The 115,343-nt window shown below is 54.9% G+C and carries 105 protein-coding genes and 1 riboswitch (2 of these 106 cut by a window edge); of the genes, 48 read left to right on the forward strand and 57 right to left on the reverse strand.

Going from position 1 to position 115,343, the window contains the following annotated elements; translation table 11 throughout:
- From ABIE11_RS08325 to nfsA, 10 genes are all read right to left on the reverse strand, one after another.
- Positions 1–437, reverse strand: partial view of a response regulator transcription factor gene (locus ABIE11_RS08325; protein WP_100777043.1) — the 5' portion only. 271 nt of this gene lie to the left of the window's left edge; the window shows 437 of its 708 coding nt (coding positions 1–437); the start codon lies at positions 435–437; its stop codon lies off the left edge, out of view.
- A 129-nt stretch (positions 438–566) separates the two neighbouring features.
- Positions 567–1,694 (reverse strand): 23S rRNA (uracil(747)-C(5))-methyltransferase RlmC, encoded by a 1,128-nt coding sequence (gene rlmC / locus ABIE11_RS08330; RefSeq protein ID WP_429184308.1) that lies wholly within the window; start codon positions 1,692–1,694, stop codon positions 567–569.
- A gap of 40 nt (positions 1,695–1,734) precedes the next feature.
- The gene (locus ABIE11_RS08335; protein ID WP_228483451.1) at positions 1,735–2,232 is read right to left on the reverse strand and encodes a YbjO family protein; all 498 of its coding nucleotides are present in this window, start codon (positions 2,230–2,232) and stop codon (positions 1,735–1,737) included.
- Between the two features lie 42 nt (positions 2,233–2,274).
- A complete protein-coding gene (gene potI / locus ABIE11_RS08340; protein ID WP_100777046.1) occupies positions 2,275–3,120 on the reverse strand; it encodes a putrescine ABC transporter permease PotI in 846 nt (281 codons plus the stop codon).
- Positions 3,117–4,070 (reverse strand): putrescine ABC transporter permease PotH, encoded by a 954-nt coding sequence (potH, locus tag ABIE11_RS08345; protein WP_194513546.1) that lies wholly within the window; start codon positions 4,068–4,070, stop codon positions 3,117–3,119. The genes potI and potH overlap by 4 nt, the downstream gene beginning before the upstream one ends.
- Before the next feature lie 9 nt (positions 4,071–4,079).
- Complete coding sequence (gene potG / locus ABIE11_RS08350) at positions 4,080–5,213, reverse strand: putrescine ABC transporter ATP-binding subunit PotG (protein ID WP_100777048.1); 1,134 nt, start codon at positions 5,211–5,213, stop codon at positions 4,080–4,082.
- A gap of 97 nt (positions 5,214–5,310) precedes the next feature.
- Positions 5,311–6,423 carry a spermidine/putrescine ABC transporter substrate-binding protein PotF gene (gene potF / locus ABIE11_RS08355; RefSeq protein ID WP_100777049.1) on the reverse strand — a complete coding sequence of 371 codons (1,113 nt, stop codon included), beginning with the start codon at positions 6,421–6,423 and terminating at the stop codon, positions 5,311–5,313.
- Positions 6,424–6,780: 357 nt separating this feature from the next.
- The gene (locus ABIE11_RS08360) at positions 6,781–7,257 is read right to left on the reverse strand and encodes a YbjN domain-containing protein (protein ID WP_100777050.1); all 477 of its coding nucleotides are present in this window, start codon (positions 7,255–7,257) and stop codon (positions 6,781–6,783) included.
- Between the two features lie 55 nt (positions 7,258–7,312).
- Positions 7,313–8,215 carry a 30S ribosomal protein S6--L-glutamate ligase gene (rimK, locus tag ABIE11_RS08365; RefSeq protein ID WP_100777051.1) on the reverse strand — a complete coding sequence of 301 codons (903 nt, stop codon included), beginning with the start codon at positions 8,213–8,215 and terminating at the stop codon, positions 7,313–7,315.
- A 70-nt stretch (positions 8,216–8,285) separates the two neighbouring features.
- Positions 8,286–9,008, reverse strand: coding sequence for a nitroreductase NfsA (gene nfsA / locus ABIE11_RS08370; RefSeq protein WP_429184309.1), 723 nt, complete (start codon positions 9,006–9,008; stop codon positions 8,286–8,288).
- 187 nt (positions 9,009–9,195) lie between these two features.
- Between nfsA and ABIE11_RS08375 the strand changes: the two genes are divergently transcribed.
- Positions 9,196–9,465, forward strand: coding sequence for a GrxA family glutaredoxin (locus ABIE11_RS08375; protein ID WP_095281388.1), 270 nt, complete (start codon positions 9,196–9,198; stop codon positions 9,463–9,465).
- A 29-nt stretch (positions 9,466–9,494) separates the two neighbouring features.
- Here ABIE11_RS08375 and ABIE11_RS08380 read toward each other — a convergent pair whose 3' ends face one another.
- The gene (locus tag ABIE11_RS08380) at positions 9,495–9,866 is read right to left on the reverse strand and encodes an inner membrane protein YbjM (RefSeq protein WP_107703957.1); all 372 of its coding nucleotides are present in this window, start codon (positions 9,864–9,866) and stop codon (positions 9,495–9,497) included.
- A gap of 277 nt (positions 9,867–10,143) precedes the next feature.
- Here ABIE11_RS08380 and ABIE11_RS08385 point away from each other — a divergent pair, with 277 nt between their 5' ends.
- On the forward strand, positions 10,144–11,829 hold the full coding sequence (locus tag ABIE11_RS08385; protein ID WP_100777054.1) for an aspartate:alanine antiporter: 1,686 nt from the start codon (positions 10,144–10,146) through the stop codon (positions 11,827–11,829).
- A 347-nt stretch (positions 11,830–12,176) separates the two neighbouring features.
- On the forward strand, positions 12,177–12,974 hold the full coding sequence (locus tag ABIE11_RS08390) for an SDR family NAD(P)-dependent oxidoreductase (RefSeq protein ID WP_429184310.1): 798 nt from the start codon (positions 12,177–12,179) through the stop codon (positions 12,972–12,974).
- A gap of 2 nt (positions 12,975–12,976) precedes the next feature.
- Here ABIE11_RS08390 and ABIE11_RS08395 read toward each other — a convergent pair whose 3' ends face one another.
- Positions 12,977–13,519: a TetR/AcrR family transcriptional regulator gene (locus ABIE11_RS08395; RefSeq protein ID WP_100777056.1), complete on the reverse strand. Its 543-nt coding sequence runs from the start codon at positions 13,517–13,519 to the stop codon at positions 12,977–12,979.
- An 80-nt stretch (positions 13,520–13,599) separates the two neighbouring features.
- Here ABIE11_RS08395 and ABIE11_RS08400 point away from each other — a divergent pair, with 80 nt between their 5' ends.
- Together ABIE11_RS08400 and ABIE11_RS08405 are read left to right on the forward strand one after the other, a co-directional pair.
- Entirely contained in the window at positions 13,600–14,814 is a 1,215-nt protein-coding gene (locus tag ABIE11_RS08400) for an MFS transporter (RefSeq protein WP_429184311.1), read from the forward strand.
- The gene (locus tag ABIE11_RS08405; protein ID WP_429184312.1) at positions 14,804–15,616 is read left to right on the forward strand and encodes a Cof-type HAD-IIB family hydrolase; all 813 of its coding nucleotides are present in this window, start codon (positions 14,804–14,806) and stop codon (positions 15,614–15,616) included. Before ABIE11_RS08400 ends, ABIE11_RS08405 begins: the two co-directional genes overlap by 11 nt.
- A 42-nt stretch (positions 15,617–15,658) precedes the next feature.
- Here ABIE11_RS08405 and ABIE11_RS08410 read toward each other — a convergent pair whose 3' ends face one another.
- Positions 15,659–16,888, reverse strand: a complete 1,230-nt coding sequence (locus ABIE11_RS08410) for an MFS transporter (protein ID WP_102105170.1) — start codon at positions 16,886–16,888, stop codon at positions 15,659–15,661.
- Positions 16,889–17,055: 167 nt separating this feature from the next.
- Here ABIE11_RS08410 and ABIE11_RS08415 point away from each other — a divergent pair, with 167 nt between their 5' ends.
- The 3 genes from ABIE11_RS08415 to deoR all read left to right on the forward strand — a co-directional run bounded on the left by ABIE11_RS08415 (position 17,056) and on the right by deoR (position 19,225).
- Positions 17,056–17,784 carry a phosphatase PAP2 family protein gene (locus ABIE11_RS08415; protein WP_429184313.1) on the forward strand — a complete coding sequence of 243 codons (729 nt, stop codon included), beginning with the start codon at positions 17,056–17,058 and terminating at the stop codon, positions 17,782–17,784.
- 6 nt (positions 17,785–17,790) lie between these two features.
- A complete protein-coding gene (gene ybjG / locus ABIE11_RS08420) occupies positions 17,791–18,399 on the forward strand; it encodes an undecaprenyl-diphosphate phosphatase (RefSeq protein WP_129034304.1) in 609 nt (202 codons plus the stop codon).
- 67 nt (positions 18,400–18,466) lie between these two features.
- Positions 18,467–19,225, forward strand: coding sequence for a DNA-binding transcriptional repressor DeoR (gene deoR / locus ABIE11_RS08425; protein ID WP_102105172.1), 759 nt, complete (start codon positions 18,467–18,469; stop codon positions 19,223–19,225).
- 117 nt (positions 19,226–19,342) lie between these two features.
- Here deoR and dacC read toward each other — a convergent pair whose 3' ends face one another.
- Positions 19,343–20,548, reverse strand: coding sequence for a serine-type D-Ala-D-Ala carboxypeptidase (gene dacC / locus ABIE11_RS08430; protein ID WP_100780743.1), 1,206 nt, complete (start codon positions 20,546–20,548; stop codon positions 19,343–19,345).
- A 258-nt stretch (positions 20,549–20,806) separates the two neighbouring features.
- On the opposite strand from dacC, the gene ABIE11_RS08435 reads away from it, so the two are divergent.
- Complete coding sequence (locus tag ABIE11_RS08435) at positions 20,807–21,433, forward strand: glutathione S-transferase family protein (protein ID WP_429184314.1); 627 nt, start codon at positions 20,807–20,809, stop codon at positions 21,431–21,433.
- Here the strand turns inward: ABIE11_RS08435 and ABIE11_RS08440 are convergent, their stop codons facing one another.
- The 7 genes from ABIE11_RS08440 to iaaA all read right to left on the reverse strand — a co-directional run bounded on the left by ABIE11_RS08440 (position 21,434) and on the right by iaaA (position 29,445).
- Positions 21,434–22,552: a PQQ-dependent sugar dehydrogenase gene (locus tag ABIE11_RS08440; RefSeq protein ID WP_429184315.1), complete on the reverse strand. Its 1,119-nt coding sequence runs from the start codon at positions 22,550–22,552 to the stop codon at positions 21,434–21,436. It lies immediately after the preceding gene.
- A gap of 108 nt (positions 22,553–22,660) precedes the next feature.
- Positions 22,661–23,044, reverse strand: coding sequence for a biofilm formation regulator BssR (gene bssR / locus ABIE11_RS08445; protein ID WP_100777065.1), 384 nt, complete (start codon positions 23,042–23,044; stop codon positions 22,661–22,663).
- A 131-nt stretch (positions 23,045–23,175) separates the two neighbouring features.
- On the reverse strand, positions 23,176–24,087 hold the full coding sequence (gsiD, locus tag ABIE11_RS08450; RefSeq protein ID WP_095281372.1) for a glutathione ABC transporter permease GsiD: 912 nt from the start codon (positions 24,085–24,087) through the stop codon (positions 23,176–23,178).
- Position 24,088: 1 nt separating this feature from the next.
- Positions 24,089–25,009 (reverse strand): glutathione ABC transporter permease GsiC, encoded by a 921-nt coding sequence (gene gsiC / locus ABIE11_RS08455; protein ID WP_100777066.1) that lies wholly within the window; start codon positions 25,007–25,009, stop codon positions 24,089–24,091.
- 48 nt (positions 25,010–25,057) lie between these two features.
- Positions 25,058–26,596 carry a glutathione ABC transporter substrate-binding protein GsiB gene (gene gsiB, locus ABIE11_RS08460; RefSeq protein WP_107703965.1) on the reverse strand — a complete coding sequence of 513 codons (1,539 nt, stop codon included), beginning with the start codon at positions 26,594–26,596 and terminating at the stop codon, positions 25,058–25,060.
- Between the two features lie 33 nt (positions 26,597–26,629).
- Positions 26,630–28,495: a glutathione ABC transporter ATP-binding protein GsiA gene (gene gsiA / locus ABIE11_RS08465; RefSeq protein ID WP_429184316.1), complete on the reverse strand. Its 1,866-nt coding sequence runs from the start codon at positions 28,493–28,495 to the stop codon at positions 26,630–26,632.
- An 11-nt stretch (positions 28,496–28,506) separates the two neighbouring features.
- Positions 28,507–29,445, reverse strand: a complete 939-nt coding sequence (gene iaaA, locus ABIE11_RS08470; protein WP_123429192.1) for a beta-aspartyl-peptidase — start codon at positions 29,443–29,445, stop codon at positions 28,507–28,509.
- A gap of 189 nt (positions 29,446–29,634) precedes the next feature.
- Between iaaA and moeA the strand changes: the two genes are divergently transcribed.
- Together moeA and moeB are read left to right on the forward strand one after the other, a co-directional pair.
- The gene (moeA, locus tag ABIE11_RS08475) at positions 29,635–30,867 is read left to right on the forward strand and encodes a molybdopterin molybdotransferase MoeA (protein WP_429184317.1); all 1,233 of its coding nucleotides are present in this window, start codon (positions 29,635–29,637) and stop codon (positions 30,865–30,867) included.
- A gap of 1 nt (position 30,868) precedes the next feature.
- Entirely contained in the window at positions 30,869–31,621 is a 753-nt protein-coding gene (moeB, locus tag ABIE11_RS08480; protein WP_194513470.1) for a molybdopterin-synthase adenylyltransferase MoeB, read from the forward strand.
- Positions 31,622–31,662: 41 nt separating this feature from the next.
- On the opposite strand, the gene fsa is transcribed toward moeB, so the two are convergent.
- Positions 31,663–32,325 (reverse strand): fructose-6-phosphate aldolase, encoded by a 663-nt coding sequence (fsa, locus tag ABIE11_RS08485; RefSeq protein WP_429184318.1) that lies wholly within the window; start codon positions 32,323–32,325, stop codon positions 31,663–31,665.
- Positions 32,326–32,451: 126 nt separating this feature from the next.
- Here fsa and ABIE11_RS08490 point away from each other — a divergent pair, with 126 nt between their 5' ends.
- The 4 genes from ABIE11_RS08490 to ABIE11_RS08505 all read left to right on the forward strand — a co-directional run bounded on the left by ABIE11_RS08490 (position 32,452) and on the right by ABIE11_RS08505 (position 38,177).
- Complete coding sequence (locus tag ABIE11_RS08490; protein ID WP_194513468.1) at positions 32,452–33,351, forward strand: glycyl-radical enzyme activating protein; 900 nt, start codon at positions 32,452–32,454, stop codon at positions 33,349–33,351.
- 4 nt (positions 33,352–33,355) lie between these two features.
- The gene (locus ABIE11_RS08495; protein WP_429184319.1) at positions 33,356–35,788 is read left to right on the forward strand and encodes a formate C-acetyltransferase/glycerol dehydratase family glycyl radical enzyme; all 2,433 of its coding nucleotides are present in this window, start codon (positions 33,356–33,358) and stop codon (positions 35,786–35,788) included.
- Between the two features lie 165 nt (positions 35,789–35,953).
- Positions 35,954–36,763, forward strand: coding sequence for a Cof-type HAD-IIB family hydrolase (locus ABIE11_RS08500; RefSeq protein WP_181827529.1), 810 nt, complete (start codon positions 35,954–35,956; stop codon positions 36,761–36,763).
- A 157-nt stretch (positions 36,764–36,920) separates the two neighbouring features.
- Positions 36,921–38,177, forward strand: coding sequence for a DUF1479 domain-containing protein (locus ABIE11_RS08505; RefSeq protein ID WP_429184320.1), 1,257 nt, complete (start codon positions 36,921–36,923; stop codon positions 38,175–38,177).
- Here ABIE11_RS08505 and ABIE11_RS08510 read toward each other — a convergent pair.
- Positions 38,174–39,247 (reverse strand): LacI family DNA-binding transcriptional regulator, encoded by a 1,074-nt coding sequence (locus ABIE11_RS08510; protein ID WP_314520468.1) that lies wholly within the window; start codon positions 39,245–39,247, stop codon positions 38,174–38,176. The genes ABIE11_RS08505 and ABIE11_RS08510 overlap by 4 nt on opposite strands.
- 288 nt (positions 39,248–39,535) lie before the next feature.
- Here ABIE11_RS08510 and ABIE11_RS08515 point away from each other — a divergent pair, with 288 nt between their 5' ends.
- Positions 39,536–40,837, forward strand: coding sequence for an MFS transporter (locus ABIE11_RS08515; RefSeq protein WP_100777076.1), 1,302 nt, complete (start codon positions 39,536–39,538; stop codon positions 40,835–40,837).
- Positions 40,838–40,854: 17 nt separating this feature from the next.
- Complete coding sequence (locus ABIE11_RS08520; protein ID WP_429184321.1) at positions 40,855–43,218, forward strand: TIM-barrel domain-containing protein; 2,364 nt, start codon at positions 40,855–40,857, stop codon at positions 43,216–43,218.
- 118 nt (positions 43,219–43,336) lie between these two features.
- Here ABIE11_RS08520 and ABIE11_RS08525 read toward each other — a convergent pair whose 3' ends face one another.
- Positions 43,337–44,932, reverse strand: coding sequence for an ABC-F family ATPase (locus ABIE11_RS08525; protein ID WP_429184322.1), 1,596 nt, complete (start codon positions 44,930–44,932; stop codon positions 43,337–43,339).
- Positions 44,933–45,155: 223 nt separating this feature from the next.
- Here ABIE11_RS08525 and ldtB point away from each other — a divergent pair, with 223 nt between their 5' ends.
- Complete coding sequence (gene ldtB / locus ABIE11_RS08530) at positions 45,156–46,076, forward strand: L,D-transpeptidase (RefSeq protein ID WP_100777079.1); 921 nt, start codon at positions 45,156–45,158, stop codon at positions 46,074–46,076.
- Between the two features lie 48 nt (positions 46,077–46,124).
- On the opposite strand, the gene ABIE11_RS08535 is transcribed toward ldtB, so the two are convergent.
- From ABIE11_RS08535 to ABIE11_RS08555, 5 genes are all read right to left on the reverse strand, one after another.
- The gene (locus ABIE11_RS08535) at positions 46,125–46,841 is read right to left on the reverse strand and encodes a GntR family transcriptional regulator (RefSeq protein WP_429184323.1); all 717 of its coding nucleotides are present in this window, start codon (positions 46,839–46,841) and stop codon (positions 46,125–46,127) included.
- 16 nt (positions 46,842–46,857) lie between these two features.
- Positions 46,858–48,180, reverse strand: coding sequence for a PTS sugar transporter subunit IIC (locus ABIE11_RS08540; RefSeq protein WP_100777081.1), 1,323 nt, complete (start codon positions 48,178–48,180; stop codon positions 46,858–46,860).
- Positions 48,181–48,231: 51 nt separating this feature from the next.
- On the reverse strand, positions 48,232–49,608 hold the full coding sequence (locus ABIE11_RS08545; protein WP_429184324.1) for a glycoside hydrolase family 1 protein: 1,377 nt from the start codon (positions 49,606–49,608) through the stop codon (positions 48,232–48,234).
- Positions 49,609–49,956: 348 nt separating this feature from the next.
- The gene (locus ABIE11_RS08550; RefSeq protein ID WP_129034290.1) at positions 49,957–50,742 is read right to left on the reverse strand and encodes a DeoR/GlpR family DNA-binding transcription regulator; all 786 of its coding nucleotides are present in this window, start codon (positions 50,740–50,742) and stop codon (positions 49,957–49,959) included.
- Between the two features lie 33 nt (positions 50,743–50,775).
- On the reverse strand, positions 50,776–51,672 hold the full coding sequence (locus ABIE11_RS08555; RefSeq protein ID WP_324119123.1) for a sugar kinase: 897 nt from the start codon (positions 51,670–51,672) through the stop codon (positions 50,776–50,778).
- A gap of 165 nt (positions 51,673–51,837) precedes the next feature.
- Between ABIE11_RS08555 and yihU the strand changes: the two genes are divergently transcribed.
- The 8 genes from yihU to ABIE11_RS08595 all read left to right on the forward strand — a co-directional run bounded on the left by yihU (position 51,838) and on the right by ABIE11_RS08595 (position 60,877).
- Entirely contained in the window at positions 51,838–52,731 is an 894-nt protein-coding gene (gene yihU / locus ABIE11_RS08560; protein ID WP_429184325.1) for a sulfolactaldehyde 3-reductase, read from the forward strand.
- 15 nt (positions 52,732–52,746) lie between these two features.
- Positions 52,747–53,622 (forward strand): sulfofructosephosphate aldolase, encoded by an 876-nt coding sequence (gene yihT, locus ABIE11_RS08565; RefSeq protein ID WP_429184326.1) that lies wholly within the window; start codon positions 52,747–52,749, stop codon positions 53,620–53,622.
- A 16-nt stretch (positions 53,623–53,638) separates the two neighbouring features.
- On the forward strand, positions 53,639–54,880 hold the full coding sequence (gene yihS / locus ABIE11_RS08570) for a sulfoquinovose isomerase (protein WP_429184327.1): 1,242 nt from the start codon (positions 53,639–53,641) through the stop codon (positions 54,878–54,880).
- A 31-nt stretch (positions 54,881–54,911) separates the two neighbouring features.
- Positions 54,912–55,802, forward strand: coding sequence for an aldose-1-epimerase (locus ABIE11_RS08575; RefSeq protein ID WP_409255574.1), 891 nt, complete (start codon positions 54,912–54,914; stop codon positions 55,800–55,802).
- Positions 55,803–55,835: 33 nt separating this feature from the next.
- Positions 55,836–57,878: an alpha-glucosidase gene (locus ABIE11_RS08580; protein ID WP_429184328.1), complete on the forward strand. Its 2,043-nt coding sequence runs from the start codon at positions 55,836–55,838 to the stop codon at positions 57,876–57,878.
- A gap of 17 nt (positions 57,879–57,895) precedes the next feature.
- Positions 57,896–58,807: a sulfite exporter TauE/SafE family protein gene (locus ABIE11_RS08585; protein WP_129034283.1), complete on the forward strand. Its 912-nt coding sequence runs from the start codon at positions 57,896–57,898 to the stop codon at positions 58,805–58,807.
- An 84-nt stretch (positions 58,808–58,891) separates the two neighbouring features.
- Complete coding sequence (locus ABIE11_RS08590; protein ID WP_324119132.1) at positions 58,892–60,286, forward strand: MFS transporter; 1,395 nt, start codon at positions 58,892–58,894, stop codon at positions 60,284–60,286.
- 309 nt (positions 60,287–60,595) lie between these two features.
- Positions 60,596–60,877, forward strand: a complete 282-nt coding sequence (locus ABIE11_RS08595) for a helix-turn-helix domain-containing protein (RefSeq protein WP_429184329.1) — start codon at positions 60,596–60,598, stop codon at positions 60,875–60,877.
- A gap of 410 nt (positions 60,878–61,287) precedes the next feature.
- Here the strand turns inward: ABIE11_RS08595 and ABIE11_RS08600 are convergent, their stop codons facing one another.
- The 5 genes from ABIE11_RS08600 to ABIE11_RS08620 all read right to left on the reverse strand — a co-directional run bounded on the left by ABIE11_RS08600 (position 61,288) and on the right by ABIE11_RS08620 (position 67,542).
- Positions 61,288–62,424 (reverse strand): fimbrial protein, encoded by a 1,137-nt coding sequence (locus ABIE11_RS08600; protein WP_429184330.1) that lies wholly within the window; start codon positions 62,422–62,424, stop codon positions 61,288–61,290.
- 12 nt (positions 62,425–62,436) lie between these two features.
- A complete protein-coding gene (locus ABIE11_RS08605; RefSeq protein ID WP_232730984.1) occupies positions 62,437–63,159 on the reverse strand; it encodes a fimbrial biogenesis chaperone in 723 nt (240 codons plus the stop codon).
- Between the two features lie 12 nt (positions 63,160–63,171).
- The gene (locus ABIE11_RS08610; RefSeq protein ID WP_429184331.1) at positions 63,172–65,658 is read right to left on the reverse strand and encodes a fimbria/pilus outer membrane usher protein; all 2,487 of its coding nucleotides are present in this window, start codon (positions 65,656–65,658) and stop codon (positions 63,172–63,174) included.
- 85 nt (positions 65,659–65,743) lie between these two features.
- Positions 65,744–66,289, reverse strand: a complete 546-nt coding sequence (locus ABIE11_RS08615; protein ID WP_319423795.1) for a fimbrial protein — start codon at positions 66,287–66,289, stop codon at positions 65,744–65,746.
- Positions 66,290–66,651: 362 nt separating this feature from the next.
- A complete protein-coding gene (locus ABIE11_RS08620; protein ID WP_429184332.1) occupies positions 66,652–67,542 on the reverse strand; it encodes a LysR family transcriptional regulator in 891 nt (296 codons plus the stop codon).
- 1,138 nt (positions 67,543–68,680) lie between these two features.
- Between ABIE11_RS08620 and ABIE11_RS08625 the strand changes: the two genes are divergently transcribed.
- Complete coding sequence (locus tag ABIE11_RS08625; RefSeq protein WP_194514146.1) at positions 68,681–69,610, forward strand: LysR family transcriptional regulator; 930 nt, start codon at positions 68,681–68,683, stop codon at positions 69,608–69,610.
- Positions 69,611–69,691: 81 nt separating this feature from the next.
- Here the strand turns inward: ABIE11_RS08625 and ABIE11_RS08630 are convergent, their stop codons facing one another.
- From ABIE11_RS08630 to mntR, 7 genes are all read right to left on the reverse strand, one after another.
- Positions 69,692–70,570 carry a LysR family transcriptional regulator gene (locus ABIE11_RS08630; protein ID WP_429184333.1) on the reverse strand — a complete coding sequence of 293 codons (879 nt, stop codon included), beginning with the start codon at positions 70,568–70,570 and terminating at the stop codon, positions 69,692–69,694.
- 1,042 nt (positions 70,571–71,612) lie between these two features.
- Complete coding sequence (locus ABIE11_RS08635; protein ID WP_429184334.1) at positions 71,613–72,650, reverse strand: aldo/keto reductase; 1,038 nt, start codon at positions 72,648–72,650, stop codon at positions 71,613–71,615.
- Between the two features lie 108 nt (positions 72,651–72,758).
- Positions 72,759–74,282 (reverse strand): efflux transporter outer membrane subunit, encoded by a 1,524-nt coding sequence (locus tag ABIE11_RS08640; RefSeq protein ID WP_429184335.1) that lies wholly within the window; start codon positions 74,280–74,282, stop codon positions 72,759–72,761.
- Positions 74,282–75,853, reverse strand: coding sequence for a DHA2 family efflux MFS transporter permease subunit (locus tag ABIE11_RS08645; protein ID WP_429184336.1), 1,572 nt, complete (start codon positions 75,851–75,853; stop codon positions 74,282–74,284). Before ABIE11_RS08645 ends, ABIE11_RS08640 begins: the two co-directional genes overlap by 1 nt.
- Entirely contained in the window at positions 75,850–76,953 is a 1,104-nt protein-coding gene (locus ABIE11_RS08650) for an HlyD family secretion protein (RefSeq protein WP_100777097.1), read from the reverse strand. Before ABIE11_RS08650 ends, ABIE11_RS08645 begins: the two co-directional genes overlap by 4 nt.
- Positions 76,954–77,055: 102 nt before the next feature.
- Positions 77,056–78,165 (reverse strand): anion transporter, encoded by a 1,110-nt coding sequence (locus ABIE11_RS08655; RefSeq protein ID WP_102105204.1) that lies wholly within the window; start codon positions 78,163–78,165, stop codon positions 77,056–77,058.
- Positions 78,162–78,635: a manganese-binding transcriptional regulator MntR gene (gene mntR / locus ABIE11_RS08660; protein WP_100777099.1), complete on the reverse strand. Its 474-nt coding sequence runs from the start codon at positions 78,633–78,635 to the stop codon at positions 78,162–78,164. Before mntR ends, ABIE11_RS08655 begins: the two co-directional genes overlap by 4 nt.
- Positions 78,636–78,817: 182 nt before the next feature.
- Between mntR and mntS the strand changes: the two genes are divergently transcribed.
- Together mntS and ABIE11_RS08670 are read left to right on the forward strand one after the other, a co-directional pair.
- The gene (mntS, locus tag ABIE11_RS08665; RefSeq protein WP_107703991.1) at positions 78,818–78,946 is read left to right on the forward strand and encodes a manganase accumulation protein MntS; all 129 of its coding nucleotides are present in this window, start codon (positions 78,818–78,820) and stop codon (positions 78,944–78,946) included.
- Positions 78,947–79,225: 279 nt separating this feature from the next.
- Positions 79,226–80,809 carry a phosphoethanolamine transferase gene (locus tag ABIE11_RS08670; RefSeq protein WP_100777101.1) on the forward strand — a complete coding sequence of 528 codons (1,584 nt, stop codon included), beginning with the start codon at positions 79,226–79,228 and terminating at the stop codon, positions 80,807–80,809.
- Between the two features lie 91 nt (positions 80,810–80,900).
- Here ABIE11_RS08670 and ompX read toward each other — a convergent pair whose 3' ends face one another.
- Complete coding sequence (ompX, locus tag ABIE11_RS08675; RefSeq protein WP_100777103.1) at positions 80,901–81,419, reverse strand: outer membrane protein OmpX; 519 nt, start codon at positions 81,417–81,419, stop codon at positions 80,901–80,903.
- A gap of 355 nt (positions 81,420–81,774) precedes the next feature.
- On the opposite strand from ompX, the gene rhtA reads away from it, so the two are divergent.
- From rhtA to ybiO, 6 genes are all read left to right on the forward strand, one after another.
- Positions 81,775–82,662: a threonine/homoserine exporter RhtA gene (gene rhtA / locus ABIE11_RS08680; protein WP_100777104.1), complete on the forward strand. Its 888-nt coding sequence runs from the start codon at positions 81,775–81,777 to the stop codon at positions 82,660–82,662.
- A gap of 303 nt (positions 82,663–82,965) precedes the next feature.
- A complete protein-coding gene (dps, locus tag ABIE11_RS08685; RefSeq protein ID WP_100777105.1) occupies positions 82,966–83,469 on the forward strand; it encodes a DNA starvation/stationary phase protection protein Dps in 504 nt (167 codons plus the stop codon).
- Between the two features lie 362 nt (positions 83,470–83,831).
- A complete protein-coding gene (gene glnH, locus ABIE11_RS08690) occupies positions 83,832–84,578 on the forward strand; it encodes a glutamine ABC transporter substrate-binding protein GlnH (RefSeq protein WP_100777106.1) in 747 nt (248 codons plus the stop codon).
- A gap of 78 nt (positions 84,579–84,656) precedes the next feature.
- Complete coding sequence (gene glnP / locus ABIE11_RS08695) at positions 84,657–85,316, forward strand: glutamine ABC transporter permease GlnP (protein ID WP_095281341.1); 660 nt, start codon at positions 84,657–84,659, stop codon at positions 85,314–85,316.
- Positions 85,313–86,035 (forward strand): glutamine ABC transporter ATP-binding protein GlnQ, encoded by a 723-nt coding sequence (gene glnQ / locus ABIE11_RS08700; protein WP_100777107.1) that lies wholly within the window; start codon positions 85,313–85,315, stop codon positions 86,033–86,035. The genes glnP and glnQ overlap by 4 nt, the downstream gene beginning before the upstream one ends.
- A gap of 138 nt (positions 86,036–86,173) precedes the next feature.
- Entirely contained in the window at positions 86,174–88,387 is a 2,214-nt protein-coding gene (gene ybiO / locus ABIE11_RS08705) for a mechanosensitive channel protein (RefSeq protein WP_429184337.1), read from the forward strand.
- A gap of 33 nt (positions 88,388–88,420) precedes the next feature.
- Here the strand turns inward: ybiO and rlmF are convergent, their stop codons facing one another.
- Positions 88,421–89,338, reverse strand: a complete 918-nt coding sequence (gene rlmF / locus ABIE11_RS08710; protein WP_194514151.1) for a 23S rRNA (adenine(1618)-N(6))-methyltransferase RlmF — start codon at positions 89,336–89,338, stop codon at positions 88,421–88,423.
- 247 nt (positions 89,339–89,585) lie between these two features.
- Between rlmF and mcbA the strand changes: the two genes are divergently transcribed.
- The 3 genes from mcbA (at position 89,586) to ybiJ (ending at position 90,787) form a co-directional block, all read left to right on the forward strand.
- The gene (gene mcbA / locus ABIE11_RS08715) at positions 89,586–89,852 is read left to right on the forward strand and encodes a DUF1471 family periplasmic protein McbA (protein WP_100777110.1); all 267 of its coding nucleotides are present in this window, start codon (positions 89,586–89,588) and stop codon (positions 89,850–89,852) included.
- Between the two features lie 122 nt (positions 89,853–89,974).
- Complete coding sequence (locus tag ABIE11_RS08720) at positions 89,975–90,241, forward strand: DksA/TraR family C4-type zinc finger protein (RefSeq protein WP_409255563.1); 267 nt, start codon at positions 89,975–89,977, stop codon at positions 90,239–90,241.
- Positions 90,242–90,526: 285 nt separating this feature from the next.
- Positions 90,527–90,787 carry a DUF1471 family protein YbiJ gene (ybiJ, locus tag ABIE11_RS08725; protein ID WP_100777112.1) on the forward strand — a complete coding sequence of 87 codons (261 nt, stop codon included), beginning with the start codon at positions 90,527–90,529 and terminating at the stop codon, positions 90,785–90,787.
- 116 nt (positions 90,788–90,903) lie between these two features.
- Here ybiJ and ybiB read toward each other — a convergent pair whose 3' ends face one another.
- From ybiB to rhlE, 3 genes are all read right to left on the reverse strand, one after another.
- Positions 90,904–91,869: a DNA-binding protein YbiB gene (ybiB, locus tag ABIE11_RS08730; protein WP_429184338.1), complete on the reverse strand. Its 966-nt coding sequence runs from the start codon at positions 91,867–91,869 to the stop codon at positions 90,904–90,906.
- A gap of 66 nt (positions 91,870–91,935) precedes the next feature.
- Positions 91,936–94,113: an ATP-dependent DNA helicase DinG gene (dinG, locus tag ABIE11_RS08735; RefSeq protein ID WP_429184339.1), complete on the reverse strand. Its 2,178-nt coding sequence runs from the start codon at positions 94,111–94,113 to the stop codon at positions 91,936–91,938.
- Positions 94,114–94,210: 97 nt separating this feature from the next.
- Positions 94,211–95,605, reverse strand: a complete 1,395-nt coding sequence (rhlE, locus tag ABIE11_RS08740; protein ID WP_100777115.1) for an ATP-dependent RNA helicase RhlE — start codon at positions 95,603–95,605, stop codon at positions 94,211–94,213.
- Positions 95,606–95,837: 232 nt separating this feature from the next.
- Between rhlE and cecR the strand changes: the two genes are divergently transcribed.
- The 5 genes from cecR to ABIE11_RS08765 all read left to right on the forward strand — a co-directional run bounded on the left by cecR (position 95,838) and on the right by ABIE11_RS08765 (position 101,565).
- On the forward strand, positions 95,838–96,515 hold the full coding sequence (gene cecR, locus ABIE11_RS08745; RefSeq protein WP_100777116.1) for a transcriptional regulator CecR: 678 nt from the start codon (positions 95,838–95,840) through the stop codon (positions 96,513–96,515).
- Entirely contained in the window at positions 96,512–97,507 is a 996-nt protein-coding gene (hlyD, locus tag ABIE11_RS08750) for a secretion protein HlyD (RefSeq protein ID WP_420171406.1), read from the forward strand. The genes cecR and hlyD overlap by 4 nt, the downstream gene beginning before the upstream one ends.
- Entirely contained in the window at positions 97,500–99,239 is a 1,740-nt protein-coding gene (locus tag ABIE11_RS08755; RefSeq protein ID WP_129035316.1) for an ATP-binding cassette domain-containing protein, read from the forward strand. Before hlyD ends, ABIE11_RS08755 begins: the two co-directional genes overlap by 8 nt.
- On the forward strand, positions 99,229–100,362 hold the full coding sequence (locus tag ABIE11_RS08760) for an ABC transporter permease (RefSeq protein ID WP_429184340.1): 1,134 nt from the start codon (positions 99,229–99,231) through the stop codon (positions 100,360–100,362). The genes ABIE11_RS08755 and ABIE11_RS08760 overlap by 11 nt, the downstream gene beginning before the upstream one ends.
- Before the next feature lie 96 nt (positions 100,363–100,458).
- Positions 100,459–101,565, forward strand: a complete 1,107-nt coding sequence (locus ABIE11_RS08765; RefSeq protein ID WP_107703996.1) for an ABC transporter permease — start codon at positions 100,459–100,461, stop codon at positions 101,563–101,565.
- On the opposite strand, the gene ABIE11_RS08770 is transcribed toward ABIE11_RS08765, so the two are convergent.
- Complete coding sequence (locus tag ABIE11_RS08770) at positions 101,527–101,937, reverse strand: YbhQ family protein (protein ID WP_429184341.1); 411 nt, start codon at positions 101,935–101,937, stop codon at positions 101,527–101,529. The genes ABIE11_RS08765 and ABIE11_RS08770 overlap by 39 nt on opposite strands.
- 133 nt (positions 101,938–102,070) lie before the next feature.
- Here ABIE11_RS08770 and ABIE11_RS08775 point away from each other — a divergent pair, with 133 nt between their 5' ends.
- From ABIE11_RS08775 to ABIE11_RS08785, 3 genes are read left to right on the forward strand one after another with little or no spacing between them, the layout of a single operon-like run.
- Positions 102,071–102,832: an endonuclease/exonuclease/phosphatase family protein gene (locus ABIE11_RS08775; protein ID WP_102105215.1), complete on the forward strand. Its 762-nt coding sequence runs from the start codon at positions 102,071–102,073 to the stop codon at positions 102,830–102,832.
- Positions 102,829–104,070, forward strand: coding sequence for a cardiolipin synthase ClsB (gene clsB / locus ABIE11_RS08780; RefSeq protein WP_100777123.1), 1,242 nt, complete (start codon positions 102,829–102,831; stop codon positions 104,068–104,070). The genes ABIE11_RS08775 and clsB overlap by 4 nt, the downstream gene beginning before the upstream one ends.
- Entirely contained in the window at positions 104,070–105,032 is a 963-nt protein-coding gene (locus ABIE11_RS08785) for a lysylphosphatidylglycerol synthase domain-containing protein (protein WP_102105216.1), read from the forward strand. Before clsB ends, ABIE11_RS08785 begins: the two co-directional genes overlap by 1 nt.
- Positions 105,033–105,109: 77 nt before the next feature.
- Here the strand turns inward: ABIE11_RS08785 and ABIE11_RS08790 are convergent, their stop codons facing one another.
- From ABIE11_RS08790 to moaA, 6 genes are all read right to left on the reverse strand, one after another.
- A complete protein-coding gene (locus tag ABIE11_RS08790; protein ID WP_100777125.1) occupies positions 105,110–105,817 on the reverse strand; it encodes a Bax inhibitor-1/YccA family protein in 708 nt (235 codons plus the stop codon).
- 57 nt (positions 105,818–105,874) lie between these two features.
- Positions 105,875–106,327 carry a molybdopterin synthase catalytic subunit MoaE gene (gene moaE / locus ABIE11_RS08795; RefSeq protein WP_409255559.1) on the reverse strand — a complete coding sequence of 151 codons (453 nt, stop codon included), beginning with the start codon at positions 106,325–106,327 and terminating at the stop codon, positions 105,875–105,877.
- A 2-nt stretch (positions 106,328–106,329) separates the two neighbouring features.
- On the reverse strand, positions 106,330–106,575 hold the full coding sequence (gene moaD, locus ABIE11_RS08800) for a molybdopterin synthase sulfur carrier subunit (RefSeq protein WP_181827514.1): 246 nt from the start codon (positions 106,573–106,575) through the stop codon (positions 106,330–106,332).
- A complete protein-coding gene (gene moaC, locus ABIE11_RS08805) occupies positions 106,568–107,053 on the reverse strand; it encodes a cyclic pyranopterin monophosphate synthase MoaC (protein ID WP_420171409.1) in 486 nt (161 codons plus the stop codon). Before moaC ends, moaD begins: the two co-directional genes overlap by 8 nt.
- Before the next feature lie 3 nt (positions 107,054–107,056).
- Positions 107,057–107,569 carry a molybdenum cofactor biosynthesis protein B gene (gene moaB / locus ABIE11_RS08810; protein WP_429184342.1) on the reverse strand — a complete coding sequence of 171 codons (513 nt, stop codon included), beginning with the start codon at positions 107,567–107,569 and terminating at the stop codon, positions 107,057–107,059.
- A 22-nt stretch (positions 107,570–107,591) separates the two neighbouring features.
- Positions 107,592–108,581 (reverse strand): GTP 3',8-cyclase MoaA, encoded by a 990-nt coding sequence (gene moaA, locus ABIE11_RS08815; protein WP_100777130.1) that lies wholly within the window; start codon positions 108,579–108,581, stop codon positions 107,592–107,594.
- Positions 108,569–108,702, reverse strand: a riboswitch (molybdenum cofactor riboswitch). It overlaps the preceding gene by 13 nt.
- Before the next feature lie 227 nt (positions 108,703–108,929).
- Between moaA and yvcK the strand changes: the two genes are divergently transcribed.
- Positions 108,930–109,838, forward strand: a complete 909-nt coding sequence (yvcK, locus tag ABIE11_RS08820; RefSeq protein ID WP_100777131.1) for a uridine diphosphate-N-acetylglucosamine-binding protein YvcK — start codon at positions 108,930–108,932, stop codon at positions 109,836–109,838.
- A 91-nt stretch (positions 109,839–109,929) separates the two neighbouring features.
- On the opposite strand, the gene uvrB is transcribed toward yvcK, so the two are convergent.
- Positions 109,930–111,945 (reverse strand): excinuclease ABC subunit UvrB, encoded by a 2,016-nt coding sequence (gene uvrB / locus ABIE11_RS08825; protein WP_102105221.1) that lies wholly within the window; start codon positions 111,943–111,945, stop codon positions 109,930–109,932.
- Positions 111,946–112,654: 709 nt separating this feature from the next.
- Here uvrB and ABIE11_RS08830 point away from each other — a divergent pair.
- Positions 112,655–113,377 carry an ABC transporter ATP-binding protein gene (locus ABIE11_RS08830; protein ID WP_181827512.1) on the forward strand — a complete coding sequence of 241 codons (723 nt, stop codon included), beginning with the start codon at positions 112,655–112,657 and terminating at the stop codon, positions 113,375–113,377.
- Here ABIE11_RS08830 and bioD read toward each other — a convergent pair.
- The 3 genes in view from bioD to bioF are tightly spaced (each overlapping or abutting the next) and all read right to left on the reverse strand, a layout consistent with a single transcriptional unit that may run on beyond the window.
- On the reverse strand, positions 113,340–114,041 hold the full coding sequence (gene bioD / locus ABIE11_RS08835) for a dethiobiotin synthase (protein ID WP_429184343.1): 702 nt from the start codon (positions 114,039–114,041) through the stop codon (positions 113,340–113,342). The two genes, ABIE11_RS08830 and bioD, sit on opposite strands and share 38 nt — an antisense overlap.
- A complete protein-coding gene (gene bioC / locus ABIE11_RS08840; protein ID WP_429184344.1) occupies positions 114,034–114,789 on the reverse strand; it encodes a malonyl-ACP O-methyltransferase BioC in 756 nt (251 codons plus the stop codon). Before bioC ends, bioD begins: the two co-directional genes overlap by 8 nt.
- On the reverse strand, positions 114,776–115,343 hold the final stretch of the coding sequence (bioF, locus tag ABIE11_RS08845) for an 8-amino-7-oxononanoate synthase (RefSeq protein WP_429184345.1). The gene runs 584 nt beyond the window's last position; 568 of the gene's 1,152 nt are visible here — the last part of the coding sequence; the start codon falls outside the window, past its right edge; the stop codon is at positions 114,776–114,778. The genes bioC and bioF overlap by 14 nt, the downstream gene beginning before the upstream one ends.

Genomic DNA, 115,343 nt, shown 5'->3' on the forward strand with positions numbered 1-115,343 from the left:
ACGCTGCGGGCGAGCGGATCAAGCGTCAGCCCGTGCGCGACAATTGTGCCACTGGTCTGCGCCTGCCCCATCGCCTGCTGACGGCGAAACAGGGCTTTGATACGGGCAATCAGCTCCTGGACGGAGAAGGGTTTGGCCAGGTAATCGTCGGCGCCGGTTTCAAGCCCGGTGATGCGGTCGGTTTCACTGCTGCGGGCGCTGATGATGATAATCGGCAGATAGCGGGTAAGCTGACGGATGCGGCGGCAGATCTCCAGGCCGTCCACGTTTGGGAGCATCAGATCGAGGATCACCGCGTCCCAGTGGGTGCGGTCGAGCAATTGCAATGCCCGCGCGCCGTCCGCTTCGTGCGTGATCGCATAGCCTTCGTCTTCGAGGTTTAATCGCAGCAGTGACGCAATATCGCTGTCGTCTTCCACCAGCAGGATGTGCTTCATCGGTAAGCCTTACTTCATCGTGAATAGTTCAAGCTTACCTGATTTTAGGGCATCGAAGAGTTCACATTTTGTTGAAGTTTGTGCGGGAGGGTGTGTCGGGCAGCGCTGTGCTGACCCGACTTATCTTTTTTATCTGCGAGTCAGCAGCGTCAACACTTCATAGTGCGCCGTATGCGGGAACATATCGAAAAGCTGTACCCGCTCGACGCGATAGCCCGACAGCATCGCGATATCTTTGGCCATGGTCTGCGCATTGCAGCTGGAGTAGATAAGGGTTTCTGGCGCCATCTGGCTCAGGTATTCGCAGAGAGCTTTACCGATACCGCGACGCGGAGGGTTCACCAGCACCAGGTCCGGGACGCTGCCCTGCCCCGTGGCGAACTGCGTGGAGTCCAGCGCCTGGAAATGGAGATCCGTTAAGCCCAGTTCGGCGGCAGACTGTTTCGCGCAGGCAATCGCCTCGACGGAGATCTCGATCCCGGTCAATTTCATGTTCGGCGTCGCGCAGTGCAGGCCAAACCCGCCGACCCCGCAGAAGAGATCCCACATATGATCGATGTTTAACGCCCGCACCCAGTCACGCGCCGTGGCGTAAAGTCGGCTGGCAACCACCGGGTTGGTCTGGAAGAAACTGTGCGGACGTATCCACAACGGCACGCCGTTGAAATTCTCGGCCAGCGCCTGCTGTTCAGTGAAGAAGATCTCTTTCTCCCCTTCCATGATCGCCATATGCACCGGCTGAATGTTCGCGGTAATCAGCTTCAGCTGCGGCAACTGCTGTTGCAGCCAGGGGAGCGCCGCGCGCAGTTGTTCAAGCTTGGTTTCAGAGCGCAGCACAAAGCGCAGCATCATCCCGCCGTCGAGCTGGCTTTCCGTCAGCAGGAGATATTTCAGCTCACCGCGCTGACGGGCAACGTTGTAAGGCGTCAGACCGGCGCGAGCGATAAAGGGTTTCAGCGCGGCAAACACCGGCTCAAAGGAGGCGGGATAGAGTGGACAATCCGTGAGATCTTCCGGCGTGCCGTCGCGATGCAGCATGCCGAGCAGCGGCCTTTCGACGCTACCACTGACCACCATTTTGGCTTTATTGCGAAAGCCCTGCTCCGGTCCACTAACGGGCGCGCACCACTCCGCGACCGGATGTTCAGCAAGCAGCTGCTGGAGATCGGCCATTTTGGCGGTAAGTTGCTGGGAAACCGGCTGTTCTATCCACTGACAGGAGCGGCAGCGACCGGCGTCATAAAGTGCGCACTGCATAGGAAAACCTCATTGTTCGCGAGGGCAGCGATTATACACATTATTGCAGGCGGAAGAACCGTCGGCTGGATGCCGGGACAAACAGCAGGAACAGTACCAACAGATCAGGCAATTTCTGCATCACCAATGAACGGAAAATTTCCCGCTTCGACTCCCCGGCAATACTGAACAGCTCAGGGTAGCCGTATCCAATCGAGGCGGCCCACAGATACCCCGTGGCGATCACCTGAGTCAGCAGGTAGACCCAGCGCGCCCAGTTACGCCCTTTCGCCAGGGAAAAGGCGCAGTAAATCTCGACGAACACCAGCACCAGGCTTGCGAAAAAGACCAGCGTCAGATTCCATGTCTGCACGCTGCGATGGATAAACTCGACCACGCCCCGCACGCCGAGCATGTTAAACACCATCAGCAAATCCAGGCAGCGAATCAGAATAATGGCGAGCGCAGCTACCTGCACCAGTGCAGGTACATTAAGGCGCGCATGCGAATGTCGTGATTTGGTAAACAGTCCCAATGTTTTTACTTCCCTGAAAAACAGTGCCGCGACAGGCGCGGCACTTCATTGAGAATTTTAAATGCTTCAGCCGCGTCTTGCACGCTGGATATCACGCACACGCTGTTTTTCCGCCCGCGCCATCAGATACCAGGCGATAAAACCGACAATACCCACCACACCGAGGATGATCGACGCCAGAGCGTTGATCTCCGGGTTAACGCCCATCCGCACGCTGGAGAAGACCAGCATCGGCAGCGTGGTCGCCCCAGGCCCGGAGACGAAGCTGGCGATCACCAGATCGTCCAGAGACAGAGTAAACGCCAGCAGCCAGCCGGAAATCACCGCAGGCATGATCATCGGAAGCGTAATGATGAAGAAGACCTTCAGCGGCGTTGCACCGAGATCCATCGCCGCCTCTTCGATGGAGTGATCCAGTTCGCGCAGGCGCGACGAAATCACCACAGCCACATAGGCGGTACAGAAAGTCACATGCGCCAGCCAGATCGTCAGCATGCCGCGATCTGCCGGCCAGCCGATGGCGTGCGCCAGCGCGACAAACAGCAGCAGCAGCGACAGACCGGTAATCACATCAGGCATGACCAGCGGCGCGGTGATCATAAAGGCAAAGCCGTTCGAGCCGCGGAAGCGACCAAAACGCACCATCACCATCGCTGCAATCGTGCCGAGAATCGACGCCATGGTCGCCGCACAGGCGGCGATAGTCAGACTCAGACCCACCGCGCTCATCATCGCGTCATCGCGGAACAGTTCGCCGTACCAGCGCGTCGACCAGCCCGCCCAGACCGTCACCAGTTTGGAGCTGTTAAATGAGTAGATGACCAGCATCAGCATCGGCGCATAGAGGAAGGTAAAGCCGAGCACCAGAATCACAATTCGCCACGGGGAGCGCACCACCGGTAAGTTGTTCATCCGTGATCTCCCATCTGTTTTTGCTGATGTTTGTGGAACCACATGATTGGCACGATCAGCAGAAGCAACATCACAATCGCCACCGCCGACGCCACCGGCCAGTCGCGGTTATTGAAGAACTCCTGCCACAGCACGCGGCCAATCATGATGCTGTCCGGGCCGCCGAGCAGTTCCGGGATCACGAACTCGCCCACCGCCGGAATAAAGACCAGCATAGACCCCGCAATAATCCCGCCTTTGGTCAGCGGCACAATCACCTGGAAGAAGGTTTTCAGCGGACGCGCGCCGAGATCCAGCGAAGCTTCCACCAGCGAGTAGTCAATCCGCGTCAGCGCCGTGTAAATCGGCAGCACCATAAACGGCAGATAGGCGTACACAATCCCGATATAGACCGCCAGATTGGTGTGCAAAATCGTCAGCGGCTGATCGATAACGCCGAGCCACATCAGGACATTATTCAGCACCCCGTTGTTTTTCAGAATGCCCATCCAGGCATACACGCGGATCAGGAACGATGTCCACGACGGCAAAATCACCAGCAGCAGCAGAATGTTCCGCGTCGAGGGTTTGCTGTGCGCCACCGCCCAGGCGAGCGGATAGCCCATCGCCAGACAGCATATTGTCGAGATCGCCGCCACCTGCAGCGACTGCAGATAAGCTTCAAAATAGAGCGGGTCGTCTGTGAGCTGGAGAAAGTTCCCGAGATTAAGGGTGATCGACAGCTGGCCGTCGGCCCACTCCATCAGATTGGTGTACGGCGGGATCGCGCGCGCCATCTCCGCGAGGCTGATTTTAAAGACGATCAAAAACGGCAGCAGGAACAGCAGAATCAGCCATACGTACGGCATGGCAATGACCAGCTTACGGCCATGCGCCATCTGCATGCGCGTCAGCCACTGCGCGAAACCGCCCGTTTTTTGCACGCGGGCCGGTGGTTCAAGTGTATTCATGGCCACTCCTTATACCGTCAGCACGACGCAGCTGTCCGCATCCCAGCACAGGCGCACTTCGTCGCCCCAGGTCGGCAGCCCCTTACGGTAGCGGTGTTCATTCTGCAACTGGGCGCTGATCATCTGCCCGCTTTTGAGGCGCACGTGATAGATCGAGAGATCGCCCAGATAGGCAATATGGACCACTTCGCCGACGGCAAAGTTATAGCCATCCGCAGGCGGCTCTTCACAGAGCATGATTTTTTCCGGGCGCAGGGCCACGTAGACCGGGACGTTGTCGACAATCGACGCGTCCGGATCGACTTTGAGCGGATGCACCAGCCCCGGCGAGTCAATCACCAGGCCGTCCTCCTGACGATCCTTCAGCAGCCCTTCGAAGACGTTGACCGAGCCAATAAACTCGGCGCTGTAGCGGGTGGTCGGATGCTCATAAATCTCTTCCGGCTCGCCGATTTGCACGAACTTGCCGCGATTCATGATCGCGATGCGTCCGGCCATGGTCATCGCCTCTTCCTGATCGTGGGTAACCATCACGCAGGTCGCGCCGACGCGCTCAAGGATATCCACCACTTCGAGCTGCATGCGGTCGCGCAGTTTTTTATCGAGCGCCCCCATCGGTTCGTCGAGGAGCAGCAGTTTCGGGCGTTTTGCCAGGCTTCTCGCCAGCGCCACGCGCTGACGCTGGCCGCCGGAAAGCTGATGCGGCTTACGTTTCGCAAACTCCTGCATGTGCACCAGGCTCAGCATTTCCGCCACGCGCGCGGCGATTTCCGCTTTCGGCAGCTTGTCCTGCTTGAGGCCAAAAGCAATGTTCTGCTCCACCGTCATGTGGGGAAACAGCGCGTAGGACTGGAACATCATATTGATCGGGCGTTCATAAGGTGGAACGCGGGAGAGATCGACACCATCCAGCATAATTTGTCCGGACGTCGGTTGTTCAAATCCGGCCAGCATGCGCAGCAGCGTGGATTTCCCGCAGCCTGATGCGCCAAGCAGCGCAAAAATTTCGCCTTTATAAATCGTCAGACTGACGTCGTCCACGGCGTGCTGGCCGTCGAACGATTTGGTCAGATTACGGACTTCGAGGAGCGGAGTCAGCGCTTTACGGGTTTTCGCCTGCGGGCGGGGGATGGTTTCATTCACGGGGTGCTCTCCGGCAGAAATCTAAAATAGTGCAAACGCACCCGAACGGTGCGTTTTGCCGGGCAGCGCAACGCGTGCCCGGCCTGCATAACCGCTGTTATTTACCGCTTTTCACCTTCGTCCACGCGCGGGTACGCACGCGGTCGATTTTCGGATCCTGCACTTTAAGAGTGAACATTTTGGCGCGCACGTCAGCCGGTGGGTAAATCCCCGGATTATCACGCACTTCCGCGCTCACCAGCGGTGTCGCTTCTTTGTTGGCGTTGGCGTAGAAGACGTGGTCAGAAATATGCGCAATCACGTCCGGACGCAGCAGATAGTTAAGGAACTGATAGGCTTCGTCTTTGTTTTTCGCATCCGCAGGCATCGCGAAGACGTCGAAGAAGGCCATCGCCCCCTCTTTTGGAATCGAATAGGAGATGTTCACGCCGTTTTTGGCTTCTTTCGCGCGATTCGCTGCCTGCCAGACATCACCCGCCCAGCCAATCGCCACGCAGATGTCACCGTTGGCGAGATCGTTAATGTACTGGGAGGAGTGGAAGTAACGAATGTTTGGACGCAGCTTCAGCAGCAGATCCGTCGCCGGACCGGTGTAGTCATCGGCTTTGGTGCTGTTCGGATCTTTGCCGAGGTAGTTCAGCACGGTGGCGAACACCTCTTCAGGCGCATCAAGGAAGGAGACGCCGCAGCTTTTCAGTTTTTCGAGGTTTTCTGGTTTCAGCACCAGATCCCAGCTGTTCACCGGCGCATCTGCACCCAGCGCTTTTTTCACTTTGTCGACGTTATAGCCAATGCCGGTGGTCGCCCACATGTACGGCATGGCGAATTTGTTTTCCGGGTCATGTTTGGCGATAAGCTTGAGCAGCTCAGGATCGAGGTTTTTCCAGTTTGGCAGTTTGCTTTTATCCAGCGGCTGGAACACGCCCGCGGTGAGCTGACGCTCAAGGAAGCTGGCTGACGGCACGACCAGGTCGAAACCGGTGCTGCCTGCCATCAGTTTGCCTTCCAGCACTTCGTTAGAGTCGAAGACGTCGTAAACCACTTTAATCCCGGTCTCTTTTTCGAAATTCGCAACCGTATCCGGCGCGATATAATCAGACCAGTTATAGACATGCAGCGTTTTTTGTTCCGCAGCGAGCGTGCCGGCAGAGACAGCCATCAGAGCACCCGCAACCAGACCCGATAACCATTTTTTATTCAAGGCGATCATATCGTTATTCCTTATGAAAGCTCGTTAACTGTTGTTAACAAACGAACTACAACCATGCAATTGGTGATATGCAAGAATCATGCATACTTTGTCGCTCTGCCTGACGCAAAAGAAAAAATCTTTTGGCAGTTTTTGCTCGCTTTTTTAAGCTCCGCAAGAATAACTGTAGCCCGTGCCCCAGGCTATAGCCCAGATTAAAAAACGCCTTTTATCAATTTTTTATGCAGGATCTGTCTATGTGATAAGCCGAAATGGCCTGCGATAAGGTGAATAATTCTTTAAAGAAAGGTTACAGCCAGAGGAAAATTTTGTGATGTGCAGCCGCCATGGCAGCGACTGCGTTCAGGTCAGAAAGGCTTAGTGCAGGAACGATTCGCGTGAATCGTTATTCTCCATTTCCTCTTCCGTGGTAAAGAGTAAATGGTGCGCGCTGGCTTCCAGCATGACCATGGAAATCTGCTCTTCGCTCTGGCGCATAAACCAGGCAAACTGCTTAAACGACACCCCTGCCCCGGCGAATAAAGACTGGCAAACCACCAGCTTTGGCAGATTATCATCCTGTATGTCGAGAAATGCTTTCACCGTCAAAGAACCGGCATTAATGGCCGACAAATCAGACGCCAACGCCAGTAATGCCGAGGGCTTGACCTCCGCCAGCGCCGAGAAAAGCACAACGTCGTTAATCAGATCGATTTTGGCATCAAACACGCCGTCGAAATTTTGCATATGTGGCAGGTGCAACGCCTGACAGGAATCACACTCAAAATAGGTGATGCCTGCATCGTCGAGCCATTGACGTAACGTATCCAGTGTTGGAACGACCTGTAAATCCATAGCAGTGCAGCCTCTTAGATAAAAACTTCGCTTAGATTACGCAAAAAATGCAGCCCTAACCACCCGTTTTCAGGCAAAAGCCCGGCGTGGCGTGGCGTTCGATCCAGGAGATCATTTTACCGGCGATATCTATTCCGGTGGTTTTTTCGATGCCTTCAAGGCCGGGTGACGCATTGACTTCCATCACCAGCGGCCCGCGATGGGCGCGCAGAATATCGACGCCTGCAATATCCAGCCCCAGGGTTTGCGCCGCTTTGATGGCAATCTCGCGTTCGCGATCGCTGATGTCAGCTATCCGCGCCACGCCGCCCCGGTGCAGATTCGAGCGAAAATCACCGTCTTTCGCCTGACGTTCAATGGCAGCCACCACTTCGTCGCCGACCACCAGGCAACGAATATCGCGCCCTTTCGCCTCTTCAATATATTCCTGCACCAGAATGTGAGCATTGAGACCACGAAAGGCGTCGATCACGCTCTCGGCAGCCTGGCGCGTTTCGGCCAGCACCACGCCGATACCCTGTGTGCCTTCCACCAGTTTCACCACCAGCGGCGCGCCGCCGACCATGTCGATCAGATCGCTGGTGTCGTCCGGCGAATGGGCAATACCGGTGACAGGCAGATCGATCCCCTGACGGGCGAGCAGTTGCAGGGAGCGGAGCTTGTCACGCGCACGGGTAATGGCGACGGATTCATTTAGCGGATAGCTGCCGAGCATTTCAAACTGGCGCAGCGCGGCGGTGCCGTAGAAGGTAATTTGCGAGCCGATGCGGGGGATCACCGCATCGAAGTGCGGCAGATGGCGGCCTTTGTAATGTATCGAGGACGCCGCCGGGCTGATGTTCATATAGCACGACAGCGGATCGAGGATCTCAACCAGATGGCCACGCTTATTAGCTGCCTCAAGCAGACGTTTACACGAATAGAGCGTTCCATCCCGGGACAAAATGGCAATTTTCACCCTGCACCTCTCTAAAGACTCGATAAAAGCCTGCGTATCATACACGCAGGCTGGCACAGGATGAATGGACTTAACGCACAGCCCAGCCCTGTTTATGCAAATAGTCGAGAATAAACGGACGGTTTTCTTTAATGATGGTGCGACGGATGTGATCGCTCCAGGTATCGCGGCGATTATTGCTTCCGCGCGACAGATAGTAGCTGGCGAGTTCTTCGTCATACTGGGCGAGAACCTGCGCATCCACCGGCTGGTAATGATTTTCATGCACAAGCATCGCCGCTGGCATACGCGGCTTGAGATCCGGGTTATCTGCCGGCCAGCCGAGGCACAGGCCAAACAGCGGTAAAACATGTTTTGGCAACGCCAGCAGTTCGGTCACGTCGTTGATATTGTTACGCAGGCCGCCAATGTACACGCCACCTAGTCCCAGGGATTCCGCCGCCGTCAGCGCATTTTGCGCCATCATCGCCGTGTCCACGACGCCAAGCAGCAGTTGTTCCGCCAGACCCAGTTGGGCATCCGGGCAGATTTGCAGATGGCGGTTGAAGTCGGCGCAAAACACCCAAAACTCCGCGGCCTGCGCCACGTGCGGTTGACCGCCGGTGAGTGTCACCAGCTTTTCACGCATTGCGGGGTCGGTGATACGAATAATCGATGTGCACTGCAAAAAACTGGAGCTGGAGGTTGCTCTCGCGCTGTCCACGATCGCCTCGCGCTCGGCGTCGCTGATTGACCGATCGGTAAAATGGCGGATGGAACGGTGGGCGCGAATGGTATCAATAGTCGGCGTCATTGGGTCTCTCTTTTGTCTGTCTGAACGCGGTTTGACAGCCAGTATAGGCAAAGAAAAGTGTGATGTAATTGGCAAAACATAGTCTGTAAGTATTAAAGCGACAGGTAAAACCTGCTTTCCATGAGCAAGGGTTATCGGGCACACTAAGCGCCATTCGCCGTCGGGCTTACGTTTTGAGGAGAGAGATATGTTTGCAGTGATTTTTGGACGTCCGGGATGCCCTTACTGCGTCCGCGCTAAAGAACTGGCAGAAAAACTGACCGCCGAGCGCGATGATTTTAACTTCCGCTACGTGGATATCCACGCGGAAGGCATCAGCAAAGCCGATCTGGAAAAAACCGTGGGTAAACCTGTTGAAACTGTTCCGCAGATTTTCCTCGATCAGACGCACATTGGCGGCTTCACCGATTTCGAAGCCTACGCGAAAGAAAATCTGGGACTGTTTGCAGCCCAGTAACGCGATAACGCCCTCTCAGGAGGGCGTTTTTATTTGTGTCGCCAGCGATGCACCAGGCTGCGTACAAACATAAAACAGAGCGCACCTAACGCACACCAGAAAATCCCGCTTAACAGCCACGCCAGCTCTTGCCATAACGAGCGCGGCGAAACAAAAACGAGACGCATCACCACCAGACATAACGGTGCCGCAAGCATCGCGCCAATCAGCGGTTTGACCACTTCTCCCCCGCGCGAGAGAAAACTCGCCACCACGCCTGGCAAAATGAAAAAGAGTAAACCCAGTTCAGGATGGCCTGATGCCCTGAATGCCCCCTTCACGTGGAAGGCTAAAGAAAGGCATACGGCGATAAACAGTAGAAAACAGCAGACGACACCTGTCCAGTTCCGCTTGATGTTCAAAAATCCTCCTGACTCCATCACTATCGAATACACATTCGTCCAGAGGACGCCCAGTCAGATAATGCAATGTGGCATTCCTTGCCAAAGCTCATAGATTGTTACGCGATCTTTTCTGGCCCTGGATATCTAATACGATTAGACTATCGGCCAGTTATTGTTCTGTGGGATATATTCTGTATGGGCGAAAGGGAGAATCCCTTCACTCACATGTGATAAAACAGTAGCCTAAATCCCCCATCCTTTCAACAGCTTAACGGTAAACAAGAAGTTAGCCTCCGTGAATATAAACGTCGCAGATTTGTTAAATGGGAATTACATCCTGTTATTATTTGTTGTACTGGCACTGGGATTGTGTCTGGGTAAATTACGCCTGGGTTCAGTTCAACTTGGTAATTCCATTGGCGTTTTAGTGGTCTCATTATTATTAGGCCAGCAGCATTTCAGCATTAACACGGATGCGCTTAATCTCGGTTTTATGCTGTTTATTTTTTGTGTTGGCGTGGAAGCAGGGCCGAACTTTTTTTCAATTTTTTTCCGCGACGGCAAAAATTATCTGATGCTGGCGCTGGTGATGGTCGGCAGCGCCCTGGTGATAGCGTTAGGGCTGGGTAAACTGTTTGGCTGGGATATCGGCTTAACCGCCGGGATGCTGGCCGGTTCGATGACTTCGACGCCGGTGCTGGTTGGTGCGGGTGATACGTTGCGCCACTCGGGTATGGAGAGCGGTCAGCTTTCGCTGGCGCTCGACCACCTGAGTCTCGGCTACGCCCTGACCTATCTGATTGGGCTGGTGAGCCTTATCGTCGCTGCGCGTTACCTGCCTAAACTCCAGCATCAGGATCTCCAGACCAGCGCCCAGCAGATTGCGCGCGAGCGCGGTCTGGACACCGACACCAAACGTAAAGTCTATCTGCCCGTCATTCGCGCCTATCGCGTCGGGCCGGAGCTGGTTGCCTGGGCCGACGGCAAAAACCTGCGCGAACTGGGTATCTACCGCCAGACGGGCTGCTATATCGAACGTATCCGCCGTAACGGTATTCTGGCTAACCCGGACGGTGATGCAGTGCTGCAGATGGGGGATGATATCGCCCTGGTCGGCTACCCGGACGCGCACGCGCGCCTTGACCCGAGTTTCCGTAACGGTAAAGAGGTGTTCGACCGCGACCTGCTCGACATGCGTATCGTCACGGAAGAGATTGTGGTGAAAAACCATAACGCCGTCGGGCGTCGTCTGGCACAGCTGAAGCTGACGGATCACGGCTGCTTCCTGAACCGGGTCATCCGCAGCCAGATTGAGATGCCCATTGACGATAACGTCGTGCTAAACAAAGGCGACGTTCTTCAGGTCAGTGGCGACGCGCGCCGCGTGAAAACCGTTGCCGACCGCATCGGCTTTATCTCCATTCACAGCCAGGTTACCGACCTGCTCGCCTTCTGCGCCTTCTTTATTGTCGGCCTGATGATTGGGATGATCACTTTCCAGTTCAGCAACTTTAGCTTCGGCGTGGGTAACGCTGCGGGTCTGTTGTTCGCCGGGATCATGCTCGGCTTCCTGCGAGCCAACCACCCGACCTTCGGCTATATCCCGCAGGGCGCGCTGAACATGGTGAAAGAGTTCGGCCTGATGGTCTTTATGGCGGGCGTGGGTTTGAGCGCAGGCAGCGGCATCGGACACAGTCTGGGTGCCGTCGGCTGGCAGATGCTGGTCGCCGGGTTGATCGTCAGCCTGCTGCCGGTGGTAATCTGCTTCCTGTTCGGCGCTTACGTGCTGCGCATGAACCGCGCAATGCTGTTTGGCGCCATGATGGGCGCGCGCACCTGTGCACCGGCGATGGAAATCATCAGCGACACCGCCCGCAGCAACATCCCGGCGCTGGGCTACGCAGGCACGTACGCCATCGCCAACGTCCTGCTGACGCTAGCCGGTACGCTGATCATCATTATCTGGCCCGCGCTCGGATAACTCTGAAGTTTGCGCATCACCGAATTATTTTCGCGATGCGCAGAACTTTTTGTATATGAGGCAGTCATAACTATTGCCACTGCTTTTCTTTGATGTCCCCCATTTTGTGGAGCCCATCAACCCCGCCATTTTGGTTCAAGGTTGATGGGTTTTTTGTTGCCTGAAATTCACAGCCATATCAAATCAGCTGCGTCCCCCTCCTTTCCTGCTCCATCAATATCACCGTCGCACTAGCACCATTACCCCATGATATAAGCTGTAACCAGGTGCCAGTTTCCTCCGCTTGCCCCTACCCCATTTGCACCCATACTTTGAACTATCCCTGCCTCTTTAATTGAAAAAAGGCCATGCTGATGAAAACCAAAACCGTTGTCATTTTCGGCGCAAGCGGCGCGATAGGTAGCGAAACCGCGCGAGTACTGGCGCGAGAGGGAGCGCATGTTTTCCTCGTCGCCCGAAATCGGGATAAGCTGGAGCGCGTGGCTAACGACATCCGTTCTGCCGGTGGAATCGCAGAATCACGTGTCATCGACGTCCTTGATGAACGTTCTGTTCTTGAGCAAACCGCGAAACTGGCTCAGCAGACTGGCGGCATTGATATGGTCGTTAACGCAACAGGATTTATGCACGAGCAAGGCAAACGCCTCGCAGAGTTATCCCTGGCAGAGTTCAGGCAGGGATTTGATCCTTTTCTCACCGCCCTTTTCACTCTCTCAAAGGCCGTCGTCCCCCATATGGGTGGCGATCGCGAGGGCGTGATAATCACCGTTGTCGCACCGGCAGGCCCGATGGCGATACCCGGTCATCTTGGGCATATCGTCGGCTGCGCGGGCATTGAGGCGTTCGTTAACGCGCTTGCCAGCGAACTGGGGCCTAAGAACATCCGCGTTACGGGCGTACGCTCTCATGCCATCAGCGGCGCGGTTCAGGCGGGTTCTTACACAGGAGAGTTATTTGCGATAAAAGCGCAGTCGATGGGAGTGACGATCGAGCAATTTATGGAAGGTGCCGCGCAAAGCACAATGCTCAAGCGGCTGCCAACCCTGCCGCAGGTGGCCGGTGTGATTGCATTTTTGGCCTCTGAACATGCCCGTGCGATGACCGCGACGATGGTCAACGTGACGGCGGGTGCGACCCTCGGCTAATGCTAAAATCCTGCGATGCGCCTCACCATCGCCCTGATCTCTTCGCGTGACAGCGGCTCCCGGTCCGTCACAAAATGCAGGGTCATGCCCTCGATAAACGCATCGAGCGCACGCGTCGTCACCGGGTCAAACCACTGCTCAAGCGTGCTCTGGCTGGTTTGCATCCAGTCCTGCATCACTTTTTTAAGCGCCGGTTTACGGCTCATCAGCGCATACAGCTGGTACATCAGCTCCATATTGTGCGGCGTGGTCACTTCTGAGCTGTGGATCAGGGTGGTGATCGCCTCACAGGCCATTTCAGGACCGGTAACACCGGCAAAAAATTCGCGGTATTGCAGCGACATTTGCTGGGTAAAACCGGTGAACGCCTCTTCGAGCAGCGAGTCTATCCCGTCGAAATAATAGGTCATCGACCCCAGCGGCACGCCCGCGCAGCTGGCGATTTTACGGTGCGTCACGGCATTTATGCCATGCTCTGCAATGGACTCCAGGGTGGCCTGAAGGATCCGCTCCCGACGCTGCGGATCGTTTGGTCGTCTGCTCATCTTTTCCCCTTTCGGTTTGTGTACAAATGTACACAAACTTGCTAGTGTTGTCGCTATTGTTGTACTTCTGGTGCTCCTCAATGACGTTGATCTCTCCCCGTAAAGCCCTGCAGCGCCGCCTGTGGGCACTGTTTATGTTCTTTTTCATCCCCGGATTGCTGATGGCGTCCTGGGCGACGCGCACCCCCGCGATCCGCGATATTCTGTCGGTCTCGACGGCAGAGATGGGCATCGTGCTGTTTGGTCTGTCGATCGGTTCGATGAGCGGTATTCTCTGCTCGGCATGGCTGGTGAAGCGCTTTGGTACGCGTAAAGTGATTCGTACCACCATGTGCAGCGCCGTGGTCGGCATGCTGATCCTCAGCGCCGCCCTGTGGTTTGCGTCGCCGGTAATGTTTGCCTTTGGTCTGATGGTCTTTGGTGGCAGCTTTGGCGCGGCGGAAGTGGCGATTAACGTCGAAGGCGCCGCCGTCGAGCGCGAGCTGAATAAAACCGTTCTGCCGATGATGCACGGCTTCTACAGCCTCGGCACGCTGGCCGGTGCCGGTGTGGGTATGGCGTTGACCGCCTTTGGGACCGCCGCGAGCCTGCACATTTTACTGGCGGCGCTGATCTGTATTTTGCCGATTTTGACGGGCATTACCTTCATTCCTGACGGCACGGGCAAAAACAGCGCGGAAGAGCAAAAGTCGACCCAGAAAGGGTTACCTTTTTATCGCGATATGCAGCTGATGTTGATTGGCGTAGTGGTGCTGGCGATGGCGTTTGCCGAAGGCTCCGCGAACGACTGGCTGCCGCTGCTGATGGTCGACGGCCACGGTTTTAGCCCTACCTCCGGTTCACTGATCTACGCCGGGTTTACCCTCGGGATGACCGTCGGGCGCTTTACGGGCGGCTGGTTTATCGATCGTTACAGCCGCGTGGCCGTGGTGCGTGCCAGCGCGATGATGGGCGCGCTCGGTATCGCGCTGATTATTTTTGTCGACGTGGACTGGATCGCCGGTGTTTCGGTCATTCTGTGGGGCGCCGGTGCGTCACTCGGGTTCCCGCTCACCATTTCGGCAGCCAGCGATACCGGCCCGGACGCCCCGACGCGCGTCAGCGTGGTTGCCACCACCGGCTATCTCGCCTTCCTGGTCGGCCCGCCGCTGCTCGGGTTCCTCGGCGAACATTACGGGTTACGCAGCGCCATGCTGGTGGTATTAGCCCTGGTCATTGTCGCTGCGCTGGTCGCAAAAGCCGTGGCAAAACCTACAACACAAGATTCAGCAATGGAGAAGGGATATGAGCGTTAAGTTAATCGCCGTCGACATGGATGGAACCTTCCTGAGCGACGCCAAAACCTATAACCGCGAACGCTTTCTGGCGCAATATGCGCGCATGAAGGCGCAAGATATTCGCTTTGTGGTTGCCAGCGGGAATCAGTATTACCAGCTTATCTCCTTTTTCCCGGAGATTGCCGATGAGATCGCTTTTGTCGCCGAAAACGGCGGCTGGGTGGTGAACGCTCGCGAAGATGTGTTTAACGGTGAACTGACCAAAAACCAGTTCGACACGGTGGCGCGTTTCCTCTGCTCTCTGCCGGAAGTGGAAGTGATCGCCTGCGGGAAGAGCAGCGCCTATACCCTGAAATCTTACGATGACAATCTCAAAGAGATGGCGGCGAAGTATTACCATCGTCTGGAAATGGTTGATAACTTTGACCATCTTGATGATATCTTCTTTAAGTTTGGATTGAATCTGCCGGACAGCGAAATCCCGCGCGTGCAGGCGATGATCCATCAGGAACTGAGCGACATTATGGTTCCGGTGACCACCGGCCATGGCAATATCGATCTGATAATTCCAGGCGTGCACAAGGCGAACGGGCTGCGTATTTTGCAGCGGCACTGGGGTATCGACGATAGCGAAGTGGTGGTGTTTGGCGACAGTGGGAATGACGTTGAGATGCTGCGGCAGGCGGGCTTTAGCTTTGCGATGGCAAACGCCAAACCGAATATCAAGGCCGAGGCGCGTTTCGAGGCGCCGCACAATAACGACGAAGGCGTGCTGGATGTGATCGAAAAAGCGTTGAACGGGGAAGCGCCGTTTAACTAGCGCGCGAATTGCCCGGTAAGCGTAACGCCACCGGGCAACAACTTACTGTAACGCGCTGCCGACGCGTTTATCTTTCAGGAACATCACCATCAGCCCCAGCCACAGCACGCCATTGGCGAGGTTAAACAGGCTGAACAGCCCGTTACCGCCAAAGCTGTAGGCGTGTTTACTGACTTCAATGCCCACGGTAAAGATCAGCATCTGCAGCATCCCCATCGCGGCGGATACGGTGCCTTTACTCATCTCGCTGGCAAACAGCGTCAGGCGCACCAGCCCGGCATTCGCCAGGCCAATCCCAAAGGCATAAATACTCAGCCCGGCTGTCATCCACAGATAAGCGTGTGAAGAGGCGACGGTCGCCACCGCTGCAACCACCAGCCCGGCCACAATCGGCCAGCCGCCCATAATGATCAGCGAGCGAACGCTACGACGGGATGTGAGGCGTGCCAGCACCAGGTTACCGATAATCAGCGCGCCAAAAACAGGCACCTGCAGTAGACCGTATTCGTAGCTACTGAGCTTCTCGCCGCTAATAATAATGACCGGTGACTGGGCAATCCACGCCAGTAGCGGCAGGCTGACAAACCCGGTCGCCAGCGCGCCCGCCACAAAGCGGCCATTCCTGAGCACCTCTTTATAGTCGCGCCCCAGCTCTTTAAGGGACAGTTTTTCGCCCAGGCGGGTGGCGGTCTCTGGCATTGCGCGGTGCAAACCGAAGAACGAAATCGCCGCCAGCGCCGCGAACAGCACAAACATCCCTTCCCACGGCGCAACGTGCACCCACGCCGCGCCCACCAGCGGGCCGAGCAGCGGCGCAATCAGCGCCACGTTCGCCATCAGGGCGGTGATTTTGATACACACCGCCTCCTCGAAAGACTCCTGAATAGCGGCATACCCCACGGCGCCGATAAAGCACAGGCTCACCCCCTGCAAGAATCGCAGCAGCGTGAATTGTTCAATCGTTTGCGCCAGCAGAATGGCGAGGCAGGTGACGATAAACCACACCACGCCGGTCAGCATCACTGGGCGACGGCCAATGCGATCCGACAGCGGCCCCAGCAGCCACTGCAAAAACATGCCGCCAGCCAGATAGGCAGTCATGGATGTCGGTACCCACTCGATCCCGGCGTTGTACTGCTCCACCACGGCCAGCATACCCGGCTGGATCATATCGTTGCCGATATAGGTGGAGAATTCGTAAAGCACCAGACACAGAGGGAAAAGTAACGCCTGACGACCCAGACGATTACCGGAAGAAGAACGGTTTAACATGCAGTCTCTTTTTGATGAAAAAATCGCGATGAGTTTAATGAAATGCCCGGTCGCGAGATAGTGAATTATCGAAGATAAACAGAAATAAAGCACATATCGTCGTCGTTTAAGGTTTCCTTAAGTTGACACCTTTATGATGGGCCTATTTCCCGTCAACGAACGTCATTATGGCTCAACATACTGCCCCTTCGGATTTATCTAAGTCACCGACAACTAAGATAAAACCCCTTTACCGTTTACCGGTGCGCTTTTATGGTTATCAGCTTTTCGCGCTACTGCTGATGGCGGTGCTGTTTACCTGGCTTTCGCGCGATGAGACGCTCGACCGCTGGATCACGGGTTTCTGGTATGACGCCGCCAGCCACCATTTCCCGCTGCAGCAAAACGCGCTGCTGGATCTGCTAAACCATCGACTGGCGAAGTACGTTGCGATTGCGACGGCGGCCGTGGCGCTGATTTACGGCGCCTTTCGTCGCAACATGCCGCTGGTCACCGGAGCGCTGCTGATGGGACTTGGCACCCTAGTGGTCGGTGTGCTGAAAAGTACCAGCCATCACAGCTGTCCGTGGGATCTGCTGGAGTACGGCGGCAAAGCGGTTTCGTATCCGCTGTTTAGCAGTACGCCTGAAGGCAGCGGCCCCGGTCGTTGCTTCCCTGGCGGGCACGCATCGAGCGGCTTTATGGTGATGGGGCTGTTTTTCGCCTTCTGGCGCGAGCGCCCTCGTCTGGCGTGGTGTTTCGTGGCGCTGGGTGCGGTGGCGGGCCTGACGATGGGCTTCGGCCAGGTCATGCGCGGCGCCCATTTCTTCTCTCACAACCTGTGGGCAGGTTGGTGGGTTTGGTTTTCTCAGGTCGTGGCTTACGGCCTTGTTTCTGCCTGGTTTGCAAAAGAGTGAGTTGGAATGCTAGAGAATCTCAATTACGGACTGTTTTATCTGATTAATGCCACCCCGGCGTCACCGGAGTGGATGATTATGTTTGCCAAATTTGTGGCGAAGGATCTGATTAACATCGTGCCCTTGCTGATCGCGATACTCTGGCTGTGGGGGCCGCGCAAGCAGGTCAGCGCGCAGCGTCAGCTGGTGATAAAGGTGGCGATGGCGCTGGCGGTTAGCATGACCGCCTCCTGGACGCTGGGGCATCTGTTCCCGCACGACCGTCCATTTGTCGATCATATCGGTTCAAACTTCCTGCACCATGCGGCTGACGACTCCTTCCCGAGCGATCACGGCACCGTGATTTTCACCTTCGCACTGGCCTTTTTGTTCTGGCACCGCGTCTGGTCGGGCGTGGTTCTGATGGCGATCGCACTCGGCATTGCCTGGTCGCGGGTCTATCTCGGCGTCCACTGGCCGCTGGATATGCTGGGCGGACTGCTGGTCGGAATGATGGGCTGCCTGAGCGCGCAAATCCTGTGGAATATCATGGGGCAGCAGATTTATCGCGGGCTGCAGCGCGTCTACCGTATCTGCTTTGCTCTCCCGATCCGCAAAGGCTGGATACGTGACTAATCCCGGTCCGACAGGTTACACTTGAACCCCCACATTGTGGGGGTTCACCTTTTCGCCCCGAGGATCTATGGAAACACGACGCGACGACCGCATCTCCCAGCTGCTGCAAGCCCTGAAGCGCAGCGATAAGCTGCATCTCAAAGAAGCTGCCACTCTGCTCGGCGTTTCCGAGATGACCATCCGTCGCGACCTGAACAGCGAGAGTGCTCCCGTGGTGCTGCTCGGCGGCTATATCGTGCTGGAGCCACGCAGCGGCAGCCACTATCTGCTGAGCGATCAGAAAACCCGCCTGGTTGAGGAAAAACGCAAAGCCGCACGGCTGGCCGCCTCCCTCGTGCAACCGCATCAGACGCTGTTTTTCGACTGCGGCACCACCACGCCATGGATTATCGAAGCCATTGATAACGCGCTGCCGTTCACGGCGGTGTGCTACTCCCTGAATACCTTTCTGGCCCTCCAGGAGAAACCTGAGTGTCGGGTGATCCTCTGCGGCGGTGAGTTTCACGCCAGCAATGCCATTTTCAAGCCGTTGAATCTTCAGGACACCCTGAGCAATCTCTGTCCGGATATCGCCTTTTACTCAGCGGCAGGCGTGAGCGTGCGCCAGGGCGCAACCTGTTTTAACCTCGAAGAGTTAACGGTGAAGCATTGGGCAATGAATGCCGCGCAGTATCATGTGCTGGTGGTGGATCACAGCAAATTTGGCAAAGTGCGTTCAGCAAGAATGGGCGATCTGGCACGCTTTGATGCGATTGTCAGCGACTGCCGCCCGGATGACGAGCTGGTCGCACACGCCAAAGCGCAGCAGATTAAATTGATGTACTGACTGGGGGTTTTGCCGGGCTTAGCCGCCAGCGCGGTCTGATGCTCTCACCTTATCCCTCCCCCGTCGGGGGAGGAGGCAAACACTCAAAACGATAACCTTGCGGTTATCGTTTTGCTTTTATGAGAACCAGCTACCAAACCACGAGTGGAATTTCATCATCACGAAGTCCCACATCCGGCTGAAGAATCCACCCTCTTCCACCGCTTCCATCACGATCAGCGGACGCTGCTCAATGGATTTGCCGTTAAGCTGGAAATCGATCGTGCCGACCACCTGGCCCTTTTTCAGCGGCGCGGTCAGCTGTGGATCGGTCAGAGTGTAGCTCGCTTTCAGATTCTTAAGCTGACCACGCGGGATCGTCACAGAACCCGCTTCACCCGCGCCCAGATTCACTTCACTCTTATCTCCGAACCAGACGCGCTGGCTGATAAAGGTCGCGTCAGGTTTAATTGGCGTCACCGTTTCGAAGAAGCGGAAGCCCCAGGTCAGCAGTTTTTCGGATTCATTAAAGCGGATGCGGTCGGTTTTGGTGCCAAGCACCACGGAGATCAAACGCATATCGCCCTGGGTCGCAGACGCCACCAGGTTATAGCCTGCGCCTGCGGTGGTGCCGGTTTTCATGCCGTCCACATTCACATTGCTGCTCCACAGCAGACGGTTGCGGTTCGGCTGGCGGATCTTGTTGAACGTAAACTCTTTCTCTTTATGGATGGCGTACTCATCCGGCACGTCGTGGATCAGCGCTTTGCCCAGCAGCGCCATATCGCGGGCGGTACTGAACTGCCCCGGCGCGTCCAGGCCGTGGACCGTTTTGAAGGTGGTTTTGGTCAGGCCGAGCTTTTGCGCGTAACCATTCATCAGGCCGATAAAGGAGTCCTGGCTGCCCGCGACGTAATCCGCCAGCGCGATACAGGCGTCGTTCCCCGACTGAATAATCACCCCTTTATTCAGATCCGACACGGAAACCTGGTCACCCGGTTTCAGGAACATCACGGACGAGCCGCGCAGGGCCGGGTTGCCGGTGGCCCAGGCGTCTTTGCCAATGGTCACCATGTCGTCGAGCTTAATTTTGTTTGCTTTGAGCGCCTGCCCGACCACGTAGCTGGTCATGATTTTGGTTAGACTCGCGGGATCGAGCTGTTCGTCCGCGTTGCCTTCCGCCAGAACTTTGCCGCTGGCGTAGTCCATCAGGATCCACGCGCGCGCGTCGACCGGAGGCGCTTCTGGTGCTGCCGTTTCAGCCGCAAAAAGTGTGGGGGAAAACAGGAAAAGCAGTGCGGAGCCTGCCGCCAGGCTGCGCAGAGAAGAAGTTGTATGCGTCATAAATGCCACCCGAGTGTCCTTTCTAAAAAATCACGTCACATCACCGTGTCGCAAGAAGCGATGAGTAATAACGTACTAATGAGTCTAAAGAAACCTAAACCAGGTAAAGTTTTTAAAGTTTACGCAATAACGGGCCGGGGTGCTGTCCCGGATGCGATTTTTTTGTCTTCTGTTGCGTAAATGTTAGGTTTATCTCACCATGTGCAATCGTAGGCTTTGATTCACCACTCAGGTTATTTCACTCATTCAGGAGTCAATATGATTACGCTGTGGGGCAGGAACAATTCAACCAACGTCAAGAAAGTGCTCTGGACGCTGGAAGAGCTGGATTTACCGTTTAACCAGATCATGGCCGGTTTGCAGTTTGGCGTGAATAACGATGCCGAGTATCTGGCGATGAACCCTAATGGACTGGTGCCGCTGCTGCGCGACGATGAAACCGACTTAATCCTGTGGGAATCGAACGCCATTGTGCGCTATCTGGCAGCACAGTACGGGCAAAACCGCCTGTGGGTGGACAATCCTGCCCGCCGTGCCGAGGGTGAAAAATGGATGGATTGGGCAAACCAGACGCTCTCCCCCGCGCACCGCCCGATCCTGATGGGCCTGGTCAGAACCCCGGAAGCCGAGCGTGATTATGCGGCGATCGACGCTGGAAAAGCGGCGTGCGAAAAACTGTTTGCCCTGCTGGATGACGCACTCGCGAACCAGCCGTGGCTCTCAGGCTCCGCGTTTGGCGTGGGCGATATCGCGGTCGCGCCGTTTATCTGGAACCTGACCAACATCGGTCTGGAGTGGGGATCGTATCCAAACCTGGAGCGCTGGTTCGCACAGCTCAAAGCGCGCCCGGCCTTCCAAAAAGCGATCATGATCCCCGTGAGCTAATCACGCCCCGGACGGGCTGACTTTCAACAGTTGCCCGTCTGATTCATCCGTTAATACATACAGATAGCCATCCGGCCCCACCCGCACATCGCGGATGCGGTTGCCTTTATCCCCCAGAATCCGCCCGTCTTCCGTCACCTTATTGCCGTCCACGCTCAGGACAATCACGTCTTTCTCTTTCAGCGCGCCCACGAACAGTTTGTTTTTCCACTGCGGGAAGACGTCGCTGTTGTAGAACGCCATGCCGCTCACCGCAGGCGATACTTTCCAGACAAACAGCGGCGGCTCCGTGCCTTCGACATGCTCGCCTTTGGCTTCCGGAATTTTCAGGCCGCTGTAGTTAATCCCGTGCGTTGCCAGCGGCCAGCCGTAGTTTTTGCCTTTTTCAGGGATGTTAATCTCATCGCCGCCACGCGGGCCGTGCTCATTCAGCCACAGCGCGTCGGTCCAGGGGTTCATCGCCATTCCCTGCGGATTACGGATGCCGTAGGACCAGATTTCCGGGCGTGCGCCTGCTTTATCGACGAACGGATTATCCGCGGGCACTTTGCCCTGATCCGTCAGGCGTACCACTTTCCCTTGCAGCTTATCCAGATCCTGCGCCGTCGGACGCTGATTGTTTTCACCCAGGCCGATAAACAGATAGCCTTTTCCGTCGAACACCAGTCGCCCGCCGAAGTGATTTCCCGTCGACAGTTTTGGCATCTGGCGGAACACCACCTGGAAAGCCTCGACGCGCGAGAGATCCTCGCTCAGGCGACCATATCCTACTGCCGTGCCCGCTTTACCGTCGTTACCGACTTCGGCGTAGCTGAGCCAGATACGGCGCGACTGTTCAAAATCCGGAGCCAGCACCACGTCCAACAGACCGCCCTGCCCGCTATCCCACACTTTGGGTATCCCGACGATCGGATCTGACAGCCCTTTTCCCGCCTGCCAGTGCTTGAGCTGCCCGCCCCTGAGGGTGATCAGCATGCCCTGATTATCCGGCAAAAAGGCCAGCGACCACGGGTGATCGAGTTTAGTTTGCAGCACATCGACGTTGACTGCGCCGGGTGCCGCCATTACGTAAGCGGAGAGAAAGAAGAGAGACAGAGGAATCAGCGAAGATCGGCGCATTACGCACTCCTTTTTTCGACGTTTGGCATAAAGAGTAGCCAGGCCGACCGGGCGCGTGAGCACTTTTACAAAAGCTTAATCAGAAGGGGGAGTCGCCTCCCCCGGAGTTTAGTGCTGATGGAGCGCGGCGTGCTCTTTCAGGCACATAATGCAGAGAGTCAGTGTCGTCAGGGAGTGCTCCAGTTTCTCCGCGCTGACGGCGACAAACGTTGGACAATCATGGTGTCCGGTCATCAGGCATACGGCAGCTTTTGACAACGCGTCAGCCGCGCGTTGCAGGACAAGCTGTTCATCAGCGTCGTAATAATCCCGCAGGATCGGCGCTTTTTCACGCATGTAGTCACACAGTTCAAAACAATTATCGCGCAGATGGTCGCTTTCGCTGACTGACATATACCCTTTTGCCATCCTTAACTGCAGGTATGCCGCAAGGTCAATCCGGGCATTGATCAGCTTGTTCAGTAGATCGCGTTTCAGTCTGTCAACGGACATGCTATTTCCTCCCTTGTCAGCCATTGTGCACGATCAGAATAAGCTCATTTTTTGACCAGATTAATGCGTCAGGTCAATAAATCGTAACTGATTAACATTCTTTACAATGTTACAACCTCCGGCCCTCAGCCCTACCCTTTAATCTTCGGGTCCAGCGCGTCGCGCAGGCCGTCACCCAGCAGGTTAAAGGCCAGCACGGTAAAGAAGATCGCGAGGCTTGGGAAGATCGCCACGTGAGGCGCAATCACCATGTCAGCCCGCGCTTCATTGAGCATTGCGCCCCACTCCGGCGTCGGCGGCTGTGCGCCTAATCCCAGGAATGAGAGGCTCGCCGCTGAGATGATCGACACGCCGATACGCATGGTGAAATAGACCACAATGGATGAGACCGTACCGGGCAGGATGTGGTTAAACAAGATGGTCGCATCGCTGGCACCAATACTGCGCGCCGACTCGATAAACGTCTGTTGCTTCAGCACCAGCGTATTTCCGCGCACCAGACGGGCAAACGCAGGAATGGAAAAGACCGCCACGGCGATGATCACATTAGCCATCCCGCTGCCCATTATTGCGACGACGGCGATCGCCAGCAAAATACCGGGGAAGGCAAACAGCACGTCGCAGATACGCATGATGATGCGGTCCCACCAGCCTTCGTAGAACCCCGCCAGCAGCCCCAGCACCGTACCGATGGCAGCGCCAATCAGCACCGCGAAAACCCCCGCCGCCAGCGAAATTTGTGCGCCGACCAGCACGCGGCTAAAGATATCGCGCCCGAGAGAGTCCACGCCAAACCAGTGCATCATTGACGGGCCATCGTTCAGTCGATCGTAATCGAAGTAGTTTTCCGCATCGAACGGCGTGATCCAGGGTGCCAGAATCGCCACTACGATCAGCAGCAGCACAAACAGTCCGGCGGTCATTGCCACCGGCTGACGACGAAATCGCCGCCAGAACTCCAGCCACGGCGTGCGGATATGGTCCGGTTTTAACCCCGGCATAGCCTTTAAAATGGCCTGACGACGCCAGTTAAACAATCGCATGTTACTTGTACCTGATAGCCGGGTTAATGGCGGCGTAGAGCACATCCACCACTAAGTTGATAAGAATAAATTCCAGTGAAAATAGCAGCACCTCTGCCTGAATCACCGGATAGTCGCGCATGTCGACGGAATCGACCAGCAAACGACCCAGTCCCGGCCAGTTAAAGACCTTCTCCACCACAATCGAACCGCCAAGCAGGAAGCCAAACTGCAGGCCCATCATCGTGACAACCGGAATCATCGAGTTGCGCAGGCCATGCTTGAGGATCACCCACTTTTCACTCACACCTTTGGCGCGCGCGGTGCGCATATAGTCTTCACTCAGCACATCGACGAACGAGGCGCGCGTAAATCGCGCCATCACGGCGGCCACCGCTGCGCCTAAAGTGAGCGACGGCAGAATGTAGTGCTTCCACGTATCCGCCCCCACCGTCGGCAGCCAGCCCAGTTCGACGGAGAAGATCTGCATCAGCAGCATCCCCAGAGCAAACGCCGGGAAAGAGATCCCGGTGACGGCCAGTGCCATGCCGAGCTTATCCGGCCAGCGGTTGCGCCAGACAGCGGCGATAATCCCCGCGGCAAGACCAAAAATCATCGCCCAGATCATACTGGCAAGAGTGAGCCAGAACGTCGGCATAAAGCGGCTGGCAATCTCCTCAGAAACCGGACGTCGCGACACCATTGAGATGCCGAAATCGCCCTGCAACACGTTGGTGATGTAGTGCCAGAACTGCACATACAGCGGCCGATCAAGACCCAGCTGCTGGCGCACCATATCGATCACAGTCGCATCCGCCTCCGGCCCGGCGATGAGTCGCGCCGGATCGCCGGGCAGCATATGGACGAACAGAAACACCAGCACCGCCACAATCAGCAGCGTTGGGATCAGCCCCAGCAGGCGTTTAAAAACGTAATTCAGCATGCCTTTCCCTCTCATCCCGCAGACTATCGCCTGCGGGAATGAGTTCTGTTATTTCAAATCCGCGTCTTCAAAACTGAAGCCCGTATCCGGCATGATGTAGAACCCGGTCAGCGCCTTGTTGTGGGCGGAAACCAGTTTTTCCACCACCAGCGGCACCCACGGCGACTCTTTCCACAGAATATCCTGAGCATCCTTGTACAGACGCGCTTTCTCGTCGGTTTTGGTGGTTTTCAGGGCATCCGTCAGATCTTTATCCACCTGCGGATTGCTGTAGAACGCGGTGTTAAACTGCGTCGGCGGCCAGTTTTGCGAGGCAAACAGCGGCGAAAGCGCCCAGTCTGCTTCACCCGTTGATGCCGTCCAGCCGGTGTAGAACATGCGCACACCGCTCTCTTTCTGCCCTTTGCCTTCCACTTCCGCCGCACGCTGGCCCGCGTCCATCGCTGTCAGCTGCGCTTTGATGCCCACCTGCGCCAGCTGCTGCTGGGTGAACTGCAGCACTTTCTGCGCGGTGCTGTGATTATGAGATGACCACAGCGTGGTGCTAAAGCCGTTCGGGAAACCGGCCTCTTTCAGCAACTCGCGCGCTTTCGCCGGATCGTAAGGCCAGGGTTTGTAGCTCTGGGCGTAGGCAATCGACGGCGGCACAATGCCCGTTGCCGGGGTCGCATAGCCCGCAAAAGCCACTTTCACCAGTGCCTGACGGTTAATGGCGTAGTTGATCGCCTCGCGCACTTTTGGATTATCAAACGGCTTTTGCGTCACGTTCATGCTGATGTAGCGCTGCATGATCGACGGGCTGGCCACCAGCTCCAGCTTGCTGTTTTTCTCAAGGATTGCCGCCTGCTCGTAAGGGATCGGGAAGGCAAACTGCGCTTCGCCGGTTTGCAGCATCGCCGCACGGGTGTTGTTGTCGACAACCGGACGCCAGGTAATAGAGTCCAGTTTCGGCAGGCCCTTCTGCCAGTATCCGGCGAATTTCTTCACCTTCACGAAATCGGTCTGATTCCAGGTCACCAGCTCGTACGGCCCGGTGCCGACCGGGTGGAAACCAATCTCTTTGCCGTATTTTTTCAGCGCTTCCGGGGAGATCATCGCCGTCGCCGGGTGCGCCAGGATATTGATAAACGCCGAGAACGGCTCTTTAAGGGTGATTTTCACCGTCGTCGGATCGACGGCCTCGGTGCTGGCGATGTTTTTATAGAGGTTATAGCGCTTGAGACTGTTTTCTTTGTTGCTGGCGCGATCGAGGTTCACCTTCACGGCTTCAGCATTGAAATCAGTTCCATCCTGGAACTTCACGCCGCTGCGCAGTTTGATGGTGTAGACCAGCCCGTCATCGGAGACGGTATAGCTTTCGGCCAGCACATTCTTCAGCTTCATCTCTTTATCAAGGCCAAACAGCCCCTGATAGAACGACTTCGCCACCGCCTGCGACAGCGTATCGTTAGCGTCATACGGGTCCAGCGTGGTGAAGTTGGACGCCACGGCGACCACCACATCTTTGGCCGCAAATGCAGGCGTTGCCGCCAGTGCGGCCGTCACGCTCGCGGCTAACAGCCATGAACGAGCAACAAATTTTGTCATTGTATTCTCCTGTTGTTCCCTGTCTGTCAAAAGCTATAAGCGTGAAAAGGCGTTGTGCTGATGCGGCGGTGCCACGAAATGTCCGGGGCCCACTTCGCGCAGGACCACACGCTCCGTCGCCTCGCCGCGTTTACGAATATTGCCCGGCATCTCATCCTGCAACAGCACGCGGTGGCCGTGCCGGTGCGCCGGGTCGGCCACCGGCACGGCGGCCATCAGTTTGCGGGTGTACGGGTGCTGCGGGTTTTCAAACACCGCGCGACGCGGGCCAATCTCCACGATTTGTCCCATGTACATCACCGCCACGCGATGGCTGATTCGCTCTACCACCGCCATATCGTGTGAGATAAACAAAAAGGCGATGCCCAGATCGCGCTGGAGATCGAGCAGTAAATTGATGATTTGTGCACGGATGGAGACATCCAGCGCCGAGACGGATTCGTCGGCAATCACTACCTTCGGATTCAACGCCAGCGCGCGGGCAATGCAGATGCGCTGACGCTGTCCGCCGGAAAATTCGTGCGGGTAACGCCAGGCATGTTCCGGCTTTAACCCCACGCGTTCCAGTAACCAGGCGACGCGCCGCTGCCCCTCTTCGCCTTTCAGCAGGCCATGCACCCGCAACGGCTCCATGATCGAGTAACCGACCGTCTGGCGCGGATCGAGGGAAGCATAAGGGTCCTGGAAGATAAACTGAATATCCCGGCGCAGGTGCTGTAGTTTGCTGGCAGGCAACGTGTCGATGCGCTCACCGTTAAAGGTAATGCTGCCCTCCTGGGAGTCGACCAGACGCAGCAGCGCCCGTCCGGTGGTGGATTTCCCGCAGCCCGATTCCCCCACCAGCGCCAGGGTTTCGCCCGGCCACAGGTCGAAACTGACGTTTTCCACCGCGTGCACTTCGCGCTTCACGCGGTTAAGCAGCCCGCCGCGCAGCGGGAAACGGGTCACCAGATCGCGCACCTGCAGAATCGGCTCGCCCGGTACCACCGTGTCTTGTTCGGTCTCTTCGCTTTGCGCCACGCCCGGCGAAAGCAGCGGGAAACGACGCGGCAAATCGCTGCCGTTCATCGCCCCGAGACGCGGAACCGCCGCCAGCAGCGCTTTGGTGTAAGGGTGTTCCGGTGTGTGGAAGATCTGCTCCACGCTGCCCGTTTCGACGGCCTCGCCCTGGTACATCACCAGCACCCGGTCGGCGATATCCGCCACCACGCCCATATCGTGGGTGATAAAAATCACCCCCATCTCCATCTCCTGTTGCAGCACTTTGATGAGCTGCAGGATCTGCGCCTGAATGGTCACATCCAGCGCGGTGGTTGGTTCGTCGGCAATCAGCACCGCCGGACGGCACGACAGCGCCATAGCGATCATCACCCGCTGGCGCATGCCGCCGGAGAGCTGGTGCGGGTAACGCCCGAGAATGGTTTGCGCTTCCGGAATACGCACCAGATCAAGCATGCGTTTGGCTTCTGCCAGCGCCTGCTCGCGGGATAATCCCTGGTGCAGGCGGATAGATTCGGCAATCTGCTCACCCACCGGAAACACCGGATTGAGCGAAGTCATCGGCTCCTGGAAAATCATCGCCATGTCCGCGCCGCGCACGCTCTGCATTTGCGACTGGCTCAGCTCGGTGAGATCGATGACCTGCTGATTGCGACGGCGCAAAAGCAGGCTGTCACAGTTGATCATCCCGCCGGCCTGCTCCAGCAAACGCATCAGCGACAGGGCCGTGACGGATTTACCGGAACCGGATTCACCGACAATCGCCAGCGTTTCGCCTCGCTTGAGAGAGAACGAAAGCTGTTTTACCGCCGGGACAAGCCGCCGCTCTTCCTGAAACGCAATGTTCAGGTTGTGGACGGCCAGAACTTCCCGGCTATCCAGATCGTTACTGTGCGGCACGCAGGCTCCCCTTATTCACGATAAATTCCCGTCGAGGGTGCATCGCCCGCATAACCCCAGGCGCGATACATCCCTTCACTGTTAAACGGCAACGCGACGTTGCCTTCACGATCCACAGCAATCAGCCCGCCGCTGCCGCCGAGCGCCGGGAGTTTTTCCATCACCACGCGCTCGCAGGCCTCGGCCAGACTTAAGTTTCCGTAATCCATCAAGGCGGCAATGTCATACGCCGCGAGCGTGCGGATAAACACTTCGCCCGTACCGGTGCAGGACACGGCCACATTGGCGTTATTGGCGTAACATCCCGCGCCCGGCAGAGGGCTGTCCCCGACCCGGCCCGGTAATTTGTTGGTCATTCCGCCGGTAGAGGTGGCCGCCGCGAGATTGCCCGCTTTGTCCAGCGCCACCGCTCCAACGGTACCCATTTTGGTGCGCTCATCGAGCGGTGCCGCGTGATCGAGCTGGGTGATCCCGGCGCTGCGCGCGTCCAGTAATTGCTGATAACGCTCGGGCGTCGAGAAGGTCTCAGCAGGCACCCGTTCCATGCCGTTTTCTGCGGCAAACTGCTCCGCGCCAGCTCCCGTCATCAGGACGTGCGGGCTTTGCTCCATCACCAGACGCGCCGCCAGAATCGGGTTACGCAGATGGCTGACACCCGCCACCGCACCGGCTTTCAGGCTATTGCCGTCCATCACGCAGGCGTCCAGTTCGTGGGTTTCGTCGCGAGTAAATACCGACCCAATACCCGCGTTAAACAGCGGGCACTCTTCCAGCAAACGTACCGCCTCGGTGACGACATCAAGCGCGCTCTCACCCGCCTCCAGCATCCGCTGGCCCGTTTCAACAATGGCAGAAAGCGCGTCAACGTAGCGTTTTTCCTGCTCCGGACTCAGCTTCGCGCGGGTAATCGCCCCTGCGCCGCCGTGAATTGCGATCACCGCATTAACCATTTCCATCACCCATCAGCACAGAGGCGCCGCTTTTTCTATAAATATCATTATCGTTGTCAGATCTTCAGACGAATTTTGAATATAGAAAGACGCAAGGGTGATGTAAAGACTACACCCTCTGTGTCATACAGTTAGGGGCACTTTTCTGTCATAATGCCCGCTTTCGCTGTTATCCCGCAGGAGTAAACCATGGATTTTACCGCCGGACTGATGCCGCTTGAAACGGCACTCACGCAGATGCTCGCCCCCGTCACCCCGTTGAAAGAGCACGAAACGCTGCCTTTGCTGCGCGGTTTTGGGCGAGTGCTGGCGCGCGACGTTGTCTCTCCGCTCAATGTGCCGGGGTTTGATAACTCGGCGATGGACGGTTACGCGGTGCGCCTTGCGGATATTCAGGCGGGAAATGCCTTACCGGTCGCCGGAAAAGCCTTCGCCGGTCAGCCGTTCGCGGGTGAGTGGCCACAGGGGACCTGCATTCGCATCATGACCGGTGCGCCAGTGCCTGACGGGTGCGACGCGGTGGTGATGCAGGAAGAAACCGAACAGACCGACGCGGGCGTGCGTTTTACCGCCAGCGTTAAAGCGAATCAGAACATCCGCCGCGCCGGGGAAGATATCGCCCAGGGCGCAACGGTATTCGCCGCAGGAACCAAACTGACAATCGCAGAGCTGCCGGTGCTGGCATCCCTCGGCATTGCGGAGATCGACGTGGTGCGCAAAGTGCGCGTTGCGCTTTTCTCGACGGGCGACGAACTGCAATTGCCGGGCCAGCCTTTGCAGGCGGGCCAAATCTACGACACCAACCGTCTGGCCGTGCATCTGATGCTGGAACAGCTGGGCTGCGAGGTGATCAACCTCGGTATCATTCCGGACGATCCGCAAAAACTGCGCGCGGCCTTTATCGAAGCGGATAACGCAGCCGACGTGGTGATAAGCTCCGGCGGCGTCTCCGTCGGCGAAGCGGATTACACCAAAACCATTCTCGATGAGCTGGGCGAAATCAGCTTCTGGAAACTGGCAATCAAACCGGGCAAGCCGTTTGCCTTTGGCACGCTGGCTAACAGCTGGTTCTGCGGTCTGCCGGGCAATCCGGTTTCGGCGGCACTGACGTTTTATCAACTGGTGCAGCCGCTGCTGGCGAAACTCTCCGGCGATAACGCCTCAGGCTTGCCTCCTCGCCAGCGCGTGCGAGCGGCGACGCGACTGAAAAAATCCCCGGGGCGTCTGGATTTCCAGCGCGGTATTCTGACGCGTAACGCCGACGGCGAGCTGGAAGTGAGCACCACCGGGCATCAGGGCTCGCATATCTTTAGCTCATTCAGCCAGGGCAACTGCTTCATCGTGCTTGAGCGTGAGCGCGGCAACGTCGAAGCCGGTGAATGGGTTGAGGTCGAAGCCTTTAACCATCTGTTCGGAGGCTAAAATGGCGGTGGAGCTGAACGATCAGGAGATGCTGCGCTATAACCGTCAGATCGTCCTACGCGGGTTTGATTTTGACGGGCAGGAAGCACTAAAGGCGGCGAACGTGCTGATCGTCGGCCTTGGCGGGCTGGGCTGTGCCGCCGCGCAGTATCTGGCGGCAGCGGGCGTTGGCAGGATGACGCTGCTGGATTTCGATACGGTATCGGTGTCGAACTTACAGCGTCAGACACTGCACAGCGATGCGACCGTTGGCGAGCCGAAAGTGAACTCGGCGCGCGATGCCCTGGCGCGGATCAACCCGAATGTTCACTTTACCCTCATTGATGCGATGCTGGACGATGCGGCACTGTCCGCCCACATCGCGCAGCACGATATTGTGCTTGATTGCACCGACAACGTGGCGGTGCGCAATCAGCTCAACGCGGGTTGTTTTGCCCATAAAACACCGCTGATCTCCGGGGCGGCAATCCGCATGGAAGGGCAGATTAGCGTCTTTACCTATGCGGATGGCGAGCCGTGCTATCGCTGTTTAAGCCGACTGTTTGGCGAGAACGCCCTCACCTGCGTGGAAGCGGGCGTCATGGCGCCGCTGGTGGGGGTGATCGGTTCATTGCAGGCGATGGAAGCGATTAAAGTGCTGACCCATTACGGCACACCTGCCGCCGGAAAAATCCTGATGTACGACGCGATGACCTGTCAGTTTCGTGAGATGAAATTGATGCGTAATCCAGGCTGCGAGGTGTGCGGGGGATAACGCTGACCGGGTGAGGCGACGCCAGCACCCGGTTTACTGGGTCAAATCGACGTGCGCCCAAACGCCGTCTGCCAGTCCTGCTCAAACTTCACTACCGCCGCATCCACCGCCGGACAGCTAATAAATTGCTGCGCCACGTCCAGCGGCAGGGTGATAGATTCACACCCGGCCAGCAGGCAGTCCAGCGCCTGACGCGGCGTTTTGAAGCTGGCGGCCAGCACTTTAGCGTGCGGCGCGTGCAGCGTCAGCAGCTGCTGGAGTTCCACTACGGTCTGAATTCCGTCACCGCCCTGAGCATCAAGGCGATTCACATAGGGTGCGACATAATCCGCGCCCGCTAATGCCGACAGCATCCCTTGCGCCGCGCCATACACTGCCGTCCCAAGCGTTGGGATCCCTTCCGCTTTCAGCATTTTGATTGCCGCCAGCCCTTCTGCCGTAACCGGCACTTTTACCACCAGATCGTTAATGATGGCGCGCAGTTTACGTGCGTCTTCCACCATGCCCTCTGCGGTCGTCGCCATCACTTGGGCAAACAGACGCCCTTTTCCGCCGAGCGCGTCATGCAGCTCCGGCAGCAACACCTCCAGCGGCTTTTTACCTGCTGCGACGATGCTCGGGTTGGTCGTTACACCGGCTAACGGGAAAACGCGTGCCAGTTTTTTGACTGCGGCTACGTCAGATGTGTCGAGATAAAATTCCATGATGTCACCCTCAAAATTAACCTGCCGTAACACTACCACGTAAAAACCTTCCTCAGAGTTGACGCACATCAAAATAACTTTCACTCGAAAGTTATTTAATCTTCATACGCAACAAGAGGCGAAAATATGATCTTCAATATTCAGCGTTACTCCACCCACGACGGCCCAGGTATTCGTACCGTGGTGTTCCTGAAAGGCTGCTCCCTCGGCTGTCGCTGGTGTCAGAACCCGGAGAGCCGCTCCCGCACGCGGGATGTGCTGTTTGATGCCCGCCTGTGCCTCGAAGGCTGCGACCTGTGTCAGCAGGCTGCGCCAGGGATTATCGACCGTGCGCTGAACGGAGTGATCATCCATCGCGAAAAACTCAATGACGCCCATCTCGACGCCCTCACCGACTGCTGCCCGACCCAGGCGCTGACAGTCTGTGGAGAAGAGAAACAGGTGGCCGATATTATGGCAACCGTCCTGCGCGATAAACCCTTTTACGATCGCAGCGGCGGCGGTATCACCCTCTCCGGCGGCGAACCCTTTATGAGCCCGGAGCTGGCCCATTCTCTGTTTAAAGCCAGCCACGATCAGGGCATTCACACGGCGGTCGAAACCTGTCTGCATGTGCCATGGCACTATATCGAACCGTCGTTACCCTATGTCGATCTGTTCCTCGCCGACCTTAAGCATGTCGATAGCGAGGTGTTTAAACAGTGGACTGACGGCTCGGCAAAACGGGTGCTGGAGAACTTAAAACGCCTGGCTGCTGCCGGAAAACAGCTGACCATTCGCGTCCCGCTGATTCAGGGCTTTAACGCCGATGAAGCATCGATTAAAGCCATCACCCGTTTTGCCGCTGACGAACTGAACGTCCGCGATATCCACTTTTTGCCGTACCACACCCTTGGCATGAACAAATACACCCTGCTCGGCCAACCCTACTCTGCCCCTGACAAACCGCTCGATAACCCTGAGTTACTGGAGTTTGCCCAACAGTATGCGGCCCAGAATGGGTTAACTGCGACCCTACGAGGATAAAGATATGACACAGCTGAATCTGAACACCCTGACAGACCGCATTAAGGCGCACAAAACCGCTCTGGTGCATATCGTGAAACCGCCTGTCTGTACCGAGCGCGCGCAGCATTACACCGAAATGTACAAGCAGCACATGGACAAACCGATCCCGGTGCGTCGCGCGCTGGCGCTGGCGCATCATCTGGCAAAACGCACCATCTGGATCAAACACGACGAGCTGATTATCGGCAACCAGGCAAGCGAAGTGCGCGCTGCGCCAATCTTCCCGGAATACACCGTCTCGTGGATTGAAAAAGAGATCGACGATCTGGCCGACCGTCCGGGCGCTGGCTTTGCGGTGAGCGAAGAGAACAAGCGCGTGCTGCACGACGTCTGCCCGTGGTGGCGCGGCCAGACGGTACAGGATCGCTGCTACGGTATGTTTACCGACGAGCAAAAAGGGCTGCTGGAAACCGGCATCATCAAAGCCGAAGGCAACATGACCTCCGGCGATGCGCACCTGGCGGTGAACTTCCCGCTGCTGCTGGAGAAAGGTCTCGACGGCATGCGCGCGAAAGTCGCGGAGCGCCGTACCCGCATCAATCTGACCGTGCTGGAGGATTTGCACGGCGATCAGTTCCTGAAAGCGATTGATATCGTACTGGAAGCCGTCACGCTGCACATTCAGCGCTTTGCCGATCTGGCGCGTGAAATGGCAAAAAATGAGATCCGCGAAAGCCGCCGCGACGAGCTGCTGGCAATGGCGGAAAACTGCGATGTCATTGCCCACCAGCCGCCAAAAACCTTCTGGCAGGCGCTACAGCTGTGCTATTTCATCCAGCTGATCCTGCAAATTGAGTCCAACGGCCACTCGGTCTCCTTCGCGCGTATGGACCAGTATCTCTATCCGTACTACCGCCGCGACGTGGAGCTGAATCAGTCCCTCGACCGTGAACATGCGATTGAACTGCTGCACAGCTGCTGGCTGAAGCTGCTGGAAGTGAACAAAATCCGTTCCGGCTCGCACTCTAAAGCCTCGGCGGGTAGCCCTCTGTATCAGAACGTCACCATTGGCGGTCAGAAACTGGTGAACGGCGAGCCGATGGACGCGGTGAACCCCCTATCCTACGCGATTCTGGAATCCTGCGGTCGCCTGCGCTCCACCCAGCCAAACCTGAGCGTGCGTTATCACGCGGGCATGAGCAATGATTTCCTCGACGCCTGCGTGCAGGTTATCCGCTGCGGCTTCGGGATGCCCGCGTTTAACAACGACGAAATCGTCATCTCCGAGTTCATTAAACTCGGCGTGGAAAAAGAGGACGCCTACGATTACGCGGCAATCGGCTGCATTGAAACCGCCGTCGGCGGCAAGTGGGGCTATCGCTGCACCGGCATGAGTTTTATCAACTTCGCGCGCGTGATGCTGGCGGCGATGGAAGGTGGTCGCGACGCCACCAGCGGCAAGGTGTTCCTGCCGCAGGAGAAAGCGCTGTCTGCGGGCAATTTCGACAACTTCGACGAGGTGATGGCCGCCTGGGATAATCAGATCCGCTACTACACCCGCAAATCGATTGAAATTGAGTACGTGGTCGACACCATGCTGGAAGAGAACGTGCACGATATTCTCTGCTCGGCGTTGGTGGACGACTGCATCGAACGCGCGAAAAGCATCAAGCAAGGCGGCGCGAAATATGACTGGGTATCAGGTTTGCAGGTGGGCATCGCCAACCTCGGCAACAGCCTCGCCGCCGTGAAGAAACTGGTGTTCGAACAGGGAGCGATTGGTCAGCAGCAGCTGGCGAAAGCGCTGGCGGAGGACTACGAAGGTCTGACGCATGAGCAGCTGCGCCAGCGTTTGATCAACGGCGCGCCGAAATACGGTAACGACGATGACAGCGTGGATCTGCTGCTGGCCTGTGCGTATGAGACCTATATCGAAGAGCTGAAGCAGTATCACAACCCGCGCTACGGCCGTGGTCCGATTGGCGGGAATTACTATGCCGGTACGTCGTCCATCTCCGCGAACGTGCCGTTTGGCGCCGCAACCATGGCAACGCCGGATGGCCGTAAGGCGCATACTCCGCTGGCGGAAGGGGCCAGTCCGGCATCCGGTACCGACCACCTCGGGCCGACGGCGGTGATCGGTTCCGTCGGCAAACTGCCAACGGAGGCGATTCTGGGCGGTGTACTGCTGAACCAGAAGCTGAACCCGGCGACGCTGGAAAACGATTCGGACCGTCAGAAGCTGATGATTCTGCTGCGGACCTTCTTCGAGGTGCATAAGGGCTGGCATATTCAGTACAACATCGTGTCACGCGAAACGCTGCTGGAAGCGAAGAAACACCCTGACCAGTACCGTGACCTGGTGGTGCGCGTCGCGGGCTATTCCGCCTTCTTCACCGCCCTGTCGCCGGATGCGCAGGACGACATTATTGCGCGTACCGAGCATACGCTGTAATTTCCACCCGCAACCCCTCTCCCACGCGGGAGAGGCTGAGCACACTAAAAACAGCAACCCAAGGGTTGCTTTTTTGCGTTTACTTTCATTCGAAATAAATTTGTGGTTCGGGTCACATTGTTATTAGAATGTTGCTGGTCGCAGTAATATTCTGGAGAGCAATGTATGACCGTAAAAGTTATCGTCACCGATATGGACGGAACTTTCCTTGATGATGCCAAGCAGTACGATCGTGACCGCTTTATGGCGCAATTTCAGCAGCTTCAGGCCCGGGACATCGAGTTCGTGGTCGCCAGCGGAAACCAGTATTACCAGCTCATCTCCTTCTTTCCGGAACTGAAAGAACAGATCTCCTTCGTGGCGGAAAACGGCGCGCTGGTCTTCGATCATGGCGAGCAGATTTTCCACGGCGAACTGACGCGTCACGAATCACAAATCGTGATTGGCGAATTACTGAAAGACAAACAGCTTAACTTCGTCGCCTGCGGGCTGGAGAGCGCCTACGTCAGCCAACACGCGCCGGACGAGTTTGTCGCGCTGATGTCAAAACACTACCACCGCTTACAGCGCATCAGCGATTATCATGAGATCGACGACGTGCTGTTCAAGTTCTCCCTGAACCTGCCGGACAGCGACATCCCTGGTCTTATCGACAAACTGCACGTCTCGTTAGATGGCATCATGAAACCAGTCACCAGCGGCTTTGGCTTCGTCGATTTGATCATTCCCGGCCTGCATAAAGCGAACGGGATTAGCCGCCTGCTGAAACGCTGGTCGGTCTCTCCGCAGGAGTGTGTGGCCATTGGTGACAGCGGCAACGACGCGGAAATGCTGAAGCTGGTGAAATACTCGTTCGCCATGGGTAATGCGGCGGAAAGCATCAAAACGATCAGCACCTTCAGCACCGATGACAATAACCACCAGGGCGCGCTGAACGTCATTCAGGCCGTACTCGATAAAACTGCTCCGTTTTAACCTCTGATTCCTCCCCTGCCGGGGCAACGCTCCGGCACCTCACTCTTTTTTCATCCTGTGCTGCCCGTCAAGTTTTTAAACTTGCATTAACTTATTTTTAACTTAAAGTATCACTTGTAGATACTTTTACTTTCGAATGAAAGATAGCGAGGCAGTTATGACCTTCTCCAGTGAAATTTTGCCTGCGGACCACAAAGCCGCCATTCGCCAGTTAAAACGCGAATTACGTGCCCAGATCGGCGACGTTCAGGCCGTTTTTGACCGGCTCAGCGATAAGATTGCGACACGCGTGGCGGAAATTAACGCCATGAAGAATAACGGTGAAACCGTCTGGCCTGTGATTCCGTTCAAGGACGTAAAGAACGGAACGATTACCACGGCCCAGCGTGAAGCGGTAAAACGCCGCGGCTGTGCGGTGATCAAAGGTCACTTCCCGCGAGAGCAGGCGCTGGCGTGGGATAACGCGATGCTCGACTATCTCGATCTCAACCAGTTTGACGATGTGTATAAAGGGCCGGGTGACAACTTCTTCGGCACCTTAACCGCGTCACGTCCGGAAATTTTCCCGATCTACTGGTCGCAGGCACAGATGCAGGCGCGTCAGAGTGAAGAAATGGCGCAGGTACAGTCGTTCCTGAACCGTTTATGGACTTTTGAGAGCAACGGCAAACAGTGGTTTAACCCGGACGTCAGCGTGATCTACCCGGATCGTATTCGCCGTCGCCCACCGGGAACCACCTCTAAAGGGCTGGGAGCGCATACGGATTCCGGCGCGCTGGAACGCTGGCTGCTGCCGGCCTATCAGCAGGTGTTTGCCCGCGTGTTTGACGGCAATGTCGATCAGTACGATCCGTGGAATGCGGCACACCGTACCGAAGTGGAAGAGTACACCGTGGATAACACCACCAAATGCTCGGTGTTCCGTACGTTCCAGGGCTGGACTGCCCTGTCGGATATGATCCCGAATCAGGGTCTGCTGCACGTGGTGCCGATCCCGGAAGCGATGGCCTACATTCTGCTGCGTCCGCTGCTGGATGATGTGCCGGAAGACGAACTCTGCGGCGTCGCGCCGGGTCGCGTTCTGCCGATTTCCGAGAAGTGGCATCCGCTGCTCATCGACGCGTTAACCAGCATTCCGGCACTGGACGCGGGGGATTCTGTGTGGTGGCACTGCGATGTGATCCACTCGGTCGCACCGGTAGATAATCAGCAGGGCTGGGGTAACGTGATGTACATTCCTGCCGCGCCGATGTGCGAGAAAAACCTCGCCTATGCGAAGAAGGTGAAAGCGGCACTGGAAACCGGCGCTTCTCCGGGCGATTTCCCGCGCGAAGATTACGAAAAAAACTGGCAGGACCGCTTTACCCTGAACGATCTCAACATCCACGGTAAACGCGCCCTCGGCATGGCCTAAGCGTCGTACAGCCCTTCCCGCTCCACGGCGGTGCGTCTTTTCCCCTGACGTATCCGCCGTACCGACTCCCGCACCGCCAGCGTGCCGTTCAGTAATAAGGTTCCAACCGGCGCATCCGGGCGCATCAGCCTCTGCTGGAGCATATGCACCGCTTCGGTTCCCAGCTCGTCGCGCGGGACATGCACCGCCGTTAAGGGCACATCCTGAATCGCGGCCAGATTAAAACCGTCAATACTCATCACCGACACATCCTGCGGGACGCGCAGGCCGTGCTTCTGTAGCGCGCGAATGGTGCCCTCCGCCATAAAATCTCCGCCGACCAAAAAAGCGGTGGGCAGCGCTTTTTCCGGCATCTGACTTAGCCACTCGCTCACCTGTTGCTCGGTCTCTTTGGCGCTGAAACTGGGGACCACCAGCAGATCGCGTTTGTCATTGAATTTCAGATTATGCCCCCGCCATCCGTCGCGGATCCCCGCCAGGCGCAGCTCCATGGTGTAGCGCCGCAGGCACAGGACGTTCATCACTTCCCGGTGCCCCATCTCGAACAGATACTCCGCCGCGCGCTCGCCAATGGCGCGATGATCGGGAGCCACGGCGGGCAACCGCATCCGCTGATCGCGGCAGTTAATCAGCATGCAGGGCTTGCCGATATCGACGGCCAGATCGTGAATATGCGGATCGTCGATACCGAGCAAGATCGCCGCCTGAGTATCCGCTTCATTCATACGCGCCAGGAAAAGCTGCGCGTCGCTGTCGTTCTCCTCCAGCGCGCAGTAGCGGAGCCTGACTTCATGTGATGCCAGCCCTTTGCTCACGCTCTGGATCACGCGGTAGTAAAAGATGTCGGACCGCTCGTCAAACGCGCGCTGCGGAGCAAAGACCACCAGACTGTTAAGCAGCAGTCGCCCGGCCGCCATGCCGTCCATCACCCCCAGCTCCCGCGCGCAGGCCAGCACTTTAGTGCGTGCTTTTTCGCTGGTATTGGACTTCCCCGCCAGCACGCGGGAAACGGTGCTAATAGAGAGCTGGGTACGGGCGGCAATTTCCGCGATTTTGAGTCTTTTATCCATTTTGTGATCTCGCTCCATTTGCCAAATGAAAAAATTTTCATAGCGTGAGATTGCGGTAACAGCAGGCTTAAAACGCATCATGCCAAAATAAGCTGCGCAGTTATGAGAAAGCTTGCACAAAATCCGCTATTTCCCGCTCATTTTCTCCCTTAAGGTGAACTTGTCACACCACTTCCATACTAGTTGTATAGCAACTTGAAGTCATAAAACTGATAACGATCAAAGGCATAAAACCGGTGTGACACCCAATACGTTCATCCCCCTACCGTCCGTCTTGTGGAGAGAAAAATGAGTCAGGACATCAATACCCCTGTCGTGGCAAGCAAAGCCCGCCGCGTCATCAAGAATCTGCGCTGGTACGTGCTGGTGCTGTTTTTACTGGGCGTCACCGTTAACTACATCACCCGTAACTCGTTAGGCATCCTCGCGCCGGAGCTGAAAGAGAGCATGGGGATCACCACCGAGCAGTACTCATGGATCGTGGGTGCTTTCCAGATTGCCTACACCCTCTTCCAGCCTCTGTGCGGCTGGCTGATCGACGTGATTGGCCTGAAGATTGGCTTTATGGTGTGCGCCGGGATTTGGGCGCTGATGTGTATTTTCCACGCCGGTGCCAGCAGCTGGCTGCATCTGGCAGTGCTGCGCTTCTTTATGGGTGCGTCCGAAGCGGCCGCCACACCGGCGAACGCCAAGACTATCGGCGAATGGTTCCCGAAATCAGAGCGTCCGGTGGCCGCCGGTTGGGCTGGCGTTGGCTTCTCTATCGGCGCGATGCTGGCTCCGCCTATCATCTACTTTGCCCATGCCTCTTTTGGCTGGCAGGGTGCATTTATGTTTACCGGCGTACTGGCGCTGCTGTGGGTGATTCTGTGGTGGGCGTTCTACCATAACCCGGAACAGCACCCGAATCTGGGCAAGGACGAGCTGGCGTTTATCAAGCAGGATAACGAACCGCCTGCCGTGAAGATGCCGTTCCTGACGGCGCTGAAGACCGTCTCCAAAAACAAACGTTTTTACGGCATCGCCATTCCTGCCTTTATGGCGGAACCGGCCTGGGCCGTGCTGAGCTTCTGGGTACCGCTGTATCTGGCGAAAGAGCACGGTATGGATCTAAAACAGATTGCGATGTTCGCCTGGCTGCCGTTCCTGGCCGCCGATCTGGGCAGCGTGGCCAGCGGCTACCTCACCCGCCTGTATACCCGCTGGTTCGGCTGCACTCGCGTGAACTCGGTCGTTGCCAGCTCCGTCACCGGTGCCTTCCTGATGATCTCCCTGGCCGCCGTGGCGATCACTCGCGACCCATACGTCACCATCGTGCTGATTTCGATTGGCGGTTTCGGCCACCAGATTATCTCCTGCATGTTAAGCGCCCTGGTGGTGGAGTCGTTCGACAAAGGCCAGATGGCCACCGTCAACGGCATGCGCGGCTCGGCGGCGTGGATCGCAAGCTTCTTGTTCTCTCTGTTAATTGGTGTCACCGCCGACAAAATCGGCTTCAACCCGCTCTTCATTGCCATGGGCTTCTTTGACCTGATTGGCGCATTTTTCCTGGTAGCATTTATTGCTGAACGTCGCGCCAAGCGCGCCTGATAGTGGATGTATTGCATATGAAAACCCTGAAAAACTGGACCCTTCTTGAACAGTCCGCGAACCATCTGGAACTGCTCGTCGATAATCAGCACCGTCTGTGTCTGTATGTGCTGGAAGAGAATCTGTTCCGCGTGCTGATCAAACGCAAAGGCGAGCTGTCGCTGGATAAAACCTGGAGTATCGCGCCCGCTCAGGACGTGCCGTGGGAGGGTCGCCAGCGCGATGATCTCAGCGGATTTAGCTGCCCGACGTGGACGCTCACGCAGCAAGACGACACGCTTATTGTCGGGACTGAACACCTGCGCGTCACCGTCCACCAGCCTCTGTGGCTGGAGTGGCACTACCGCAATGAGGACGGTGAATGGCTGGAGCTGGCGCACGACCGCCCGACCAGCGCGTACCTGCTGAACGCCCATGGCGACGGCGCGGCGCACTATCTGAGCCGCCGCAAGGACGAGCGTTTTTACGGTCTGGGCGAAAAAGCGGGTGATTTGCAGCGCAACGGTAAACGCTACGAGATGCGTAACCTCGACGCGATGGGCTATAACGCCGTCAGCACCGACCCACTGTACAAGCATATTCCGTTCACTATCACCCGCCGCGGCGACGTGAGCTACGGTCTGTTTTACGACAACCTGAGCAGCTGCTGGCTGGATCTGGGTAACGAAATCGATAACTACCACACGGCATATCGCCGCTGGCAGGCGGAAGCGGGCGATATCGATTACTACATCTTCACCGGTAAACGCGTGCTGGACGTCACCAAAGCTTTTGTCCGGCTGACCGGGAAAACGCTGTTCGGCCCGAAATGGAGCCTCGGCTACAGCGGTTCGACCATGCATTACACCGACGCACCGGACGCGCAAAACCAGCTGATGAACTTTATCCGCCTGTGTGAGGAGCATGCGATTCCGTGCGATTCGTTCCAGCTTTCGTCCGGCTATACCTCCATCAACGGCAAGCGCTACGTCTTCAACTGGAACTATGACAAAGTGCCGCAGCCGAAGGTGATGAGCCAGGCATTCCACGACGCGGGGCTGAAACTCGCGGCAAACATCAAACCGTGCCTGCTGCAGGACCACCCGCGCTATAACGAAGTGGCGGAGCGCGGGTTGTTTATCCGTGATTCAGAAACCGATGCACCGGAACGTTCAAGCTTCTGGGATGACGAGGGTTCTCACCTCGATTTCACCCATCCGCAGACCATCAAATGGTGGCAGGAAGGCGTGACCACGCAGCTGCTGGAGATGGGTATCGACTCCACCTGGAACGACAACAACGAGTTTGAAGTCTGGGACGGCGAAGCGCGCTGCCACGGTTTTGGCCAGGAGATTGCCATCAAGCATATTCGCCCGGTGATGCCGCTGCTGATGATGCGCGCCTCGATGGAAGCCCAGCAGCGCTTTGCGCCGGATAAACGTCCGTACCTGATCTCCCGCTCAGGCTGCGCCGGGATGCAGCGCTACGTCCAGACCTGGAGCGGCGATAACCGCACCAACTGGGACACCCTGCGCTATAACACCCGCATGGGGCTGGGGATGAGCCTCTCCGGGCTGTTCAACGTCGGCCACGATGTCGGCGGTTTCTCCGGCGATAAGCCGGACGCGGAGCTGTTTGTGCGCTGGGTCCAGAACGGCGTGATGCACCCGCGTTTCACCATTCACTCGTGGAATGACGATCACACGGTGAACGAGCCGTGGATGTATCCGGGCGTAACGCCTGCGATCCGTGGCGCAATTGAGCTGCGCTATCGTCTGCTGCCGTATCTTTATACTCTGCTGTGGCAGGCCCATGCCGATGACGAGCCGATGCTGCGTCCGACTTTCCTCGATCACGAGCATGATGCCCAGACATTCGAAGAGTGTGACGATTTCCTGCTCGGGCGCGATCTGCTGGTTGCCAGCGTCGTTGAACAAGGCCAGCGCGAGCGCAGCCTCTGGCTGCCGGATAACGAAACGGGCTGGTACGATTTTTACACCCACGAGTGGTTCTCCGGCGGCCAGTGGATCGTCCGCGATGCGCCGCTGGAAAAACTACCGCTGCTGGTACGCGCCGGGGCCGGTCTGCCGCTCAGCGAACGCATTACCCATGTGAGCGCCGGGAAAGATGATACCCGCGAGCTGAAACTGTTCCCGGTGAAGGGCGTGGGCACAACGTCGGGCCAGCTGTTTGAGGACGATGGCGAGAGCTGGGGCTATCAGAAAGGAAATGCGCTGTGGCTGGAGTGGGAGATGGTGTGCGATGGCACCACAATCAATCTGAAAGTCGCGGCACGCGGCGATTATCGTCCGGCGTGGAACGCGCTGAAGGTGTCGTTGCCGGTGGGCGAGAAGCGTAAACTGTTGATTAACGGTGAAACGTGCAGTGAGTGGACACTGTAATCACTGAGTGCCGGGTGGCTGCTGCACCTTAGCCGCCCTGCGTGTTCAGTGAGATGTAAAACACCCACAAAAAACGGCAACCCTTGGGTTGCCGTTTTGCTGTTGCCTGATAGACCAGTTAGCCTTCGATGCCTTTGCTACGCAGGTAATCTTCATAATTACCGGTGAAGTCCACGATGCGTTCCGGTGTGATTTCAATCACGCGGGTCGCCAGGGAGCTTACGAACTCACGGTCGTGGGAGACGAAGATCAGGGTGCCCTGATACATTTCCAGCGCCATGTTCAGGGATTCGATAGATTCCATGTCCAGGTGGTTAGTCGGTTCGTCCATTATCAGGATGTTGGGTTTTTCCATCATCAACTTACCGAACAGCATGCGCCCTTTTTCACCACCGGAGAGCACTTTGGCAGGCTTTTTGATGTCGTCCTGGCTGAACAGCAGACGGCCCAAAATGCCGCGCACGGCCTGCTCGTCGTCGCCTTCCTGCTTCCACTGGCTCATCCAGTCGAAGACGGTCAGATCGTTTTCGAATTCAAATTCATGGTCCTGCGCGTAGTAACCGAGCTGGGCGTTTTCAGACCACTTCACGGTACCGTCATCCGGCGCCAGTTCACCCACCAGGGTTTTCAGCAGGGTTGATTTACCCACACCGTTTGCGCCCAGTACCGCAATCTTCTCGCCCACTTCCAGCAGCAGATTGAAGTTTTTGAACAGCGGACCGTTATCAAAACCTTTCGCCAGCGCTTCCACTTCCAGTGCGTTACGGAACAGTTTCTTGTCCTGCTCGAAGCGAATGAACGGGTTCTGACGGCTGGAGGCTTTCACTTCGTCCAGCTTAATTTTATCAATCTGACGCGCACGAGACGTCGCCTGACGAGATTTAGAGGCGTTAGCACTGAAGCGGCTGACGAAGGATTGCAGGTCAGCAATCTGCGCTTTTTTCTTAGCGTTGTCAGACAGCAGACGCTCACGCGCCTGAGTGGCAGCCGTCATGTACTCGTCGTAGTTGCCCGGATAAACGCGCAGCTCGCCGTAGTCCAGATCGGCCATGTGGGTGCAGACCATGTTCAGGAAGTGACGGTCGTGCGAGATGATGATCATGGTGCTGTCGCGGTCGTTCAGCGTCTGCTCCAGCCAGCGGATGGTGTCGATGTCCAGGTTGTTCGTCGGTTCATCGAGCAGCAGAATGTCCGGGTTTGAGAACAGCGCCTGCGCCAGAAGCACGCGCAGTTTCCAGCCCGGTGCGACTTCGCTCATCAGGCCGTAGTGTTGCTCAACCGGAATACCGACGCCAAGCAGCAGTTCACCGGCACGGGATTCGGCAGAGTAACCGTCCATTTCGCCGTAAAGCACTTCGAGATCGGCCACTTTATAGCCGTCTTCTTCGCTCATTTCAGCCAGACCGTAGATGCGGTCGCGCTCTTGCTTCACTTCCCACAGTTCCCCGTGTCCCATGATCACGGTGTCGAGCACAGTAAACTCTTCGAAGGCGAACTGGTCCTGACGCAGCTTACCGATACGCTCGTTCGGATCGAGCGACACGTTGCCGAGCGTCGGCTCTAAATCGCCGCCGAGGATTTTCATGTAGGTGGATTTTCCGCTACCGTTGGCACCAATCAGGCCGTAACGGTTGCCGCCGCCAAATTTGACGGAAATGTTTTCGAACAGCGGCTTACTGCCAAACTGCATAGTGACGTTGCTGGTAACTAACACGGGGAGATTCCTGCGAAAAAGTGTGATAAACACGGCATTATGCCACAATTCCGAATTGAAATCCCGTGTTGCAACCAACCACTAAACTTTAACAAAATCGAAAAAAATGTGATTTCGTACACATCTGAATTCCATGCGCGAGGGAATGCACATATAATGCGCTCCCATCAATGATTCAGACTCATCAACTAATCGCCAGAGTGGCAAAGATACCTCGCATAACATGAATATGAAATTATCAACGCTTTTTGCGGCGGCGTTAGCCGTAGTAGGTTTTTGCAATACCGCTTCTGCGGTGACTTATCCGCTGCCGACAGACGGTAGCCGTCTGGTGGGTCAAAACCAGGTGGTTATTGTTCCGGAAGGCAACTCCCAGCCGCTGGAATATTACGCCGCTGAATACCAGCTGGGCCTGTCCAACATGCTCGAAGCAAACCCGGGCGTTGACCCGTATCTGCCGAAAGCCGGTACCGTGCTGAACATTCCTCAGCAGCTGATCCTGCCGGACACCGTCCACGAAGGTATCGTGATCAACAGCGCTGAAATGCGCCTGTATTACTACCCGAAAGGCACCAATACCGTGATCGTTCTGCCGATTGGTATCGGTCAGCTGGGCAAAGACACCCCGCTGAACTGGACCACCAAAGTAGAACGTAAGAAAGCAGGCCCAACCTGGACGCCAACCGCCAAGATGCACGCCGAGTACATCGCTGCCGGTGAGCCGCTGCCAGCCGTTGTTCCTGCCGGCCCGGACAACCCTATGGGCCTGTACGCGCTGTACATCGGTCGTCTGTATGCGATCCACGGTACCAACGCCAACTTCGGTATCGGCCTGCGCGTGAGCCACGGCTGTGTGCGTCTGCGTAACGACGATATCAAGTTCCTGTTCGAGAATGTGCCGGTCGGTACCCGCGTTCAGTTCATCAACGAACCGGTAAAAGCGACCTCCGAGCCAGATGGCAGCCGCTATATCGAAGTGCACAACCCGCTGTCTACCAGCGAAGATCAGATTAACAATAACGAGATCGTGCCGATTACCCTGAAGAGCAACGTGCAGGCTGTCACCAGCCAGGCCGACGTTGAAACCACCGTTGTGGATCAGGCGGTACAGAACCGTTCCGGTATGCCGGTACGTCTGAACTGATTGACTCAGCGTCAAACAAAAAAGCGGGCTGCTTAGCCCGCTTTTTTATTACCCGTTATTCACGATGACGATTCCACCGTGATCGTACCGGTAGTGGCAATGGGCGTATTCCAGCGGCGTGCCATCCTCCAGATAGATCACCTGCTCCACCTCCAGCACCGGGTCGGTTTGCTCGCAGATCAGATGCTGCATATCCAGCGCGTTCGGTTTTAGCGCCCGCACCACCCGATATGACCCCATAATTTTCAGCCCCAGCGTCTCCTGCACGTACTGGAACACCGAGCTTTCAAGATGGGTTTTATTCAGCCCCGGCACCAGATTCAGCGGCATGACGGTGGAATCGAGCGACATCGGCTCACCGTTAAGGCTGCGCAGGCGAATAAAATCATAGATCGGCATATCGGCGTTTATCATCAGGGAGGACTGCTCTTTCTCGTTCGGAAAGCGCAGTTCGAAATGGACCACTTTGCTGCTCACCGTGCCCAGATGTTCCCAGGTTTTGGTGGCGCCGAAATAGTCGCTGCCGGAGAGATCCCACTGGGAAAGTTGCAGGAAGTTTTTACGAATGAACGTCCCCTGCCCCTGTCGCGTATAGACCAGCCCTTCCACAATCAGCTGGCGCATCGCCTGCTGAATGGTCATCCGGCTGGTGCTGAACTCCGCCGCCAGCGCAAACTGGTCCGGCAGCGGTTCATTGGCGGCATACTGCTGGCTAATAATGCGTTTCTTAATTTCCCGCGCTATGGTGATGTACTTCGCCGCCATCGCCTTTTCCTTATGATTAATCCGCTATCGCACTGTTTTTCAATGCCACCCTCTCAGCAATCTTGAGGAAAGGCAGGTAGAAGAATACACCAAATACAATGATTGCCAACTGAACCACCACCGCCCGCCAGTCCCCCGCCGTCGCCAGCCAGGCGCTGAGTATGGGCGGCGTGGTCCAGGGGATCATGACTACACAGCGCGACATCAGGCCGAGCGTGGTACACAGCCAGGCAAAGTAAATCCCTATCGCTGGCAGCAGCACAAACGGAATCATCAGCGGCAGGTTAAAGACAATCGGCAGGCCGAAAATCACCGGTTCGTTGATGTTAAACAGCCCCGGAGCCAGCGACAGCCGCGCCACCTGTTTGGCCGATTTTTGCCGTGAGAAGATAAAGATGGCGATCAGCAGCGAGATGGTGCTGCCCGTCCCGCCAATCATCCCGAACGTCGGGACAAAAATGTTATTGATGATATGCGGAATCGGCTGTCCGTTGGCGAAGGCCAGCATGTTCTCATTGGTGTTGATTAACAGGAACGGTTCCAGAATCACGCTGTTCACTACCGACTGGTGAATACCCAGCGTAAACAGGAAATTACCGAAGCTGTAGATAAAAATTGTGCCGGGCAAACTGGTATTAATGAGTCTGAGAGGCTGCTGGATAAAATGGGTGATCAGGTGAATCAGATCCGTATGCAGCACGTTCGCCAGCAGCGCCGCCAGAATGGCGAACAGGGAAAGCGTGATGATCGTCGGGATCAGCGCGGTAAAGGATTTGCTCACCGCAGGCGGGACATTCTCGCCCAGCGAAATGTGCAACACTTTCAGGCGCGAAATCGCAATAAACACTTCCGTTGAAATCAGACCAATCAGCACCCCGGCAAATATGCCCGTTGAGCCGATATTGCTGAACGTCAGCACCTGGGTGACATTCACCGGCGCCTGACTGCCGACGGGCACCAGCTGGAGCTGCATCGGCATCATAATGATAAAACTGCTTACGGCGATAACCACTGCCGAAACCGGGTTGTCGAAATCTTTGTTGCGCGCCAGCGACCAGGCAATCATCGGGGCGAGTAACAGCGCCGCGATGTTCAGCGTGCCGTTAATAATCGCCTCACCCCACACCTTGAAGTGGGCCAGCGTTTCCCCTTCGAACACCCACGGAAACACCACGTTATTCACCAGCACCGCGAGACCGGCAAGGATGAAGATCGGCATTACCGTGGCGAAGGCGTCGCGCAAGGAACGTAAGTGCACCTGGTTTGCCAGGCGCGCGGAGAACTCAACAAATCTGTCGACAAACGACTGCATCGCAGGTGTAATTTTTGTATCAGACATAGCGGATATTCCCATCAATCAGTCACAAAAACCGGTCCGGCAGCGTAAGGCTTACAGCTCGCTTCCGTTGCTATGAATAGCCTGTTTTAACCACGCGTAGCTCTTTTTCGGCACGCGTTTCAGATCCTTGAGATCGTGGTTTTCACGGTTGACGTACACCACGCCGTAGCGTTTACGCATATCGCCCTGCGAGCTGAGAATGTCGATCAACCCCCAGCCGAGGTAGCCTATCACCTGCGCGCCGTCTTCAAAGATCGCCGCTTTCATCGCCTCGAAATGCTTGCGGTGATAATCGATGCGGTAATCATCTTCTATCGGATTCACCCCGTCCCAGGACTCAATCACCCCGATGCCGTTTTCAATCGGGAAGACCGGCAGACGCCAGTCGTTGTAATAGCGGGTGATAATGGTGCGAAAACCGAGCGGATCAATTTGCCAGTTCCATTCGGTGGCTTTCAGGAACGGATTGTTCTTCTCGCCATGGGCCAGGTAGTAGTTCACCGGTGTGCCTTCCGGAATCGGGTCGCTGTCGAGGGTTTTACTCGCGTAGTAGCTAAACGCCATAAAGTCGTTTTTGGTTCGCGCCAGCAGGGCCAAATCGTCCTCACGATAGATATCCCCAAATCCTTGCTGTTCAACTACAGCCATCACCGCCGGGCTGTAGCCCTGACCGGCAAATACGCGCAGCAGATTCTGGTTGAGGAATTCGTCGTACTGCTGAGCGCAGAAGATATCGCGCGGTTTGCAGGTGGCCGGATAGATGAGTTGATGCGCCAGCATGCCGCCCATCAACTGCCCCGGTTTGGCCTGGTGCAGGTACTCCGTCAGCGCCATGTGCGCCACCATCGTATGATGCTGGATTTCGTAGAGTTCACGCAGGGTTTGCTCGCCCTTCATATAGCCTGAGACTCTAAACGCTTCCGGCATATGGAAAATGTTCTGCTCGTTAAAGGTCAGCCAGTACTTCACCCGGTCGCCGTAGCAGTCGATCATCTTTTTGCCGTAGCGCACAAACGCGTCCAGCACCCGGCGATCGTTAAACCCGTTGTACTCCTGCGCCAGGGCCAGCGGCATGTCGAAGTGGTACAGGCAGACCATCGGCTCAATGCCGCGCGCGATGAGATCGTTGATAAAGCGATCGTAAAACGCGATGCCCTCTTCGTTGAATTCGCCGTCACCCTGCGGGCAGACACGGCTCCAGGAGATCTGGAAGCGGTAGCAGTTCATGCCCAGATCCTGCATCAGGTCGAAATCTTCCTGGTAGCGATGATACGAATCGGTAGCGACTTTCCAGTCAGAGGCATTTTCCCCGGCTTCGCGAATGTCATACACCGACATCCCCTTTCCGCCCTCGTTCCATGCCCCCTCGGTCTGCATACTGGAAACCGAGTTACCCCATAAAAAGTTAGCTGGCAGTGATTGTTTCATGGTCTCTCCCTATATGACTAGTCATTTAAATTTCATGACTAGTCATATAGGCAAAGATGAAAAATCAAGCAAACGAAAGGATTGTTTTTTGTGAGCGGGATAGAAATAAAGAAGCCGGATGTCGTGTCATATTAAAGTTATGTCACTAATCACGTTTATCATAAGAAAGTTATGTCGCTATTCTGGCTAACCAGCTGGATGACCAGTATTGGTCAGCACTGACGTGTAGTGCCGACAATCGCTTCGTCTCGCTTGTCTATACCTACTGAATAATTTCTGCAAGCTGTAGTCTCCTTTGAGCAAAAGATTAGTGACAAATAACCTTACTGAAGGGGAATCTACCAACAATTAGTCGCCTGGATTGACCTTAACAATGTCCACCTTGCTGGATTTCAGGTGAGTAATAAGTTCAGGTTCGGGAATTTCATCGGTGAAGAGCGCTTTCGTCTGCGCCACATTTCCTATTTCAACTGCAGCAGTAGCGTAAAATTTTGTATGATCGGCTGCCAACAAGATATGCCGGGAGTGAGCCATCATCATTTTCACCACACTGGCTTCATTAACATCAAACTCCGTCAACGTGCCGTCATTTTCGATACCCCCGACGCTGCTCACCAGGTAATCTGCGCGAAAACCTGATATGAATTCTGTCGCTGTTGGTCCTGTTATTCCCCCATTATGCGGGCGCAACGTACCGCCAGGTACCATGACTTCAAAGCGTGGGTTTTTATAAAGGATCTTGGCCACTCGCAGGCTATTGGTGATGATGCGAAGATGATGATGGTGAAGCAGTGCGCGGGCAACATGCTCCACCGTAGTCCCTATAGTGATGAAGATCGTCGAGCCGTCAGGTATATAATCCGCAATGGCCTCAGCAATAGCACGCTTCTCTTCTGTCAATGCCAGCTCACGCTGCTCAAAAGCGGTATTGATTATGCTGGAGGCGCGGCCCGCGCCTCCATGATGGCGTGTTATCAATCCCTGCTCACTAAGTTTACGGATATCACGCCGCACTGTTTGTGTCGATACGCCAAGCATCTCCGCAAGAACATCAATGTTCATATATCCGCGATGAGCGAGCAAATTCAAAAGCTGATCATGTCGTGGATTACCGGTTAGTGCTGTATGGCTCATGGGATGTCCTGTCAAATCATCATGTTCACTATTCTATACAAAAAGTGACATAAAGCATCGGGTTTGATCACTATCAGGTATTCCCGCTCGCCCTCCTGGTCGCGTACATTTTAATGCAGCCACCGCGCTGGCGAAGCGAACAGCATGCTCCAGCGTGTCAGAATCTGTCAGAGCGACCGCAAATGCTCCATGGAAAACGTCGCCAGCTCCGGTTGTATCCACCACTCTTACTGCAAAAGCAGGATGATGTCGCAGAGTATCATTTTCAAGCCAGTAGCAACCCTCTTCGCCGCATGTGACGTATACATGTCCATTTGTGAGCGTTTGTGCTTCTTTAAGTGCAACCGTGCTATCACTGATCCCGGTCAGACGTTCTAAACCTGGTGCAGAAAATACCGCGTGGTCGCTTAACTCGACCAGATCCGCAATATTTTGCGGGGTGGTATCACCATCAAGCACAGTCAAAACACCATGCTTTCTCGCGAGAGTAAACGCCTGTTTGGCACCTTCATGCCAGCGCACATCAGCAAGAATGACATCATATTGTGAGAAATCAATTTCGTTTAGCCAGCCCGCGTCATCTGGTAAATCAGGGCTTGGAAAACTGGCAATAATGCGCTCACCAGCATTATCGACCAGTATTGCTGACTGCGAAGAGCGAGCGTGTTTGATTATCCGGGAATAGCGTGTATTAACACCCCATGTCTCCAGTTCTGTGAGTAGTCTACGACCCGTATCGTCATCGCCTACCCGTCCGATAAAGTCAACTTGTACCCCCAGCTTAGAGGCGGCGACCGCCGCTGTTGCTGCAGGTCCCCCCCCTACCTCGGTGTAGCTTTTCGCAACAAATTTCCCCCCCTCTTTAGGGAGTTCATCGAGATACCAGATGCGATCCAGCACAGTGATACCAACACAAGCGATTCGGGTCATGGTCATTACTCCAGCGTGTTTGAGTTGTCCTCATCTTAATATCGCAATCTGTTTTTAAATTGACCGACGTCAATTTTATAACCATAAATTACAAATACACTCAAAAACAGACAGCAACAAAATGATCAAAATGACAAAAACTTACACAACAGTTCAGGAGGCGTTATGTCAGTAATTGCATTTATTGGACTTGGACAGATGGGGGCCCCAATGGCGAGCAATCTGCTCAAACAAGGCCATCAGCTGAATGTTTATGATGTGGATCCTAAGGCTGTAGAAGCCTTAACACATAAAGGCGCAATACCCTGTTCCACACCTGCTGTTGCCGCTGAAGGCGCTGAATTCGTCATTACCATGCTGCCGAATGGAGATCTGGTTAGCTCCGTTTTGTTTGGGGAAAATGGTGTTTGTGAAAAGCTATCACCTGAAGCGCTGGTCATCGATATGTCGACGATTCATCCTCTGCAAACCGACCAGTTAATTACAAAAATGATCAAAATGGGATTTAGCATGATGGATGTGCCTGTGGGCCGAACCTCCGATCATGCCATTGAGGGCTCGCTGCTGTTGCTTGCTGGCGGAACGTCTCAGCAGATAGAACGCGCCAACCCCATTCTGATGGCAATGGGAAGCGAGTTAATTGAAGCGGGAGGACCCGGAATGGGGATCCGCGTCAAGCTGGTCAATAACTATATGAGTATCGCCCTGAATGCATTGGCCGCTGAAGCTGCCGTTTTGTGTGAGGCGCTGGGGCTTTCTTTCAGCGTCGCACTGGACGTCATGGCCGGTACCCCTGCCGGAAAAGGCCATTTTACAACTACCTGGCCAAATAAAGTCCTGAAAGGTGACCTTTCCCCTGCATTCATGATCGATCTCGCGCATAAAGATCTCGGGATCGCTCTGGACGTTGCAAATCAGTTACATGTCCCAATGCCACTCGGCGCAGCCTCTCGCGAAGTGTATAACCAGGCCCGCGCGGCCGGACGCGGTCGTGAAGACTGGACGGCCATCCTCGAACATGTTCGCACATCTGCTGGGCTGAAAATCAACATTGATTAACAAAAGGAATATCGAATGACGACATACTCTCTTAAGGATATCACCCGACCCTCTGGCGGTTTTGCAATGCTCGCCGTCGATCAGCGTGAAGCAATGCGCCTGATGTTTTCTGCTTCAGGCCTGCCCGCGCCGGTGACTGACCAGCAACTGACCGATTTCAAAGTCAACGCTGCTAAAATTCTGTCCCCTTACGCCTCCGCTATCCTGGTTGACCAACAATTTTGCTATCGCCAGATAGTCGAGCAAAACGCCTTAGCTAAAAACTGCGCGATGATTGTTGCGGCAGATAAGTTCATCCCTGGTAACGGCCTCCCGGTTGATAGTGTGATGATTGATAACAGTATCGATCCACATATGGTCAAACGCGATGGGGGAAAAGCTCTGAAGTTATTGGTTCTCTGGCGCAGCGATGAAGACCCTCAGCAACGTCTGGACATGGTTCGAGAATTTAACCAACTTTGTCATACAAATGGCTTGCTCAGCATCATTGAACCCGTCGTGCGACCACCACGACGCTGTAATACGTTTGACAGGGAACAGGCCATTATCGAAGCGGCGAAAGAGCTAGGGAATAGCGGAGCCGACCTCTATAAGGTTGAAATGCCGCTGAACGGTAAAGGATCACAGCAGGAGTTGCTGAAGGCCGCACAGGCACTTAACGACCATATCGCGATGCCATGGGTAATCCTCTCTTCCGGCGTGGATGAAAAATTATTCCCTCGTGCGGTGCGTGTTGCGATGCAGGCTGGAGCATCTGGCTTTCTTGCCGGGCGAGCCGTTTGGTCTTCTGTAGTTGGGTTGCCAGATACTGAACTCATGCTACGCGATATTTCCGTTCCTAAATTACATCGTCTGGGCGAGATCGTCGATGAAATGATGGCCCGCCGTTAATACAAGGAGAGCAAAGATGAAATGGTTTAATACCCTGAGCCATAACCGTTGGCTGGAACAAGAAACTGACCGCATTTTGGATTTTGGCAAAAAAGCTGCAGTACCGACTGGTTTTGGCTGGCTCGGTAATACCGGGCAAGTGAAAGAAGATATGGGAACCCATCTTTGGATCACTGCTCGAATGTTACACGTATATTCTGTGGCGGCGTCTATGGGACGTCCGGGTGCTTATTCCCTGGTCGATCATGGCATAAATGCCCTCAATGGCGCACTACGCGACAAGCAATATGGAGGCTGGTACGCCTGTGTGAATAACGATGGTGTAGTCGATGCCTCTAAACAGGGTTATCAGCATTTCTTCGCTTTACTTGGTGCAGCCAGCGCCGTCACTACTGGTCATCCAAAGGCGCGTCAACTTCTTGATGATGTTATCGAGATCATTGAGACATATTTCTGGAGCGAGCAAGAGAAAATGTGCCTCGAGTCCTGGGATGAAACCTTTAGTAAAACCGAAGATTATCGTGGCGGCAACGCCAATATGCATGCTGTTGAAGCGTTCCTGATCGTCTATGACGTAACGCAAGACCATAAATGGCTTGATCGTGCTTTGCAGATCACAGAGGTGATAATCCACGATGTTGCCCGTAAGAGCGAGTACAGGGTTAACGAACATTTTGATACTAACTGGAACCCAATCCGGGATTACAACAAAGATAATCCCGCACATCGGTTCCGCGCTTATGGCGGGACGCCTGGGCACTGGATCGAATGGGGGCGGCTGATGCTTCATCTTCGTGCTGCACTGGAAGCGCGTGACGAAACGCCGCCTGCATGGCTTCTGGAGGATGCGAAAGGTCTCTTTAACGCAACCATTCGTGATGCCTGGGCACCCGACGGTGCCGACGGTTTTGTCTACACCGTAGACTGGGATGGCAAACCTATTGTTCGTGAACGTGTCCGCTGGCCAATTGTAGAAGCAATGGGGACCGCCTATGCGTTGTATACCGTAACGGGTGATGAACAATACGAAGCCTGGTATCAGCAATGGTGGGAATACTGCATCAAATACCTTATGGATTATGAAAATGGATCCTGGTGGCAGGAGCTTGATCCCAATAACGAAGTAACGACCAAAGTTTGGGACGGCAAGCAGGATATTTATCATCTGTTGCATTGTCTGGTAATACCGCGTCTGCCACTGGCTCCTGGGCTTGCTCCTGCTGTTGCCGCCGGTTTGCTGGATATCAATGCTCAATAATACCTGTTGAACAACCCACGGGATCACGCAAATGCATAAAAGTGGAAAGACTGTAGAGCTCCGGGCTGGAGACTATCACGCGAAAATAGTCACTACTGGTGCAGGATTAGCTCAGCTGACCCGCTGCGGACGTAATCTTACGCTCCCACACAGACCAGAAGATATGCCTCCTGCACATCTGGGGAAAGTGCTTCTTCCATGGCCGAATCGTATCGCCAACGCAAGTTATGTTTTTGCCAACGAAACATTGCAGCCGGCTATAAACGATCGTGCGTCTGGCGCGGCTATTCACGGCCTGTTGGCATGGCACAACTGGCAGATCGCAAGGAAGACAGACCAGAACGTCATTCTTGAGGCATTTCTGCCGCCTAACTACGGTTACCCTTTTATGCTACATGCTGAGGTTACCTGGACTTTAGACAGTATTGCGGGCCTTCAGGCCCGCATCTGCGCCACCAATATCGGCAATACAGACGCACCATACGGTGCAGGCGCACATCCTTATTTAACCTGCGATTTAGAAAAAATAGACAGTTGTGAACTCCACATGCCGCGGTCACGGCTGTTCGACCACACCACACGACACTACTCCAGCACCGAGGATGCGGCGCTGGATTTCTCAACACCAGCACTCATTAATGCTACCAGTATTGATCATAGCTTTCACATTACTGCACTTACCGAACAGTGGGAAGTACGCCTGGTCAGCCCGCGTCAGAGACTGGCCGTTTGGCTACGTGGCTCACAGCCGTGGATACAGGTCTACAGCGGTGAAAAATTAGGGCGTACAGGCCTGGCGGTAGAGCCAATGAGTTGTCCACCGGATGCCTTCAATTCTGGTATCGATCTGGTTCGGCTTAAGCCTGGCGATACCCATCAGCTGTGGTTTGCCATAGGTGGTGAAGACATCTCACAAAATTAGCAACATACGGATGACATGACAAAGGAGGGTTTGATGAATGCACAGCATGCTGGGTCTAATACTGTATCACTCGATCTCACGACTGACGGGTTTGCCCTCACTTATAAACAACGCGTGATTCTGCGCCACAGTGATAAGGTTCCCTGCTTGTGGATTGGCGCTGGCACGGCTGATATTGAGATGTTTCGTGGCAACTTTAGTATTAAGGATCTGCTGCGCGAGAAAATTACGCTGAAAAATATCACCGTTACAGCAAAAAACAACGGATGGGTAATTCGTTTCACCCGAGCCGATGACATAAATGCCACCCTCTTTATCAGTACCGATCAACAGGGCCGTCTGGAACTAAGGGTCAAAAATGACTCTCCATCCTACAACCGTATCTGGCTCCGATTAGCGGCCCAGCCAGATGATCACATTTATGGGGGCGGTGAACAGTTCTCCTACTTTGATTTACGTGGCAAACCTTTCCCACTGTGGACCAGCGAACAGGGTATTGGACGAAACAAAAAGCACCACATCACGTGGCTTGCTGACTGTCATGAGAATGCTGGGGGCGATTATTACTGGACTTTTTACCCACAGCCAACCTTTGTCAGTACTCAGAAGTATTACTGTCATATCGACAACACGTGCTATATGAATTTTGATTTCAGTGCGCCCGACTACCATGAACTGGCGTTCTGGGAAGACAACGCAACGCTGCGATTTGAATGCGCCGACACCTATATTGAGCTACTTGAAAAACTCACCGCTTTACTGGGCCGACAGCAAGAACTTCCAGACTGGGTCTACGACGGCGTCACGCTTGGTATTCAGGGCGGCACAGACGTTTGCCAGCAAAAGCTCGATTTAATGCGCAGCAGTGGTGTCAAAGTTAATGGCATCTGGGCGCAGGACTGGTCAGGATGCAGAATGACCTCCTTCGGCAAACGCGTCATGTGGAACTGGTCATGGGATCATGAGCGTTATCCACAGTTAGATAAGCGTATTCAGCAATGGGATCAGCAGGGGATTAAGTTCCTTTCCTATATTAATCCCTATGTCGCCAGTGACAAAAATCTCTGCAAAGAGGCAGCAGAACGCGGATTTCTTACCAAAGATGCCAATAATCTGGACTATCACGTCGAATTCGGTGAGTTCTACGCAGGTGTCATCGACCTGACGAACCCAGAAGCCTATGACTGGTATAAAGGGGTTATCAAAAAAAACCTGATTGAACTGGGTTGCGCGGGCTGGATGGCTGATTTCGGTGAATATCTTCCCACCGACACCTTTTTGTACAACGGCGTAAGCGCCGAGATAATGCATAACGCATGGCCAGTACTATGGGCAAAATGTAACTACGAGGCCTTACAGGAAACCGACAAACTTGGCGAAGTGCTGTTCTTTATGCGCGCAGGTTACACCGGTAGTCAGAAGTATTCCACCATGATGTGGGCTGGGGATCAGAATGTGGACTGGAGTCTGGACGATGGCCTCGCGTCCGTAATTCCTGCAGCGCTATCACTCGCAATGAGCGGGCATGGGTTGCATCACAGTGACATAGGCGGCTATACCACACTTTATGGAATGAAGCGCAGTAAAGAGCTGCTAATGCGCTGGTGTGAATTCAGTGCTTTCACTCCGATGATGCGTACTCATGAAGGAAATCGTCCTGCCGATAACTGGCAGTTTGATGGTGATAGCGAAACGATTGCCCACTTCGCACGCATGACCTCTATCTTCACCACCTTAAAACCTTACATCAAAGATGCCGTCTCGCAGAATGCACTCCGCGGTCTGCCGGTGATGCGCCCGTTATTTATTCACTATGAGGATGATCCACACACATACACATTGAAATATCAGTATCTATTTGGCCGCGACCTGTTGGTCGCTCCGGTTTATGAAGAAGGGCGCAGCAGCTGGACTGTCTATCTGCCTGAAGATGACTGGATCAGTATCTGGACTGGCGAAAGGTTCGCCGGCGGCGAGATTACCGTTTCGACACCCATTGGGAAACCGCCGGTGTTTTACCGTAAACAGAGCGAATGGTGCGTATTATTTGCCTCGCTTCGCCAGATTAACTCCTGAACATACAAGGATTAGTTATGGATTTCTTCACTCTATTTACGCCTGATGGCGTTGTGCTGGACTACACCACAGTGGCAATGGTTATCGCCATTATGTTCCTTTATACCTTCGTTGGCATCTGTGCAGGATTTGGCGGCGCACTGACCACAATGCCACTTATTACATTGCTGATACCTTTAAAAATGGCTGCACCGATGTCAGTGATTGTGGGTACGGCGACTGCTCTTTATGCAACATGGCTTTCACGCAAGGAGACCAACTGGAAATCGGCACTTGTGCTAATTATCTTTTCATTAGCTGGCATCCCCATAGGAATTTATGCCCTTTCATACCTACCCGATCACATTATGAAAATAGGGCTAGGCAGTTTCCTGATTCTTTACTCATTTTACAGCCTGTTCATTCCTCGCTTGCCAGTGTATGACAAAAACTGGATTGCAATGCCAACAGGGGTGATCGCTGGTGCACTGGGATCGGCGTTTTCCACAAATGGGCCACCGGTCGTAATTTACGGCATGCTTCGTAATCTTGCTCCTGCCGCTTTCCGCGGGACATTGAATGCTTTTTTTACCGCAAATAACATTGCCATCATTGGTGGGCTTACCAGTAGCGGAATCCTGACCATCTCCACCGTTAAGCTAGTAGCATTCTGCATACCGACCATGATTCTAGGGTCGCTGGTTGGACAATACGTGCACAAACGTATTCCTGTGAATACTTTCCGCGTTGTAGTGTTTTTGCTGCTGATTACCTCGGGTGCGATGCTTATTAAGGGCGCACTCGGGATCTCAACTCTCAGCGCTCTACTGCCAGTGTTTGCAGTATTAGGACTTCTGCATCTGGTGTTTGGGAAAAAGGTCGCCGCAATACGTGCAGAAGAACAGGCTAAGTCGCAAAAAAAAGAAGGTGAGAAGGATCATATTCAGTAGTAACCGTGTCTTTAAAGACATCACTTATGGAATGAGCTATGCCAACTAAAAATAGCGCTCTTCGGAGCGCTATGAGGGACGAATATGAATCGAAATCCTAGTCCGCTGACACTTAGGCTCAGCTTGCGTGAAAAGTTTTCTTATGGAATCGGAGATCTGGGCTCAAATCTCATGCTTGGTATCGGGACGCTATACCTTCTTAAGTTTTATACCGATGAGTTAGGGATCCCCGCAATTTACGGTGGGCTCATTTTTCTTATAGCCAAATTTTTTACTGCCTTTACCGATATGTTTACCGGTATGCTACTCGACTCGCGACGTAAAATAGGAGCACGTGGAAAATTCAGACCCTTTATCTTGTACGCCTCTGTCCCGGTCGCATTAATAGCAACAGTACAATTTGTCGCTACTGATTTTAATTTATCGGTTAAAACTACCCTCGCAACAATCTTTTTTATGCTGTTTGGACTTTTTTACAGCCTGATGAATTGTTCTTACGGAGCGATGGTACCGGCTATAACTAAAAACCCTGAAGAACGTGCGCATCTGGCGGCATGGCGTCAGGGAGGGGCAACGGTAGGTTTATTGTTATGCACCGTTGGATTTATGCCTATCCAGGCATTATTCACTGTTAGTACTTCGTTGGGTTATACTATCGCAGCACTAGTGTTTTCCATCGGTGGTCTGTTGTGTATGTGGTGGTGCTATAGCGGCGTAAAAGAACGATATACCGAAGCTATCCCCACTCATCATAAACCGGGGATAGTGGCATCGTTTTTTACGGTGTTTCAAAATCCACCGCTGCTGATTTTATGCATCGCTAATCTTTGTACGCTGGCTGCTTTCAATATTAAACTGGTGATCCAGGTTTACTACGCCCAGTATGTCCTAGAGGATCTTCAATTGCTGTCATGGATGGGTTTCTTCAGTATGGGTTGCATTCTGGTAGGTGTTCTGCTGGTACCTGGCGCTGTTAAGCAGTTTGGTAAGAAGCGAGTCTATCTCGGTGGCCTGTTGCTGTGGGCAATTGGTGACATGTTGAACTTTGCATTTGGAAACAGCTCCCTCTTATTCATAGGGTTCTCTTGCATAGCATTTTTCGGCACGGCGTTTGTAAACAGTCTGAACTGGGCTTTGGTACCTGACACCGTAGAGTATGGCGAGTGGAAAACGGGTGTTCGTACGGAGGGATCGGTTTATACAGGTTTTACCTTCTCGCGTAAGATTTCTGCAGCACTTGCCGGATTTTTGCCGGGTCTAATGCTAACCCATATTGGCTATATCCCACAAATAACGCAAAGCGACATGACTATTCAGGGGTTGCGGCAGTTAATTTTTCTCTGGCCCTGCGCGTTAGTCGTCATTGCGGCAATTATCATGGGGTTATTCTATAAGCTCAACGAGGTTAAGTTTAATCAGATTGTTGAAGCACTGGAACAGAGAAAACGAGATGCACTTCCTGCTATCCAAACTAAATAAAACCACTCATCAGCTTCAATATAAGCCATTACTCACAAGATGCTATATCATGCAAGTTATCTTAAAAGTAAGAAGTTAACCATTCATGAAAACAGTGATTAACGCCAGGTAAAATAATTAACTGTAATAATTTACTAGTCTTAGAAATTGATACTCCCTCTAATCAAGATTCCCCGAATCTTGTTATGTCACTATTATAGGGACCAGGTCACCTTTAAGCTGTAAATCCACTTTAACAGCTTATAGGGTGTAATATAAAATAACAGCTCAGAGGTTGTATTAATTTCAACTATAGCGGTCAGAGGCATAATGAAAAATGTTTATCCGGTAAGAACACTCAATCACTTACGCCCCCTGCTCATAGGTTTTCGCAAATCGCAAGGACTGACACAACAAGAAGTTGCTGAACAACTAGGCGTGACACAGCAGACATATGCTCGCCTGGAGACCAACCCTGCCAGTGTCAGTATTACACGTCTGTTTAGAGTGTTTACTGTTCTTGGGGTAGAAATTAACCTCTCCTCGGAGTCATGTTCCACAATCAGAAAAGAGACAGAAACAAACAGTGATTTTGTAAATTCGCCTGCCTGAAGGGAGAAATGGTAACGATATGAACCGAGCACAATAGAGTTTAGCGAGATGCATGAATGGCATACAAGCAGATGCCACCTCAGCACATAATCTCAGAATCATGGATTGAGGGCGTGTATTACATGAGCTCCACTTCTGCATACTCATGTATGCATACGTAGCCCGCACTCAATCGTTGCGAAACCCTTACAGCAAAAAGTATGCTCAATGCCACTTGAGTCATCGCCAGTAAAAACATTTAAAATCAATTAATTAAATTTAATAATAACATAACTTAATTATGAGAATCCCGATTAGTGACATAACTTTTTTATGATACTACACTGGAGGGCCCTGCTCTTTCTCTCAAAACAGCACAGTGTTCTCTCGGATTCGATCATTGTAGAAAGTGATGAACGCTAACCTTTGCCCTAGTAATACGTGATCGTCACATTCACTTTTGCCGTAAAATCCCCGGAAAAGGTATTGTCATTTGCGTCAGTTATCTCGGGGGCTGTCTGTATGGCCGCCGCCTGGAAAAACGCCGTATTCTTCCCTTTCTGCCCCACTCCGATATTCTGCTTCACGCCCATTCGCACCACTTTTCCTTCACTGTTATAGAGTCCCACTTCGAGGCCTTTTAGCTTTTGACCATTTTGATCGCTCACTGCCGAAATGGTCTCTCGTCCGGGCACAATGGTGTAGGGCTCATCAAAGGTAAACTCGACATTGTTGGTGTAGCTGCTGCAGGTAAAATCCATGCCAAAACGGGTCAGCTTCCCTTCCCGCGGGAAGGTACCGCTGCTGCTTTTGCGAAATTCCCCCAGGTCCACGGTCTGATGTTTGTTATCCAGCGAGCAGGACGGCGCTGCCATATAGACGCCCGACCCGAGCGGCACATCGACGCTTGAGGCGCCGCCCAGGCCGTCAATGGAGAACGTGAGGTGCGCCCCCGGCGGAATGACCGCTTCTGAGCGATAATCCACCCAGCCCAGTTTAATCAGCTCCACGCGCATCGATTCGATGGCAAAATTGTATTTGTTATCAAACCGGTACAGGGTTTTGCCGGCGTTGTACTGGGCACCAAACTGCACCAGCGTCGAGTCCTCTTTCCCGTTAATAATCGGGTATTCCACCCCGAGGCGTTTCCCCAGCACCATACGGGCAGACGGATAGCTGTCCGGCGGGGTCTCTTCGCTCAGCGACACCGCCTTGATGTACATCTTCATTTTGATGCCGTTGTTGGTGGTCTGCGCCTCCCCGGTCCAGTCCAGCGCCTTGTCATTCACCGTGCTGAGGCTGAGGGTGATGTTGCCGGCGAAATTCGCCGGGGCGTCCAGGTCCTGACCGTCCGAGGTACAGGACAGGCGCATGTTGGGCAGAAACTGCGCGTAGTCCAGCGACAGCACAACGGTGTAGTCGGGGGTGTTTTCATCCACCGCAATCGGGTTTTCCCGGGTAAAGGGGGCGAACGGCAGCGCCCCCCCGGTGTCAATATCACAGTGCAACGCCCCTGCCCAACTGAAGGCAGGCAGCAGACACAACAGCAGGCCACACCAGAGTTTCATAATCAGTGTCCGTCAGAATGTCAGGGACTGATGCTGAACCGGGGATTCCCCCCCGAAATCATTCATCAGCGAATAATTCAGCGTGCCCGCTTTACCGCTCACGCCCGCCGGCAGCGCGTAACGCATTTCGCCTTTGGCCGGCACCATGCTCCTTTTATCCGCAACGGGCTGCGCGCTGCCGCCAGTCGTGACCGAAAGCTCAGAGAAGCTGGCGTAATACTGCGTCGGGTTTTTCACTACCAGCCAGGCTTTGCCGCCGTCGTGGCTCACCTGCCACTGCAGTTTACTGACCGTCTCAGCCGGTTTTTCAGACAGCGTCGTCGGGCGCAGGAAGATTTTCAGACGCGTGCGCACTGCCACCTGCAGCTGGTTGCCTTTCACTTTGCTGACCGGCGGCACTTCCTGGATCCACAGCCAGTACACGGACTCCCGGTCCTGCGGAATGCGGCCCGGCAGGATAACCATACGCAGCTTGCCCTCGCGCCCGGCCCCGATTTTAAACAGCGGCGGCGTGAGGATGAGCGGCAGGTTTTTATCGCTGCCTTTCAGGTCCTCCACCCACGACTGGACCAGGTAGTCCTGGGTGGTGTCGTCGTTGAGTAATTTAATCGACGTTTCTTTATCACTTTCCAGCGCCACCACGCGGGTCAGCGCCGGGCGCACCGCCGCGGAGGCGGCATTCGTCAGTAACAGAAGGCTCATCAGAGCGGGAACGGCAAGTTTAGTGAATTTCATGATGTTCTCTGCTTAGCGGCAAACCGCATTAATTTGCTGGTACCAGGGCTCAGAAGGGCCGCCGGCATCCGGTAATGTGAACTGGCACTGAGCGTGATTGCCCAGATCCACATGCAGCGTTGCGCTCCCGTCGGCCAGAATGCCGTTGAGGTACAACAGTCCGTTATCGGCCACCATGCCGACCTGCTCCTTCTCCTGCCACGCACTGGCGCCAAACGGGGCGGGTTTGCCGTCCGGGAGTGATAACATCACGATCGCACGGCGTCCTACTTTGGTCTGAAAACGGCGCACAACCACGGCGCCGTGGGTCGGAATGACGTTCTGCCCGGCATCAACCAGCTCGACGTTGTCGGCGGCGTGACGCGTGTCGAGCGACAGCGGGTTATCACGATAGGCCGACACCGACGGCACCACGGCACGACCCCAGCGGTTGGTCGAGACCCCCGGCTGGCCTTCCACGCTGATGTCCCTGGCGCCCGGCGTTTCGATAATCGCGATGGTGTCCCCCAGCTGCTGCGAGAGTACGAGGCCGTCACCGTAGGCGACCACGCCGCCGGAGGCGCCTGCCGAGTACTGGCTGCTGCCCCGGCTGGTGCTGGCGCTGACGTTCATGTTGACCATGCTGTTGCGATACGCCATCGACGCGGCGGGCGAATACCCGCTGCTGTCGTGCTGAGCCGACACGGAATAGCTCAGGGCATTGTCCAGCTCCGTTCCGGACACCGTCGCCATCTGCGAGCCGCTGTCATGATTGCTGCTGTTGGTGCTCACCGACAGGGTGCGGCTGTTGCGGTCGCCCGCATCGAGCGGTATCGATAAGTTCAGCGAGAACTGGCGGTCAGCATCCGTATCGTCACCCGCGCCGGAATTTTTCTGATAGCTGTAGTTCAGGCTGACGTTCACGAATTTAATCATGAAGCTGTAGCCCAGCGTCAGGGAGGTGTCGCGCGCCTCCGAGTCGTAATAGCTGTCCTGTTGCAGGGTCAGATAGCCGTTGCCGAAATCGCCCATCCCCTGGTTAAGGGTGGCCTGCACCTCGTTTTTGCGGTGACTGCGGGTGTTGCTGTCGCCCCAGCGCCAGCTGGCATAGTCCGGGAAATCCATAAAATCTTTGCTCTGGTAGCGAAACCCCATCACCTGCAGTGAGGTATCGGTGCTGTCAAAACGCCGGGCGTACAGCAGGCGCAGCGCGCGGCCGTTGTCGCTGATGTTTTCGTCACCGGTGCTGTCGCTGTCAGTTGCCGTCTGGTGACGCTCCAGCGCCCAGTCGAGCGACACGCTGCCCAGCACGCCGAGGTTCACCGCACTGCTCAGGGCCATGGACTGGTACCCTTCCCCCGCCACAATCAAATCGCTCAGCGTGACCCGGTCCCAGCCGTACTGCAGGCTGCCCTGCGCCACGAGGGGCTGACAGGAAAGCCCGTCATCGCGGTAGCGCCCCGCGCTCAGGCTGTAGCGCCAGGTGCCGGGGCGCAGCATGTTCGGCAGCGCGGTGTACGGCACCGTGAACTGCTGCCTGCTGCCGTCGCTCTCCTCCACCGTGACATCCAGGTCCGCACCAATCTGGCCGTTATTCAAATCTTTAATCGCGAAGCTGCCGGGGGCGACGGTTTCGCTGTAGATAATGTTGCCGCGCTGGCGGATAACGATGCGGGCGTTACTGCGCGCCACGCCGCGGATCACCGGCGAGTAGCTAAAGGTGTCCGACGGCAGCATCTGGGCGTTGGTCTCCAGCGTCACACCGCGCAGGGGTAAAATCCCCAGCACGTCGCTGGAGGTGCTGGCATACACGTCCCCGGCGGTGAAGCGTGAGACCAGCGCCGCAATATCCCGCTCGGCATAGGCGCGGTCGTGGTTCTGCTCCCAGCCCAGGTCAGATTTGTTAAACGTATCAAAGCTGTAAAAACGCCAGCTCCCGAGATTCACCCCGGAGTTCAGGCTCAGGTAGGCATTGTCGCTGCTGCCAGAACCCGCATCGTCACTGTGGTTGTCAGTGTGATACACGTAGCCGGAGTAGCCCAGCCGCAGGGCATTGACCCCGTTATCCCACAGCGACGGGTCGATCATCTCAGTCTGCCCGGCCACGCTGGTCGCCGCCTGCGGGGCGCTGATAACCATCTGCTGCATTGACTCGTCGTAAGTGATCCGGGCGTCCGGCCATTTCTTGAGGAAGTCGTAGCAGGTTTCATTCCCCGCTTTCGCCAGTGCGTCGAGATGCGTGTCCAGCCCCATCTGATGCAGCAGCGCCTGGGTCAGACAGGGCGTGGCGCTCTCACCGGCTTTTGTGGCAATAAATTCAACTTTGGTTTTAAACAGAATATGGCCGTTAAGGACGATATCGGCGGTTTTCACCCCCGCTGCCACCTGGTCCGGGTGATAAAATTGCTCAGGTATTTCCTGGGAATCTTTGCGCAGGAAGTCTGCGTCAAAGGCGCTGTCACTGGCTGCTGCCTGAGAATAAGATGAAACTAAAGCAGACGCTAAAATGAAAGTCTTCATTATTAAATTGGAATGATATCTTTTCAAAAGAGGCCTGCTTTTTCATCACAATAATTAACCAGGAAATAAAGTAAATAAAGAGAGATTAATTATACGTAATATCGACAAAGGTTTTTGCTTTGACATTACCGGGGGTGACGGCCGGCGTGGCCGAGTTAGCTTTATAAGCCACTTTGAATTTAAGTTCGGTGTCGCCCGCACTTAATGCCTGAGATTTAGACGGCATACCGCCGTTAATATCAACCAGCGAGACACCATCATTCTCTAAAATAGCAACACCCACGCCATCAGCAGGGCCGTTGGTTTCGGTGTTCTTCAATATTTCGTTATCGAGGGTATCGGGCGTGCCGCTGAAAGCCACGCGGGCATTTTTCATGGTGGTGATATCACAATCCTGCAGATCGATAGTGAAATCCTTCATGCCTGCATAACCCCCTGCGCCATTAAAGGATTCAGGGCTTACGGTCGTCAGCGCCATCACTGAAGAGGTGGACGCCATACCGTTAAACCCCTTAAGAGTACAGGCCGATGCAGTCACTTTACCGGTGAAGGTGATGTCGCCATCCGCCGCAAAAGACGATAAAGGCGCCACACATAGCAATGACACAAGATATGTATTTAACTTTTTCATAAAACCACACTTAATAAGTAAAAGGGATATTCAATTAAGATTAATTGAATGAGTGACAATAGTATCCCTGGCGACTAAAACCATGTAGTGAGATATACTAAAGGACTTATGAAGGAGCGCTAACGCTAATAATTGAGTCACAACAAGCCAGAGATAACCCACTAAAAAAATGAAGCTTTTAAAATCCGTGACAGGAGCACCAAAGAAAATGACTGTAAATGCTAAACTGCATTTACACTTTTGCACCATGTTTATAACAAATTTTCACATGAATACATCAACGATAGTATACTGTTCGGCAATATACTCACTGTAACTATTCAGAAAAAAATGGGCATAACCTTTAATATGCGAACATCGCTTCAATACATTTTTTTAATTTTTTCTAACAAGCACTCTTTCTCGACAGGACGAAAAGGATCTTTCAGATAGTTGATATAAAGACGATTATTTTGAATATTTAACTTAAAGTTATAGCTTAATGTCTTTATGTTGAAGGCGAGGTTTAACTTCAAATAGATATTTAATGGCACAACACAAATCAACTCACTCACTTCAACGATCGCCAGGAGGTCAAGATAGTTATTGCTGCTAAACAGTGCGCAATGAACATTGCTAAATCTTGTTTGATTATCCACTCCAGACGGCGTCGTCTGAACAGCATGTTTCTCCTGACAGAACTCTTTATGGGTAATTGACTGAGAGAGTCTGGGATGGGTATTGCTACAAACAATAACATAATCCTCTTTGAACAATCGCTTAGAACAAATATCCTCATGTTCAAGCGGAGAATAATCCAAAACGACATCCGCTTTATTATTAAGAAGAATATCCGTTTTATTCTGCACCGTTGATGGAAGCGGTATATGTACCAATGGGAATGGTGCTAAATTCTGCATTGACAGAAAAGCAAGAGGCGTCACTATGGTAGCGATATGTGATTCACAGGAAAATACAAAACGGATGTTGCCTTGCTCATCATTGGTCAAGACGCTATCAGGTTGAGGCGTGTTCATAAATGCCTGCATTTCACTATGTAACAGAAGGGCGAAAGCAGTAGGCACCATCGTTTTCTTATCATGTATAAATAGCAGATCATTATATAAAACCCGAAGTTTTCTTATCGCAAAATGGACACTCGAGTAAGAGATATTCAACAAAGCGGCGGCATGGCTCAGATTTTGGGTTTTCATTACCATATCAAATATTTTAAGTCGTTCGGCTTCTACCTTTTCAGTTTTAAAAGAGAGCATAAAACATTCCTTGCCTTACCTTCAATGGTTTATATTTTATAGAGCGTTACTTCGTCCCTTTGGAACGTTCTTTTTTATTGAAAATAATCTTTCTGGAACCATGTTGTTCAGTAGTGGGTTAACTCATTAAGTATTACAGTTACTCTGGCAGCGAAAATATACTCGTGGGTTACCACCAAACGTTTCAAAAATCGTTACCAGAATAGTGATAATTCGCTTGTGCTGCCTGAATGGAGATATCCTGTAAAAGTTTTCCCGCCGCATCTTTGCTGGACAAATCAATGGCGCCGTCTTCTGTAAGTTGAAATGGATTATTCAGGAAACATTGATAGCAGTATAGTCAGCAATACTTACAAATGCATTAAGCTTAACTTAAAACACATGGATATTGATTTGCCAATATCACCCTTAACCTACTGATAAATATAAATACTTGTAACTACCCGTCAACGCCCGGCTGTTTTTTTGAACACCGTAAAAGAAGGTGGCCTCTTTTATTTTCTTAAACAGACAGTTACACTCAAAGCGTTAATGTTAAGCGAAAAAACAATATTAGATTTATCGGTAAATAAAAGCAGGTTAACTAAAACCTTTTGAAATAAAACGGATTACTGTTTCGTTATCTAATCCTTAGGAATAGTGGGTTAAAGAAGTAGAAAAAATATCTTTTAACCGTTCTTTTTAGGGACTTTAACCATGGAACATTAAAAAAAGTCATCATTAAAAGGTAAATTATTATTGACTCCGTTCTAAGGACTACGATTTTCTCCTTTTCTTGTTTATAAAAAACATCCAGGAGGCAAAAGGAGAAAATGGGTATATGAGTTTATGATGGCTCAGACGCTATCCCGGAGCCCATTCCTGATGCCGACACTGAACTTGTTTCAGTTCCGGCCATGGAACTCGCCCCTGTCCCGCGCCCGGCATTCAACGCCTTCGATGGAAACAGGCTATGGCGTAAAGAGGCGGCGTCTTTGTGGTTGGATACTGTCGTCAAGGTGGATAGCGCTAATGCAAATGTGAAAGTGTCTTTCTAAGGCCACGTGAGAAGAGAACCGGGCTGTCGCTATGCTATTCTCTATGTGAATATATCGCAGAGTGAAGTTACCGCTTTTGTTTATCAGTCAGGGAATTGAAAATGACAGAAAACTCGCTTATCGCAAATATCAGTAGGGTCAAAGGATTTGATTTAAATCTTCTTTTAATCTTTGAAGCCATTTATGTTCACAAAAGCGTTTCTAAGGCGGCAGAACTGCTGTGCGTTAGCCCATCGGCTGTCAGCCAGTCACTGACGAAGCTACGCAGTTTTTTCTCCGATCCCCTTTTTATCCGCGAAGGGAGAGGACTTGTGGCAACCACTATTGCAGAGAATTTGCACAATCAATTACGTGCAGGTTTCAGGCAACTGCTGGGTAGCCTTGATTACTTCAAAGATACCACCACCCGAAGCAAATTTGTGATCCACTCAACTCCCTATGCCGCGATGCGTATCTTGCCTGATGTCAGCGCAGAGGTACTTAAGGAAGGGCTTAATTGCGAAATAAGCCATATTAGCGCTGACGCCCTTCTGGACACCATTGAAGATGCGTTGACCTACCGCAAAGCAGATATCGTATTTGATACAAAGCCTTATTATAATTTTTCTACTGTCGTAGAGCCGTATCTTGTTGAGCGGACTGTTCCTATTTGCCGAGTAGACCATCCAAGGCTAAATAAGACGCTGACATACGAGGAGATGGCGTTCGAAACCTCCAGTTTCCTGAATGCCGGTTCTGAAAACGTCAAGCGCGCTCAGACAGGAATTATGGAGTTTTTAGGCGATCGCAACTTTTTCTTTAGCAGCAGTTCTATTATTGTTAACGCCGCCATCGTAGAAAAATCGGATGTGGTCAGTTTCGTACCCGCCTGGTTTGCTGAAAAATTTGCATCAAGCTTTAACATCAAAGTATTGGATTGTCATTTTAGCGTCGAACCTGTCACCATGTATATGACATACAATAAAGCGTCATTAAAGAGTCCACATTTCCTCGAACTTTTAGAGGTCCTTAATAAGTTCAAAGAACTGTGAATGAAAGGGAATAGCCTGCACTATGGCTAAGGCTATTTCCTTTCTAATACCACAACCGTTATCCTGTTTAACATTCACTTTCTAGCGCATCATTTCTATTTTCTTGAGTAGGTCATTCTTGTCTTTTTGTCTCGAGGGATCTTTTAAGTAGTTGATATATAAACTTGTTTTTTTGACATTTAATTTGAATTTATAATTTAATGGCTTGATATCAAAAGAGGCGTGAAGCTTCAAATAAATATTTAATGGGATGACACAGATAATATCACTCACCTCCACCATTGCCAGCAGGTCAAGATAGTAATGGCTGGCAAAAAATACATTTTCAGTATCTATTAAGTTATCAATGCTTGAGGAACAACCTAGCGCCGCCTGTTTCTCATGGGAAAACTCTTTTAGCGAGATCGAATTCGAAAATCTGGGATGATCGTTACGGCAAACAATCGCATAATCCTCCTTAAACAGTCGCTTGAAGAAAATGTCTTCATGTTGAATAGGCTCATAATCAAAAATCACATCAGCCTTATTGTTCAATAACAAATCGACCCTGGCCTCTGGCGAAACAGGAAGAGCCATATGCTCCAGGGGAAAGAGGATTGACTGCTCCATCAACAAATAGGTTACGGGAATCACTGTTGCAGCGATATGCGGCGCGCACGCAAAGATGAAACGATGTTTGTCTGTCTCAACATGAGCAGGCTGTATCTCCTGCTGGTTTTTCAATATCGCCAGGGACTCGGTATGCAATCGCTTTGCAAATTCTGTCGGCACGAGCAAACTCTTATCGCGAATAAAAAGCACATCGTTATATAAAAGTCTTAATTTTTTTATAGCCAGATAGACGCTAGAGTGCGAAACATTCAAAGCCAGAGCCGTCTGGCTCATGCTTTTCGTTTTCATCACTGTATCAAAAATACGTATGCGACCGACTTCTGCTTTACTTAATTTATGATGAATCATTAATAATCTTCCATAATCAATTAGCGTTCATTTGAGATTTCTAAATCCTTTATGCCTCTCGCTAAACGGGTCACAACCTGTAAAAAAATTTTACGGTTCCAGGCGGACAGTTAACTCTTTCTATTACTCATCTTGATATCACTCTTTCTTAAACGTAACGGGCAACGTCCTCGCACGCGCCATACCCTTTGCATCCGTTAATATCATTTGCTGTCGTTAAATTTCCGCTGTGCTGATTCCCACGCCAGCATGAAAACTAAAAGGAAAGCGCAGGTACCAGAGGGCATGCAATTGAAATAGTTGCTCAATATCACACGCCGGGCATTAATTGTACTACCACAAAGGCCAGTTGAGGTTCAACGCCTGGCTATAGGTGAATGTCAGGGTGAGTGGCAGTGGTATATCAAAGCTGGCGAGGCTGTTACGCCTCCTGTGTACGTGTAAGCACTTTTCAAAAGATTAATTATCATTGTTTATGATTCTGAATATTTATTGATCCACGGTCAGAAAAAACCTTCTAAAATGGAAGTTTGCGGACTATACAAAAGATATCTCTTTACAAGAGTAAATTAATAACGCTCCCCTGTCTGCACTATCACTCTTAAGTTTTGCTTAATGACTATTTATTAGCCCTTTCATGTGGTGGGTGCTCCTGTATAAACGGCCTGTGCTTGATAACTTTACGCATGAATCTCTCCGGAAGTTTATCGGCGGTCTCAATTATGTTCCTAAATTTAATCAGTGCTGGCAGGGGCTCTCTGCGCGCCGGACTATCCTCAGCTATTTCCTGGTGCTGGTATCACCGATAAGTGTTACAGCTTCAGCGCTCTGGCCATAAAGCGTCAAACATAGCTAAAAAAAAGCCCCCTGTGAAAACTATTCGCAGGGGGCTTTTACCGATTCAGTGCGCGCAGCCGTCACCGCACGCGAAAAAGACTTTCCACTTGCCCGATATAAATCCTGTTATCAGACGCTTTTCCTTCTACGACAAAGCAAACACCCTGGTTGATATTGTCTGCCTGACGTTACCCGGCAATTAAGATTATCCTTTCAATTGATTCTGGCGATATTCACCCTGACGCTCCAGCATCCAGCCCGGATATTCCCGCGGCAGCGCGCTGACGGTGTCGAGCTGTTTCAGTTCGTCATCACTCAGGCGAATATTCGTTGCGGCAATGTTGTCATCCAGCTGATCCACGCGTTTGGCTCCGATGATAACGCTGCTCACCACTTTCTGATGCAGCAGCCACGCCAGCGCGATTTGCGCGACTGAAACGCCCTTGCTTTCGGCTATGGTGCGCATCACGTCCACGCAGTCGAACGCGCGCTCTTTTTCCACCGGCGGGAAATCGAACGCCAGACGACGTCCACCCGCCTCGCTCTGGCCGTCACGACCGTATTTGCCGCTCAGCAAACCACCCGCTAGCGGGCTCCAGACCATCAGACCGACGCCTTCGCTTTGCAGCATCGGCACCAGTTCACGTTCCAGATCGCGCCCAGCAATGGTGTAGTACGCCTGTAGCGAGGCAAAACGCGCCAGCCCGAGACGCTCGGAGATCCCCAGCGCTTTCGCAATCTGCCATGCCGCCCAGTTAGAGACACCGATGTAGCGCACATGTCCATGTTGCACCAGATTATCGAGGGCGTAGAGCGTCTCTTCGATCGGCGTTGCCGGATCGAAACCGTGCAGTTGATAGAGATCGATATGATCGAGCTGCATACGGCGCAGGCTCTCTTTAACGCTGCTGATGATGTGATAACGAGAACTGCCGCGTGAGTTGACGCCTGCGGTGCCGGTTTCACCGAACACTTTGGTGGCGACAACGACGTTTTCACGCGGGATTTTGAGGTTTTTCAGCGCCTGGCCGGTAATCTCCTCCGAGCGCCCTTCTGAATAGACGTTCGCAGTGTCGATAAAGTTAATTCCGGCATCCAGCGCACGGCCAACCAGTTTTTCCGCATCGCTCTGCTGAAGCTGGCCGATTTTTCCCCACATGCCACCTTCCCCGCCGAAGGTCATGGTGCCAAGGCAAAGCTCAGAAACAAACAGACCGGTATTGCCCAGTTTTTGATAACGCATATGACGTTCCTCACAATGTTCGTTTGTTGGGTGCCGGACAGTTATACCCCGCGCCTGCAAAACGCGAATGTGGCGTTCCTGTTTGTTTCTTGCCCAATCCTCTGAACGTTATCCGCGCGGGGCGTCGCCAAACACCGAATAGTCCGGCAAATTCACCTGCTGATACGGCTCCCAGCCTCCGCCGAGGGCCTTGTAGAGTGCCACCAGATCGAGAGCACTCTGCACCTGCGACTGCGCACGCTGCTGCTGCGCCTGAGCCAGCTGGCGCTGAGCATCCAGCACGTCGATAAAGCTGGCGATCCCCTGACGATAGCTGTCGCTCGCCAGATCGAACGCGTTTTGCAGCGCGTCGATGGTTTTGCCTAAGCCCGCTTCCCGCTGCTGGTCCGTGCGATAGCTCACCAGCGCGTTTTCCACATCGCCGAGCGCGGTGAGTACCGTCTGACGATAGTCGAGCACGGCGGCGCCCTGCTGCGCGCGCGCCACTTTGACGCTCGAAACTAACCGCCCGCCCTGGAAAATCGGGATCGATACCTGCGGACCGACGCTATAGAAATGGCTGCTCCAGTCGGTGAGCCAGTTGGTTTCACTGTTGCGCAGGCCAAACTGGCCGGAAAGCGACACGCTCGGGAACAGCTCGGCGACGGAGACACCAATTTGCGCCGTCGCGGCGTGAAGATTGGCTTCCGCCTCGCGCACGTCCGGGCGGCGACGGGCGAGCGTCGACGGAATACCTGTCGGCACAATGTCTGGCAATGCGGGCAGCAGCTGAGCGGAACGCAGCTCGCTGTCCAGCGCACCCGGCGGTTTACCCAGCAGAATCGCCAGACCGTTCATCGCCTGACGCTCCTGGGCCTGATATTGCGGCAGTTGCGCTTCCAGATTGCCCAGCTGCGCGCGGGCGTTTTCCACGTCCATCTGCGGTGACAGACCGCCACGCTGGCGGCTTTCGGTCAGATCGAGCGTTTGCTGTGCGCTCTCAATTTGCGTATTGAGCGTCGCCATCACGCTTTGCGCCCCGCGCAGTTGCAGCCAGGCCCGCGCCACCTCGGCTTCCAGTGAGACCAGGGCGTCGTTGCGCTGTTCAATAGCCGCACGCTGCTGGGCTTCGGCACCTTCCACCTGACGGCGCACTTTGCCCCACAGATCGAGTTCCCATTGGGCATCAAAACTTCCCTGATAGAGATTTATCGGCTGGGTGAGCGGCCCCAGCGCCCCTTTCAGATCGGGATCAACGTCATCCAGCTGATCGTAAACGCCATGCGATTTTAGCTCCCCCTCCAGCCCCAATTGCTGGCGGGTCGCCTGCAGATTACCGTTCACCGAGGGATAAAACGCCCCGCCCGCCTGGTTTATCTGTTCGCGGGCACCGGCGATGCGCAGGACGGTTTGCTGCAGCGAGAGGTTTCCGGCAATCGCCCGCTCAACCAGGCTGTCGAGCTGCGCGGAGCCAAACGTTTTCCACCAGCGCGGGTTTACCGCGCTGCTCTGCGTTTGAGACTTCACGCTCGCATCGCCAGGATCGTTCCATGTCGTAGGCGTCTGCGGTGCGGGCGGCTGGTAATCAGGCCCTACGGCGCACCCCGCTAACAGCAGCATTAAAAACAGGGGGGATAAACGTCTGTACATCATCAATGTGCTCCTGCACTCCCCTCGCTTTTCACCGGCGAGAGCAACAAACAAAACGGGATCAGTAATAGCGCCACCGCGCTCAGGATCGTGAAAACGTCCACGTAGGCCAGGAAGCGCGACTGTTCAATCATGGTCTGGTACATGCGTCCGGTGGCGATATCCAGCGGATTGCCGACCTGAGTAGTGAAGTTCTGAATGGCCTGCGCCGACTCCCGCAGCGCCAGCTGGAACTGCTCATTAAAGGGCGACGCGTGATAGGCCAGATGCGCGCTATGCGTCTGCGCACGCTCCGTGATTGCGGCGGTAGACAGCGAGATCCCAATCGAACCCGCGACGTTACGGAACATGGTAAACAGCGCGGCGGCGTCGGCGTTAAGCCGCCTCGGTATCGAAATAAACGCAATGGTAGTGAGCGGAACAAACAGGAACCCCAGCCCGAACGACTGGGCGCTACGAAACAGCACCAGGGTTTCGAAATCGATATCCGGCGTTAAGGTTCGCGACCAGAAGAACGACACCGCGAGACAGGCAAAACCAAAAGCGATGATCCAGCGCGTCTGCACGACGGGCATCAGCTTTAACACCAGCGGAATGGTCAGGACAATCAGCACCGCACCGGGCGAGAGCACCATCCCCGACCAGGTGGCGGTGTAACCCAAATCCTGCTGGGCAAGCTGCGGGATCACAACCGAACTGCCGTACAAAATCATCGCCATTCCGGCCATTAAGAGGCTGGCGACGGCAAAGTTTTTGTCCTTCATGCAGCGCAGATCGACCACCGGTTTTTTGGCATACAGGAGCCAGTAAATCGCACCGATAATGCCAATAAGCGTCAGTACCGCAAAGGTGCGGATAAAGTTTGAATAGAACCAGTCGTCATCTTCGCCGCGATCGAGCATCACCTGCAGACAGCCGAGGCCCAGGGCGATAAGGCCAATCCCGGTCCAGTCGATACTCAGTTTCTCTTCGGATTTACGCTCCCAGGGCGGATCTTCCAGCAGCTGATAAATCGCCAGTACCGTCACGATCCCAACGGGAATATTGATAAAAAAGACCCAGCGCCAGGAGTAGTTATCGGTGATCCAGCCGCCGAGCGTCGGCCCCAGCACCGGGGCGACGATGATCGCAATCGACGACAGGCCAAAGGCTTTGCCGCGATCCTCGGGTTTGAAGTAATCGAGCAACACCGACTGCTGCGTTGGCTGGAGCCCGCCACCAAAAAAGCCCTGCATGATGCGAAACAGAATGATTTGCCACAGCTCCGTCGCGATGCCACACAGAAAGGAGCAGATGGTGAACATCACGATACAGATCAGGAAGAACTGCTTGCGCCCAAACACCCGGCTCAGAAACGCGGAGATGGGCAGCACAATACCGTTGGCAACCAGATAGCTGGTGAGCACCCAGGTCGACTCGTCGTAGCTTGCCGAGAGCGAGCCTGCCACGTGCGGCAGCGCCACGTTAACGATGGTGGTATCAAGGATCTCCATAAACACCGCGAGCGTGACCACAATCGCCACCGCCCAGGGATTACTGGCGGGCCGCCAGTTGTCGTGGCTGTGTTCCGTCATTCCAGCGTAACCTTCGGCTCAACGGAAAGGCCCAGCGGCAGAGGCATGTTCGGGTCCAGCCCTTTGTCGATCACGATTTTCACCGGGACGCGCTGCACGATTTTCACAAAGTTGCCGGTAGCGTTTTCCGCCGGGAAGGCCGAGAAACGCGCGCCGCTCCCCTGCTGAATACTGTCGATATGCCCTTCCAGCTTCATGTCCGGCCAGGCATCAACGGTGATCGCCACTTTATTGCCCGGACGCATACGCTCAAGCTGCGACTCTTTAAAGTTCGCCACCACCCAGATATCCGGTGAGACCAGCGAAAAGAGCGCCGTTCCGGCCTGCACCAGGGTACCCGGCTGGACGTTACGTTTGGTGACAAACCCATCAAACGGGGCGCGCACTTCGGTGTAAGAGAGATTCAGCGTGGCGGTTTCGAGCTGAGCTTTTGCCTGATCGACCTGGCGTTCACGCGCTTCGACGTTGGTTTCCTGCTGGCGGATCTGGAGCTGGACCTGTTCCGCCACTTCCAGCTGTGCCTGGGCGCTGGCCAGACCGGCCTGAGCGCTGCGCAGCTGGGCGTTTGCAGAATCAATGCTTTGTTGCGTGGTGGCGCGCGGATCGACACCGCGCTGACGGCGATATTCAGCCTGCGCGTTCGCCATATCCGCCTGCGCTTTCAGCACCTGCGCTTTCGCTTCGTCCCGCTGGGCCGGATATTGCACTTTTGAGAGCGCCAGCTGAGCCTGCGCCTGGTGCAACTGCGCCACGGCCAGCCCTAACTGCGCCTGCGCCTGATCGCGCTGAGCGGTGGTGTCACGCGGATCGATAACGACCAGCAGATCGCCCTTTTTCACCCGCTGATTATCACGCACGCGCAGTTCGGTAACGTAGCCCGCCGCTTTCGGGGCAATAGTCACCACATCTGCATCGGTAAACGCATCGTCGGTGGTCTCTTCATTTCGGGTCAGAAGCCACCACACCAGCGCCACGATAACCATGATGACCACCACTATCCCAAGGATAATGAGGGGCTTTTTACCCGGGCGTTTGCGCTCGCTTTTTTCGTTTTGATCTGCGCTTTCGTTTTGTTCCGCGTTTTCGTTTGTCTCTGCCATATGCCAACAACGTTCCTGTCAGTGAACGGCATCACAGTTATGCCGTTCACTAAAGTTAGGACGTTGCTATACATTTGCCAGGAAAAGCTGACAATTAGCGCACTATATGAGAAGGAATAATCCGAAACCGACCGCGGCCGCCCACACCAGCATTGGCAGGGACCAGAGATGGAATCGCCACCAGATCCGGCGGTTATTTGCCATACGCAGCGCAATCAGATTGGCGAGCGATCCCGGCAGCAGGCCGAAACCGCCGACGTTAACAGCCCAGGCCAGCAGCACCGTTGGCGGTACGTAGTTGATGAGCAGAATGGTCGAGGGGACATTGCTGATAAATTGCGATAACCCGATGGCCGTCAGCCACAGGCCGAGCGGCGAGAGTCCGCTCACGCTGTGCAACGCGCCCTGCAATACCGGCAGCTGGATCAGCAGATGCACATCGATAAACATCGCCATAAAGACCAGCAGCAGCGTCCAGTCGACGCTGATCAGCACCCGCCGCGCCAGCAGCAGGAAGCCGCCCGCCACCAGAAGAGCGCCCCAGAGGGCATATTTAAGTTCGAGGGCCGTCAGGAAAATGATGTACAGGGCGAGACACCCCCACACCAGCCGCGCATTCCACGGTGAGGCCTGGGTGCCACTGTGATAGCGAAGCGGTTTCGCCGGAAAAGCAAACCAGCAGACCACCAGCAGAGAGAGCATCATCACCAGCGCGAGCGGCGCCATTTGCCAGGTGAAGGCCGCAAAGGACAATCCGGAACGTCCCCAGAGCAAAATGTTCTGCGGATTGCCAATTGGCGTCAGTAACGATCCGGCGTTAACCGCCAGCGCTTCAAAGATGATCAGCCGGTTAACCGGGATCTCGCACAGCTTGCGTAACGTCAGGGTCAGCGGCACGACGATAAACAGCGCCACATCGTTAGTCAGAAACGTCGACAGCAGCGCCGCCGCCAGCACCATGAATAGCGACAGTTTGCGCTCGGTGGCAAAGCGGCGCACCATTTTGCGACCGATGACGTCAAAGTAGCCGCTCTGCTCCACCCCTTTGGTCAACATCATCAACCCGCTCAGGGTAATAATGGTGTGCCAGTCGATAGCCGCCGGCCAGGACGCAGGCGCAAAGGGAACGAAAAAGCTCAGCCCAAGGCCAATCAATAACAGAAGATGGAAAAAGCGATCGCGGGCGAGCGCCCGCAGTCCAGGAATGCTCATTCAGCAGAGGACCCAAATTTACGCGTGAACTCGCGGAATTTCTCCAGCGTTTCTTCGCTGACGTGGTGTTCAATCCCTTCCGAATCGCGACGGGCCGTGTCTTCGCTCACGCCGAGCACCAGTAAAAAGTTTTCAACGATCTGATGGCGCTCCCGGCTCTCCTGAGCCAGTTTCTCCCCCTCTGGCGTCAGAAACACGCCGCGCCACGGGATCATTTCGATCAGCCCAACCGAGGCCAGACGTTTTAACATTTTGGCAACCGTAGGCTGTGACACCCCAAGCCTCGCAGCCATGTCCACCTGACGCGCTTCACCGACCTCACGAAAGAGATCGGAAATCAGCTCGACGTAGTCATCAATCAGCTCGCGACGGTGCGCCTCACGCACCTGACGAAACCCTTCAACATGCTCTTCAACATTCACCAGTTGCGTCTTTTTTTTTGTAATGGGCTTACCTGCGCGACGGTTCATTGTCCTTCCTCAGTGGGTGACGCCCCTGGCGTCATATATCTTGAGCGCACAGTGTAAACGATCCCTCTACAAGCACAAAAAATTAACGAATTAGCCATAGCTATACAATATAGCCTGTGCTATATCTGTATGTAATGCAGTCACCCTTCACGGATCGAAGGGATCAGAAATCAGGAGGTCACATGAACGAATTCAAGAGGTGTATGAAAGTGTTTAGCCACTCTCCCTTTAAAGTACGCTTGATGCTGTTGAACATGCTGTGCGATATGTTTAACGGTAAATCAGAGCAAAACGATAAACCGTCCCACTAAGCGGCGTCGCGGTACGCCGCTTCATTTTTCCGTCACACTTTCCGCGCAAACTGCCCTGTTAGCCCTCAATTCCCGATCTTTTTTACGGATTTGTAATCCCTCTCGCAAAACATCTTCTTAGCAACTGTTGACCTGAATGCCGACTGGCTCTATCTTCTTGCAGCCCTGCACCAATTGCGGCTCGCTGAAGCGGACCCTCATTCCCTCTCCACGCACTGTCAGGCAGGCTTTGACCCTCGACGCCAGGGTGAGCACATGGCGTTTTCATGATAGTGACCTATGAATTTAACCCTGAAAGAAACATTTATTACCCGCAGTCGGGCCTTAAGCCCGTGGACGGGATTCTACTTTCTGCAATCGCTGCTCATTAACTTTGCGCTGGGCTATCCCTTTAGCCTGCTCTACGCCGTCGCCTTTACCTGTCTGCTCCATTTGATGTGGCGCAGCGCGCCGCGTGCGCAAAAAGTGGTGGTCGGGATCTGTTCGGTCGTCGCGGCGATGTACTACCCGTTTGGTCAGGCGTATGGTGCCCCCAACTTCAACACCCTGCTGGCGCTGCACTCCACCAATATGGAAGAGTCCACGGAGATCCTGACGATCTTCCCGTGGTACAGCTACGTCATCGGTCTGTTTATTTTTGCTCTTGGGGTGATTGCCGTTCGCCGCAAACCGCAGGAGAAAAAGCCGTGGAGCATGATTGAAAACCTGTGCCTGGTTATCGGCGTGGCGACCTTTTTTGTCGCGCCGGTGCAAAACCTGGCGTGGGGTGGCGTGTTCAAGTTAAAAGACACCGGCTATCCGGTTTTCCGCTTCGTCAAAGATATTGTGGTGAACAATAAAGAAGTGCTCGATGAGCAGACGCGTATGGCGGAGCTGTCAAACATGAAAGACACCTGGAACGTGCTGGCGGTCAAACCGAAATATCACACCTACGTGGTGGTAATTGGCGAAAGCGCGCGCCGCGATGCGCTGGGCGCATTCGGCGGGCACTGGGATAACACGCCGTTTGCCAGCTCGGTAAACGGCACCCTGTTTACCGATTATGTCGCGGCAAGCGGCTCGACGCAGAAATCGCTCGGCCTGACGCTCAGCCGTGTGGTCGATGGCAAACCGCAGTATCAGGATAACTTCGTGACTCTGGCCAACCGCGCCGGTTTCCAGACCTGGTGGTTCTCCAATCAGGGGCAGATCGGTGAATACGACACGGCCATCGCCAGCATCGCCAAACGTGCGGACGAAGCGCAATTCCTGAAGAGCGGAGATTTTGAGGCCGATAAAAATACTAAAGACGAAGCCTTACTGAAGATGACGTCGCAGGTCTTCGCCAGCCAGCGCACCCAGCCCCAGCTGATCGTTCTGCATCTGATGGGCTCGCACCCGCAGGCGTGCGATCGTACCCAGGGGAAATATGCGGAATTCGTGCAGTCGAAAGAGACGTCGTGCTATCTCTACACCATGACGCAAACCGACGATCTGCTGAGTAAACTCTATACCCAGCTGCGCAACACGGGCGACAGTTTCTCGATGGTCTACTTCTCGGATCACGGTCTGGCGTTTAAAGAGCGCGGCAAAGAGGTGCAGTACCTAGCCCATGACGATAAGTTCCAGCAGAACTTCCAGGTGCCGTTTATGGTGCTCTCCAGCGATGACAAAACTCATCGCATCATCAAAGCACGCCGTTCAGCCAATGATTTCCTGAAATTCTTCTCACAATGGACGGGGATTTCGGCCAAAGAGATCGCCAACAGCTATTCGTTCATTTCAAACAAGAAAGCGCCGCCGGTGTATATTACCAACTTCAAGTTACAGAAAGTGGAGTATACCCATCTGGGTACGGATGTTTTTGAGGTGAAAAGCAGGTAAGCTGGCGTCGGTCTGGCACCCTCTTCCAGTGGAAGAGGGTAAAAAAAAATCCGCCACATTGGGCGGATTTTTTACTGGCTCACCGAAGTGATTAGAAGCGGTAACCCACGCCTGCGATCCAGGTGCCAACGTCAACGTTGCGGATACGGCTCTGCTCATAGGAGAAGTCCAGAGCAACGTTTTCGATTGGGTTGAACTGCATACCTGCGCCGTAAGAGAAACCGTAGTCGCTGGTAGAAGCAGTGCGGTTCAGACTTTCGTTTTCAGTCTGCTGGAATTTACCGTAGCCAACACCTACAACACCGTAGATGCTTGCCCAGTCATTCAGGCGGAAAGCAGGACCAGCGGTAACACCGTAGTACTGAGCTTTGTTATAAGCGCCATCTTCAGAACGATCTTTCTCGGTGTAAGTGAAAGAACCGATCACGCCCAGCGGATTGTTGTCCTGCTCGTAGCGGTACTTCAGGTTGAAGCCGTTAGCTTTGTTTACTACGCCCTGCATATCGCTCTGAGCGTAACCACCGGTAACAGTGGAAGTAGCAGCTACAGCGGTACCTGCGGAAACAGCCAGAACAGCGGCCAGTGCTGAAAGACATGCAATTTTTTTCATAACCACCTCAAATGTGCTTCAAGTAAATCCGTAAGTTTTAAATATATCAAAAAATCTTGTGAAACTCTTTGTGATTCGTGTTGTCTAAGCGATCCTTTGATGTAACAGAACATTTCAAAGGTCAGCTATCTTGTTCAAAAAACACTGAATTTCCACATTTATACGCTGATTTTGCGCGTCAACGCCATTACATTCATCCAGATTAATCCTAATCTGTTAGCTTATTAATCCATCAATAGTGGCTCATTCTACGGATTTCGCGGCATTTTTTTTCAACAAAGTCTCAACCGCTGCCTGATTATTTCAATTACACTGCGACCTTTACTCCCTTTGACATAAATTGACAGGAGAAAGGATGCCTGGGATGTCTCGCAAGGCGCCAGTCTGGTTGCCCATCGTTGTAATACTCATCGCTATGCTGTCCATTCAGAGTGGTGCATCACTGGCAAAATCCCTTTTCCCACTGGTGGGTGCCCCTGGCGTCACGGCGCTGCGTATTGCGCTGGGTACCTTAATTCTGGTGGTGATCTTCAAACCCTGGCGGCTGAGATTTAAAAAAGAGCAACGCCTGCCGCTGCTCTTTTACGGGCTGTCGCTCGGCGGAATGAACTATCTGTTCTATTTGTCGATTCAGACCGTACCGCTGGGCATCGCGGTCGCACTGGAGTTCACCGGCCCGCTGGCCGTGGCGCTCTTCTCTTCCCGTCGCCCCGTCGATTTTGTCTGGGTGGTGCTGGCCGTGCTGGGCCTGTGGTTCCTGCTGCCGCTGGGACAGAACATCTCTCATGTGGATTTAACCGGTGCCGCACTGGCTCTCGGTGCGGGAGCCTGCTGGGCGGTCTATATCCTCACCGGGCAACGTGCGGGTGAAGAGCATGGCCCTGCCACCGTCGCACTCGGCTCGCTCATCGCTGCAATCATCTTTGTACCGATTGGGATGGCGCAAGCAACGGAATCCATCTGGCAGTGGTCCATTTTGCCGATAGGTCTTGCGGTCGCCGTTCTCTCCACCGCGTTGCCCTACTCGCTCGAAATGATTGCCCTGACGCGCCTGCCAACACGCATTTTCGGCACGCTGATGAGCATGGAACCGGCGCTCGCCGCCCTGTCGGGGATGGTTTTCCTGGGAGAAAGCCTGACCTTCACTCAGACGCTGGCGCTGTGCTCAATTATTGCCGCGTCAATGGGATCGACGCTCACCATGCGGCCTGAAACCAAAATCAAGAAAATCGACGTCAATTAATGCTCCCTGTTCTGCATGGTTTTTATAGCCATGCAGAATAGAGGCCAACTTACTCCTGGTTTTATTTTCTTACATATTTTGTCATCACGGTGAAATATCCCCTGTCGCCCATGAAAAGAGGGCGTAATTAAGACTCATCCGCATAAAATAAATCATAATCACTTAATATCAATAAGTTACACAACCCCCTTCCCTTTCACTATTAAACCGATAGGCAAAGCCATCCCGGCAGAATATAAAAGCGGTGCTATACTTATTTCCGGTAATTACCTGGAACATATAACATCAAGAGGATATGAGATTATGAGTACCGCTAAACTGGTTAAAACGAAAGCGTCTAATCTGCTTTATACCCGTAACGATGTCTCGGATAGCGATAAGAAAGCAACGATTGAGCTGCTGAATCGCCAGGTGATCCAGTTCATTGACCTGTCGTTGATCACTAAACAGGCCCACTGGAATATGCGCGGCGCCAACTTTATCGCCGTTCATGAAATGCTGGATGGATTCCGGACTGCGTTAGTGACCCACCTGGACACCATGGCTGAACGTGCCGTGCAGCTGGGCGGTGTTGCCCTGGGTACCACTCAGGTGATTAACAGCAAAACGCCACTGAAAAGCTACCCGCTGGATATCCACACCGTTCAGGATCACCTGAAAGAGCTGGCTGACCGTTACGCTATCGTCGCGAACGATGTACGTAAAGCGATTGGCGAAACCAAAGACGAAGACACCGCAGATATCTTAACCGCGGCTTCTCGCGACCTGGATCAATTCCTGTGGTTTATCGAATCTAACATCGAATAATCCATACGAATTATCTATGAAACCCTCGCCGCCCGGCGGGGGTTTTGCACGTTTATGGTGCACACTTTTGCTCTCCCTTTCTACAAAAGTAAATTAGTTGTAATAATCACCTCACAAAATCGTTAACGAAAGATTGTTTTATCGCCGTTATCTGCGCTTAATAGCCACCCGTCGGCTAAGCAAACCCGACTGCACCAAAATAGCGCTCCATTTTGGTGCAACAAAAGCGGTTTGCACCGTTTGCTGTGCAACACATGACATCATCCCCTTTGCAAAACAATGAGTTGCAATGTTGGCACGATTTTTTCATGTAGCCGTTTGTTCTCGCAGGGGATCGCCCCGTGGATATAAAAGGAAATGCTATGAAGTCTGTATTAAAAGTTTCACTGGCTGCACTTACCCTGGCTTTTGCCGTGTCCTCTCACGCTGCAGATAAAAAACTCATCGTCGCAACCGACACCGCCTTCGTCCCCTTTGAATTCAAACAGGGCGATCAGTATGTTGGTTTTGACGTCGATCTGTGGGCAGCTATCGCGAAGGAACTTAAACTTGATTACACCCTGAAGCCAATGGACTTCAGCGGTATCGTCCCTGCACTGCAAACCAAAAACGTTGACGTTGCGCTGGCGGGTATCACCATCACTGACGCACGTAAAAAAGCGATCGACTTCTCTGACGGCTACTACAAAAGCGGCCTGCTGGTGATGGTTAAGGCTGATAACAACGACGTGAAAAGCGTAAAAGATCTCGACGGCAAAGTGGTTGCAGTGAAAAGCGGCACCGGCTCTGTTGATTACGCGAAAGCCAACATCAAATCCAAAGACCTGCGTCAGTTCCCGAACATCGATAACGCTTACATGGAACTGGGCACCAACCGCGCTGACGCGGTACTGCACGACACACCAAACATCCTGTACTTCATCAAAACTGCGGGCAACGGCAAATTCAAAGCGGTTGGCGAGTCTTTAGAAGCACAGCAGTACGGTATCGCCTTCCCGAAAGGCAGCGACGATCTGCGTACCAAAGTGAACGGCGCGCTGAAAACCCTGCGTGAGAACGGCACCTACAACGAAATCTACAAAAAATGGTTCGGCACTGAGCCAAAATAATTATTCTTAAAAGAAGAAGTACGCTCGGGGGCGACCTTTCGCCCCTGCTTTTTAGAACCACGGTAACAGGAAATTATCATGCAGTTTGACTGGAGCGCCATCTGGCCTGCCATTCCTCTCTTGCTTGAAGGCGCCAAAATGACCCTGTGGATTTCGGTCCTCGGTCTGGTTGGCGGGTTGTTTATCGGCCTCGTGGCTGGTTTCGCTCGCACCTACGGCGGCTGGATTGCAAACCACATCGCACTGGTTTTCATCGAAGTGATCCGCGGAACGCCTATCGTCGTCCAGGTCATGTTTATCTACTTCGCCCTGCCAATGGCTTTCACCGATCTGCGCATTGATCCGTTCAGCGCCGCCGTGGTGACCATTATGATCAACTCCGGCGCCTACATCGCGGAAATCACGCGCGGCGCGGTACTGTCGATTCATAAAGGCTTTAGCGAAGCGGGTCTGGCACTGGGGCTGTCTCGCCGCGAAACCATTCGCCACGTGATCCTGCCGCTGGCGCTGCGCCGTATGCTGCCGCCGCTCGGTAACCAGTGGATCATCAGTATTAAAGACACCTCGCTGTTTATCGTAATTGGCGTGGCCGAGTTGACCCGTCAGGGCCAGGAGATCATTGCCGGTAACTTCCGCGCACTGGAAATCTGGAGTGCCGTGGCCGTTGTTTATCTGATTATTACGCTGCTGCTGAGCTTTGTTCTGCGTCGCCTTGAAAGAAGGATGAAAATCCTGTGATTGAATTTAAAAACGTCTCCAAGCATTTTGGTCCAACCCAGGTGCTGCATAACATCGATCTGGATATCAAACAGGGCGAAGTTGTCGTCATTATCGGGCCGTCAGGTTCCGGTAAATCGACGCTGCTGCGCTGCATCAACAAGCTTGAAGAGATCACCAGCGGCGATCTGATCGTTGATGGCCTGAAGGTCAACGACCCGAAAGTGGACGAGCGTCTGATTCGCCAGGAAGCGGGTATGGTGTTCCAGCAGTTCTACCTGTTCCCGCACCTGACGGCGCTGGAAAACGTGATGTTTGGTCCACAGCGCGTGCGCGGTGCCAACAAAGCGGCGGCTGAAAAGCTGGCAAAAGAGCTGCTGGCGAAAGTCGGCCTTGCCGAGCGTGCTCACCACTATCCGTCCGAACTCTCCGGCGGCCAGCAACAGCGTGTGGCTATCGCCCGCGCGCTGGCAGTAAAACCGAAAATGATGCTGTTCGATGAGCCAACCTCCGCGCTCGACCCGGAACTGCGTCACGAAGTATTGAAGGTTATGCAGGACCTGGCGGAAGAAGGGATGACGATGGTCATCGTGACCCACGAAATCGGCTTTGCCGAGAAAGTGGCGTCCCGGCTGATTTTCATTGATAAAGGGCGTATTGCGGAAGACGGTAATCCGCAAGAGCTGATTGCTAACCCGCCTAGCCAGCGCCTGCAGGAATTCTTGCAGCACGTGTCGTAAACATCGCCGTTGCTTCACACCAGCCGGGCCGCTCTGTCGCCCGGCTTTTTTATGCCGGATTGTTCCCAAAAACTTCTCTCCCCCACCTGCCATCTATACTTATCATTTTGCTGAACATTTTCTTCATCGGAGGAAGCCGTGCCGTGGATCCTGCTGCTTTTGCTTTGCCTGTTCGGTGCACCCGCTCAGGCTGTCACCCTCCCGGGCGTTACCTCAGGCGCGTCTGCCTCTCAGTCGAGCACGCCTGCTGCGGAGCCGGACGTTGAGCAAAAGAAAGCTGCCTATGGCGCGCTGGCCGACGTGCTGGAGAATGACACGTCGCGCAAAGAACTGATCGACCAGCTGCGCACCGTCGCGAAAACGCCGCCGCAGGAGCCGGTCCCCAGCATTACGCCACCTGAAGTGACAAGCGAAAAAACCGTGCTGGAGAATGTGACTGACGTCAGCCGGCACTACGGCGAAGCCCTCTCCGCTCGCTTCGCACAGCTCTACCGCAACCTGATTGGCTCCCCGCACAAACCCTTTAATCCCCAAACTTTCAGCAACGCCGCCAGCCACTTCCTGATGCTGGCCGGGGCGATCTTCGCTTTTTACTGGCTGGCGCGGCTGTGCGCGTGGCCGCTATACCGCAAAATGGGAGAGTGGGGACGCAGAAAAAATCGTGAGAAAAGCAGCTGGCTTCACTTGCCGCTCATGATTGCAGGCGCGTTCGTCATTGATTTAATGATTCTGGCCCTGACGCTGTTTGTGGGCCAGGTGCTGAGCGATAACCTTAATGCCGGAAGCCAAACCATCGCCTTCCAGCAAAGTCTGTTCCTCAATGCCTTCGCCCTGATCGAGTTCTTTAAAGCTCTGTTACGCCTGATATTCAGCCCGCGCGTGCCGGATTTACGCCCGTTCACCGTCAATGACGAAAGCGCCAAATACTGGGCGCTACGCCTGAGCATTCTAAGCGGTCTGATTGGCTACGGCCTGCTGGTCGCGGTGCCCATTATCTCGAATCAGGTCAACGTGCAAATTGGCGCCCTGGCAAACGTGCTGATTATGCTCGGGATTACCGTCTGGGCACTGTACCTGATTTTTCATAATAAAAAGGCGATTACCAACGGGCTTTTGCACCTGGCGGACCGCTCGCTCTCATTCTTCAGCCTGTTTATCCGCGCGTTCGCGCTGGTGTGGCACTGGCTGGCAAGCGCCTATTTCATCGTACTGTGCTTCTTCTCCCTGTTCGATCCGGGTAACAGCCTGAAATTTATGATGGGCGCCACCTTCCACAGTCTGGCGATTATCGGTATCGCGGCCTTTGTCTCCGGCCTGCTTTCACGCTGGATTTCAAAAACCATTACCCTTTCCCCGCAGGTACAGCGAAATTATCCCGAACTGCAAAAACGGGTGAATGGCTGGATTTCCGCCTCCCTGAAAGTGGCGCGGATCCTGACCGTCTGCATCGCCGTGATGCTTCTGCTCAGCGCCTGGAGTCTGTTTGATTTCTGGAACTGGATGCACAACGGCGCGGGCGAAAAAACGGTGGATATTTTAATTCGCATCGCGCTGATTCTGTTCTTCTCGGCTATCGGCTGGACGCTGCTCGCCAGCCTGATTGAAAACCGCCTGGTGTCCGATATTCATGGCCGCCCGCTCCCCAGCGCTCGCGCACGCACGCTGTTGACCCTGTTTCGCAATGCGCTGGCGGTGATCATCAGTACCATTACCATCATGATTGTGCTGTCTGAAATCGGCGTGAATATCGCTCCGCTGCTGGCAGGTGCGGGTGCGCTGGGTCTGGCGATCTCCTTCGGGTCACAAACCCTGGTGAAAGATATTATTACCGGGATCTTTATTCAGTTTGAGAACGGGATGAATACGGGCGATTTGGTCACGATTGGGCCGTTAACCGGCACCGTCGAGCGGATGTCGATTCGTTCCGTGGGCGTGCGCCAGGACACCGGCGCGTACCATATCATTCCGTGGTCATCGATTACCACCTTCGCCAACTTTGTGCGCGGTATCGGGTCGGTGGTGGCCAATTACGACGTGGATCGGCATGAGGATGCGGATAAAGCGAAGCAGGCGCTGAAATCGGCGGTTGAAGAGCTTATGGAGATGGACGATATTCGCGGGCTGGTGATCGGTGAGCCGTCGTTTGCCGGGATTGTCGGGCTGACGAATACCGCCTTTACCCTGCGCGTTTCGTTCACCACCCAGCCGCTCAAGCAGTGGACGGTGCGGTTTGCACTCGACAGCATGGTGAAGAAACACTTCGATATCGCCGACGTGCGACCGCCGGTGCAAACCTACCAGGTGCTCCCCGCGCCGGTGTCACCACCGCCGCCGCAGGAGCCAACCCTGTAGGCCCGGTCAGCCAAGCGCCACCGGCAACAGGCATCAGAATGGTCGGCGGCGTTTCGCGTCATCCATAAAGGACCAGGCGATAAAGCGGCTCTGCTTCTGTCCCTGGGCCATCTCTTTTTTCACCACTTTTACCGCGCCGACGTCTGTCAGTGCACGGTAGAGCGGCGGCAGGTTATCGCCGCGAGAGACCAGCGTCGTGAACCATTTTACCTGACGGCCAAACTGCTTACTTTCGGCGATCATTTTCTCGATAAAGGCCACTTCGCCCCCTTCGCACCACAGCTCGTGCTGCTGGCCGCCGAAGTTAAGCGCACCCTCTTCCGCCTGACCGAGATTGCGGCGCTTGCGCTCGCTACCGGCGCGGGCGGTGGCTGCCGAATCGTGGAACGGCGGATTACACATTGTGGCATCGTAGTTTTCATTCTTATGAATGATGCCGTTGAAAATCATGGAGGCATCTTTTTGGCGACGCAAACGGATGGCGCGGGTTAAGCCCTCGTTACCATTGATGATCGCCTGGGCGCTGGCAAAGGCTTCCGGCCCCGTTTCGCTGCCCGTAAAACGCCAGCCGTACTCATGTGCGCCAATCAGCGGGTAAATCAGGTTCGCGCCGGTTCCGATGTCTAACACCGTCGCCTGTTTCGGAATCTCACCGCCATTGCCTTCTGCCAGCAAATCGGCGAGATGGTGGATATAATCCGCGCGTCCCGGCACCGGTGGACAGAGAAAACCTTCCGGAATGTCCCACTGCGCAACGCCATAAAAATGGGCCAAAAGCGCCTTGTTCAGCGCCTTTACCGCCAGCGGGTCGGCAAAATTAACTGAGGGTTCACCCGCTGGGGTCTGCACGATAAATTCCTGCAGTTGAGGGCAGCTTTGACACAGGGCATTCATGTCGTAGCGGCTACGATGGCGGTTACGCGGGTGTAATCCCGGCTTTTGGGCAGTCATGGCATTCTCCTTTTCACAGCGGCGTAAGATACCCTCTGATGACCCAACGGTAAATAACTCTCTTTATGGCACAACAAATCGCCAAAAATCAGCAACCTGTATGTCTATGATCTGTCAATAATTTGTCAATTTATATCGTTCAAAAAATAAGCAGATCACCATCAAATTTTTGCGCTAAATCACACTCCGTATCCTTCTAAACTTAATCTGAATCACCCATTGTCATTCAGACTCAGAGGATGTGATTATGAAAAAATACCTGACACTCATCGTTGTTGCCGGAGCCCTCGCAACCGCCTCGCTTCCTGCCTGGTCCGTTCAGCCGCTCACGACCGATAGCGATACCAGCCAGCTACGTCCTGCAGGGACAGTCTCCGCCACCGGCGCTGCAAATCTTGACGATCTTCAGCATAAGCTGGCTGAGAAAGCCCGCCAGGAAGGGGCTAAAGGGTTCGTTGTGGAATCCGCCAGCGGCGACAATCGTATGTTTGGCACAGCAACCATCTACAAATAGTCTCCCCGCCAACGAACTGCATCTGTTTAAAAAGATGCAGTTCTCTTCCCGCTTTTCTTGACTGTACGTTTTTTAACCCCATATTCATTCTATAAAGGTTTATCTTCCATCAGGAGAGAGCTATGGCTTCCGGTTGGGCAAATGACGATGCCGTGAACGAACAGATCAACAGTACAATTGAAGATGCTGTCGCACGCGTTCGCGGTGAGATACCGCAGGGTGAAAGTCTGTATGAGTGTGCAGAGTGCGGGGAGATCATTCCCGAGGCGCGGCGTAAAGCCATGCCCGGCGTAAGGCTGTGTATCACATGCCAGCAGAGTAAAGATTCAAAAAACACTTCACATTCAGGATATAATCGCAGAGGATCGAAAGACAGCCAGCTACGTTGACTCTTCTTTACCTTAAACGAAGCCGCAAGCGGTTACCTTTACGCTCACGGTTTTTTTAAGACCGCGTGGCAAAACGTGCCCTCTTTACTCCCTCTGTAAAGCGCAACGACAAGAACTGTAAAACGCTGCTCTGAATTTATTAATAATCAATAAGTTATTTGTCATTCAATTTTTTTGAGCAATGCTGTCAATTCTCTTCGATTTTATCTTTCGCAAAAAAACGTGATACTTATCACATCGACGGAACATCGTCCCCTTAACAGAATAACCTGCGAGAGATTAACTATGAAAACCATCAAATATGCTGTTGCCGCTGTTGCCCTGTCTGCTCTGTCATTTGGCGCGTTCGCTGCGGAATCTGTGACTTCTGCTCAGGCGCAGAACATGAATAAAATCGGTGTGGTGAGTGCTGAAGGCGCGACCACGCTGGATGGTCTGGAAGCAAAACTGGCTGAGAAAGCGTCTGCTGCGGGTGCAAGTGGTTACACCATCACTTCTGCTAACACCAACAACAAACTTAGCGGTACTGCGGTTATCTACAAATAACCCAACGAAATATGCTCCACACTCGCTATACCCTCTGGCGAGTTGCTCCAACCCTCATTGACCCTGTTGTTGTTACCCTTTGTTTGCCCGTCCTCACCGGACGGGCTTTTTTTTGTCTAGAAAAACTCTGCCACGCGTTTAAGCCCAGCCTCGACGGAATCCGTCTCCCCCGTCGCCAGCAAACAGCACGCCATCTGTAGCTTCAGAGAGTGCGGAACCGGTTCGCTCCCGGCCAGACAGCGCTCGGTCCAGCGGGCCGTGGTTTCAGCATCTTTTGCCGTCGGCAGCACGACGTCGCCTTCCGGCTCCTCACCGCGCTCCAGCACGACGCGCGTGCCCTGCTTGTCAATAAGCGTTATCTGCGGGCAGCGCTGCGGATTGGCATACGCCTCGCCTTCGGTGCCGTGCATCAACAGCCCTTTACCGCCAATATCGGAGAAGAAGCCCGCCACGCGAGTGACATACTCCGGATGCGAGACGCTGGACAGACGCAGCGCAGCATCTTCCTCAAACGGCGTCGCCAGTTTCGCCAGCGTATGAGCACTGTTACGCACGCCCATGCGCCAGCGCATATCCAGCTGCTTTTCGAGAGGGGGGCACAGCGCGCTCACCGGAATATAGACCGGATGATGGCTTTCGAGTTTGGCCTGCGCCTGTCCCGCATGAAGCGTCGGCGCAATGCCCATTAATTCAAAAATGGTTTCAGTCAGCACGCGCGTGGGATCGGCGCTGACGCCGTGCACAACGACCGGGAAACCGAGTCTGTTCAGCAGCACCGCCAGCAGCGGCGTCAGATTCGCCTGTTTGCGCGCGCCGTTATAGGTGGGAATGACAATCGGCATCGGTTTGGCGACAGGCGGCGTCAGGCGGAAGGTTTGCGCCTGCATCGCCTCATAAAACCCGCGCATCTCCGCTTCTCCTTCGCCTTTAATGCGCAGGGCAATCAGAATGCCGCCCATCTCCAGCTCTGGCACATCGCCGTTCAGCATGTAGGTGTAGAGCGCGCGAGCGGTTTCCTGGTCCAGATCGCGGGCATGATTCTTCCCGCGTCCTACCTCTTTGATAATTTTGCGATAATCCACGACATTTCTCCTGGCAACATCATTGACACACTATAGCCCTGAAAAAGCCATCAACGATAGTGTTGCTTATTTTCTGCCGGGACTACGTCGTCTCGTACCCGGCGCTTTTTTCCGCGCCGCCACCACGCTCGTTGGCCGCTTTGTCACTTCCGGTACGTCGGGTTGTTCGATAGGAAATACCGGTAAGGCGTTAAGCAGGCGCTGGCCGTAGTTTTTGGTCAGCAATCGTCGGTCATAAATGACGATTTCGCCCCAGCAGCCGTGGCTACGAATCAGTCGCCCCACCTGCTGAATCAGGTTGAATGACGCCGCAGGCAGGCTTTGCACCTCGAACGGATAGCGGTTGAGGCTTTTCAGCCACTCGCCTTCAGTGATCACCACCGGGCTGTCGATGGGCGGGAATGCGATTTTATGGATATGCACCTGCGTCAGGTAGTCGCCCTTCAAATCCAGCCCTTCCGCAAAGGACTGCAGGCCGATCAGCACGCTGCGCTCGCCGTTATCAATGCGTTTACGGTGGGTTTCCACCAGCCGGTAGCGCGGCTGATCGCCCTGCACCAGCAGCAATAGGCGCAGGTCAGTGACATAGGTTAAAAACAGCTGCATCGCGCGATTACTGGCAAACAGCACCAGCATGCCGGGGTATTTCCTGCTTTCGACCTGCTCGCGGAAATAGGCGGCCATCTCGGCAATATGCTGCTCTTCGTGCTCCATCAGCGGCTCATGCTGCATTTTCGGGATCACCAGTTTGCCCTGCTCGCAGTGGTTAAACGGGGAATCCAGCGAGACAAAGCGGTCGCCCGCTTCCTCTTTGAGACCGCTCATCTCCTGCAACCGCGAAAAGCTGTTGAGGGAGCGTAGCGTTGCAGACGTAACCACCACGTGCGGCACGCTGCGCCAGATCAGCTTTTCCAGCTGATCGCTGACGCGGATCCCTACGCAGTGGAAGAAGAGGTGAATTTGCCCGTCTTTGGCTTCCCGCGTCGCCCATTTGGTCACCGGCGCGCCGGAGGCCTGCGCCATCGACGCCAGCCGCCACAGCTTGCTTTGGCTTTCAAACATGCTCAATGCGCGATTCATCTGCAACAAAACGCGATGCACGCGCACTACGTCATGCGTCCCGGTTTTTTCACTGAGATCGTTGAGGAACATCTCCGCCAGCCCGCGCAGCTTTTCCAGGTGCTTCGCCAGTTGCTTGCAGATCTCCATGATCTCATCCGGCAGCTCCCCCATCGCAAAACGATGTTCCGCTTCCTGGGTGGCCGGAAGATACAGATCGAGGATCGTGTTGAGTGAGGCGATAAGGGCGTAGATCTCTTCGCACTGTGCGCTCAGTCGCTCAGGCACCGCCAAGGGCGGCGTGGTTTTGGGGCGGAACTGCTCCATGCAGGTGGCAATCAGCTTACAGAACAGATCGAGCTGCAGGCGAAACCATGGCGCGGTGATTTCCGCACTCATCTCCAGAGCATCGCGCGCCACGTCCGGCAGATGGTGTCCTTCGTCGAGAACCAGCAGCAGGTTTTTCGGATCGGGAAGGACCGATTCGCTCTCCAGCGCCGCCATCACCAGCGCATGGTTAGCCACCACCACTTCCGCCTCCTGGATTTCGCGACGTGCAACGAAGAACGGGCATTCACGGTAGTAATGGCAGTTGCGATTCAGGCAGCTGGCTTTATCAGTGCTCAGGCGACGCCACAGATCGTCGCTGATGGCTTTATCCGTGTGATCGCGCAGGCCGTCCCATTTATAGCCGTCGAGATCGACCTTCAGCGTTGCGCACAGCTCCTGCTCGGCTTTGTTATTCGGGGTGAGATCATCATCCAGAAACGCCAGCAAATCCTGCTGGGTCGCTTCGGTACTGGCAAGCCCCGCCAGATTGCGTGGACACACGTATCGCCCGCGTCCAAACGCGGCGGTGAACCGCAGCTCAGGAATAATTTTACGCAGCAGCGGTAAATCTTTGCTGTAGATCTGATCCTGCAATGCCACGTTGGCGGTGCTGACCACCAGCGTTTTTTGCTCTTCGCGGGCGATGGCAATGCCAGGAATTAAATAGGAAAGGGTTTTCCCGACGCCGGTGGGTGCTTCGATCGCCAGATGCCGCCCGTCGTCCCCGGCGAGCGTCTTCGCCACATCGGCAATCATCTGCCGCTGCGGGGCTCGGGGAATAAAGTCGGGGATCTGCTGTTGCAGCGCCTTATACCAGGCGGCAATTTGCGCTTTGAGCGCAGCGGTTAAAGCCATCGGGGAACCTGAAATACTGTATAAACAGCCACTATTGTGGCACGTTCGCGGGGTTGTCGCAAAAAGAAAAGCCCGGCGTTAGAGCCGGGCTTACAGATTACTGCGCGGAGGCAGGTTTACGCGGGCGGCGTCGGCGTTGGCCTTCACCTGCGGGTTTTGCTTCCCCGCTACGCCATGGGTTTTCCCCGGCGGGTTTCGCGTCACCCGTACGGCGCGGCGGTTTGCCTGCCGCTTTTGGTGCGCCACCTTCTGAACGGCGCGGCTGCTGGCTTCGGCCACCACCGCCCTGTCCACGACCACCGCCGCCGCCACGCTGCTGGCGACCGTTCTGAATCGGCTCCGCTTTGATGGAAGCATCCACTTCATAGCCTTCGAGGGCGATGCGTGGAATCTCTTTTTTCAGCAGACGTTCGATGTCATGCAGCAGTTTGTGTTCATCGACGCAAACCAGAGACAGCGCTTCACCGGTTGCCGCCGCACGGCCAGTACGGCCAATACGGTGAACATAATCTTCCGGAACGTTTGGCAGCTCATAGTTCACGACGTGCGGCAGCTCTTCGATATCGAGGCCACGTGCCGCGATATCCGTTGCTACCAGAACGCGAATGTCGCCCGATTTGAAATCGGCCAGCGCACGGGTACGCGCCCCCTGGCTCTTGTTGCCGTGGATGGCTGCACTGCGAATGCCATCTTTATTCAGCTGTTCCGCCAGGTGGTTGGCACCGTGTTTGGTACGGGTAAAGACCAGCACCTGCTGCCAGTTACCTTCGCCAATCATCTGGGACAGCAGTTCCCGCTTACGCTTCTTGTCGACGAAGTGAACGTGCTGGGTCACCTGCTCAGAAGCGGTGTTGCGACGCGCCACTTCGATTTCCAGCGGATTACGCAGCAGTTTTTCCGCCAGCCCTTTGATCTCGTCGGAGAAGGTCGCGGAGAACAGCAGGTTCTGACGACGTGCAGGCAGTTTCGCCAGCACGCGACGAATATCATGGATAAAGCCCATATCCAGCATACGGTCCGCTTCATCCAGCACCAGGATTTCAACCTGATCCAGTTTGACCGCGTTTTGATGCTCCAGATCCAGCAGACGGCCCGGCGTGGCGACTAAAACGTCAACGCCGCTGCGCAGTTTCATCATCTGTGGATTAATGCTCACACCACCGAAAACCACCAGCGAACGGATGTCGAGGTAACGGCTGTATTCCCGGACGTTTTCGCCGATTTGCGCAGCGAGTTCACGGGTGGGGGTCAGGATCAGCGCACGGACCGGGCGACGGCCCTTCGCGTGAGGCTCTTTCTGAACCAGACGCTGCAGCAGTGGCAGGGTAAAGCCAGCCGTTTTACCGGTGCCGGTCTGGGCACTGGCCATCAGGTCACGGCCTTCCAGCACCGCAGGGATCGCCTGCTGCTGAATAGGGGTTGGCTCAACGTAGCCCTGCTCTGCAACAGCGCGCAGAATTTCCGGGTTCAGGCCAAGGGTATCAAAAGACATAAAAACTCCGAACCGCCCCGACCGTCACAGGTGTAGTTTTCAGGGAGATAAGACGAAACGAGTAGGACAAAAACCACAATGTCACGAAGCAGCGGAGTGTAGCAGATTTTGTGACATGGCGCATAAAATATCCCGGCGGGATTCATCAACAAAATATTGCTCCACCCGACTGGACAAGGTGAAAATTTAAACATAATCTTAATCAATCGATTGATTAATTTTTAATGACGCTATGAATCCAACTCCGACGACCACCAAAGGTGAACAGGCCAAAAGCCAGCTGATTGCCGCAGCACTTGCCCAGTTTGGCGAATATGGCCTGCACGCCACCACCCGCGATATCGCCGCGCAGGCCGGGCAAAACATTGCTGCCATTACCTACTATTTTGGTTCGAAGGAAGATTTGTATCTCGCGTGCGCCCAGTGGATCGCCGATTTCATTGGCAGCCGTTTTCACGAACAGGTTGCCGCCGCCACCGCGCTGCTTAGCGAGCCATCGCCGGATCGCGCCGCCATCCGCGCGCTTATCCTGAACGCCTGCAACAATATGATCGCCCTGCTCACTCACGACGATACGCTGAATCTGAGTAAGTTTATTTCGCGGGAGCAGCTCTCGCCCACCGCCGCCTACCAGCGGGTCCACGATCAGGTGATTGCGCCGATGCACACCCACCTGACGCAGCTGATTGCGGCCTACACCGGGCGCGATGCGAACGACACACAGACCATTTTGCATACCCATGCGCTACTCGGCGAAGTGCTCGCTTTTCGCCTGGGCCGGGAAACCATCCTGCTGCGCACGGGCTGGACACAATTTGATGAGGATAAATCCGCGCAGATCAGTCAGGTCATCACCTGTCATCTCGACCTGATCCTGCAAGGTTTAACGCAAAGGAGCCTGGAGTCATGAAAAAACCTGTCGTCGCCTTACTGGCGGTGGTCGTTGTACTGGCAGCCGGGATCGGCGGCTGGCTGTGGTATCAGAGCCAGCAGGATCGCGGTCTTACGCTCTACGGCAACGTGGATATCCGCACGCTTAATATGAGCTTCCGCGTCGGGGGGCGGCTGGAATCTCTCACGGTGGACGAAGGCGATACCATCACCGCCGGGCAGACGCTGGGCCAGCTGGACAAAGCTCCGTACGAAAATGCGCTGATGCAGGCCAAAGCCAGCGTGTCCGTGGCTCAGGCGCAATATGATCTGATGCTGGCGGGCTATCGCGATGAAGAGGTCGCGCAGGCCGCAGCCGCCGTTAAACAGGCCCAGGCCGCGTTTGATTACGCGCAGAACTTCTACAACCGCCAGCAGGGGTTATGGAAAAGCCGCACCATTTCCGCAAACGATCTGGAAAACGCTCGCTCCTCGCGCGATCAGGCCCAGGCCACGCTGAAATCCGCCCAGGACAAATTAAGCCAGTACCGCACCGGTAACCGTCCGCAGGATATCGCCCAGGCAAAAGCCAGTCTCGAACAGGCTCAGGCACAGCTGGCGCAGGCGCAGTTGGATCTGCATGACACCACGCTGGTGTCCCCGTCCAACGGCACCCTGATGACCCGTGCCGTGGAGCCAGGCAGCATGTTAAGCGCGGGCAGCACCGTTCTGACGCTCTCCCTCACCCGCCCGGTTTGGGTGCGCGCCTACATTGATGAACCGAATCTGAATCAGGCCCAGCCAGGGCGCGAGCTGTTGCTCTACACCGACGGGCGTCCCGATAAGCCCTATCACGGTAAAGTCGGGTTTGTCTCTCCGACCGCCGAATTCACACCAAAAACCGTTGAAACCCCGGACCTGCGCACGGACCTCGTCTATCGCCTGCGCATTATTGTGACCGATGCTGACGACGCGCTGCGCCAGGGGATGCCGATCACGGTGAAATTCAACGATGGGGACCGACATGAATGATGCGGTTATCCAGCTCAATAATCTGGTGAAACGCTTTGCGGGCATGGATAAGCCCGCAGTAGCACCCCTTAATTGCACCCTGCAAAAAGGCTATGTCACCGGGCTGGTCGGGCCGGATGGCGCAGGAAAAACCACGCTGATGCGGATGCTCGCCGGATTGCTGAAACCCGACGAAGGCACGGCCTCAGTTCTCGGGCTGGACCCGATCAAAGACGACAGTGAACTGCATGCGATGCTCGGCTATATGCCGCAGAAATTTGGCCTGTACGAAGATCTGACGGTAATGGAAAACCTTAATCTGTATGCCGATCTGCGCAGCGTCACGGGCGAAACGCGGCAAAAAACCTTCGCCCGTTTGCTGGAGTTTACCTCGCTTGGGCCATTTACCGACCGGCTGGCCGGTAAGCTCTCCGGCGGCATGAAGCAAAAACTGGGGCTGGCCTGCACCCTGGTCGGCGAACCGAAAGTGTTATTGCTGGACGAACCCGGCGTCGGCGTGGACCCGATTTCTCGCCGCGAGCTGTGGCAGATGGTCCACGAACTGGCCGGTGACGGAATGCTGATCCTCTGGAGCACCTCGTATCTCGACGAGGCCGAACAGTGCCGCGACGTCCTGCTGATGAACGAAGGCGAACTGCTCTATCAGGGCGAGCCGACGGCGCTGACGCAGCAGATGTCCGGGCGCTGTTTTCTCCTGCACAGCCCGGATGAGACCAACCGCAAATTGTTGCAGCGGGTACTGAAATGTCCGCAGGTCAGCGACGGCATGATTCAGGGGCGTTCGGTGCGCGTGATCCTCAAAAAAGAGGCCACCGCCGACGATATCCGCCAGGCACAGGGCATGCCGCAAATTGAGATAGAAGAGACCGCCCCGCGCTTTGAGGATGCGTTTATCGATCTCCTTGGCGGCGCCAGCACCTCTGAGTCGCCGCTGGGGGCCATTCTGCATACGGTAGAGGGTACGCCCGGCGAGACGGTGATCGAAGCCAAATCCTTAACCAAAAAGTTCGGGGATTTCGCCGCGACGGATAACGTTAATTTCGCCGTGAAGCGCGGGGAAATTTTTGGTCTGCTCGGGCCGAACGGTGCAGGAAAATCGACCACCTTTAAAATGATGTGCGGCCTGCTGGTGCCCACCTCCGGTAAAGCGCTGGTGCTGGATATGGATCTGAAGGTCAGCTCCGGCAAAGCCCGTCAGCATCTGGGCTATATGGCGCAGAAATTCTCGCTCTACAGCAATCTGACCGTCGAGCAGAATCTGCGCTTTTTCTCCGGGGTCTACGGCCTGCGCGGGCGGGCGCAAAGTGAAAAAATTGCCCGGATGAGCGATGCCTTTGGTCTTACCCATATTGCCTCGCACGCCACCGACGAACTGCCGCTCGGCTTTAAACAGCGTCTGGCGCTGGCCTGCTCCCTGATGCACGAGCCGGATATTCTGTTTCTCGATGAACCGACCTCCGGCGTCGATCCCCTCACCCGCCGTGAGTTCTGGCTGCACATTAACAGCATGGTGGAGAAAGGCGTCACGGTGATGGTGACGACCCACTTTATGGATGAAGCGGAGTATTGCGACCGCATCGGGCTGGTCTATCGCGGCAAGCTGATTGCCCACGGCACGCCGGACGATTTAAAAGCTCAGGCGGCCGACGACGAGCAGCCCGATCCCACCATGGAACAAGCGTTTATCACCCTGATTAACGACTGGGATAAGGAGCACGCCCATGAGCATTAAGGCGATTTCCTGGCGCCGGGTGCGCGCTCTGTGCGTCAAAGAGACGCGGCAGATCGTGCGCGACCCGAGCAGTTGGCTGATTGCAGTGGTGATCCCCCTGCTGCTGCTGTTTATCTTTGGCTACGGGATAAACCTCGACTCCAGCAAGCTGCGGGTGGGGATTTTACTGGAACAGCAGAGCGAAGAAGCGCTCGATTTCACCCATGCAATGACCGGCTCGTCTTACATCGACGCCACCATCAGCGATAACCGTGAGGCGCTGATCCAGAAGATGCAGGCCGGGAAAATTCGTGGGCTGGTAGTGATCCCCGTGGATTTTGCCGCCAATATGGCGCGGGCAAATACCGATGCGCCGATTCAGGTGATCACCGACGGCAGTGAGCCAAACACCGCCAATTTTGTGCAGGGGTATGTCGAGGGGATCTGGCAGCTATGGCAGATGCAGCGAGCGGAAGATCGCGGCGAAAAGTTTGAGCCGCTGATCGACGTGCAAACCCGCTACTGGTTTAACCCTGCCGCCATCAGCCAGCATTTTATTATCCCCGGCGCGGTGACGATAATCATGACCGTCATCGGCGCGATCCTCACCTCGCTGGTGATTGCCCGCGAATGGGAGCGCGGCACCATGGAGGCCCTGCTCTCCACGGAAGTGACGCGCGTGGAACTGCTGCTGTGCAAGCTCATCCCCTATTACTTCCTTGGCATGCTGGCGATGCTGCTCTGTATGCTGGTGTCGGTGTTTATCCTTGAGGTGCCCTATCGCGGCTCGCTGATTCTCCTGTTCCTGATCACCAGCCTGTTTTTACTCAGCACCCTGGGCATGGGCCTGCTGATTTCGACCATCACCCGCAACCAGTTTAACGCCGCACAGGTGGCGCTGAACGCGGCGTTTCTGCCGTCGATTATGCTCTCCGGGTTTATTTTCCAGATCGACAGTATGCCCGCCATTATCCGCGCGGTGACCTATATCATCCCGGCACGCTACTTTGTGAACACGCTGCAAAGCCTGTTCCTGGCGGGGAATATTCCGGCGGTGTTGATCGTCAATATTCTGTTTTTGATGGCGTCGGCGGTGATGTTTATCGGCCTGACGTGGTTGAAAACGAAACGGCGTCTGGATTAAACGCCGTCTAAAACATACCCGGTAGAGAGGCTTGCCGGGCCGACGTGGTTTTGTAGGTCGGGGTCGCGAAGCGCCACCCGACACGAGGATGACACGATGTTTCATCGCTTATGGACATTAATTCGCAAAGAGCTGCAATCGCTGCTGCGTGAACCGCAGACCCGCGCGATCCTGATCCTGCCGGTGCTGATCCAGGTTCTGCTGTTTCCGTTTGCCGCGACGCTGGAAGTGACCAACGCCACCATCGCCGTCTACAACGAAGACAACGGCAAACACTCTGTGGAGCTGACCCAGCGTTTTGCCCGCGCCAAAGCCTTTACCCATGTGCTGCTGCTGAAAAGTCCGCAGGAGATCCAGCCCACCATCGACACGCAAAAGGCGCTGCTGCTGGTGCGTTTCCCGGCCGATTTTTCGCGTAATCTGGATAATGCCCAAACCGCACCGATGCAGCTGATTCTCGACGGGCGCAACTCCAACAGTGCGCAAATCGCCGCCAACTACCTGCAGCAGGTCGTGAAGAATTACCAGCAGGAGCTGATGGAGGGGAAAGCCAGGCCGAATAACAGCGAGCTGGTGGTGCGCAACTGGTATAACCCGAACCTGGATTACAAATGGTTCGTGGTGCCGTCGCTTATCGCGATGATCACCACTATTGGGGTGATGATTGTGACGTCGCTCTCAGTCGCGCGCGAACGTGAACAAGGGACGCTGGATCAGCTGCTGGTTTCCCCGCTCGCCACCTGGCAGATTTTCGTCGGCAAAGCCGTGCCTGCGCTGATTGTCGCCACTTTCCAGGCCAGTATTGTGCTCGGCATAGGTATATGGGCGTATCAAATTCCGTTTGCCGGATCGCTGGCGCTGTTTTACTTCACCATGCTGATTTACGGGCTGTCGCTGGTGGGATTCGGGCTGTTGATTTCGGCGCTCTGCTCAACGCAGCAGCAGGCATTTATCGGGGTGTTTGTCTTTATGATGCCGGCGATTTTGCTCTCAGGGTATGTTTCGCCTGTCGAGAACATGCCGGTGTGGCTACAGGATCTGACGTGGGTGAATCCGATTCGGCACTTTACCGATATCACCAAGCAGATCTATCTGAAGGATGCGAGTCTGGATATTGTGTGGGGAAGTTTATGGCCGCTACTGGTCATAGCGGCCACGACAGGCTCAGTGGCGTACGCGATGTTTAGACGCAATATCGCCTAGCTTTTTCTCTTTGGTCAGCAATGAGACCACTGCGGGTCCTGCCAGAATGACCAGGCCCGCCAGGGCCAGCAGCAGGTTGTAATGCAGCACCCGCGACAGCAGCCACAGGACGATTAACGCTGCACCAAAATACCAGGTGGTGGTGAGCTCTTCGAGCACATCACCCACTTCACGCCAGCGCGCGTCGTGGTGACGCTGTAAAAACAGCATCGACAGCACGGTCACGCCATACATCGCACATAATCCCAAGCCGACATGCACCAGCGTGCCGCTCTTCCAGCCCATTACCAGTACCGCCACGACCAGTAAATGCAACATTATCTGCCAGCAACTGAGGCCAGTTGCGACACGAACGCGTTGTTGCCACTTCATGGCTTCTCTCCTGAAGGATATTTCTCTGCTAGTTCAGAGTACCGCACTTTACGGAAAATTCCGTAACACCGCATCTTTTTGTGACGCCGACTACACTTTATTTTCATCAGGATAGTGACGCTGGCAGGAGCATATGACGCAAAAAACCCGGCATTTTTCGCTCAAAATTTTGACGATTAACACACACAAAGGCTTCACGGCATTTAACCGCCGCTTCATTTTACCCGAGCTGCGTGACGCGGTACGTACCGTCGGCGCGGATATCGTCTGCCTGCAGGAAGTGATGGGCGCGCACGATATTCACCCGCTGCACGTCGAGAACTGGCCGGACACCACCCACTACGAATTTCTGGCTGATACCATGTGGAGCGACTATGCCTATGGCCGCAACGCGGTCTACCCGGAAGGGCACCACGGCAACGCGGTGCTGTCGCGTTTTCCCATCGAACATTATGAAAATCACGACGTGTCGGTGGGAGAAAGTGAAAAACGCGGGCTGCTTTACTGTCGGATAAAACCGCCGGATCTGGCCTTTCCGGTTCACGTGGGCTGCGTGCATCTCGGCCTGCGGGAAGCGCACCGCCAGGCACAGCTGCAGATGATGACCCGCTGGGTCAATTCGCTGCCGGATAACGATCCGGTGGTTATCGCCGGTGATTTTAACGACTGGCGACAGCGCGCAAACCGCCCGCTGAAGGCCGATTCCGGGCTGGATGAGATTTTTACCCGGGCGCATGGCCGCCCGGCGCGCACCTTCCCGGTCAGTTTTCCTCTGCTGCGCCTGGATCGCATTTACGTCAAAAACGCCCACGCCAGCCATCCGAGCACCCTGGCGCTGCGCGGCTGGCGTCACCTGTCTGACCATGCCCCGTTAAGTGCGGAGATTCACTTATGAAAAGTTCATGGCGAGAAGGTAACCAAATTACGCTGCTGGAAAATGGCGATGAGTATTATCCCGCCGTTTTTGCTGCCCTTGATGCGGCAGAGCAAAAAGTTATTCTCGAAACCTTTATCTGGTTCGAGGACGACGTGGGCCGTCAGCTCCATCAGGCCGTGCTGCGTGCGGCTCAGCGCGGTGTCAAAGTCGAAGTGCTGCTCGACGGCTACGGTTCGCCCGACCTCAGCGACAGCTTCGTTAACGAGCTGACCGCCGCAGGCGTGGTGTTCCGCTATTACGATCCGCGCCCGCCGCTCTTCGGCATGCGTACCAACGTCTTTCGCCGGATGCACCGCAAAATTGTGGTGGTGGATGGCAATGTCGCGTTCGTGGGCGGGATCAACTACTCCGACGAGCACATGTCCGACTACGGCCCGGAGGCGAAGCAGGATTATGCGGTGAAAGTCGAAGGCCCGGTGGTGCAGGATATTTTACTCTTTGAGCTGGAAAATCTGCCGGGGCAGTCGGCGGTGCGCCGCTGGTGGAAACGCCATCATCGCCCGGAAGAAAACCGCCAACCCGGGGAGGCGCAGGCGCTGTTTATCTGGCGCGATAACGACGAGCATCGGGACGATATTGAACGCCACTATCTGAAGATGCTCGCCAATGCGAAGCGCGAAGTGATCATCGCCAACGCCTATTTCTTCCCCGGCTACCGTCTGCTGCATGCCATGCGCAATGCCGCACGGCGTGGGGTGCGGGTCAAACTGATTGTACAGGGCGAGCCGGATATGCCGATTGTCACCGTCGGCGCGCGGCTGCTGTACGACTATCTGGTCAAAGGTGGCGTGCAGATTTACGAATATCGCCGCCGCCCGCTGCACGGAAAAGTGGCGCTGATGGACGATCACTGGGCGACCGTTGGCTCCAGCAATCTCGATCCCCTGAGCCTGTCCCTTAATCTGGAGGCTAACCTGATCATCCACGATCGCGCATTTAACCAGACCCTGCGCGACAATCTTACGGGCATTATCGCTCGCGATTGCGTGCGGGTAGATGATTCGATGGTGCCGAAACGCACCTGGTGGAATCTGACCAAAAGCGTGGTGGTGTTCCACTTCCTGCGCCATTTCCCGGCGCTGGTGGGCTGGCTGCCGGCTCACACGCCCAAGCTCGCACTGGTGCCGGCGCCTGTTCAGCCGGAAATGGAGACCCAGGATCGGGTTGAAGCCGAAAACTCAGGGGTGAAACCGTAATGAGCAAATCACATCCGCGCTGGCGGCTGGCTAAACGCATTCTCACCTGGCTGTTTTTCATTGCCGTTGCCGTGTTGCTGGTGGTGTATGCGCAGAAAATTGACTGGGAAGAGGTGTGGAAAGTCATCCGCAACTACAACCGGCTGGTGCTGCTCAGCGCCGTCGGACTGGTGATCGTCAGTTATCTGATTTACGGCTGCTACGACCTGCTGGGCCGCGCCTACTGCGGGCATAAGCTGGCGAAACGCCAGGTAATGCTGGTGTCGTTTATCTGCTACGCCTTTAACCTGACCCTCAGCACCTGGGTGGGCGGCATCGGCATGCGCTACCGCCTCTATTCGCGCCTCGGGCTGCCGGGCAGCACCATTACGCGCATTTTCTCGCTAAGCATTACCACAAACTGGCTCGGGTATATTCTGCTCGGCGGGGTGATTTTCACCATTGGCGTGGTGCAGCTTCCGGCCCACTGGTATATCGACGAAACGACGCTGCGGATTTTGGGCATCGTCCTGTTGCTGATCATCGCGGCGTATCTCTGGGCCTGCGCATTCGCTAAACGCCGTCATATGACCGTCAAAGGGCAGAAACTGGTGCTGCCGTCGTGGAAGTTCGCGCTAGTGCAGATGGTGATCTCCAGCGCTAACTGGATGGTGATGGGGGCCATTATCTGGCTGCTGATTGGCGAAGAGGTGAACTATTTCTTCGTGCTTGGCGTGCTGCTGGTGAGCAGTATTGCCGGGGTGATTGTCCACATTCCGGCCGGGATCGGGGTGTTAGAAGCGGTGTTTATTGCCCTGCTGGCGGGGGAACACGTGTCGCACGGCACGATTATCGCGGCGCTGCTGGCCTATCGAATGTTGTACTACTTCCTGCCGCTGGCACTGGCGACGGTCGGCTATTTGATTCTGGAGAGTCGGGCGAAAAAGCTGCGGGCGAAGAATGAGAAAGCGATGGCGAAATAACAAAATGCGGGTGGCGGTCCACTGACCAAACGACGAATGGCATGCCCGGCAGGCGTAAACGCCGCCGGGCACAGCAATCAGCGGCGGTTACCGAAAATCCGCAGCAGCATCAGGAACAGGTTGATGAAGTCCAGATAGAGCGTTAACGCGCCAAGAATGGCGTATTTGCGCAGGTTACCGCTGTCACGCACGTCGATCTGCTCGCCGATGTTTTTCAGCTTCTGAGTGTCATACGCCGTCAGGCCGACAAACACAATCACCCCGATGTACGTCACCGCCCACATCAGCGCTTCGCTTTTCAGCCAGAAGTTCACCAGCGACGCCAGCACAATCCCGATAAGCGCCATAAACAGCATATTGCCGAAACCGCTCAAATCACGTTTGGTGGTGTAGCCGTAAAGGCTCATGGCACCAAACATCCCACCGGCCACCACAAAGGTGCTGGCGATAGAGGAGTAGGTGTAGACGATAAAAATACTGGAGAGCGTCAGGCCGGTCAGCGCCGAATAGAGCATAAACAGCGTGGTCGCCATGCCCGCACTGAGCTTTTGCACCAGTCCGGAAAGCACAAACACCAGCGCCAGTTGGGCGATAATCAGCCCAAAGAAGGTGATTTTGCTGGAAAAGATAAACATCATCAGTTCGGGGGTATTGGCTGCGTACCACGCGATAAACGCGGTTAACAGCAGGCCGCAGGTCATCCAGCCGTACACCTGCGCCATGTAGGTTTGCAGGCCGCTACGCGTCTGCTGAACGATTGAATCCGAACGTGGAAATCGGTCCATGATAACTCCTGATTAAGTGGGCACACCTTTTAAGATTAACACATCCGCGCCATCCGGTTACCAGCGGCTGGCAGCCTGCTTGTCGCTGTCACGCGATTCCACCCAGCGTTCCCCTTCCGGTGTGGCTTCACGCTTCCAGAACGGCGCGCGGGTTTTGAGATAATCCATAATAAATTCACCGGCATCGAACGCGCTACCGCGATGCGAGCTGGTGACGCCAACAAAGACAATCTCTTCGCCAGGCCACATTTCGCCGACGCGGTGAATCACCGTGACGCGACCAAGTGGCCAGCGCTGACGGGCCTCTTCCACGATAGTGGCAAGCGACTTCTCCGTCATCCCCGGATAATACTCGAGGGTCAGCGCGCTCACACTCTCCCCCAGATTATGGTTCCGGACTTTACCGGTAAATGTCACCACCGCGCCGTCTTCGTCGCGCTCGGCCAGCCAGCTGTATTCCGTGCCGACATTAAAGCGTTCCGCTCCAACAATAATCCGCGTGTCAGACATGATTACCCCCCTGTAACCGGCGGGAAAAACGCCACTTCGTCACCGGCGTTAAGCGGATGGGAAAACTCCACCAGCGTCTGATTCACCGCCGCCAGCAGTTTTCCCTCTTCGAGCGCCAGCGCCCAGCGATCGCCTTGCGCCGCCAGATGGGCTCGCAGGGCTTCGACGTTGTCGAACGGCGCCTCGAGGGTCAGGCTATCGGTATTGACAAGCTCTCGCACCTGAGCAAAAAAAAGCACTTTAATCATGATTGTCCGCCCTGAAATCACCGGATTTGCCGCCGCTTTTCGCCAGCAGACGAACCGGGCCAATCACCATATCCTTCTGCACCGCTTTGCACATATCGTAAATGGTGAGCGCCGCAACCGAGGCCGCCGTTAAGGCCTCCATCTCGACGCCTGTTTTGCCGGTCAGACGGCACAACGTCTCGATACGCACGCGGTTGTGCTGCGGCTCGGCCTGCAGGCTCACTTCAACCTTGCTGAGCATCAGCGGGTGACACAGCGGGATAAGATCCCAGGTACGTTTCGCGGCCTGAATTCCGGCGATACGCGCGGTAGCGAAAACGTCACCCTTGTGGTGGCTGCCGTCGATAATCATCGCCAGGGTTTCTGGCAACATGGTTACGAAAGCCTCGGCGCGCGCTTCGCGCACCGTTTCGGCCTTGGCGGATACATCCACCATATGCGCTTCGCCAGCGGCGTTAATGTGGGTCAGTTGCGACATAGCTTATTTCTTCAAATGAGGATGAAAATTACACGGACGAGTGCGGGCATCCAGCTGCGGAGCGATGATGTTCTCCCACGCGGTGCGGCAAGCTTTGGTGGAGCCTGGCATGGCAAAAATCAGGGTGTTGTTGGCAATCCCGGCCACGGCGCGCGACTGCAGCGTGGACGTACCGATCTCCTCAAAGGAGAGCATCCGGAACACTTCGCCAAAGCCCTGGATTTCGCGGTCGAAGAGAGGTAGCAGCGCTTCTGGCGCCTGATCGCCTGCGGTAAAACCGGTGCCGCCGGTGATCAACACCACCTGCACCTCTGCGCTGGCGATCCACTGGGAGACCTGAGCGCGAATGGCGTAGCGATTCTCTTTCACTATCGCTTTATCAATGATGCTGTGCCCCGCCTCGCGGGCGGCGTCGCGCAGCCAGTGGCCGGAGGTGTCATCCTCCTCACCACGACGTTCAGAAACGGTAAGAATAGCAATACGCGTCGGAATAAATTCAGCGCTGACCTGACTCATTTTCTGGTTCCTTTTAAGCCGATTACCCGCCGATGTAAGACAGGTTTTGTGTAATCCCGGTGTCGCCCTGATGCAGGAAATGGGTCTGTTTTTTATGCGTCAGAGCAGCAGAAATGCGCGCTTCGAGGGCCTCCTGCTGCGCATCGTCTTCCAGCAGATCGCGAAGATCCACGCCGCCGTCGCCGAACAGGCACAGATGCAGCTTACCCACAGACGAGACGCGCAGACGGTTACAGGTGGCGCAGAAGTCTTTCTCATAGGGCATGATAAGCCCAATTTCCCCTTCATAATCCGGGTGACAAAAGACCTGCGCCGGGCCGTCGCTGCGTTGACGAATCTGGTGGATCCAGCCGCGTTTTAGCAGCGCATCGCGCAGCACCATGCCGGAGATATGATGACGACGGAACAGGTCACTGCCCTCGCCTGTCTCCATCAGCTCAATAAAACGCAGTTGAATGCGGCGGGGTTTGACCCACGCGAGGAAGGTGTCGAGCTGGTGATGGTTTACATCGCGCATCAGCACCGTATTGACTTTGACTTTGTCGAAACCGGCTTCGAACGCCGCATCGATCCCCTCCATCACCTGGCGAAACTTATCCTGCCCGGTGATGGCGTGAAACTGACGTGCATCGAGGCTGTCGACGCTGACGTTGATGGCCGTGAGACCCGCATCGCGCCACTGGGCCACATCGCGGGCTAAGCGATAGCCATTGGTGGTGACGGCGATTTGGCGAATGCTCTCGTTTTCACGAATGGCGGCGATGATGTCGGGAAAATCACGACGCAGAGAGGGTTCGCCACCCGTGAGACGCACTTTTTCCGTGCCAAGCTCAGAAAACGCACGCGTGACGCGGCGCACTTCCTCGACGGAAAGAAATCCGTTATTGGTGACGCTGCCCGGCTTGTAGCCGTCTGGCAGGCAGTAGGTGCAACGAAAATTGCACACATCGGTAATCGACAGACGTAAATAGAAAAACTTACGCGCGAAAGCATCTGTGAGTTGAGAAGCCATGTACACCTTTCCAGTACGGGAGGCACAGTCATTTCTTTCTGTACCCTGGTGACGTTTCCGTCACGGCCAGGGCGCCATATCGTGTGACACAGGCGCCAGGGCTAGAGTGTATGTTTTCAAATTTGAAAACGTGGGTTATGCCGATAGTAGCGCGGAAACGGCGCTTTCGCCATTCGCCGATTTCGCTATATAATTATATATATAGCGACCTGATCGTGCACTTTCACTACAGAATACGTAAAAATCAATGTTTCGCATTGATATACGTCATTTTGACAGGTGTCGGGCATCGTCTTTTAGGGGTAGTTGGGTTACTGTTACGCGGATCAAATGTCATAAGGAATCTGTATGCGCAATCGCACTTTTGCGGATCTTGACCGTGTGGTCGCTCTCGGCGGAGGGCATGGGCTGGGGCGGGTTATGTCGTCATTATCCTCGCTGGGCTCCAGGCTCACCGGGATCGTGACCACCACCGATAACGGTGGCTCAACAGGTCGTATTCGTCGTTCAGAAGGCGGTATCGCCTGGGGCGATATGCGTAACTGTCTTAACCAGTTAATTACCGAACAAAGCGTCGCATCGGCGATGTTTGAGTATCGTTTTGGCGGTAACGGGGAACTTTCCGGACATAACCTCGGAAATTTGATGTTAAAGGCGCTGGATCACCTGAGCGTACGCCCGCTCGAGGCGATCAATTTAATCCGAAATCTGCTGAAAGTGGATGCTTTCCTGATTCCTATGTCGGAACAACCGGTCGATTTGATGGCGATCGACATGGAAGGGCATGAAGTTTACGGCGAGGTCAATATTGACCAGCTGGTAGTCCCACCCAAAGAGCTGATGACCTACCCTACTGTTCCCGCCACGCGCGAAGCGGTAGAAGCTATCAGCGAGGCGGATCTGATCCTCATCGGTCCTGGCAGTTTTTACACCAGCCTGATGCCGCTGCTGCTGGTAAAAGAGCTGGCCCAGGCGCTGCGCAGAACACCCGCGCCGATGGTGTATATCGGTAATCTGGGGAAAGAGCTTAGCCCTGCCGCCGCCAGCCTTTCGCTTGCCGATAAACTTAATCTGATGGAGCAGTACGTCGGTAAAAAAATTATCGACGGCGTGGTTGTAGGGCCGAAGGTGGATGTTTCAGGTATGGAAGGCCGTGTGGTGGTGCAGACCGAGCTGGAAGCGAGTGATATTAAATATCGCCACGACCGGCATTTGCTGCGCCTGGCGCTGGAAAAAGCGATTCAGGCGTTGGGATAACCGAACTGCGCCCGGTGGCGTTACGCTAACTGGGCCGACAACGCATCCGAACGGATAGCCGGGCAGACGCAATGCCGCCCGGCAACGCGAGTTACGACGCCGCGATAAACAGATCGCGCAGCTTATGCAGCTGATCGCGAAGTTGCGCCGCCTCTTCAAACTCCAGATTCTGCGCATGCTGCATCATCTGCCCTTCCAGCTCGTGGATTTTCTGCTGCAGCGCTTTCGGTGTCAGCAGCACTTCCACCGCATCAGCCTCAACCGGATGACGCGCTTTTCCGCGGCCTTTGGTTTTCGCAATACCCTGACCCAGCGCCAAAATATCCACCACTTTCTTGTTCAGCCCCTGCGGGGTGATGCCATGCTCTTCGTTGTACTGCTGCTGTTTCTCACGACGACGTTCCGTTTCGCCGATCGCTTTCGCCATCGACGCCGTAATTTTGTCACCGTACAGAATCGCTTTCCCGTTGATATTACGCGCCGCGCGGCCAATGGTCTGAATCAGGGAGCGCTCAGAACGCAGGAAGCCCTCTTTGTCGGCATCCAGAATCGCCACCAGCGACACTTCCGGCATGTCGAGACCTTCTCGCAACAGGTTGATCCCCACCAGCACGTCAAACTCGCCAAGACGTAAATCGCGAATGATCTCCATACGCTCAACGGTATCGATATCCGAGTGCAGATAGCGCACGCGCTCTCCGTGCTCTTCCAGATACTCAGTCAAGTCTTCCGCCATACGTTTGGTCAGCGTGGTGACCAGCACACGCTCGTTAACCGATGCGCGAGCGCGGATCTCTGAGAGCAGATCGTCCACCTGCGTTCCCACCGGGCGAACTTCGATAATAGGGTCCAGCAGGCCCGTTGGACGCACCACCTGATCGATAACTTCATCACCGGATTTCTCCAGCTCGTAGTTCCCCGGCGTGGCCGACACATAAATCGTTTGCGGGGCCAGCGCCTCGAACTCTTCAAATTTCATCGGGCGGTTATCGAGCGCCGACGGCAGACGGAAACCGTACTCCACCAGCGTCTCTTTTCGCGCGCGGTCACCGCGATACATGCCGCCGATCTGCGGAATGGTGACGTGAGATTCGTCCACCACCAGCAGACCGTCAGCTGGGAGATAATCGAACAGGGTCGGCGGTGCCTCACCAGGACCACGCCCGGAGAGATAACGCGAGTAGTTTTCAATGCCCGAGCAGTAACCCAGCTCGTTCATCATCTCTAAATCGAACTGCGTACGCTGGCTCAGGCGCTGCTCTTCGAGCAGTTTGTTATTCGCCAGTAGCACCTTACGGCGGTCCGCCAGCTCCACTTTTATCTCTTCCATCGCCTGCACGATACGCTCGCGCGGGGTGACGTAGTGGGTTTTCGGGTAGATGGTAAAACGCTGAATCACCGACTCAACGTGGCCTGTCAGGGGATCAAACAGCGACAGACGCTCGACTTCCTCGTCAAACAGCTCAACGCGCAGGGCCAGATCGTCGGATTCTGCCGGGAAGATGTCGATCACTTCGCCGCGCACGCGGAAAGTACCGCGCTGGAACGCCTGGTCGTTACGGGCATATTGCAGCTCCGCCAGACGGCGTAAAATCGCGCGCTGATCGATAATCATCCCGATGGTCAGGTGCAGCATCATCTTGAGGTAAAGATCCGGATCGCCCAGACCATAGATGGCGGAGACCGACGCCACCACGATCACATCCCGACGCTCAAGCAGCGCTTTCGTCGCCGACAGACGCATCTGTTCGATATGTTCGTTGACCGAAGCATCCTTCTCGATAAAGGTGTCTGAGCTGGGTACGTAGGCTTCCGGCTGGTAGTAATCGTAGTAGGAGACGAAATATTCAACGGCGTTTTCCGGGAAGAACTCTTTCATCTCGCCATACAGCTGCGCCGCCAGCGTTTTGTTAGGCGCCAGCACCATCGTCGGGCGCTGCAGATCCGCAATCACGTTGGCAACGGTAAAGGTTTTGCCCGAACCGGTCACACCCAGCAGGGTCTGGTGCGCCAGCCCGTCTTCCAGCCCCTCTTTCAGGCGACGGATCGCATCCGGCTGATCGCCAGACGGACGGAAAGCAGAATTCAATTTGAACAATTTACTCATGGGCGACAACCTGATGACGGAAAAAGCGGCAGGTGAGTAATTTTACTCGCGGCTGGCAAATTTGCCAGTAATAAATACTGGATGTAAAACCAGTGGCGTGTAAGGATATCTGGATTAGCATCCGCCTGATGAACGCGAAAGGGGCCAAAATTTAGGCTGTGACGAGATAAAACACCAGCAATGTTCGGTTATCCCCAGAACATTTCTATTTTTAACATTTGTCAAGCCACGTAATGATAGTTTTATGGCAGTCAGTGACACTTTCATGACGATGATTGCTTTTGTCTAACTCGTTAATTCATAGAGGATATTTCTTAAAGCCGCGTTTCGCATCAATTCATGCGCAGGCCGCGTCTTCTCTCGCTTGCCTCAGGTTTTCTAACTCTAATGCACATGGTTATCCACAGGAATAGTGGATAAGTGCTTCCAGCCCGTACAGACCGCGACTCCGCAAATTCCCGGTTTTTCCCAAGGGCATGTCCGTAAAAAATATTTATAGCTCTTTTTTGATGATATTCAGCCCCACCGCGCATAACCGACTGGCGAGATCTTAATCACATATCCGTCATTATGTGCACAGCACGCCCTTTTCACGGCTGTGAGCCAAATCTGAAAAGTGCAGCATATCGAACCACGCCATGGGTTATGGCAAGGGTTTTGCAGTTTATCCTGAGACGTCTCATCCCTCATGCGTTTTAAGGAGTGAAATATGCTAAGTCTGCGCGCCGTTAATCAGTTCTATGGAAGTCAGCACACGCTGTGGAATGTCGATCTGGATTTGCCGCCAGGGATGTGCACAGGCGTTATCGGGCTGCCGGGTATGGGGAAAACCACGCTTATCAACTGCATTACCGGCCAGTTGCCCATCGAGAGCGGCACCATCATCTGGCATGAAGCGGGCGCGCCACCGTGCAATTTGAGCAGCGCTGCACCTGAGCAGTGCGCGATGCCGGGCATTGGCTATGTCTCACAGGACCGGCGTATTTTCTCGCAGCTCACCGTTGAGGAGAATCTGCACGTCGCCATGCGCGCCAAAGGTGCGCCCGATGCGGCGGCGAGCAGTGATATTTACGAACTGTTTCCCCAGCTGTGGCCGCTGCGCCACGCCAGAGCGACGGGGATGTCACCCGACGAGCAGTACCAGCTGGCGCTGGCCAATGCGCTCATTTGCCGCCCTCGCCTGCTGATTCTGGACGAGCCGCTGCACGGCGCGGGAAGCACCTTTGCCATCCGGCTTGGGCAACTGCTGATGCGGTTGAGTCGGGAGCTGGGAATGACGGTGCTGTTAGCGGAACAGCAGCTGTCGTTTATTCGCCGGGTGGCCGATCGTTTTTGCGTGCTGTATCGCGGGCGTAACGTGGCTCAGGGCCACGTTAACGAGCTGGATGATGAGCTTATCGCCCACTGGATGTCGCTGGATGCAAGACGCTGAGATCGAGATACTGCCCGGTCTCGGCCTGCTCTGCGCCCTCAGCAAGCCAGGGGATCTCCCCGAGGAACGGCGCAAAAAGCACGTTTTTCAGCGTCGCAAGATACTCCTGATGACGTTTACCAGGGGCCACCACGTCGTTGGCGATCCAGCCTGCGAAGCGTAAACCGGCCTGCTGAATCGCCTGCGCGGTGAGCATCGCGTGGTTGATACAGCCAAGCTTAACGCCCACGACCAGGATCACTGGCAGCCGTTCCTCCTGCACCCAGTCAGCAAACGTCTGATGCGCCGAGAGCGGCGTAAACCAGCCGCCTGCCCCTTCGACCAGCACCCATTCCGCCTGCTGCTCCAGCGCGCGCAGACCTGCAGAGAGAACCGAAAACGCAATCGGACGCTGCTCGTCGGCGCTGATGATGTGCGGAGAAGTTGGCTCGGCGAAGGTGTACGGATTCACCGCCTGATACGGCAGTGCAAGCGTGCTGTGGCGTTGCAGCGCCAGCGCGTCGGAGTTGCGCAAGCCTTCCGGCGTTATCTCGCTGCCGGAGGCGACCGGTTTGTACCCGGCGGTGATGAATCCCTGCAAACGCGCCGCCTGCAACAGCGCCGAGCTGGCGACGGTTTTACCGACTTCAGTGTCGGTTCCGGTGACAAAATAGCGTTCAGTCACGTTCGATAATCCCATGAAAGAGTTGATAAGAGAGCGGGAATTCCCCGCGCGCACGCGGCCACGCCAGCTCAAGCTGCGTCAGCTCGCCGCGCGTGAGGGGTTTTCGCGCCCGTCCGTCGTGCAGATGGGTGGCGCCAATCCCTTTCAGCGAGCGCATCGCACTCAGGGCATCGCTGAAAGAGAGGGTAACGACCTCCGTGGTGGCCCTGTAGCGCCACCCGGCGAGGGCGTCGTTCACCGCCTGCGCCGGTAAAAAACGGTTGGCGTGCGGCCGTTCATCCACCGCACGCCAGGCCAGATTCAGCTCCGGCAGAGAGTTATCGAGCAGCGTGGTGAAAGCGACAGTGCCGCCGGGACGCGTGACCCGATATAGCTCGCGCAATGCCTGCGGCAGACTGGCGCACCACTGCACCGCCAGATGGCTCCACACCAGGTCAAACTGTGCGTCCGGCAGCGTAATAGACTCGATGTCCCCCACCAGATAATCATCGGCCGCCTGCTGGTAGCGCGCCTGTTCCAGCATTTGCGGGGAGAGGTCGAGGGCCGTCACATGGCTGCCCGCCTCGCGCCAGAGACGGCTGTTTGCGCCAGGCCCGCAGCCTGCATCCAGCACGGCGTGGAAACGCCCCTCGCCGAGCAGCGTTTTCAGCCCCTGGGCGCTCCGGCGCTGCAGGTCGTCGTGTCGGGAATAACTTTGCGCCGCCCGCCCGAAAGCAGAGGCGATGGCCTGCTTGTTAACCTGCGTCATGCAGCGCCTCCAGTAAATCATCAATGTCCTGCGTGTGGTGCGCGGCCGTCAGGGTCAGGCGTAATCGCGCAGTGCCCGCCGGGACGGTTGGCGGGCGGATCGCCGTCACCCACATGTCACGCTCGCGAAGCTGCTGCGCCAGATGCAAGGCACGGCTGTTCTCGCCCACAATCAGCGGCTGGATGGCACTTTGCGAATCGGTCATCTGCCAGGGCAGTTCGCGCACCCCCGCCCGAAAGCGCTGGATGTGCGCAGCCAGAGTGTGTCGCCGCTGCTCGCCCTCTGTGCTGCGGACAACCCTCAGCGCTTCCAGCAGCGCCACGGCCTGCGCAGGCGGCATACTGGTGCTGTAGATCAAATGGCGGGCGAATTGCAGCAGGTAATCCGCGACGGATTCGCTGCATAACACCGCTGCGCCGCTGATGCCAAACCCTTTGCCGAAGGTCACAATCAGCAGTTCCGGTTTGACATCCTGGCGGGCGGCACTTCCGCGCCCTTCCGCGCCCAGCACACCAACGCCGTGGGCATCGTCCACCAGCATCCAGGCGTTGTGC

The sequence above is a fragment of the Lelliottia sp. 489 genome (assembly GCF_050435885.1).
Lineage (GTDB): Bacteria > Pseudomonadota > Gammaproteobacteria > Enterobacterales > Enterobacteriaceae > Enterobacter > Enterobacter nimipressuralis.

Bases quoted from the DNA above. Each gene is read 5' to 3' on its own strand.
- potF (WP_100777049.1), bottom strand. From the start codon at position 6,423: ATGATCGCCTTGAATAAAAAATGGTTATCGGGTCTGGTTGCGGGTGCT.
- ABIE11_RS08495 (WP_429184319.1), top strand. From the start codon at position 33,356: ATGACACAGCTGAATCTGAACACCCTGACAGACCGCATTAAGGCGCAC.
- ABIE11_RS08630 (WP_429184333.1), bottom strand. From the start codon at position 70,570: ATGATTCATCATAAATTAAGTAAAGCAGAAGTCGGTCGCATACGTATT.
- ABIE11_RS08515 (WP_100777076.1), top strand. From the start codon at position 39,536: ATGAGTCAGGACATCAATACCCCTGTCGTGGCAAGCAAAGCCCGCCGC.
- ABIE11_RS08555 (WP_324119123.1), bottom strand. From the start codon at position 51,672: ATGACCCGAATCGCTTGTGTTGGTATCACTGTGCTGGATCGCATCTGG.
- gsiC (WP_100777066.1), bottom strand. From the start codon at position 25,009: ATGCTGAATTACGTTTTTAAACGCCTGCTGGGGCTGATCCCAACGCTG.
- ABIE11_RS08415 (WP_429184313.1), top strand. From the start codon at position 17,056: ATGGCTCAACATACTGCCCCTTCGGATTTATCTAAGTCACCGACAACT.
- bssR (WP_100777065.1), bottom strand. From the start codon at position 23,044: ATGTCCGTTGACAGACTGAAACGCGATCTACTGAACAAGCTGATCAAT.
- ABIE11_RS08755 (WP_129035316.1), top strand. From the start codon at position 97,500: ATGAATGATGCGGTTATCCAGCTCAATAATCTGGTGAAACGCTTTGCG.
- ABIE11_RS08770 (WP_429184341.1), bottom strand. From the start codon at position 101,937: ATGAAGTGGCAACAACGCGTTCGTGTCGCAACTGGCCTCAGTTGCTGG.
- ABIE11_RS08670 (WP_100777101.1), top strand. From the start codon at position 79,226: ATGAATTTAACCCTGAAAGAAACATTTATTACCCGCAGTCGGGCCTTA.
- rlmF (WP_194514151.1), bottom strand. From the start codon at position 89,338: ATGACTGCCCAAAAGCCGGGATTACACCCGCGTAACCGCCATCGTAGC.
- dps (WP_100777105.1), top strand. From the start codon at position 82,966: ATGAGTACCGCTAAACTGGTTAAAACGAAAGCGTCTAATCTGCTTTAT.
- ABIE11_RS08550 (WP_129034290.1), bottom strand. From the start codon at position 50,742: ATGAGCCATACAGCACTAACCGGTAATCCACGACATGATCAGCTTTTG.
- ABIE11_RS08605 (WP_232730984.1), bottom strand. From the start codon at position 63,159: ATGAAATTCACTAAACTTGCCGTTCCCGCTCTGATGAGCCTTCTGTTA.
- glnP (WP_095281341.1), top strand. From the start codon at position 84,657: ATGCAGTTTGACTGGAGCGCCATCTGGCCTGCCATTCCTCTCTTGCTT.
- ABIE11_RS08490 (WP_194513468.1), top strand. From the start codon at position 32,452: ATGATCTTCAATATTCAGCGTTACTCCACCCACGACGGCCCAGGTATT.
- ABIE11_RS08510 (WP_314520468.1), bottom strand. From the start codon at position 39,247: ATGGATAAAAGACTCAAAATCGCGGAAATTGCCGCCCGTACCCAGCTC.
- moeB (WP_194513470.1), top strand. From the start codon at position 30,869: ATGGCGGTGGAGCTGAACGATCAGGAGATGCTGCGCTATAACCGTCAG.
- ABIE11_RS08395 (WP_100777056.1), bottom strand. From the start codon at position 13,519: ATGAGCAGACGACCAAACGATCCGCAGCGTCGGGAGCGGATCCTTCAG.
- gsiB (WP_107703965.1), bottom strand. From the start codon at position 26,596: ATGACAAAATTTGTTGCTCGTTCATGGCTGTTAGCCGCGAGCGTGACG.
- fsa (WP_429184318.1), bottom strand. From the start codon at position 32,325: ATGGAATTTTATCTCGACACATCTGACGTAGCCGCAGTCAAAAAACTG.
- glnH (WP_100777106.1), top strand. From the start codon at position 83,832: ATGAAGTCTGTATTAAAAGTTTCACTGGCTGCACTTACCCTGGCTTTT.
- ybiJ (WP_100777112.1), top strand. From the start codon at position 90,527: ATGAAAACCATCAAATATGCTGTTGCCGCTGTTGCCCTGTCTGCTCTG.
- ABIE11_RS08440 (WP_429184315.1), bottom strand. From the start codon at position 22,552: ATGCGCCGATCTTCGCTGATTCCTCTGTCTCTCTTCTTTCTCTCCGCT.
- clsB (WP_100777123.1), top strand. From the start codon at position 102,829: ATGAAAAGTTCATGGCGAGAAGGTAACCAAATTACGCTGCTGGAAAAT.
- ABIE11_RS08575 (WP_409255574.1), top strand. From the start codon at position 54,912: ATGCATAAAAGTGGAAAGACTGTAGAGCTCCGGGCTGGAGACTATCAC.
- moaE (WP_409255559.1), bottom strand. From the start codon at position 106,327: ATGTCTGACACGCGGATTATTGTTGGAGCGGAACGCTTTAATGTCGGC.
- moeA (WP_429184317.1), top strand. From the start codon at position 29,635: ATGGATTTTACCGCCGGACTGATGCCGCTTGAAACGGCACTCACGCAG.
- ABIE11_RS08720 (WP_409255563.1), top strand. From the start codon at position 89,975: ATGGCTTCCGGTTGGGCAAATGACGATGCCGTGAACGAACAGATCAAC.
- ABIE11_RS08360 (WP_100777050.1), bottom strand. From the start codon at position 7,257: ATGGATTTACAGGTCGTTCCAACACTGGATACGTTACGTCAATGGCTC.
- moaA (WP_100777130.1), bottom strand. From the start codon at position 108,581: ATGGCTTCTCAACTCACAGATGCTTTCGCGCGTAAGTTTTTCTATTTA.
- deoR (WP_102105172.1), top strand. From the start codon at position 18,467: ATGGAAACACGACGCGACGACCGCATCTCCCAGCTGCTGCAAGCCCTG.
- ABIE11_RS08655 (WP_102105204.1), bottom strand. From the start codon at position 78,165: ATGAGCATTCCTGGACTGCGGGCGCTCGCCCGCGATCGCTTTTTCCAT.
- bioC (WP_429184344.1), bottom strand. From the start codon at position 114,789: ATGACGCAGGTTAACAAGCAGGCCATCGCCTCTGCTTTCGGGCGGGCG.
- ABIE11_RS08635 (WP_429184334.1), bottom strand. From the start codon at position 72,650: ATGCGTTATCAAAAACTGGGCAATACCGGTCTGTTTGTTTCTGAGCTT.
- ABIE11_RS08500 (WP_181827529.1), top strand. From the start codon at position 35,954: ATGACCGTAAAAGTTATCGTCACCGATATGGACGGAACTTTCCTTGAT.
- gsiD (WP_095281372.1), bottom strand. From the start codon at position 24,087: ATGCGATTGTTTAACTGGCGTCGTCAGGCCATTTTAAAGGCTATGCCG.
- mntS (WP_107703991.1), top strand. From the start codon at position 78,818: ATGAACGAATTCAAGAGGTGTATGAAAGTGTTTAGCCACTCTCCCTTT.
- ABIE11_RS08610 (WP_429184331.1), bottom strand. From the start codon at position 65,658: ATGAAGACTTTCATTTTAGCGTCTGCTTTAGTTTCATCTTATTCTCAG.
- ABIE11_RS08580 (WP_429184328.1), top strand. From the start codon at position 55,836: ATGAATGCACAGCATGCTGGGTCTAATACTGTATCACTCGATCTCACG.
- uvrB (WP_102105221.1), bottom strand. From the start codon at position 111,945: ATGAGTAAATTGTTCAAATTGAATTCTGCTTTCCGTCCGTCTGGCGAT.
- yihS (WP_429184327.1), top strand. From the start codon at position 53,639: ATGAAATGGTTTAATACCCTGAGCCATAACCGTTGGCTGGAACAAGAA.
- dinG (WP_429184339.1), bottom strand. From the start codon at position 94,113: ATGGCTTTAACCGCTGCGCTCAAAGCGCAAATTGCCGCCTGGTATAAG.
- ABIE11_RS08390 (WP_429184310.1), top strand. From the start codon at position 12,177: ATGCTGATGAAAACCAAAACCGTTGTCATTTTCGGCGCAAGCGGCGCG.
- moaC (WP_420171409.1), bottom strand. From the start codon at position 107,053: ATGTCGCAACTGACCCACATTAACGCCGCTGGCGAAGCGCATATGGTG.
- iaaA (WP_123429192.1), bottom strand. From the start codon at position 29,445: ATGGTTAATGCGGTGATCGCAATTCACGGCGGCGCAGGGGCGATTACC.
- ABIE11_RS08620 (WP_429184332.1), bottom strand. From the start codon at position 67,542: ATGCTCTCTTTTAAAACTGAAAAGGTAGAAGCCGAACGACTTAAAATA.
- ABIE11_RS08830 (WP_181827512.1), top strand. From the start codon at position 112,655: ATGCTAAGTCTGCGCGCCGTTAATCAGTTCTATGGAAGTCAGCACACG.
- ABIE11_RS08615 (WP_319423795.1), bottom strand. From the start codon at position 66,289: ATGAAAAAGTTAAATACATATCTTGTGTCATTGCTATGTGTGGCGCCT.
- ldtB (WP_100777079.1), top strand. From the start codon at position 45,156: ATGAATATGAAATTATCAACGCTTTTTGCGGCGGCGTTAGCCGTAGTA.
- nfsA (WP_429184309.1), bottom strand. From the start codon at position 9,008: ATGACGCCGACTATTGATACCATTCGCGCCCACCGTTCCATCCGCCAT.
- hlyD (WP_420171406.1), top strand. From the start codon at position 96,512: ATGAAAAAACCTGTCGTCGCCTTACTGGCGGTGGTCGTTGTACTGGCA.
- potH (WP_194513546.1), bottom strand. From the start codon at position 4,070: ATGAATACACTTGAACCACCGGCCCGCGTGCAAAAAACGGGCGGTTTC.
- rlmC (WP_429184308.1), bottom strand. From the start codon at position 1,694: ATGCAGTGCGCACTTTATGACGCCGGTCGCTGCCGCTCCTGTCAGTGG.
- yvcK (WP_100777131.1), top strand. From the start codon at position 108,930: ATGCGCAATCGCACTTTTGCGGATCTTGACCGTGTGGTCGCTCTCGGC.
- moaB (WP_429184342.1), bottom strand. From the start codon at position 107,569: ATGAGTCAGGTCAGCGCTGAATTTATTCCGACGCGTATTGCTATTCTT.
- potI (WP_100777046.1), bottom strand. From the start codon at position 3,120: ATGAACAACTTACCGGTGGTGCGCTCCCCGTGGCGAATTGTGATTCTG.
- ABIE11_RS08435 (WP_429184314.1), top strand. From the start codon at position 20,807: ATGATTACGCTGTGGGGCAGGAACAATTCAACCAACGTCAAGAAAGTG.
- moaD (WP_181827514.1), bottom strand. From the start codon at position 106,575: ATGATTAAAGTGCTTTTTTTTGCTCAGGTGCGAGAGCTTGTCAATACC.
- ABIE11_RS08765 (WP_107703996.1), top strand. From the start codon at position 100,459: ATGTTTCATCGCTTATGGACATTAATTCGCAAAGAGCTGCAATCGCTG.
- yihT (WP_429184326.1), top strand. From the start codon at position 52,747: ATGACGACATACTCTCTTAAGGATATCACCCGACCCTCTGGCGGTTTT.
- ybjG (WP_129034304.1), top strand. From the start codon at position 17,791: ATGCTAGAGAATCTCAATTACGGACTGTTTTATCTGATTAATGCCACC.
- ABIE11_RS08540 (WP_100777081.1), bottom strand. From the start codon at position 48,180: ATGTCTGATACAAAAATTACACCTGCGATGCAGTCGTTTGTCGACAGA.
- ABIE11_RS08775 (WP_102105215.1), top strand. From the start codon at position 102,071: ATGACGCAAAAAACCCGGCATTTTTCGCTCAAAATTTTGACGATTAAC.
- ABIE11_RS08375 (WP_095281388.1), top strand. From the start codon at position 9,196: ATGTTTGCAGTGATTTTTGGACGTCCGGGATGCCCTTACTGCGTCCGC.
- yihU (WP_429184325.1), top strand. From the start codon at position 51,838: ATGTCAGTAATTGCATTTATTGGACTTGGACAGATGGGGGCCCCAATG.
- ABIE11_RS08520 (WP_429184321.1), top strand. From the start codon at position 40,855: ATGAAAACCCTGAAAAACTGGACCCTTCTTGAACAGTCCGCGAACCAT.
- ABIE11_RS08535 (WP_429184323.1), bottom strand. From the start codon at position 46,841: ATGGCGGCGAAGTACATCACCATAGCGCGGGAAATTAAGAAACGCATT.
- ABIE11_RS08600 (WP_429184330.1), bottom strand. From the start codon at position 62,424: ATGAAACTCTGGTGTGGCCTGCTGTTGTGTCTGCTGCCTGCCTTCAGT.
- rhlE (WP_100777115.1), bottom strand. From the start codon at position 95,605: ATGTCTTTTGATACCCTTGGCCTGAACCCGGAAATTCTGCGCGCTGTT.
- ABIE11_RS08545 (WP_429184324.1), bottom strand. From the start codon at position 49,608: ATGAAACAATCACTGCCAGCTAACTTTTTATGGGGTAACTCGGTTTCC.
- mcbA (WP_100777110.1), top strand. From the start codon at position 89,586: ATGAAAAAATACCTGACACTCATCGTTGTTGCCGGAGCCCTCGCAACC.
- rhtA (WP_100777104.1), top strand. From the start codon at position 81,775: ATGCCTGGGATGTCTCGCAAGGCGCCAGTCTGGTTGCCCATCGTTGTA.
- ABIE11_RS08595 (WP_429184329.1), top strand. From the start codon at position 60,596: ATGAAAAATGTTTATCCGGTAAGAACACTCAATCACTTACGCCCCCTG.
- mntR (WP_100777099.1), bottom strand. From the start codon at position 78,635: ATGAACCGTCGCGCAGGTAAGCCCATTACAAAAAAAAAGACGCAACTG.
- ompX (WP_100777103.1), bottom strand. From the start codon at position 81,419: ATGAAAAAAATTGCATGTCTTTCAGCACTGGCCGCTGTTCTGGCTGTT.
- cecR (WP_100777116.1), top strand. From the start codon at position 95,838: ATGAATCCAACTCCGACGACCACCAAAGGTGAACAGGCCAAAAGCCAG.
- ABIE11_RS08625 (WP_194514146.1), top strand. From the start codon at position 68,681: ATGACAGAAAACTCGCTTATCGCAAATATCAGTAGGGTCAAAGGATTT.
- ABIE11_RS08645 (WP_429184336.1), bottom strand. From the start codon at position 75,853: ATGACGGAACACAGCCACGACAACTGGCGGCCCGCCAGTAATCCCTGG.
- ABIE11_RS08405 (WP_429184312.1), top strand. From the start codon at position 14,804: ATGAGCGTTAAGTTAATCGCCGTCGACATGGATGGAACCTTCCTGAGC.
- ABIE11_RS08400 (WP_429184311.1), top strand. From the start codon at position 13,600: ATGACGTTGATCTCTCCCCGTAAAGCCCTGCAGCGCCGCCTGTGGGCA.
- ABIE11_RS08790 (WP_100777125.1), bottom strand. From the start codon at position 105,817: ATGGACCGATTTCCACGTTCGGATTCAATCGTTCAGCAGACGCGTAGC.
- ABIE11_RS08590 (WP_324119132.1), top strand. From the start codon at position 58,892: ATGAATCGAAATCCTAGTCCGCTGACACTTAGGCTCAGCTTGCGTGAA.
- ABIE11_RS08585 (WP_129034283.1), top strand. From the start codon at position 57,896: ATGGATTTCTTCACTCTATTTACGCCTGATGGCGTTGTGCTGGACTAC.
- ABIE11_RS08640 (WP_429184335.1), bottom strand. From the start codon at position 74,282: ATGATGTACAGACGTTTATCCCCCCTGTTTTTAATGCTGCTGTTAGCG.
- ABIE11_RS08505 (WP_429184320.1), top strand. From the start codon at position 36,921: ATGACCTTCTCCAGTGAAATTTTGCCTGCGGACCACAAAGCCGCCATT.
- ABIE11_RS08785 (WP_102105216.1), top strand. From the start codon at position 104,070: ATGAGCAAATCACATCCGCGCTGGCGGCTGGCTAAACGCATTCTCACC.
- ABIE11_RS08650 (WP_100777097.1), bottom strand. From the start codon at position 76,953: ATGGCAGAGACAAACGAAAACGCGGAACAAAACGAAAGCGCAGATCAA.
- dacC (WP_100780743.1), bottom strand. From the start codon at position 20,548: ATGACGCATACAACTTCTTCTCTGCGCAGCCTGGCGGCAGGCTCCGCA.
- ABIE11_RS08760 (WP_429184340.1), top strand. From the start codon at position 99,229: ATGAGCATTAAGGCGATTTCCTGGCGCCGGGTGCGCGCTCTGTGCGTC.
- ABIE11_RS08410 (WP_102105170.1), bottom strand. From the start codon at position 16,888: ATGTTAAACCGTTCTTCTTCCGGTAATCGTCTGGGTCGTCAGGCGTTA.